Annotated in this window: 84 protein-coding genes, 2 tRNA genes and 4 pseudogenes; 41 read left to right on the top strand and 49 right to left on the bottom strand. The window is 58.4% G+C overall.

The window, feature by feature from the left end:
• Window positions 1-23 precede the first annotated feature (23 nt).
• The 15 genes from BN1125_RS16710 to ruvA form a co-directional block, all read right to left on the bottom strand.
• A tRNA-Val gene (locus BN1125_RS16710) sits at window positions 24-99 on the bottom strand.
• A gap of 31 nt (window positions 100-130) precedes the next feature.
• Window positions 131-206, bottom strand: a tRNA-Lys gene (locus BN1125_RS16705).
• Window positions 207-380: 174 nt separating this feature from the next.
• Complete coding sequence (ybgF, locus tag BN1125_RS16700) at window positions 381-1,181, bottom strand: tol-pal system protein YbgF (protein ID WP_042013646.1); 801 nt, start codon at window positions 1,179-1,181, stop codon at window positions 381-383.
• Window positions 1,182-1,339: 158 nt separating this feature from the next.
• On the bottom strand, window positions 1,340-1,864 hold the full coding sequence (gene pal, locus BN1125_RS16695; protein ID WP_042013644.1) for a peptidoglycan-associated lipoprotein Pal: 525 nt from the start codon (window positions 1,862-1,864) through the stop codon (window positions 1,340-1,342).
• Between the two features lie 49 nt (window positions 1,865-1,913).
• Window positions 1,914-3,239, bottom strand: a complete 1,326-nt coding sequence (gene tolB, locus BN1125_RS16690; RefSeq protein ID WP_042013643.1) for a Tol-Pal system beta propeller repeat protein TolB — start codon at window positions 3,237-3,239, stop codon at window positions 1,914-1,916.
• A 92-nt stretch (window positions 3,240-3,331) separates the two neighbouring features.
• Window positions 3,332-4,465 (bottom strand): cell envelope integrity protein TolA, encoded by a 1,134-nt coding sequence (gene tolA / locus BN1125_RS16685; protein WP_042013642.1) that lies wholly within the window; start codon window positions 4,463-4,465, stop codon window positions 3,332-3,334.
• Window positions 4,466-4,470: 5 nt separating this feature from the next.
• Entirely contained in the window at window positions 4,471-4,917 is a 447-nt protein-coding gene (gene tolR, locus BN1125_RS16680) for a protein TolR (protein ID WP_005335733.1), read from the bottom strand.
• Window positions 4,917-5,606 (bottom strand): protein TolQ, encoded by a 690-nt coding sequence (gene tolQ, locus BN1125_RS16675; protein ID WP_042013641.1) that lies wholly within the window; start codon window positions 5,604-5,606, stop codon window positions 4,917-4,919. Before tolQ ends, tolR begins: the two co-directional genes overlap by 1 nt.
• A complete protein-coding gene (gene ybgC / locus BN1125_RS16670) occupies window positions 5,596-6,003 on the bottom strand; it encodes a tol-pal system-associated acyl-CoA thioesterase (RefSeq protein WP_042013640.1) in 408 nt (135 codons plus the stop codon). Before ybgC ends, tolQ begins: the two co-directional genes overlap by 11 nt.
• A gap of 105 nt (window positions 6,004-6,108) precedes the next feature.
• Window positions 6,109-6,420 carry a cyd operon YbgE family protein gene (locus tag BN1125_RS18740; RefSeq protein ID WP_167562325.1) on the bottom strand — a complete coding sequence of 104 codons (312 nt, stop codon included), beginning with the start codon at window positions 6,418-6,420 and terminating at the stop codon, window positions 6,109-6,111.
• Window positions 6,407-6,523, bottom strand: a complete 117-nt coding sequence (gene cydX / locus BN1125_RS18735) for a cytochrome bd-I oxidase subunit CydX (protein WP_005304933.1) — start codon at window positions 6,521-6,523, stop codon at window positions 6,407-6,409. The genes BN1125_RS18740 and cydX overlap by 14 nt, the downstream gene beginning before the upstream one ends.
• Window positions 6,524-6,537: 14 nt before the next feature.
• Window positions 6,538-7,674, bottom strand: a complete 1,137-nt coding sequence (gene cydB / locus BN1125_RS16655; protein ID WP_042013636.1) for a cytochrome d ubiquinol oxidase subunit II — start codon at window positions 7,672-7,674, stop codon at window positions 6,538-6,540.
• Between the two features lie 11 nt (window positions 7,675-7,685).
• On the bottom strand, window positions 7,686-9,242 hold the full coding sequence (locus BN1125_RS16650; protein WP_042013635.1) for a cytochrome ubiquinol oxidase subunit I: 1,557 nt from the start codon (window positions 9,240-9,242) through the stop codon (window positions 7,686-7,688).
• 935 nt (window positions 9,243-10,177) lie between these two features.
• The gene (gene ruvB / locus BN1125_RS16645) at window positions 10,178-11,188 is read right to left on the bottom strand and encodes a Holliday junction branch migration DNA helicase RuvB (RefSeq protein ID WP_042013633.1); all 1,011 of its coding nucleotides are present in this window, start codon (window positions 11,186-11,188) and stop codon (window positions 10,178-10,180) included.
• A gap of 8 nt (window positions 11,189-11,196) precedes the next feature.
• A complete protein-coding gene (gene ruvA, locus BN1125_RS16640; RefSeq protein ID WP_042013632.1) occupies window positions 11,197-11,811 on the bottom strand; it encodes a Holliday junction branch migration protein RuvA in 615 nt (204 codons plus the stop codon).
• Window positions 11,812-12,071: 260 nt separating this feature from the next.
• On the opposite strand from ruvA, the gene BN1125_RS16635 reads away from it, so the two are divergent.
• A complete protein-coding gene (locus BN1125_RS16635) occupies window positions 12,072-14,081 on the top strand; it encodes a methyl-accepting chemotaxis protein (protein WP_042013629.1) in 2,010 nt (669 codons plus the stop codon).
• Between the two features lie 82 nt (window positions 14,082-14,163).
• On the opposite strand, the gene lysE is transcribed toward BN1125_RS16635, so the two are convergent.
• Together lysE and BN1125_RS16625 are read right to left on the bottom strand one after the other, a co-directional pair.
• On the bottom strand, window positions 14,164-14,772 hold the full coding sequence (gene lysE / locus BN1125_RS16630; RefSeq protein WP_042013653.1) for an L-lysine exporter: 609 nt from the start codon (window positions 14,770-14,772) through the stop codon (window positions 14,164-14,166).
• 197 nt (window positions 14,773-14,969) lie between these two features.
• Window positions 14,970-15,654 (bottom strand): annotated as a pseudogene (locus BN1125_RS16625) (LuxR family transcriptional regulator); the annotation flags it as partial.
• Here BN1125_RS16625 and BN1125_RS19610 point away from each other — a divergent pair.
• From BN1125_RS19610 to BN1125_RS16600, 6 genes and pseudogenes are all read left to right on the top strand, one after another.
• A pseudogene (locus BN1125_RS19610) lies at window positions 15,643-15,744 on the top strand (acyl-homoserine-lactone synthase); the annotation flags it as partial. The pseudogenes BN1125_RS16625 and BN1125_RS19610 overlap by 12 nt on opposite strands.
• Before the next feature lie 277 nt (window positions 15,745-16,021).
• Window positions 16,022-16,921, top strand: a pseudogene (locus tag BN1125_RS16620) (LysR family transcriptional regulator ArgP).
• A gap of 86 nt (window positions 16,922-17,007) precedes the next feature.
• Window positions 17,008-19,044, top strand: a complete 2,037-nt coding sequence (locus BN1125_RS16615; RefSeq protein ID WP_042013627.1) for an exoribonuclease II — start codon at window positions 17,008-17,010, stop codon at window positions 19,042-19,044.
• A gap of 244 nt (window positions 19,045-19,288) precedes the next feature.
• Window positions 19,289-20,929, top strand: coding sequence for a sensor domain-containing diguanylate cyclase (locus BN1125_RS16610; protein ID WP_042013626.1), 1,641 nt, complete (start codon window positions 19,289-19,291; stop codon window positions 20,927-20,929).
• Between the two features lie 4 nt (window positions 20,930-20,933).
• Window positions 20,934-22,037, top strand: a complete 1,104-nt coding sequence (locus tag BN1125_RS16605; protein ID WP_042013623.1) for an EAL and HDOD domain-containing protein — start codon at window positions 20,934-20,936, stop codon at window positions 22,035-22,037.
• Between the two features lie 65 nt (window positions 22,038-22,102).
• Window positions 22,103-22,693: an HAD family hydrolase gene (locus BN1125_RS16600; RefSeq protein WP_042013622.1), complete on the top strand. Its 591-nt coding sequence runs from the start codon at window positions 22,103-22,105 to the stop codon at window positions 22,691-22,693.
• 133 nt (window positions 22,694-22,826) lie between these two features.
• On the opposite strand, the gene hfq is transcribed toward BN1125_RS16600, so the two are convergent.
• Window positions 22,827-23,186, bottom strand: a complete 360-nt coding sequence (gene hfq / locus BN1125_RS16595) for an RNA chaperone Hfq (RefSeq protein WP_042013620.1) — start codon at window positions 23,184-23,186, stop codon at window positions 22,827-22,829.
• A gap of 204 nt (window positions 23,187-23,390) precedes the next feature.
• On the opposite strand from hfq, the gene BN1125_RS16590 reads away from it, so the two are divergent.
• Genes BN1125_RS16590 through BN1125_RS16580 form a run of 3 tightly spaced genes read left to right on the top strand, consistent with a single transcriptional unit; the run spans window position 23,391 to window position 26,873 of the window.
• Window positions 23,391-24,662: a PqiA/YebS family transporter subunit gene (locus BN1125_RS16590; protein WP_042013618.1), complete on the top strand. Its 1,272-nt coding sequence runs from the start codon at window positions 23,391-23,393 to the stop codon at window positions 24,660-24,662.
• On the top strand, window positions 24,655-26,304 hold the full coding sequence (gene pqiB, locus BN1125_RS16585) for an intermembrane transport protein PqiB (RefSeq protein ID WP_042013615.1): 1,650 nt from the start codon (window positions 24,655-24,657) through the stop codon (window positions 26,302-26,304). Before BN1125_RS16590 ends, pqiB begins: the two co-directional genes overlap by 8 nt.
• Window positions 26,301-26,873, top strand: a complete 573-nt coding sequence (locus tag BN1125_RS16580; RefSeq protein ID WP_042013613.1) for a PqiC family protein — start codon at window positions 26,301-26,303, stop codon at window positions 26,871-26,873. Before pqiB ends, BN1125_RS16580 begins: the two co-directional genes overlap by 4 nt.
• Window positions 26,874-26,955: 82 nt before the next feature.
• Here the strand turns inward: BN1125_RS16580 and rlmD are convergent, their stop codons facing one another.
• Window positions 26,956-28,308 (bottom strand): 23S rRNA (uracil(1939)-C(5))-methyltransferase RlmD, encoded by a 1,353-nt coding sequence (rlmD, locus tag BN1125_RS16575; RefSeq protein WP_042013612.1) that lies wholly within the window; start codon window positions 28,306-28,308, stop codon window positions 26,956-26,958.
• Window positions 28,309-28,583: 275 nt separating this feature from the next.
• Here rlmD and BN1125_RS16570 point away from each other — a divergent pair, with 275 nt between their 5' ends.
• Window positions 28,584-30,308, top strand: a complete 1,725-nt coding sequence (locus tag BN1125_RS16570) for a proline--tRNA ligase (RefSeq protein WP_042013611.1) — start codon at window positions 28,584-28,586, stop codon at window positions 30,306-30,308.
• 83 nt (window positions 30,309-30,391) lie between these two features.
• Here BN1125_RS16570 and BN1125_RS16565 read toward each other — a convergent pair whose 3' ends face one another.
• The 3 genes from BN1125_RS16565 to BN1125_RS16555 form a co-directional block, all read right to left on the bottom strand.
• On the bottom strand, window positions 30,392-31,072 hold the full coding sequence (locus BN1125_RS16565; protein ID WP_042013610.1) for an SDR family oxidoreductase: 681 nt from the start codon (window positions 31,070-31,072) through the stop codon (window positions 30,392-30,394).
• Window positions 31,073-31,201: 129 nt separating this feature from the next.
• The gene (locus BN1125_RS16560) at window positions 31,202-31,831 is read right to left on the bottom strand and encodes a TIGR04219 family outer membrane beta-barrel protein (protein ID WP_042013608.1); all 630 of its coding nucleotides are present in this window, start codon (window positions 31,829-31,831) and stop codon (window positions 31,202-31,204) included.
• A gap of 95 nt (window positions 31,832-31,926) precedes the next feature.
• Complete coding sequence (locus BN1125_RS16555; protein ID WP_042013607.1) at window positions 31,927-32,376, bottom strand: copper chaperone PCu(A)C; 450 nt, start codon at window positions 32,374-32,376, stop codon at window positions 31,927-31,929.
• A 90-nt stretch (window positions 32,377-32,466) separates the two neighbouring features.
• Here BN1125_RS16555 and BN1125_RS16550 point away from each other — a divergent pair, with 90 nt between their 5' ends.
• Complete coding sequence (locus tag BN1125_RS16550) at window positions 32,467-33,216, top strand: enoyl-CoA hydratase-related protein (protein ID WP_042013606.1); 750 nt, start codon at window positions 32,467-32,469, stop codon at window positions 33,214-33,216.
• Window positions 33,217-33,234: 18 nt separating this feature from the next.
• Here BN1125_RS16550 and BN1125_RS16545 read toward each other — a convergent pair whose 3' ends face one another.
• Window positions 33,235-33,567 (bottom strand): DUF2753 family protein, encoded by a 333-nt coding sequence (locus tag BN1125_RS16545; protein WP_042013604.1) that lies wholly within the window; start codon window positions 33,565-33,567, stop codon window positions 33,235-33,237.
• A 213-nt stretch (window positions 33,568-33,780) separates the two neighbouring features.
• Window positions 33,781-34,488 carry a ParB-like protein gene (locus tag BN1125_RS16540; protein WP_042013602.1) on the bottom strand — a complete coding sequence of 236 codons (708 nt, stop codon included), beginning with the start codon at window positions 34,486-34,488 and terminating at the stop codon, window positions 33,781-33,783.
• Window positions 34,489-34,672: 184 nt separating this feature from the next.
• Between BN1125_RS16540 and BN1125_RS16535 the strand changes: the two genes are divergently transcribed.
• Window positions 34,673-36,277 (top strand): peptide ABC transporter substrate-binding protein, encoded by a 1,605-nt coding sequence (locus BN1125_RS16535; RefSeq protein ID WP_042013601.1) that lies wholly within the window; start codon window positions 34,673-34,675, stop codon window positions 36,275-36,277.
• A gap of 148 nt (window positions 36,278-36,425) precedes the next feature.
• Here BN1125_RS16535 and dusA read toward each other — a convergent pair whose 3' ends face one another.
• Window positions 36,426-37,427 (bottom strand): tRNA dihydrouridine(20/20a) synthase DusA, encoded by a 1,002-nt coding sequence (gene dusA, locus BN1125_RS16530; RefSeq protein ID WP_042013599.1) that lies wholly within the window; start codon window positions 37,425-37,427, stop codon window positions 36,426-36,428.
• Between the two features lie 137 nt (window positions 37,428-37,564).
• Between dusA and zur the strand changes: the two genes are divergently transcribed.
• Genes zur through BN1125_RS16515 form a run of 3 tightly spaced genes read left to right on the top strand, consistent with a single transcriptional unit; the run spans window position 37,565 to window position 38,709 of the window.
• Window positions 37,565-38,023 carry a zinc uptake transcriptional repressor Zur gene (gene zur, locus BN1125_RS16525; protein ID WP_005335805.1) on the top strand — a complete coding sequence of 153 codons (459 nt, stop codon included), beginning with the start codon at window positions 37,565-37,567 and terminating at the stop codon, window positions 38,021-38,023.
• Window positions 38,013-38,474, top strand: a complete 462-nt coding sequence (locus BN1125_RS16520) for a chemotaxis protein CheX (protein ID WP_042013597.1) — start codon at window positions 38,013-38,015, stop codon at window positions 38,472-38,474. The genes zur and BN1125_RS16520 overlap by 11 nt, the downstream gene beginning before the upstream one ends.
• 4 nt (window positions 38,475-38,478) lie before the next feature.
• Window positions 38,479-38,709 carry a hypothetical protein gene (locus BN1125_RS16515; RefSeq protein ID WP_042013596.1) on the top strand — a complete coding sequence of 77 codons (231 nt, stop codon included), beginning with the start codon at window positions 38,479-38,481 and terminating at the stop codon, window positions 38,707-38,709.
• Window positions 38,710-38,796: 87 nt separating this feature from the next.
• Here BN1125_RS16515 and brnQ read toward each other — a convergent pair whose 3' ends face one another.
• Window positions 38,797-40,104, bottom strand: a complete 1,308-nt coding sequence (gene brnQ, locus BN1125_RS16510; RefSeq protein ID WP_084202334.1) for a branched-chain amino acid transport system II carrier protein — start codon at window positions 40,102-40,104, stop codon at window positions 38,797-38,799.
• Between the two features lie 190 nt (window positions 40,105-40,294).
• Window positions 40,295-41,005: a tRNA1(Val) (adenine(37)-N6)-methyltransferase gene (locus tag BN1125_RS16505; RefSeq protein ID WP_042013593.1), complete on the bottom strand. Its 711-nt coding sequence runs from the start codon at window positions 41,003-41,005 to the stop codon at window positions 40,295-40,297.
• Window positions 41,006-41,124: 119 nt separating this feature from the next.
• Between BN1125_RS16505 and srmB the strand changes: the two genes are divergently transcribed.
• The gene (gene srmB / locus BN1125_RS16500; protein ID WP_042013592.1) at window positions 41,125-42,345 is read left to right on the top strand and encodes an ATP-dependent RNA helicase SrmB; all 1,221 of its coding nucleotides are present in this window, start codon (window positions 41,125-41,127) and stop codon (window positions 42,343-42,345) included.
• Window positions 42,346-42,465: 120 nt separating this feature from the next.
• Here the strand turns inward: srmB and BN1125_RS16495 are convergent, their stop codons facing one another.
• The 3 genes from BN1125_RS16495 to rlmB all read right to left on the bottom strand — a co-directional run bounded on the left by BN1125_RS16495 (window position 42,466) and on the right by rlmB (window position 44,764).
• Complete coding sequence (locus BN1125_RS16495) at window positions 42,466-42,921, bottom strand: GNAT family N-acetyltransferase (RefSeq protein WP_042013590.1); 456 nt, start codon at window positions 42,919-42,921, stop codon at window positions 42,466-42,468.
• A 518-nt stretch (window positions 42,922-43,439) separates the two neighbouring features.
• Window positions 43,440-44,012: a Crp/Fnr family transcriptional regulator gene (locus BN1125_RS16490; protein WP_042013589.1), complete on the bottom strand. Its 573-nt coding sequence runs from the start codon at window positions 44,010-44,012 to the stop codon at window positions 43,440-43,442.
• A gap of 2 nt (window positions 44,013-44,014) precedes the next feature.
• Complete coding sequence (rlmB, locus tag BN1125_RS16485) at window positions 44,015-44,764, bottom strand: 23S rRNA (guanosine(2251)-2'-O)-methyltransferase RlmB (RefSeq protein ID WP_042013588.1); 750 nt, start codon at window positions 44,762-44,764, stop codon at window positions 44,015-44,017.
• A gap of 674 nt (window positions 44,765-45,438) precedes the next feature.
• On the opposite strand from rlmB, the gene BN1125_RS16480 reads away from it, so the two are divergent.
• The 3 genes from BN1125_RS16480 to BN1125_RS16470 all read left to right on the top strand — a co-directional run bounded on the left by BN1125_RS16480 (window position 45,439) and on the right by BN1125_RS16470 (window position 47,111).
• Window positions 45,439-45,969, top strand: a complete 531-nt coding sequence (locus BN1125_RS16480; RefSeq protein WP_042013587.1) for a hypothetical protein — start codon at window positions 45,439-45,441, stop codon at window positions 45,967-45,969.
• 120 nt (window positions 45,970-46,089) lie between these two features.
• Window positions 46,090-46,584, top strand: a complete 495-nt coding sequence (locus BN1125_RS16475; RefSeq protein WP_042013585.1) for a hypothetical protein — start codon at window positions 46,090-46,092, stop codon at window positions 46,582-46,584.
• A gap of 74 nt (window positions 46,585-46,658) precedes the next feature.
• Entirely contained in the window at window positions 46,659-47,111 is a 453-nt protein-coding gene (locus tag BN1125_RS16470) for a hypothetical protein (protein WP_156993475.1), read from the top strand.
• Between the two features lie 355 nt (window positions 47,112-47,466).
• Here BN1125_RS16470 and rnr read toward each other — a convergent pair whose 3' ends face one another.
• Window positions 47,467-49,857 (bottom strand): ribonuclease R, encoded by a 2,391-nt coding sequence (gene rnr / locus BN1125_RS16465; RefSeq protein WP_042013583.1) that lies wholly within the window; start codon window positions 49,855-49,857, stop codon window positions 47,467-47,469.
• Between the two features lie 134 nt (window positions 49,858-49,991).
• Here rnr and BN1125_RS16460 point away from each other — a divergent pair, with 134 nt between their 5' ends.
• Window positions 49,992-51,014 carry a GGDEF domain-containing protein gene (locus BN1125_RS16460; RefSeq protein ID WP_042013582.1) on the top strand — a complete coding sequence of 341 codons (1,023 nt, stop codon included), beginning with the start codon at window positions 49,992-49,994 and terminating at the stop codon, window positions 51,012-51,014.
• 145 nt (window positions 51,015-51,159) lie between these two features.
• On the opposite strand, the gene ompA is transcribed toward BN1125_RS16460, so the two are convergent.
• Together ompA and BN1125_RS19790 are read right to left on the bottom strand one after the other, a co-directional pair.
• Entirely contained in the window at window positions 51,160-52,194 is a 1,035-nt protein-coding gene (gene ompA / locus BN1125_RS16455) for a porin OmpA (protein WP_042013579.1), read from the bottom strand.
• 266 nt (window positions 52,195-52,460) lie between these two features.
• Window positions 52,461-53,484: pseudogene (locus BN1125_RS19790) on the bottom strand (SGNH/GDSL hydrolase family protein).
• Between the two features lie 253 nt (window positions 53,485-53,737).
• On the opposite strand from BN1125_RS19790, the gene BN1125_RS16445 reads away from it, so the two are divergent.
• Complete coding sequence (locus tag BN1125_RS16445) at window positions 53,738-54,124, top strand: YgiW/YdeI family stress tolerance OB fold protein (RefSeq protein ID WP_042013578.1); 387 nt, start codon at window positions 53,738-53,740, stop codon at window positions 54,122-54,124.
• 85 nt (window positions 54,125-54,209) lie between these two features.
• Here BN1125_RS16445 and mltC read toward each other — a convergent pair whose 3' ends face one another.
• From mltC to mutY, 3 genes are all read right to left on the bottom strand, one after another.
• Window positions 54,210-55,313 (bottom strand): membrane-bound lytic murein transglycosylase MltC, encoded by a 1,104-nt coding sequence (mltC, locus tag BN1125_RS16440; protein ID WP_042013651.1) that lies wholly within the window; start codon window positions 55,311-55,313, stop codon window positions 54,210-54,212.
• A gap of 117 nt (window positions 55,314-55,430) precedes the next feature.
• Window positions 55,431-55,703: an oxidative damage protection protein gene (locus tag BN1125_RS16435; RefSeq protein WP_042013576.1), complete on the bottom strand. Its 273-nt coding sequence runs from the start codon at window positions 55,701-55,703 to the stop codon at window positions 55,431-55,433.
• Between the two features lie 8 nt (window positions 55,704-55,711).
• Window positions 55,712-56,764: an A/G-specific adenine glycosylase gene (gene mutY, locus BN1125_RS16430; protein ID WP_042013575.1), complete on the bottom strand. Its 1,053-nt coding sequence runs from the start codon at window positions 56,762-56,764 to the stop codon at window positions 55,712-55,714.
• Window positions 56,765-57,001: 237 nt separating this feature from the next.
• Here mutY and BN1125_RS16425 point away from each other — a divergent pair, with 237 nt between their 5' ends.
• The gene (locus tag BN1125_RS16425) at window positions 57,002-58,240 is read left to right on the top strand and encodes a multifunctional CCA addition/repair protein (protein ID WP_042013574.1); all 1,239 of its coding nucleotides are present in this window, start codon (window positions 57,002-57,004) and stop codon (window positions 58,238-58,240) included.
• Between the two features lie 117 nt (window positions 58,241-58,357).
• Here the strand turns inward: BN1125_RS16425 and BN1125_RS16420 are convergent, their stop codons facing one another.
• On the bottom strand, window positions 58,358-59,956 hold the full coding sequence (locus BN1125_RS16420) for a BCCT family transporter (RefSeq protein ID WP_042013571.1): 1,599 nt from the start codon (window positions 59,954-59,956) through the stop codon (window positions 58,358-58,360).
• A 9-nt stretch (window positions 59,957-59,965) separates the two neighbouring features.
• On the bottom strand, window positions 59,966-60,496 hold the full coding sequence (locus BN1125_RS16415; protein WP_042013570.1) for a hypothetical protein: 531 nt from the start codon (window positions 60,494-60,496) through the stop codon (window positions 59,966-59,968).
• A 163-nt stretch (window positions 60,497-60,659) separates the two neighbouring features.
• Here BN1125_RS16415 and BN1125_RS16410 point away from each other — a divergent pair, with 163 nt between their 5' ends.
• Entirely contained in the window at window positions 60,660-61,139 is a 480-nt protein-coding gene (locus BN1125_RS16410; RefSeq protein ID WP_042013568.1) for a MarR family winged helix-turn-helix transcriptional regulator, read from the top strand.
• Between the two features lie 71 nt (window positions 61,140-61,210).
• Here the strand turns inward: BN1125_RS16410 and BN1125_RS16405 are convergent, their stop codons facing one another.
• Entirely contained in the window at window positions 61,211-61,792 is a 582-nt protein-coding gene (locus tag BN1125_RS16405) for a YjaG family protein (protein WP_042013566.1), read from the bottom strand.
• Between the two features lie 162 nt (window positions 61,793-61,954).
• On the opposite strand from BN1125_RS16405, the gene BN1125_RS16400 reads away from it, so the two are divergent.
• The gene (locus BN1125_RS16400) at window positions 61,955-62,899 is read left to right on the top strand and encodes a D-2-hydroxyacid dehydrogenase (protein WP_042013564.1); all 945 of its coding nucleotides are present in this window, start codon (window positions 61,955-61,957) and stop codon (window positions 62,897-62,899) included.
• A 72-nt stretch (window positions 62,900-62,971) separates the two neighbouring features.
• On the opposite strand, the gene mepM is transcribed toward BN1125_RS16400, so the two are convergent.
• Window positions 62,972-64,309: a murein DD-endopeptidase MepM gene (gene mepM, locus BN1125_RS16395; protein ID WP_042013563.1), complete on the bottom strand. Its 1,338-nt coding sequence runs from the start codon at window positions 64,307-64,309 to the stop codon at window positions 62,972-62,974.
• Window positions 64,310-64,569: 260 nt separating this feature from the next.
• On the opposite strand from mepM, the gene BN1125_RS16390 reads away from it, so the two are divergent.
• Both BN1125_RS16390 and BN1125_RS16385 read left to right on the top strand, forming a co-directional pair.
• Complete coding sequence (locus BN1125_RS16390) at window positions 64,570-65,868, top strand: LapD/MoxY N-terminal periplasmic domain-containing protein (protein ID WP_042013562.1); 1,299 nt, start codon at window positions 64,570-64,572, stop codon at window positions 65,866-65,868.
• On the top strand, window positions 65,865-66,806 hold the full coding sequence (locus BN1125_RS16385) for a TAXI family TRAP transporter solute-binding subunit (RefSeq protein WP_042013561.1): 942 nt from the start codon (window positions 65,865-65,867) through the stop codon (window positions 66,804-66,806). The genes BN1125_RS16390 and BN1125_RS16385 overlap by 4 nt, the downstream gene beginning before the upstream one ends.
• Here BN1125_RS16385 and BN1125_RS16380 read toward each other — a convergent pair.
• Window positions 66,801-67,475, bottom strand: coding sequence for a transglutaminase-like cysteine peptidase (locus BN1125_RS16380; protein WP_042013559.1), 675 nt, complete (start codon window positions 67,473-67,475; stop codon window positions 66,801-66,803). The genes BN1125_RS16385 and BN1125_RS16380 overlap by 6 nt on opposite strands.
• 67 nt (window positions 67,476-67,542) lie before the next feature.
• On the bottom strand, window positions 67,543-68,475 hold the full coding sequence (gene znuA / locus BN1125_RS16375) for a zinc ABC transporter substrate-binding protein ZnuA (protein ID WP_042013558.1): 933 nt from the start codon (window positions 68,473-68,475) through the stop codon (window positions 67,543-67,545).
• Window positions 68,476-68,568: 93 nt separating this feature from the next.
• Between znuA and znuC the strand changes: the two genes are divergently transcribed.
• Window positions 68,569-69,345, top strand: a complete 777-nt coding sequence (znuC, locus tag BN1125_RS16370) for a zinc ABC transporter ATP-binding protein ZnuC (protein ID WP_042013556.1) — start codon at window positions 68,569-68,571, stop codon at window positions 69,343-69,345.
• 21 nt (window positions 69,346-69,366) lie between these two features.
• A complete protein-coding gene (gene znuB, locus BN1125_RS16365) occupies window positions 69,367-70,146 on the top strand; it encodes a zinc ABC transporter permease subunit ZnuB (protein WP_042013554.1) in 780 nt (259 codons plus the stop codon).
• A gap of 133 nt (window positions 70,147-70,279) precedes the next feature.
• Here znuB and BN1125_RS16360 read toward each other — a convergent pair whose 3' ends face one another.
• Window positions 70,280-71,170: a LysR substrate-binding domain-containing protein gene (locus BN1125_RS16360; protein WP_042013552.1), complete on the bottom strand. Its 891-nt coding sequence runs from the start codon at window positions 71,168-71,170 to the stop codon at window positions 70,280-70,282.
• Window positions 71,171-71,261: 91 nt separating this feature from the next.
• Between BN1125_RS16360 and BN1125_RS16355 the strand changes: the two genes are divergently transcribed.
• The gene (locus BN1125_RS16355; protein ID WP_042013551.1) at window positions 71,262-72,119 is read left to right on the top strand and encodes a DMT family transporter; all 858 of its coding nucleotides are present in this window, start codon (window positions 71,262-71,264) and stop codon (window positions 72,117-72,119) included.
• Window positions 72,120-72,123: 4 nt separating this feature from the next.
• Here BN1125_RS16355 and BN1125_RS16350 read toward each other — a convergent pair whose 3' ends face one another.
• The gene (locus tag BN1125_RS16350) at window positions 72,124-72,714 is read right to left on the bottom strand and encodes a uracil-DNA glycosylase family protein (protein WP_042013550.1); all 591 of its coding nucleotides are present in this window, start codon (window positions 72,712-72,714) and stop codon (window positions 72,124-72,126) included.
• Window positions 72,715-72,813: 99 nt separating this feature from the next.
• Between BN1125_RS16350 and rarD the strand changes: the two genes are divergently transcribed.
• Window positions 72,814-73,704 (top strand): EamA family transporter RarD, encoded by an 891-nt coding sequence (gene rarD, locus BN1125_RS16345; protein WP_042013549.1) that lies wholly within the window; start codon window positions 72,814-72,816, stop codon window positions 73,702-73,704.
• Here the strand turns inward: rarD and BN1125_RS16340 are convergent.
• Entirely contained in the window at window positions 73,686-74,420 is a 735-nt protein-coding gene (locus tag BN1125_RS16340; RefSeq protein WP_042013547.1) for a substrate-binding periplasmic protein, read from the bottom strand. The two genes, rarD and BN1125_RS16340, sit on opposite strands and share 19 nt — an antisense overlap.
• A gap of 45 nt (window positions 74,421-74,465) precedes the next feature.
• On the opposite strand from BN1125_RS16340, the gene BN1125_RS16335 reads away from it, so the two are divergent.
• Window positions 74,466-74,810 carry a GIY-YIG nuclease family protein gene (locus BN1125_RS16335; RefSeq protein ID WP_042013546.1) on the top strand — a complete coding sequence of 115 codons (345 nt, stop codon included), beginning with the start codon at window positions 74,466-74,468 and terminating at the stop codon, window positions 74,808-74,810.
• Window positions 74,811-74,888: 78 nt separating this feature from the next.
• On the opposite strand, the gene pspG is transcribed toward BN1125_RS16335, so the two are convergent.
• The 4 genes from pspG to BN1125_RS16315 form a co-directional block, all read right to left on the bottom strand.
• Complete coding sequence (gene pspG / locus BN1125_RS16330) at window positions 74,889-75,107, bottom strand: envelope stress response protein PspG (protein WP_042013544.1); 219 nt, start codon at window positions 75,105-75,107, stop codon at window positions 74,889-74,891.
• 48 nt (window positions 75,108-75,155) lie between these two features.
• Complete coding sequence (locus tag BN1125_RS16325) at window positions 75,156-75,362, bottom strand: PspC domain-containing protein (protein WP_042013543.1); 207 nt, start codon at window positions 75,360-75,362, stop codon at window positions 75,156-75,158.
• 2 nt (window positions 75,363-75,364) lie between these two features.
• A complete protein-coding gene (gene pspA / locus BN1125_RS16320; RefSeq protein WP_042013541.1) occupies window positions 75,365-76,027 on the bottom strand; it encodes a phage shock protein PspA in 663 nt (220 codons plus the stop codon).
• 210 nt (window positions 76,028-76,237) lie between these two features.
• Window positions 76,238-76,966, bottom strand: a complete 729-nt coding sequence (locus tag BN1125_RS16315; RefSeq protein ID WP_042013538.1) for a 1-acylglycerol-3-phosphate O-acyltransferase — start codon at window positions 76,964-76,966, stop codon at window positions 76,238-76,240.
• A 185-nt stretch (window positions 76,967-77,151) separates the two neighbouring features.
• On the opposite strand from BN1125_RS16315, the gene BN1125_RS16310 reads away from it, so the two are divergent.
• The 9 genes from BN1125_RS16310 to BN1125_RS16270 all read left to right on the top strand — a co-directional run bounded on the left by BN1125_RS16310 (window position 77,152) and on the right by BN1125_RS16270 (window position 84,197).
• A complete protein-coding gene (locus BN1125_RS16310) occupies window positions 77,152-77,526 on the top strand; it encodes a hypothetical protein (RefSeq protein WP_042013650.1) in 375 nt (124 codons plus the stop codon).
• A gap of 52 nt (window positions 77,527-77,578) precedes the next feature.
• Entirely contained in the window at window positions 77,579-79,633 is a 2,055-nt protein-coding gene (locus BN1125_RS16305; RefSeq protein WP_042013537.1) for a protein-disulfide reductase DsbD family protein, read from the top strand.
• Between the two features lie 9 nt (window positions 79,634-79,642).
• The gene (locus BN1125_RS16300; protein ID WP_042013534.1) at window positions 79,643-80,386 is read left to right on the top strand and encodes a DsbA family protein; all 744 of its coding nucleotides are present in this window, start codon (window positions 79,643-79,645) and stop codon (window positions 80,384-80,386) included.
• Window positions 80,387-80,389: 3 nt separating this feature from the next.
• Window positions 80,390-80,908 (top strand): protein disulfide oxidoreductase, encoded by a 519-nt coding sequence (locus BN1125_RS16295; protein WP_042013532.1) that lies wholly within the window; start codon window positions 80,390-80,392, stop codon window positions 80,906-80,908.
• A 313-nt stretch (window positions 80,909-81,221) separates the two neighbouring features.
• Window positions 81,222-81,506 carry a cold adaptation protein ActJcold adaptation protein ActJ gene (atcJ, locus tag BN1125_RS16290; RefSeq protein ID WP_042013530.1) on the top strand — a complete coding sequence of 95 codons (285 nt, stop codon included), beginning with the start codon at window positions 81,222-81,224 and terminating at the stop codon, window positions 81,504-81,506.
• A gap of 26 nt (window positions 81,507-81,532) precedes the next feature.
• Window positions 81,533-82,063, top strand: a complete 531-nt coding sequence (gene atcA / locus BN1125_RS16285) for a cold adaptation protein AtcA (protein WP_042013529.1) — start codon at window positions 81,533-81,535, stop codon at window positions 82,061-82,063.
• A gap of 12 nt (window positions 82,064-82,075) precedes the next feature.
• Complete coding sequence (gene atcB, locus BN1125_RS16280) at window positions 82,076-82,840, top strand: cold adaptation protein AtcB (RefSeq protein WP_042013649.1); 765 nt, start codon at window positions 82,076-82,078, stop codon at window positions 82,838-82,840.
• A gap of 11 nt (window positions 82,841-82,851) precedes the next feature.
• A complete protein-coding gene (atcC, locus tag BN1125_RS16275; protein ID WP_042013528.1) occupies window positions 82,852-83,754 on the top strand; it encodes a cold adaptation protein AtcC in 903 nt (300 codons plus the stop codon).
• Between the two features lie 194 nt (window positions 83,755-83,948).
• Entirely contained in the window at window positions 83,949-84,197 is a 249-nt protein-coding gene (locus BN1125_RS16270) for a hypothetical protein (RefSeq protein ID WP_042013647.1), read from the top strand.
• Window positions 84,198-84,450: the final 253 nt, after the last annotated feature.

The raw sequence follows: 84,450 nt of genomic DNA, 5'->3' as shown, positions 1-84,450 counted from the left end.
CCATCTAAATCATTTTTACAAACTGGTGGTCGTTACTGGGCTCGAACCAGTGACCCCCTCCTTGTAAGGGAGGTGCTCTCCCAGCTGAGCTAAACGACCTGGGAATTCTGTCTCCACCGAGTGGAGAAAATGGTGGGTCGTGCTGGATTCGAACCAGCGACCAATTGATTAAAAGTCAACTGCTCTACCGACTGAGCTAACGACCCTCACCACGGCCAGCTCCGACTGCATTACTGCTTCGGCTCTGACGGCGGCCTATATTACGGATTTAAATTTCCGGTGCAACAGAAAATTCGTAATTTAAATCCGTTTGCTCACTGTGCGTACAAATGTAGGCTGTTTTTACAGTAGCGTTACGAAAACAGTGACATACAGCAATGTTACAGCTTGGCCTGGCTCTGCTCGGCAAGCTTGGCTGACGTTGTGCCAGGATAGCCCTTAATCACCTGCTCATAGAAGGATTTGGCTTCCGCCTTCTTGCCATCCAGCTGCGCCAGCATACCCAGCTTCAGCAGCGCATCTGCACGCTTGGGGGATTTGCTGTATTTGTTGGCCACGGTCGAAAACTGGGCCGAGGCGCCAGCTCTGTCACCCTTGTTGAACAGCAACTGGCCCAGCCAGTAGTGTGCATTGGGAACATAGCCCGAGCTGGGGTACTGCTTGATGAAGCCCTGGAAAGCCGGAATGGCTTTGTCGTAGTTCTTCTCTTTGAGCACCATGTTGACCGCGGCGTCGTAGGCCTGATTCTCATCCTGATTGGTTGAGTAATTGGCGGCAGCAGCCGGTGTGGCAGCAGCAGGGGCCGGGGCGGCTGGAGCAGCTTGCTGGCTGCTGGCAACCTTGTCGAGCTCCTGGTAGAGCTGACGCTGGCGCTCTTGCGACTGTTCCATCTGGTAGGTCTGCTGCTCCAGCTGACCACGCAGCTCGGAGACCTCCCCTTGCAGGGAGTCGACCTGTTGCTGCAATTCAGCTTGCAGTCGCAAGCGGGCGTTGAGGGTGCGCTCCAGCAGAGCAACCCGATCTTCCAGGCTACCGGTGGGCACAATGGCGCCGTTGTTGCCGCTAAGGACAACCCCACCACTTGAGTCACCGCCCAGATCGCTGACCGGTGCCGCAGCATGCGCATTCAGCGCAACCAATACGGCCAGCGCAACAACAGCTTGCTTGTACACAGATTTCATTCGGATCAAACCTTAGCGTTTAGTGCAAATAAAACGGCCAGCGCCATCGTCGCTCGCTTATACAGATTTCATTCGGATCAAACCTTGGCGTTTAGTGCAAATAAAACGGCCATCGAAATGGCCGCTTGCATATAAACGAACTTCGTTCGGTTCAAACCTTAGTAAACCAGAACCGCGCGGCGGTTTTTGGCAAAGGCATCCTCGGTGTGAGACATGTCCAGCGGCTTCTCTTCGCCATAGCTGACGATGGAGAGCTGCTCGGCCTGCACACCCAGGGTTTGCAGATACTTGGCAACAGCCTTGGCACGACGCTCGCCCAGGGCGATGTTGTACTCCGGAGTACCGCGCTCATCGGCGTGACCTTCGATCAGGACTTTCACGCTCGGGCGCTCGCGCAGGTAGCTGGCGTGGGCATCCAGCAGATCAGCGTACTGACCCTGGATATCGTAACCGTCGTACGGGAAGTAGATCACGTTGTCACGTTGCAGTGCTTCGAACTTCTGACGCATCTGCTCTTCCGGGGACAACATGCCGTTGGCGCCGCCGGTTTGTACACCGCCCATGCCGTCGGTCATGCCTGATTCTGCGCCAGCGGCGTCGGAATCAGAAGAAGAGCTACAAGCGGCCAGGGTGAACAGTGGCAGTGCGATGGCCAAACCCTTGAGCAGTTTATTGAGTTGCATGCTTTTTCCTTAAACCTTTATAACAAAACAAAAAACAATCGGATTTTTATCAATTCAAGAAGGGCGACCAAGCTGGTGCACGAATTTCACCGCTACTGGTCGGAAGCACAGCCTTGAAGCGACCATCAGTCGACACCAACGCAAGACTCTTACGACCCTTATAGATGGTGGCATAAATGATCATGCTGCCATTGGGAGCCACACTTGGCGACTCGTCCAGAGAACTCTGGGTAAGGACCAGCAGGGCATTGTTTTCCATGTCCTGGCGGGCAATACGATACTGTCCCTGAACACGGGTCACCATCACCATGATTTTGCCATCAGGAGTGATGGATGCACCCTGGTTGGATTCACCTTCCCAAGTCATGCGGCGAGTCATACCAGTCGCCAAATTTACGCTATAAATCTGGGGTTTGCCACCACGTTCAGAGGTGAACAACAAATTTTGCCCATCAGGCATCCAGGAGGGTTCGGTGTCAATCACACGGCTGGTCGTGACGCGGGTCAACTGCTTGCTAGCGACATCAACCACGTAGAGGTTCGGTGAACCATCCTTGGAGAGAACGATAGCCAGACGACGACCATCCGGAGACCACTCCGGCGCGCCGTTGATGCCACGGAAACTGGTGATCAGGCTGCGCTGCTGGGTGTAGATATCCTGCACGTAGATCTCGGACTTCTGGTTCTCGAAACTGACATAAGCCAGCTTGCTGCCATCCGGCGACCAGGAGGGAGACATCAGCGGCTCACGGGAGCGCAACAGGGTCTTCTCGTTATAACCGTCATAGTCGGCGATCCGCAGCTGATAGGGGAACTGGGTCCCCTGCTGGACGGAGACATAAGCCAGCCGGGTCAGGAACGCCCCCCGCTCGCCAGTCAGGCGCTCATAGACAATGTCGGAGATGCGGTGGGCAAACTGGCGCATCTGGGCACCCGGGATGGTCGCCATCCGGCTATCCAGGATGTAGCCATTGCTCTCACCACCCTGCGTCTTGGCCAACTGGCCTTTCAGCACATCGACCAGCTCGAAGTTGACCTTGTAGGTGCCATCGCCAACCGCCGAAATGGAACCGACCACGACGGCTTCAACCCCCTGGGCCGCCCAGGGAGCGAAGTTGATCTCGTTGCTGTTGCTCGGCGTCTGTGGCATCTGGCCACGAGCCAGCGGCTTGAACTTGCCGCTGCGCATCAGGTCGTTGGAGACCACTTCCGCGATATCCTGCGGCAGTTGCCCGTTGCCTTCCCATTTGAAGGGGGCCACGGCGATGGGGCGTGCGCTGTCAATACCACCGGTAATGACGATGTCCAGGGCCGCCTGGGCGCTCTGACCCAGCAACAAACAGCCAACCAAAGCAAAAAATACTTTTCTGATCATGGCTTAAATACTCGGTTCCAATAAGAATGAGAGATTAAATTCCTTTCTCGGCGCAATGCTGCCAACCACAGTAAACAACCCCGTTTTCACGCTTAGATACTCGGTTCCAATTTGAGATTGAATTCCTTCAATATCTCGAATGCCGCCGGATCCTTGGGCACAGGCAGTTGATTGGCTTTCAACACAGCCGCCTTACCGGAGCGACAAACCGCCGGGTCACCCTGGCCGTTATCTACCGATATGACAAAGCCACTGCTCGCAAGACGCACTCCGATAGTACATGTTTTACCCCGCATGGTGGGATCCAAAATCATATACCGCTCAACGGTGGCCTTGATGAGTGCCGCGTACTTGTCGACCTCACCTTGTGCCGCTGCCGAGGCAGCCTGGCTGCGGGCATCGGCTTCAGCCGCCAGCTGTTGCTGCATCATGGCTTCCATCTCTTTTTGCAGCCTGGCCTCCTCGGCCGCTTTGCGTTTGCGTTCTGCCGCGATCTTGGCCTGCTTCTCGGCTTCAGCCTTGGCTTTCTTCTCTGCGTCAGCTTTTGCCTTTTTGGCAGCCTCTTCCTTGGCCTTCTTCTCGGCCTCGGCTTTGGCTTTTTTCTCAGCCTCTGCCTTGGCTTTCTTCTCTGCCTCAGCTTTGGCCTTCTTGTCGGCTTCCGCTTTCTTGGCCTTGGCTTCTGCCGCCTTGGCCTTCTCTTCGGCCTCTTTCTTCTCTTGTTCCAGTTTCTTCTTCAGCGCCAACGCCTTGCTCTCGGCTTCCGCCGCTTTACGCTCGGCTTCAGCCTTCTTGGCCTTCTGCTCTTCCAGCTTGCGGGCTTCCTCGGCTTTTTGGGCCTTCTCTTCCGCCTGCTTCTGCTCGGCCACTTTCTTCTGCTTCTCGGCCTCGGCCTTGCGGGTCGCCTCTTCGGCCTGCTTGCGCTTGGTCTCGGCGATGCGAAGCTGCTCCTGTTTCTGAGCCAGCTCACGCTTGGCGAGATCCGTGTCTTCCTTATCCTTCTCTTTCTCTACCTTCGGCGGCTTGGGCTGAGATTGCTGCTGCTGGATCTGCTTGGCCTGTTCGTTGAGGAAATTCTCATCGAGCATGACGGCATTGACGATCTGCCCCTTCGATTCGGGCCGTTTCGGTTTGCTGAAATCGAGCCCGACAAACAGGATGATGCCGATGATCAGGTGCAGCAGAAACGACGCGATGAGATAACCGGAAATACCACGCTTCACATCCATCTCCGTCAGTTCACCGGATCTGTCATCAGGCCAACCTGAGGCACACCCGCATTCTTGAGGGCCACCATCAACAGGATCACCTCTTCGTAACGCACGGCCTTGTCACCCGCGACCACCACGGGGGCATTCTGGTTGATGGCCAGATAGCCCATGGCTTTTTCAGTGATGTATTGCTGCATCGCCTCTGGCGTGCCGCTTGGCACCGGCTCGTCATCGGCCTCACCGGCCTTGATGACGTATTCACCTTCGGTATTGACGCTGACAATGAAGGGCGGCTTGGCATCTTCCGGCAACTGCTCGGACTCGGCCTGCGGCAGATCCACCTTGACCCCTTGCGTGATCACCGGCGTGACCGCCATAAAGATGATCAGCAGCACCAGCATGACGTCGATATAGGGCACCACGTTGATCTCGGCCACCTTCTTGCGCCGGATCCGCTGATAGGTTTGCATTACTGATCACCCTGCTGCTGTGCAATTTGACGGTTCAGAATGGTGGTGAACTCATCCATGAAGTTGGCGTAGGCGTTCTCCAGCTTCTCGACCTTGTTGGTAAAGCGGTTGTAGAAGATAACCGCCGGGATCGCGGCAAACAGACCCATGGCGGTGGCGATCAGCGCTTCCGCGATACCGGGAGCCACCATCTGCAGGGTTGCTTGCTGAACCTGACCCAGGGCGATAAAGGCGTTCATGATGCCCCATACGGTACCAAACAGACCGATATAGGGGCTGATGGAGCCGATGGTCGCCAGCACCGGCAGGTTGGATTCGAGCTCATCCACCGCGCGGGAGAGGGAGACACGCATGGCACGGTAGGTGCCATCCATCACCGCATCCTGACCACGGGCACCGGCCTTGAGCAGGCGGGCATACTCCTTGAAGCCGGAGTAGAAGATATCTTCCATGCCTTCAATGTCATCACGGCGGGAGGAGGACTCCTGATAGAGGCGATTGAGATCGACGCCCGACCAGAAGCGGTCTTCAAACTGTTCCGATGCGAGATTGGCCGCCTTGATCGCCTTGGCGCGCTGAATAATCAGTGCCCAAGAGACAACGGACATCCCCATCAGGGTCATCATGACCAGTTTTACCAACAGGCTGGCTTGCCAAAACAGACCAATAAACGAAATTTCAGCGTGCACTTAACAGCACTCCCTTGATTTTTTCAGGTATAGCGACAGGTTTCATTTGCGGATGACTGACACAGGCTATCTGTACCATGGCCCGGGCGACAAGTCGCCCATCAGCTGCCAGAATCTGCTGGGAAAAGCGCAGAGATGCGCGTTTCATTTCAGTCACTTGCGTTAACACATTCAGTAATTCATTAAAACGGGCCGCCGAGCGGAAATCGATCTCAGTGCGAGTCACAACGAAGGCGAATCCTTCCTGCAGCCAGACGTCCTGTTCGACGCCCATGGCACGAAGAAACTCGGTGCGAGCACGTTCCATAAACTTGAGATAATTGGCGTTGTAGACGATGCCCCCGGCATCGGTGTCTTCGTAGTAGACACGCACCGGAAACTCAAAGACTTCCCCCATAACAATCTGTGATCCATTCGACAGTCAGATGGGGGGCTATCATAGCGCAGGGCTGAATAGGAAAGAAGCAGGGGGAAGCAGGGAAATCCTGCCTCCCCCTGTTTTTTATGGAAGGAAATATGAATGTGTCAGCCAGAGGCCATACAACAAACTGGGCCAAGCGAGCCAGGGGTTGAACAGCACTCGTCCGGGCAGGCTTTTCAGATGAAAGCCAAGCCCGTTAAGTACGCCACAACAGACGGCCCACATCAGCCAGGGCGCCAGCCAGTGACCATGCTCGCTGGTGTTGGCCGCGATCAGATTGGGGGCCTGTAAAATAGCGACGGCCAACAAGGCCGCCGCGAGTAACATCAACCCCTGCCACGGCTGCCGCTCCAGTGGAGCGGCCAGCCTGGCGAGTCGATCACTTGTTTTCATCGATCTGACGATCCATGTTCTCGGTGTGTTCCAGCCACAGCGCATTGATGATGCCAAATGCACAGGCCAGCAACAGCCCCAGGATCCAGGTGAAATACCACATTGTCAGCGCACCTCTTAATAGAGAGATTGTTGGTTATCTTCGATGTGCTTGTTGGTTACCCGGCCAAACATCTTGATGTAAGTCCAGATGGTGTAACCCAGCACAATCGGTACGAAGATTGCTGCTGCCACCGTCATCACCTGCAAGGTGTTGAAGGAGGCGGTCGCATCCCACATGGTCAGGCTCAGTGACGGCTCAAGGCTTGAGGGCATCACAAACGGGAACATGGAGAAACCGGCAGTGAGGATGACCCCGGCAATCGCCAGTGAGGAGCTGGTAAAGGCCAGCCAACCGATGTTCATGCGGGCAAACAGCGCAGTCAGCAGGCTCATGGCCAGACCCAGTACAGGGGCAGCCACCATCCACGGATAGAGGGTGTAGTTGTTCATCCAGGCACCAGCCTGCAGGACCACTTCTTTGTTCATCGGATTGGATACCGCGTCAGTGGCGGCAGCCTTGACGATGACATACCCTTCCATACCGCTTACCCACCAACCCGCGGCAGCAAACAGCACCAGGGTCACCAGTGAGCAGCTCATGGCGGCAGTGCGGGAACGTGCCAGCACTTCACCGTCGGTCTTCATCATCAACCAGGTTGCGCCCTGGGTGAGCAGCATGAACAGGCTCACCAGACCAGCCAGAATGCCGAACGGGTTAAGCAGACCAAAGAAGTTGCCGTGATAGGTCAACATCATGAACTGGTTAAACTCGAACGGAACGCCTTGCAGCAGGTTGCCAAAGGCCACACCAAAGACGATAGGCGGCACGGCACTACCGGCGAACAAGGCCCAGTCCCAGTTGCTGCGCCATTTGGCATCGGCACGCAGCGAGCGGTACTTGAAACCGACCGGACGCAGGAACAGCGCCATCAGCGTCAGGATCATGGCGATATAGAAGCCGGAGAAGGTCGCGGCATAGACCATCGGCCAGGCAGCGAACAAGGCGCCACCGGCAGTGACCAGCCAAACCTGGTTACCTTCCCAGTGCGGCCCCATGGTGTTGAGCATCACGCGGCGCTCGACATCTTTCTTGCCGACGAACGGGAGCAGTGCGCCTACCCCCATGTCGAAGCCGTCAGTGATGGCAAAACCGATCAGCAGTACGCCGACCAGAGCCCACCAGATGACACGCAGAGTTTCGTAATCAAACATGGTCGATCTCCTTATGCCTTGATCTGTTCAAAGTGATACTTGCCAGTCTTCAGGCTGCTGGGGCCAAGACGGGCATACTTGAACATCAGGTACATCTCGATAACCAGAAGTACGGTATAGAACAGGCAGATACCGATCAGAGAGAACCAGATCTCGGCTGCTGGCAGGTTGGATGCAGACAGGGAAGTCGGCAACACCTCGGCAATAGTCCACGGTTGGCGGCCATATTCAGCAACAAACCAGCCAGCTTCGATGGCGATCCACGGCAGCGGGATACCCCACAGCAGACCCTTGAGCAGCCACTTGCGCTCACCGATACGGTGACGGGCGCTGTCATAGAAGGCCAGACCGATCAGCACCAGCATCAGCATGCCGGTTGCCACCATGATGCGGAAGGCGAAGAACAGCGGCAGTACCTGCGGGATGGAGTCATCCACGGCAGCCTTGATCTGTTCATCGGTCGCATCGGTCACATTGCTGGTATAGCGCTTGAGCAGCAGACCGTAGCCCAAGTCATGCTTCACTTCGTCAAAGCGAGCCAGGGTATCTTCGGACTTGTCACCGGATTGCAGCTTGGTCAGCAGGTCGTAAGCGGTCATGCCGTTACGGACGCGCAGCTCATGCTCGCTCTTCAGATCCTTCAGACCGGTGACCTGACCGTCCAGAGAACGGGTCGCGATAATGCCCAGCGCATAGGGGATCTTGATGGCGTAGTCGGTACGCATCTCTTCCTGATTCGGGATACCGAACAGGGTAAAGGCAGCCGGAGCAGGTTCAGTTTCCCACTCAGCCTCGATAGCGGCCAGTTTCACCTTCTGCACTTCACCGGTCTCGTAACCGGATTCGTCACCGAGGATCAGCACGGACACGATGGAAGCCATACCGAACGCGGCGGCAATGGCGAAAGATCGACGGGCAAACGCCACATCACGATTCTTCAGCAGGTAGTAGGAGGAGATACCCAGCACAAACATGGCACCGCAGGTGTAACCTGCCGCCACTGTGTGGACAAACTTGACCTGAGCAACCGGGTTGAGCACCACCTCGGCAAAGCTCACCATCTCCATCCGCATGGACTCGAAGTTGAACTCGGCACCGACCGGGTTTTGCATCCAGCCATTGGCAACCAGGATCCAGAGGGCGGAGAGGTTGGTCCCCAGCGCCATCAACCAGGTGGCAGCCAAATGCTGATGCTTGCTCAGGCGATCCCAGCCAAAGAAGAACATGCCGACGAAGGTGGACTCCAGGAAGAAGGCCATCAGCCCTTCGATTGCCAACGGAGCCCCGAAGATATCGCCAACATAATGGGAGTAATAAGCCCAGTTGGTCCCAAACTGGAACTCCATGGCCAGGCCTGTGGTGACCCCCAGGGCAAAGTTGATACCAAACAACTTACCCCAGAATTTGGTCATGTCCCGGTAGATGGTGTTGTTGGTCATCACATAGACAGATTCCATGATCGCCAGGAGAAAGGCCATTCCCAGCGTCAGGGGTACAAACAAAAAGTGATAAAGGGCCGTCGCAGCGAACTGGAACCGCGATAGGTCTACCACATGCTCAGCAATCATGATGTTTCCTCACCGATTATTGGCACGGCTATTTTAAGTTTTAAGCACAAAGCTTCCGTTGGAGGTTATCGAATGAGCCTTGTCGGGACGTGTCACAACAAAACGAGTTCAACAACCATTGGCATTAACAACAAGGCAATACGAGAACACAAACAAAGCTAATGCTTAACAATTACAAAACAATCTGCTCGAATTTATTCTCGCCCATGATGACCGTGTTTTTATATCACCTTTATTTGATTGAAATCAATGTAAAAGGACCCGCCATACATGGCTTTGAAAGCCATGTTTAATCTATTTCACGATTATTTAAGCGAGCCAGATCACAAAAGATGGTAAAACGTAAAACATTGATTTAAATCAATTTAAAAATTTAACACCCGGCCACCCCGTTTAATTTGAAAAAAGTGAAAGATGCGCATTACCCCACGTTATCCAGAACGGACAAGCTGATTGGAAATCTCAATTTTACACTGCAAGCAATGCATACTCATGTGAACCAATTTCATCAACAAATGCATTAGATAAACTAATTGAAACACTGTAATTTTTCTTGTTTGTCCGGGTCGATTCGAACACCTACAATGCGCCTCGCAGTGAGGGCATTCCCTTGGATACAGGCCGGTTAATCCGGGTTCACGGTACGTATTCGACGATCAATTTGAACCTGAGCATTGGAATTGAAGATGAAAAAGTTTGTTGCTAAAACCATCCGTTACTACAAGCTTTCCTTTGTTCAGCTCTATCAACTGAACCGACTCTGAGAGCTCGCGACGGCTCACCTGTTTATTTTTCGGTCTGTTTCCAGACGCGCTCACTGTCTGTGAACATCCATCCTGAATTGTCTTTGCCCACCGCATCCGCCGTGGGCTTTTTTTTTGCCCGGATAATAAAAAACCGCCTTTGACGGCGGTTTCATGTTCAAACGACTGTTTTTACTTCTCATCTGGTCGCTGAAGACCGAAATGAGCGTAGGCTCGTGTGGTCGCAATCCGTCCTCTGGGTGTACGTTGCAGATACCCTTGCTGGATCAGATAAGGCTCCAGCACATCTTCGATAGTATCTTTCTCTTCCCCGATCGCGGCGGCCAGATTATCGAGGCCCACCGGGCCCCCCATAAACTTGTCTATCACAGCCAACAATAACTTGCGGTCCATGAAGTCAAAACCTTCGTTATCGACATCCAGCATGTCCATGGCGCGGGCAGCAATGGGGCCGTCGATCCGGCCATCGGATTTCACCTGGGCAAAGTCGCGCACCCGCCTTAACAAACGGTTAGCAATCCGCGGCGTGCCGCGAGAGCGACGGGCGACCTCAATGGCACCATCTTCCGTCATGTCTAGCCCCAGACAACGGGCACTGCGGGAGACGATATCGGTCAGGTCCTTGACGTTGTAGAACTCCAGCCGCTGCACGATGCCGAAGCGATCCCGCAGCGGGCTGGTCAGTGAACCGGCCCGGGTGGTCGCTCCGATCAGGGTAAAGGGAGGCAGATCCAGCTTGATGGAGCGAGCCGCGGGCCCCTCCCCGATCATGATGTCGAGCTGGTAATCCTCCATCGCCGGATAGAGCACCTCCTCCACCACCGGGCTTAGGCGGTGGATCTCGTCGATGAACAGCACATCGTTCGGTTCGAGGTTGGTGAGCAGCGCGGCCAGATCCCCCGCTTTCTCCAGCACCGGGCCGGAGGTGGTCTTGATATTGACCCCCATCTCGTTGGCGACGATGTTGGCGAGGGTGGTCTTGCCCAGACCCGGCGGGCCAAAGATCAGCAAGTGATCGAGTGCCTCGCCCCGCTGGCGCGCCGCTTCGATGAAGATCTCCATCTGTTCGCAGACAGTATCCTGACCGGTGTAGTCAGCCAGCTTCTTGGGGCGGATCGCCCGATCAATAATCTCATCCTCACGGGCGCTGCTTGCCGAAATGAGGCGGTCTGCTTCAATCATCAACTACCTCACACCAGGCTACGCAGGGATTCACGGATGATCGCTTCAACCGACATGCCATCCTTGGCGACCTTGCTGACAATCTGGCTCGCCTGCTGCGGCTTGTAACCAAGGGCCACCAGCGCGCTGGCGGCCTCTTCGGTCACATCCGGCGCACGCAATTCAGGAGCAGTGTCTGGCAGGGTCACCATGGCTGGCGAGAAGAGATCATGGCTGACCCACCCCTTGAGGCGATCCTTCATCTCCACCACCAGCCGCTCGGCCGTCTTCTTGCCGACGCCTGGCAGCTTGACCAGCGAGCTTATCTCTTCGCGCTCGACACAGATGACAAACTGGCTGGCAGTCATGCCGGACAAAATGGCCAGTGCTAACTTGGGGCCAACGCCATTGGTCTTGATCAGCTCGCGAAACAGCGCACGCTCCTGTTTGTGGTTAAAACCATAGAGCAGCTGGGCATCTTCCCGCACCACGAAGTGAGTATGGATGGTCGCTTCCTTGCCGATCTCCGGCAAATCATAGAAGCAGCTCATCGGCATCTGTACCTCATAGCCAACCCCGCCCACTTCCAGCAGGACCTCGGGGGGCTGCTTTTCAATGACAATGCCTCTCAAGCGACCAATCACGGCTCTCTCCTCACCAATACCACTATTCGTAAATTGGCTCATAGCATAAAGAATAACTGGATAAGTATCCAGCATAGGGCCGCGACACCCGCGTGGTCAGAGAGGCTTTTTATCCAATTTGCCACCATGCTTGATCGGGTGCAGCCAGTGCACAGGATGTTTCAGCGCCGCACCGGCCCCCTAGCGGGGGATAAACCACTACACTAAAGCCGTTCGGAACCGAAACTGGTGCCAATGTCGATACCAAGGAAGGCCATCACATGAAAATTGTTACCACCGCCAATCTGGGTCTTGCCATCTTGCTCAGCTGTACGCTGGGCATGGGGGTCGTTGGCTGGTATGGCAGCCAGAGGCTAGCCAATCTGCTCTCCTATGTACTGGGAGCTGCCTGGCAGACCGCCGACGGTGCCATGGAGGGCTCCATAGAGCTGGGCAATCAACAGCTACAGATTCAGAAGATGCAAAACGGCACCCCGCTCAATCGCGCCGAACTCGATGCAGCCAAGGCGGCGACCGATGATGCGCTGGCCCGGGTCAGCCAGGGGCAACTCATTGATGGTGCTGCCCTGGCCACCATGGAACAGCACAAGCAGGCCTATCAACAGCAACAAGAGAAGCTGCTGGCGCTCTATCACGCTTATACCGAGGTTGATGAGGCGCTGCATCACAACGCCGAGCTGATGGCACGACTCTCGACCCAGCTGGAGGTGATTGGCGATGGGGCGGTAGAGGTGCTGACCCAATCCCCCGACCAGACCATCAGCTGGAACAGCGGCCTCTCCACCCGCTGGGAAGCGGCCGACGGGGGAATGGAGTCCAATATCGGCTTTTTGCGCCAGCTCTATGCGCTGGAGAAGATGCGCAGACAGGGGGTAACGGAGGCGATCAAGGTCGAGCTGAAAGAGGCGACCGATTTCTACCACGAAGCGATCGACAGCATGCTCGGCACCGGGCTGTTCGATATCGAGGGAAACGGCGAATTTGCCGGCAAGACTCTGTCGACAGAGTATCGCGCCCTGTTAGCCCGGCATCAGCAACTGATGGGACAGTGGGTCGATGCGCTCGGCAGCTATCAGGCCCAGCAGTCCGTCTATGAGGTCAGTGCCGATGAGCTGCGACAACAGCTGGTTGCCATCGAGGAGAGCGGCGATGCCACCGTCGAGGATCAGGTGACCCAGCTCAACGGCATCATCAGCCAGACCCGCACCCTGCTGCTGGGTGGCCTGTTGCTGAGCCTGATCATGGTCACCCTATGCGGCTTCTGGCTGACCTGCAAACTGGTAACCCCGCTGCTGCAAGTAGACAAACGAATGCAGGATATCGCCGCCGGCGAGGGAGATCTCAATGCCCGCATCAACCTGCAACGGGATGACGAGATAGGTTCGCTGGCCAACAGCGTGGATCGCTTCATCGAGAAGCTGCAGAAGATGATCAGCTCCACCATGGACAACAACCAGCACATCAGTGAACACGTTCACACCTCGGTCAACCGGGTGGAGGCAATCAGCCAGAGCAGCCGCCAGACCGCCGAGCATGCGCTGGCCCTGCACCATGACAGTGAACAGATGGTGCAGGTGGCCACCACCATTTCGGACAACTGCAGCATGGCGGCCCACAATGCCAACGAGGTGCGCCAGCTAACCACCGAGAGTAGCCAATATGTCGCCTCTGCCAGTGCGGGCATGCAGCGGGTGGTGCAGGAGGTGAGCGAGTGCGCCATCGCCATCAACTCCCTCAAGGAGCAGGCGGGCCAGATTGGCCAGATCATCTCCACCATCAGCGGGATCTCGGAGCAGACCAACCTGCTGGCCCTCAATGCGGCCATTGAAGCGGCCCGCGCGGGGGAGATGGGCCGTGGCTTTGCTGTGGTCGCGGACGAGGTGCGCACCCTGGCCAATCGCACGGCGACATCAAGCGCCGAGATCAGCCAGGTGATCAGCAGCATCCAGCAGCAGACCGAGAGCGCCTACCTGATGATGCAGCGCAACCTCAAGACGGTGGAGTCCGGCATGCAGGACTCCGAGAACACCAAGCAGATCCTGTTCAAGGTGGAAGGCGCTATCGACCAGCTGGCCGACATGGTGCAGCAGGTGGCCGTAGCCACCGGGCAACTGTCACACACCCTGAGCCACTCCTCTGACAAAGTCTCCGGCATCAGTCTGCAAGCCAGAACCGGCGAACAGGAGGCGCAGGAGTGCCTGCAGCTGGCCTCCTCGCTCCATCAAGCCTGCCTGCTGCAACAGCGCCTGCTCTCCCAGTTCCGAGTCTGACCCCCTCCAATAGCGAAGATGCCACTCCCTGCGAGTGGCATCTTTTTGTTACCGGTCGCTCATTCCTGCCGCCTTAACTTCCTCAACTTCCTATGGCCAGTTGAATAGCCAGACTCAGCATGATGATGCCGACCAGCAGATCGATCCCCTGCTGCACCCGGCTGCGGGCCAACCAGGGCGCCAGCGCCGCAGCCCCCAGCGCCAGCGAGTAGAACCACACCAGCGAAGCCAGCATGGCCCCTGCCGCAAAGGCTGGACGCAGGGAGTCGCTCACCTGACTGCCAAGGGAGCCGAGCAGCATCAGGGTATCGAGATAGACGTGAGGATTGAGCAGCGTAACTCCCAGCGTCATCGCCAGCACGCTCCTGGCCCCCATCTGCTGAGTCGAGTCGGCAAGCTCCTCCCCCTTACCGCGCCAGGCACTGAGCAGGGATCGGCCACCAAACCAGCCGAGAAACAGCACACCACCCCAGGTGAGCAGCGCCATGCCGAGGGGGCTGGCGGCCAGCAGATTGGCTCCGCCAAACACGCCTATGGCGATCAGGATGAGGTCGCAGAAACTGCAGAGTGTGGCAGTCAGCAGATGGTGATTGCGATGAATGCCCCGGCTCAGCACAAAGGCATTCTGGGCGCCGATGGGGATGATCATGGCAAGACCTATGGTGAAGCCTTGCAGGGTCGTGGTCAGCATCATGGAAAGTTCCGTGCGAAGTGATGAATGAACGGCACTATAGCGAGCCCGGAACCATCTTAGAAATTCATTGATTTACTGATTGATTCATTTTTCTAATGATGAAGTTTTCTACTCAACCCCGTGTCAATTACCGGATCTAATAATTGTGCCCCTCAGGTCACAGCAGGAGAATCTGTGGTCTCTGCAGGCTCGGACTACTGAAACACTCCGGGAAAATTGGTGACGATGACCTGATCCAGATTGGGCAACAGCAAACCAGTCCCCACCCCCTTGGCCACGGCCCGATAGCTGTTCCTGGAGCCGGTTTTGCGAGTGACCTGATTGAGGTGGTAATTCACTGTGCGTTCGGGAATCCCCAGGATGCTGGCGATCTCGTTGGAGGTCTTTCCCTCGCAGGCCCAAAACAGGCTCTCGATTTCACGTTCGGTCAGGGGCTCTTCATCCGCACTGTCCACCATGCATGCTGAAACGCACCACTCGGATAACCGCATCGAAGAGGTAGCTGGACATCCAGGAGAGGATCGGCGAGGACTCCAGCAGCAGATCGCTCGAGGCGCGCTGGGAGGTGATAAAGGAGAGGATGCCGTTGCGCAAGCCGTTGCGCAAACCGAACTCGGCGGCCAGCCCCATCACGTCCATGCTCCCCTTCTGCAGGAAACGGGCGCGCCCGTCCAGCCGGTTCCAGTAGATGGGCAGGATCTGCTTGCGCGCCAACCGGATCACGGGGTCACATGCCAGCATGTTGTTTTCGGTATAAGCCAGCACCCAGAAGTCAGGGCAGTGATTGAACAGCACCACCTTGGGTCTTTGCATTGACATCGGCAGGATCAGTGCGAAGCGGTAGTAGTCGTAACCCATCCCGAGCATCAAGCGGTCGATCTGGGCGCAATTCGGGGCGTTGGCATCCGCTTTCATCTGGATGAGCGATTCGCTCAGGCCGTCACCCAACCTCTAGCTGGGCCGCTCTAAAACCAGCTACTCTTCGCGGCAACAACCATCACTGGCACTGACTCCACATCCATAAAAATCATGGGAAAAACAGACCCGGGATAAACGCATCACAATGAGCCACATCCGGCAGCCACTGCCCGTGTTGCGAGGTGCCGTATCCTCTCTGAACCGGTTCACCACTACTGTAAAAAATCACAATCGCGGTGATTATCCACTCTCATTGCAACCGGTCATTGTTGTCCGGATCCGGCTCACGTAGAGTCTGCTCCGTGCTCAAGATAGGGAGATGAGATAAATGAAAGGGCTGGACTATAAGCTACTGCGGGCACTGGATGCGGTACTGCAGGAGCAGAACTTCGAACGGGCGGCCAGATCACTGCACCTCACCCAATCCGCCATCTCGCAGCGGATCAAGCAGCTTGAACAGCAATTTGCCGAGCCGCTGCTCATTCGCAGCCAACCGCTGCTGGCTACGCCACTCGGCCAGAAGCTGCTGGCCCACTATCGGCAGGTACATCAGCTCGAGCTCGAACTGGCTGGCGAGTTAACCCCTGCCACGCCGCAAGGCCCTATCCGCATCAGCATTGCAGTCAACGCCGACAGCCTGGCTACCTGGTTCCTGCCCGCCATTGCCCCTATGCTGTAGCAGCACCCCATCGAGGTCAACCTGTTGGTGGATGACGAGAGCCGCACCCTCTACAAGGTGCGCGAGGGTCAGGCGTTTGGCGCTATCAGCCTGCAATCCCAGCCGCTGGCAGGCTGCTGCGTCGACGAGCTGGGCGAGATGCACTATCTGCTCACCGCCAGCCCCGCCTTCGTCGCGCGCCACTTCCCTCACGGTCTCACCCGGGAAGCGCTGGCCAAGGCGCCGGCGGTGGCCTTCGATCAGCGCGACGACATGCACGTCAGCTTTATGCGCCGCCATTTCGAGCTGGAGCCCGGCGGCTATCCCTGCCATACGGTGCACTCGTCGGAGGCCTTCGTCGCCATGGCCGAGCAGGGGCTGGCTTGTTGCCTCATCCCGGAGTTGCAGATCCGCCAGCATCTGGCCACGGGCAGCCTGGTCAATCTCAGCCCGGACCAGCGCCTGACAGAGCGACTCTACTGGCACCGTTTGGTACTGGAAAAAGGCATCCACAAACAGCTCTCTCTGAGACTGATTGACTACGCCCGTTGCCAGCTGCAACCAAGCTGAACAGGCCATTCACCTTGGCTTTGCAGGGCTAAAAACGTATAGTGCTGGGCGTTTCTTCATCAGGTCTCCACTCAGGTTCCCTATTTATGTTCCAAGACAATCCGCTGCTGGCCCAGCTCAAGCAACAAATCCGCGAAAACATCCCCAAGAAAGAGGGTGTGATCCGCGCCTCCGATAGGGGCTTCGGCTTTCTGGAGGTCGATGAGAAGACCAGCTATTTCGTGCCGCCGCCCTACATGAAGAAGGTGATGCATGGCGACCGGGTGACCGCCCTGATCCGCACCGAAAAAGAGAAAGAGGTGGCCGAGCCGGATGCGCTGCTGGAGCAGTCCGTCACCCGCTTCGTGGCGCGCGTAAAAATGTTCCGTGATCGCCTCAACGTGGTCGCCGATCATCCGCTGATCAAGGATGCCATCAAGGCCCGCGTCAAGAAGGGTCTGGACGAGAAAGCGTTCCAGGAAGGGGACTGGGTGGTCGCCACCCTCAAGCGCCATGCGCTGGTCGATGGCAACTTCTCTGCCGAGATCATTCAGAAGATCGCCCCCCAGGAAGATCACAATGTGCCCTGGTGGGTGGTGCTGGCGCGCCACAATCTGGCCCAGGTCGAACCGGCTGATCTGCCGGAGTGGAAGGTGATCGAGGACGAGGAGCTGCCCCGCACCGATCTGACCGACGTTCCCTTCTTCACCATCGACGGCGCCAAGACCAAGGATATGGATGACGCCTTGGCCATCCGCAAGCTGGATAACGGCTGGGAGCTGCTGGTCGCCATCGCTGACCCGACCGCCTATGTGGCCGAAGGGAGCGAGCTGGACAAAGAGGCCGCCCAGCGCGCGTTTACTGTCTACATGCCGGGCCGCAACGTGCCGATGATCCCGCGCACCCTCTCAGACGAGCTCTGCTCCCTGAAAGAGGGCGAGGAGCGCAACACCCTGTGTGCTCGTCTGCACATCGCCGAAGATGGCCTGCTGATGGAGGAGACCGAATTCTTCGCCGCCCGCATCTGCTCCCACGCCCGTCTCAGCTATGACGATGTCTCCGACTGGGCCGAGCATGGCAAAGCGCTGACCATCGACGCTGGCGTACTGGCCCAGCTGCCGCTGATGAAGGCGATGACCGAAGCGCGCATCGCATGGCGCACCGAGCATGCGCTGGTGTTCCCTGACCGCCCCGACTACGACTTCGAGCTGGGTGAGAATGGCGAAGTGCTGGCCATCCACGTCGAGCCACGCCGCATCGCCAACCGCATGGTGGAAGAGTCGATGATCGCCGCCAACATCTGCGCCGGCCGCGTGCTGGGCAAGCACGTCGGTTACGGTATCTTCAACGTCCACACCGGCTTTGACGAAGAGTCCCTCGATGGCGCCATCGACCTGCTGAAAAGCGCCGAGGCCCCGTTCGAGCGCGATGAGATCGCCAGCCTGACCGGCTTCTGCGCCCTGCGTCGCTGGATCGACAACCTCGACACCCGCTGGCTGGATGGAAAAATCCGCCGCTTCCAGAGCTATGCCCTGATGTCCTCCGAGCCGGGTGCCCACTATGGCCTGGGTCTGGATGCCTACGCCACCTGGACCTCCCCGATCCGCAAATACGGCGACATGGTCAACCATCGTCTGCTCAAGGCGGTCATCGCTGGCAAGACCCCGGGTGAGCGCCCAAGCGAAGAGCTGACCGAGCACCTGACCGAATGCCGCCGCCTGCACCGCAGGGTCGAGCGCGACATCGGTGACTGGCTCTATGTCCGCTACCTGAAAGCTGCCGCGGGCACCGATCAGGTGTTCAACGCCGAGATCATCGACGTGATGCGAGCCGGTCTCAAGCTGCGCCTGCAGGAGAACGGTGCCGTGGTGTTCATGCCTGCCCGCCATATCCTCGACAACAAGGATCGGCTGGAGTGCAACTGGGACAACGGCCGCGTCTATCTGGACAAGACCGAAGTGGTCTACGAACTGGGTCAGCTCATCGAGGTCAAGCTGAGCGAAGCGGTAGAAGAGACCCGCTCCCTCATCGCCAAACCGGCAGTCGAGCTGGTGCCGGGCCCGGCACCGGAAGCCCCGGCGGCCGAGAGCGCGCCAGCCGAGAGCAATGAAATGCCTGCGGACGCTGCCCCCAAGGCAGAGTAAGCCGCGCACAACAACACGTCCGAGAGCCCGCCATCGTGCGGGCTCTCTTTTTGGCCAGACATCCCGCCCTACACGCTGCCACGTCAATAAGCACAGTTTTCGCCGCGATTGGCAGAAAACACAGTGAATGTTTCCACGCCTAACACTGAAAGCAACCGTTATGTGCGCCACCTCTCCTTTCTGATATATTAATCAAGGAGAAATATATCTATACTCGCTTGGGTACAATCCAAGGGATATTGGTATGCAGGAATGGGACCCGGAACACTTCACCAACTTCGCTCAGTTATGCGAAGTGAGCCTCGCCACCATCCGTGAAAAGACCGATGCCGAACGCCTTTACCTCTGGCTGAAAGCCCCCGAACCACAGCTCTACAGCTTTCAGATCGATCAGGGGCTGACCACGCTGGATCTCGCCCATCTCGGCCAACTGACCCTGCCCCACCACCTGATCGACAAGGCGATGGGCAAGGGGCAACTGATGATCGAGCAGATCCAGCCATCACCTGCTCCCGGCGAACATGTGGAACCCGCCCAGCCACAGCTACGCGCCTGTTTCCCTCTCAAACGCCACATGAAACTGGAAGGGGTCATCTATCTGGAGACCCGCCGCCGCATCGACCGCCTCTCCTCCCACCAGCGTCAGGGCATCCAGCTCCTTATCCACTATCTGACTGCCGAGCTGAGCAATCACCTGCTCTCCAGCCAGGTCAATCAGGAGCGAGACCAACGGCGCCATACCCAGACCGATCTGGTACAGAGCCAGGCATTGCAGGGCTCCTTCCTCACCATGTTGCAAGCGCTGCACATGGTCAGCGTCACCCTCTCCCGCAGTCGCAGCGAGAACGATCTGCTGCGGGACGCCGTACTGCTGGCCCGCAAGGAGCTGCAGTTCGATCGGGTCGCCATCTTCCTGCTCGAGCCCGACGGCAAGACCATGCGCGGCACCTGGGGCACCAGCGAAGAGGGCGAGCTGGTGGATGAACACAACTTCATCAGCCCCATTCCGGATCACCCGACGGTGCAAGAGGCGCTCAGGCGCAAGGATTACGTGCTGGTGATGGAAGATACCCCGCTCTACTACGAGAAGCAGCAGGTGGGCCGTGGCTGGAACGCCATGGTCTCGCTGTGGGATGGCACCACCCCCATCGGCTGGATCGCCGCCGACAACCTGCTCTGGCACCGGCCGCTCAAGGCCTATCAGAGCGAAATCTTCAAACAGTATGCCGCCATCCTGTCACAACTGCTGATCCGCCAACGTACTCAGGAGCAGCTGGAAACCCTCAACCGCCAGCTGGAGGCCCGGGTGGCCGAGCGCACCATGCAACTGGCCGAGACCAACCGGGCGCTGGAGGAGGCCAATCAGCGCCTCTCCCTGCTGTCGCTGGAAGATCCCCTCACCGGCATCGCCAACCGGCGCCAGTGGGACATCACCATGCAGCGGGAGTGGGAGTGGGCACGGCGCACCCAAAACCTGCTGGCGGTGCTGATTATCGATGTCGACAAGTTCAAGGCCTACAACGACCACTTCGGCCACGCCAAGGGGGATGTTTGCCTGCAACAGGTGGCCCATGTGCTGCGGGATGCCGAGCGGCGCAGCACCAATCTGGTGGCCCGTTACGGCGGGGAGGAGTTCGTCATTCTGCTCTGCGCCCCCCAACCCGGCGAGGCCGAACAGCTGTCCGCACGGATCCACGATGGGCTTGCCCGCTTAAAACTGCCCCATCCCGCCTCGCGGGTTGCTGATTTCATTACGGTTAGCATAGGCTTTAGCTATCTGGTCCCCTCCCAGGACGAAGCATGGCAGACCCTGACCGAGCAGGCTGACCAGGCGCTCTACCACGCAAAGTCACAAGGGAGGGCCCGTACTCTGGCCTATCGGTGATCCCATGCTGTTGCGTCGCTATCCCATCTTCAATCGTCGCCTGGCTCTGGTGGCCTACGGCATAGACTATCAGCTCAGCTCACCGGCCGAATGGCCTGCACTGGCGCAACATTGCCGCCTGTTGGCACAGGGGCGCCAATATCTGGTGCCCTTCACCCACGCACAACTCGATGAACAGCTCCCCCTGCTGTTAGATCAGGATGCGATCCCGCTGATCGAGGCTTCCAGCGAACGGCTCCCCGCCTCCTTTCCTGTGCTGGAACAGTGGCGAGACAGTCGACGCCGGCTTGCCGTTCATGGGGTCAACCGAGATCCACGCTGGCTCGGCGCCAGCCGTCTACTGGTATTCTGGATGGGCGAAGAGGGGATCTGCCAGCCCACCGAACACAAGCGGATGGCGCTGGATATCGAAACCTGGGCGGATTTTCTCCCGCTGCGAGAGGCCGGGGTCGACTTCTTTGCTGGCGGCTTTCTCGCCCGCCCCGAGCTGGTCAATCAGCGGGTGACCCAGCCCGACATGGCACTGGTACAGCAGATTCTTCAGCTTATCTGCCACGAGGAGTTCTCCTTTGCCCAGGTGGCCCGTCTGCTGGAACAGGATGCCTTGCTCCCGGGCCAGCTACTCACCTATGTCAACGCCCCCGGCTTCGATCATGCCGCACCCATCACCTCGGTATCCCGTGCCCTCTCCTATCTGGGGGAGCAGGAGATCCGCAAGTTTGTGCTGATCAACGGTCTTGCCCGAATGAGCAAGCATATGCCGGAGGCCAGCTCCCGCATGGCTATCGCCCGCGGCCGTTTCTGCGAACTTCTCGCCCTCACTGCCCTCGACAAGCGCGAAGCAAGTTGGGCTTTTCTGGTCGGACTGGTGCTCGATGGCTCCCTGTTATCTGAGTCGCTCAAGGCCCACTTGCCCAATAACGTAAAGCGAGCCATCGAGCGGCATGAAGGGCCCCTGTTCCATCTGTTTCAGCTGGTCAGGACCTATGAACAGGGCAACTGGGCCCTGCTGGCGCAGCTGGCGCCGACATATCAGCTGGATCCGACCAAACTCACCCCCATCTATTTTCAGGCGCAAATGTGGGGGCAAGCGTTTCTCACCGGCTAGGTGATGGCGAGCCGGGAGGGCGCTGGCTAGAATGGACTCCCTTTTTTCAGAGGCTGACCCGCACCATGACACTTTCTGGATTCCAAGGCCTGGTCTTCGACCTCGATGGCACCCTGGTCGACTCCATGCCACTCCACCTCGCCGCCTGGGAACACACCGCCCGCGAATTTGACTTTCGCTTCGATGCCGACTGGTTCTATGAACTGGGCGGTATGCCGAGCCGCAAGATAGCCCTGCTGGTCGCACAGGCGCAGCAGCTCCCCCTCGACCCGCTCGAGGTGACCCGCTGCAAGACGGCCCACTATGTGGCCAACTTGCACAAGGCGACTGTCTTCCCCGCCATGCAGGCGCTGGTCGAGCGCTATCACGGCATCATTCCGATGGGGATAGGCACCGGCTCTCCTCGCAGTAACGCCGAGGCGGTGCTGCGCAACACCGGGCTGGATCGCTACTTCTCCGTGGTGGTCACGGCCGACGACGTGAAGCGGCACAAACCCAACCCGGACACCTTCCTGCTGGTGGCCAGCAAACTGGGCGTCGAGCCGTCAGGCTGTCTGGTGTTTGAAGATACCGGTATCGGTGTGCAGGCCGGTGAGGCAGCAGGCATGCAGACCTGCTTGGTCAAGGTGGGAAAGCCGGTCGAACTGGTCGAGTAGCAGGCAAAAAAATATCGCCCGACAAGGGGGCGATAACCGGAGCTGGCGCTCATACGGGACAGGGTTGAGAATGAGCGCCAGCTCCGTCAGCCACTGACGCAGGGCGCGTCGGCGGGGAGTGCGAGGCTGGCGATTACTCGTTGTTACCGCCGCCCTGATTGTCATCATAGCGACCCGGCGCACCGTGTGGACGCGGCGCCATGGAGACCCGCGGTTTGCGAGCGCGCTGGATGTTCACCTGCGGCCGGCCTGTGTGCATGGCGATGGTGGAGATCTTGGCCTTGTAGACCAGCTGCTGATTGCCGTGTGCATCGGTCAACAGCACGCTGTACTGATCAAACCCGCTGATGGAGCCTTCCAGCTTGATGCCACTCACCAAAAAAATGGCGACCTGACTGCGGTTCTTGCGCAACCAGTTGAGGGCAGAATCTTGCCCGTTCCCGAGGGAGAAGGCTTGCTCAATGGTGGAGTAGCTTGGGGATTCAGTTGTCATAAATTATTGTCCCGCGGAAAAAAAGTGGCGCTTGATTGTGCTAAATGGTCACTGGCTTGTCAAAGTCATTCTCACTCCCGCCAGCAATAGCGGCGGGGCGGATCGCCGAACCATGACAATTGTAACTAGCTCTGGTCGCAGACCGGGACAACTGCGATAATCGCAACTTCCGGTTCTCTTGCGAGCCAAATCTGGGGTTTTATCTTGCATTCGGTTTCACACCAACACCACGCCAGCTATGTTCATGATGCCACTGCCTGCGAAGAGTGTGACCTGCTGATCCCGGCCACGCAGCTCGAGGTGGGGCAGGCAAGCTGTTGCCCGCGCTGCGGCCATACCCTGAGCTGCCATCTGCCGCAGCAGGAGTTGCGGCCGCTCTCCTACGGGGTTGCGGCGCTCATCATGTTTGTACTCTCCAACACCTTTACCTTCATGTCTTTCTCGGCCAAGGGGGTCGGGCAGGACATGACCTTTATTCAGTGCATCTCGACCCTGGTAGACGAGGGATACCTGTTTCTCGGTGCCATCCTGAGCACCACCCTGATCGGCCTGCCACTGGTCTATATGGGCTCCATCATGCTGGTGCTGTGGCGGATAGACAAGGATCTCCACAGCAAGGCGCTGCGTTCCCTCGGCCGCCTATTGTGCCGGATAAAACCCTGGCTGATGGTGGATGTCTTTCTGGTGGGGGTGCTTATCTCGCTGGTCAAGCTAATGGGGATGGCTGACATCCATATGGGCCTGTCGTTCTGGGCTTTCGTCGGCTACACCCTGTTGCTGGTCAAGATGATCTCGTCACTGGATCGGATGTGGCTCTGGCAGCGGCTGTTCGGCCCCACCGAGCCGCGCGAGATCAACTCTGAAGCCGGGGCGCTGGAGTCCGGCCTGGTGGCTTGCCACATCTGTGGCGCCCTGAGCGAAGTGGGCAGCCACCACTGTTCCCGCTGCGGCGGTCATCTCCACGCCCGCAAACCGGGTGGCCTGAACCGCACCTGGGCGCTGTTGTTCACCTCCGCCATTCTCTATGTTCCCGCCAACCTTTATCCCATCATGGATACGGTGTTTCTTGGCGATAACAGTCCCTCCACCATCCTGGGCGGCGTGGTGCTACTCTGGGCCATGGGTTCCTACCCCATTGCGGCGGTGATCTTTGTCGCCAGCGTGGTGGTGCCGCTGGTGAAAATAGTGGCGCTGTTCTGGCTCTGCTACATGGTACAACGCGGCCATGCTGAGTCGCCCCTCAGCAAGCTCAAACTCTATCGCATGACCGAATTTGTCGGGCGCTGGTCGATGATCGATGTCTTCGTGGTAGCCATTCTGGCGGGCCTTATTCGCCTCGGCAATCTGATGACCATCTACCCCGGCCCCGCGGCCGTCGCCTTTGCAGGTGTGGTGCTGATTACCATGGTCGCCGCCATGAGTTTCGACCCCCGCCTCATCTGGGATTTACAACAAGGAGAACGCGAGCGTGAGTGAGCGTAAAAAAAGATGGCAACCGGGCTCTGATTTTCTGAGTTCGGCCGCCGCAATCTGGATGGTGCCGCTGTTGGCGCTGGTCATCGGTATCTGGATGCTGTTCCAGCACTGGTACTCCCAGGGCCCCAGCTTCACCCTGACGGTCGCCACCGCCGAAGGCATAGTGGCAGGCAAGACGGTAATCCGCTCCAGGGATGTCGAGGTCGGCCGCATCGAAACGGTCGGGCTGAGCGACGATTACAGCCATGCCATTCTCAAAGGGCGGCTGAGCAATGATGCCGCCGGCATGCTACGCGGCGACAGCAAGTTCTGGGTGGTCAAGCCCAGGGTCGGCCGGGAAGGGGTATCGGGTCTGGGGACTCTGCTCTCCGGCGCCTATATCGAGCTGGCGCCCGGCAAGAAGGGCAAGAGCCGTGGCCATTATACCATGCTCGAGAAGCCCCCCCTCGCCTCGCAGGATGCCAAGGGGCTGCGCCTGGTCCTCTCCAGCCGAGATGCCCGCGCACTGGGAGAAGGTTCACCTATCAACTACCAGGGGTTCACCATTGGCCAGGTGGAAGAGGCCAAATTTATCCCCGAGAAGATAGAGATGCAGTACCAAATCTTCATCAACGCGCCTTACGATGTGCTGGTGACCAGTAATTCTCGCTTCTGGTTAACCCCGGCATTCGAGGTTTCCATGAGCAGCGAGGGGATGAAAGTGAAAATGGATTCACTGGAGAGCCTGCTCGATGGTGGCATCACCATGGGTCTGCCCGCAGGCTGGTCGCCCGGTAATCCGGTCACACAGCGCGAGGAGTTCGCCCTGTTTCAGGATGAGGCGAGCGTGCTGGCCGGTAACCTGGATCAGTTTATCGACTACGTCTTCATGTTTGATGACAACATCGCCGGCCTGCACCCCGGGGCCGCCGTGCAATATCGCGGCATCCGCATCGGCACCGTCATCTCTGCCCCCTATCTCATTGATCAGAAAGGACGTCAGCTATTCCATAGTCGCAAGATCCCGGTATTGGCCCGCATCGAGGTGCAGCGTATCTCCCACCTCTACACCAAGAAAGAACAAAATCAGTGGCGTACCCTGCTCGAGCAGCGCTTCAAGGAGGGATTGCGTGCCAGCCTGAAGACAACCAGTATCGTGACCGGTGGCAAGATCATCGATCTTAACTTCTATCCGGATGCTCCAAAATTTTCGCAGACCAAGGTGGCCAATCATTATATCTTCCCGACCGTAGCCGGCGGGCTGGATCAGATCGAGCGCAAGGTGAACCTCATCCTCGACAAGTTTGTCGACATGGATATGGCAACCACCCTGACCAAGGTCAACGGTTCCCTCACCACCCTGGATGGCACCCTGAAGAACATCAATGCGGTCAGCGCCAATCTGGACAAGCTAACCAGCAAGGATGCAACCCAGCAACTACCCGCGTCTCTTAACCAGAGCCTGAAGCAGTTGCAGGAGACCTTGCAGGCCTATGATGCCCAGTCGCAAACCAATCAGGACCTGCGTCAATCCATACAGACGCTCAACCAGTTGATGCGCGAGCTGCAGCCGCTGGTGCACTCCCTCAACGAACAGCCCAGTTCACTGATCTTCGACCGCTCCCGTCCTCTGGACCCTGAGCCCAAGCGAGGCAAACAATGAAAAAACAGATCCTGACGCTGGGGCTGCTCGCCCTGCTGGCGGGCTGCAGCAGCACTCAGCCCAGCCTGCACTACTACTCGCTGAACGGAGACAGCCAGCCCCCCCTGGCGACTCCGGCCCAACCGCAGCACCAGCTGGTGCTGCGTCCGGTGAGGCTGGCTAGCCAACTCGACCGGATCAGTCTGGTCTATCAGCTGGAGGGGCAGGAGCTGCACTTCACCGAGCACCATCGCTGGGCAGGCTCCCTCAATGACCAGCTCAACCAGCTCACCCTCAATGGTCTCTCGACCCGTCTGCCGGGCTGGGTAGTCCGCCAGGACGGGGCCCGCAAGGGGCCGCAGCTGAGCATCTCGGTGGAGCGCTTTCAGGGACGTCACGATGGCAGTGCAGTGCTGAGCGGTCGCTGGCGCCTGCTGGCGGAAGATGGCACCGTGCTGCGCGATGCCCCCTTCCGTCAGGAGCGGGTGCTGCCGGCCGATGGCTACAACGCGCTGGTCAGGGAACTGGGTCAAGGGTGGCAACAACTGCTCGACCAAATCGCCACCGAGGTGCGCCTGAGCGCCAGCTAATCGGCCCCCACCCCTGATTGCAGAGATAAAAAAACGACGCCAGCTGGCGTCGTTTTTTTATGGGCGAGTATCAGGCGATGACTCACGCCTTGGCGGGCAAGCTCAGGCGGGCAACCGCTTCCACATGCATGGAGTGCGGGAACATATCGACCGGCTGTACCTCGTCCAACACGAAGCCCTGCTTGACCAGCCAGGCAAGGTCGCGGGCCAGGGTCTGCGGGTTGCAGGAGACATAGACCAGACGACGGGGTGCCATGGCCACCAGGGTCTGCAGTACCGCCTTGTCACAGCCTTTGCGCGGCGGGTCCATCACCACCACATCAGCGGTCACACCCTGGGCGTGCAGCTCGGGCATCAGCTGCTCGGCCTTGCCGACGTGGAACTCGGTCTGCTCGATGCCGTTGAGGGCGGCGTTGCGACGGGCATCGCTGATGGCGCTCGCCACCGACTCGATCCCGACTACCTTGGCGGCTTTGCCAGCCAGGAACAAGGAGATGGTGCCGATACCGCAATAGATGTCGAACACCGTCTCGTTGCCGGTCAGCTCGGCATACTCGAGGGCACTGGAGTAGAGCACATCGGTCTGGGTCGGGTTGTTCTGGAAGAAGGAGAGCGGCGAGATCTCGAACTCGAGCTCGTGGATCTTGTCGCGGATCACCCCGCTGCCCAGCAGCACCCGGTTGCTGGCACCCAGAATGCGGTTGGTGCGCTCATCATTGATGTTCTGCACCAGGGTAGTCACCGGCAGATCCTGCAGGGCCGCCAGCAGCTCGGCTTCGAACGGCAGCTCCTCGCCCAGGGTCACCAGCACCACCATCAGCTCGCCACTCTTGAACCCCTTGCGGGTCATCAGGTTGCGCACGCAGCCAGTGTGGGCTACCTCGTCATAGGCTTTGATGTCGTGCTCACGCATCCAGTTGCGCACCCGGGCGTTCAGCTCCACGTGCAGCGAGTCCTGCACCGCGCAGTCATCGGCGGTGATGAGATCGTGGGAGTGCTTGCGATAAAAACCGATCTCGGCGCCCGCCTCGCAGCCACGCACCGCATATTGCGCCTTGTTGCGATAGGCGAACGGGCTCGCCATGCCAAGGATATCCTTGACCGGAGTGTCACCCAGCCCGGCCTGCTCCAGTGCGCTCTGCACCAGTGCCTGCTTGAGCTTGAGCTGGGCCGGATAGGCCAGCGGACGTACCTGACAGCCACCGCACTCGGTATTGGGGCAGAAATCGGCAACCCGATCGGCGGAGGGGTGAAGCAGCTCGGCGACCTTGCCGTGCAGATAGTTCGGCTTGACCTCGGTCAGCTCCACCAGCGCCTGCTCACCGGGCAGCAGACCTTCGACAAACAGGGGGCGATCGAACAGGCGTCCTTTGCCATCTCCTTTGTCGGTCAGTTCCAGGATCTCGATCTGGTGTTGATGTCCCACTAACGGCATGAGCGGCTCCAAAAGTACTAAAAATGGGGGGTGATGGACGCGGAAAAGCCATGCCCATCGAGAAAAGGTGGCAGAGTTTAGCGGAGATCCGGCCAAATTGCAGGCATAAAAAGCCTGCTTGTTGCAATGGTCATTACCCCTTGGTCATCTGCCGGCCGTTGCCACCTTTCGGGTTGCGGCAAATTTAGCCCTTGGGCCATAACGCCCAGCCTGTTAAAATTCCGCCCTTGAAATTATCCTGGGCCCCGCGCCCGTTCTAGCTAAGGTCTACCGCGATGCGTACCAGCCAATATCTGCTTTCCACTCTCAAGGAAACCCCCTCCGACGCTGAAGTTGTCAGCCACCAGCTGATGCTGCGCGCCGGGATGATCCGTAAACTGGCCTCCGGCATGTATGCCTGGTTGCCAACCGGTCTGCGGGTCCTGAAGAAAATCGAGAGCATTGTTCGCGAAGAGATGAACAATGCGGGTGCCATCGAAGTCTCCATGCCGGTGGTGCAGCCTGCCGAGCTGTGGCAGGAGTCCGGCCGCTGGGATGACTACGGTCCCGAGCTGTGCCGTCTGACCGACCGTCACAACCGCCCCTTCGTGCTGGGCCCAACCCACGAAGAGGTGATCACTGCGCTGGTCCGTTACGAAGTGAACAGCTACAAGCAGCTGCCGCTCAACCTCTACCAGATCCAGACCAAGTTCCGCGATGAAGTGCGCCCCCGTTTCGGCGTGATGCGTGGCCGCGAATTCCTGATGAAAGATGCCTACTCCTTCCACATCGACAAGGAATCCCTGGTCGATACCTACGAGAAGATGCACGCAGCCTACTGCACCGCCTTCACCCGCATGGGTCTGAACTTCCGTCCGGTGCAGGCCGATACCGGCTCCATCGGGGGCACTGGTTCCCACGAATTCCAGGTGCTGGCCGAGAGCGGTGAAGATCTGATCGCCTTCTCCGACAGCTCCGATTACGCCGCCAACATCGAGATGGCCGAAGCGCTGGCACCGGCTGGCGAGCGCGCTGCTGCTACCGCGGCCCTGACCAAGGTTGCCACCCCGGCTGTCCACACCATCGAGGAAGTGGCTACTTTCCTGAACGTGGCACCGACCGCCATTGCCAAGACCCTGCTGGTACTGGGTGAAGAGGACGAGCACGGCAAGCAGGCCGTTATCGCGCTGGTACTGCGTGGCGACCACGAGCTGAACGAAATCAAGGCCGAGAAGCTCTCTGGTGTTGCCAACCCGCTCACCTTCGCCAACGACGAGCAGATCAAAGCTGCCGCCGGTTGCGATGCAGGTTCCATCGGCCCGGTCGGCTTTGCCGGTCGCATCATCGTCGATCGCAGCGCCGCCCACCTGGCGGACTTCGTCTGCGGCGCCAACGAAACCAGCTTCCACCTGACCGGTGCCAACTGGGATCGCGACATCGCTACCTATGAAGTGGCCGACCTGCGCAACGTGGTAGAAGGCGACCCGAGCCCATGCGGCCAGGGCAAGCTGCTGCTCAAGCGCGGTATCGAAGTGGGCCATATCTTCCAGCTGGGTACCAAGTACTCCGAAGCGATGAAGGCGAGCGTGCTGAACGAAGCTGGCAAGTCCGTCACTATGGAGATGGGTTGCTACGGTATCGGGGTTTCCCGACTGGTGGCTGCCGCCATCGAGCAGAACAACGACCAGTACGGCATTATCTGGCCGGACGCCATCGCTCCGTTCATCGTTGCCATCGTGCCGATGAACATGCACAAGTCCGAGCGCGTGGCCGAGCAGGCACAGCAGTTCTACGCCGAGCTGCAAGCGGCCGGTGTTGATGTGCTGTTCGACGACCGTAAAGAGCGCCCGGGCGTGATGTTCGCCGACATGGAGCTGCTGGGCATCCCGCACGCCATCGTCATCGGCGATCGCGGTCTGGACAACGGCGTGGTGGAGTACAAGTGCCGCCGCACCGGCGAGAAGCAGGAAGTGGCCATCGGCGAGATTATCGCCATGATCAAGGGCAAGCTGGGCCGTTAATTCGCCCCCTTGCCGACATAGAAAAGCGCGCCATTTGGCGCGCTTTTTGTTTCCGTATGCTGACGACCGCAACCGGGTCACACTCAGGGATTGCGACCAATATAGAGATCGGTCACGTGGCAACTGCTGCGTGCTTCCAGCGCATCGAGCATATAGGCCGCCGCATCTTCCGGAGTCATGAAACCACTCGGGTCTACGTGATCCGAGTTGTCCCAAAACTCGCTGCGGATCCCGCTCGGGTAGAGGTTGACCAACCGCAAGGGCGAGCCTTTCAACTCGGCGCGCAAGGATTCGAGAAAGCCGCGCATCCCCCATTTGGAGGCACAGTAGAGGCTCTCGTTGGTCTTGCCCACCTGCGCGGCGGAGGAGAGCACATTGGCCAGCACCCCGCCCTTCTCGCCGATGAGCCGCACCGTCTGCTGAGCCACCAGAATGGTGGAAATAAGGTTGCTCTCCACCACCCGGCAGATCTGCTCGGCGGTGTAGACACCGACCGGACCAAACTCGCCCACCCCGGCGCAGTGGATCACCCGGTCGGGCAGGCCGCCCCACTCCACCGCCGCGGTAAAGGCCATCTCCACCTCTTCGTGGTGAGAGAGATCGGCGGCGATACCGATCACCGCCTTGCCGAGCAGCTGTTCTTGCTCCTGCAGTTTCTGATAACGCCGCCCCATCATGGCGACCCGATTGCCCCGTTCAACCAGCCCGATGGTCAGGGCCCGGCCCAGACCGGAACCGGCACCTGTCACTATGATGTGGCCCATTATCGCTCCTCGTCGTCAGTTGACGGTCAGATTAGAAAGTGAATTCACCGCCCATAAACCAGCCATCAACAGAACGCTCTGATAGATGTTGGCGAAACATATCACTCCCAGTTGCCAGACAACGTCAGATTAGAAAGTGAATTCGCCACCCATGAACCAGCCATCAATAGACTGGTCGATGTTGGCGAAATCAATCTTGGCTTCACGCCAGCCGGCACGCAACTTGACCGGCATGGTGGAGAACTTGTAGGAACCACCCAGACGATAGTCATAGTTGTCCGCATCGTGAGTACGCAGATCGCCGAAGAAGGCGATGCCGGTACCCGGGAGCTTCACTTCGCTGCCGGTATAAGCCATCAGGGTATCGTCGTCATAACCCTTGCGACCCCAGGTTACCTGCTCGCCATCGTAGTGACGGCCGGTCATACCCAGATCGATCCTGAACAGATCGTTGTTGAACAGACGGTAGTAGAGGCTCAGATCGTAAGCGGTCAGATCATTTTTGAACGCGCCACCGGAGGTGCTGAAATCGGAGATTTCAAACTTGGCATTCGGCAGTAAGATGATGCCATGCTCCAGCTGCAGGTAGCCGTTCCAGTTGTAGTTGTCATCATAATGATTGGCACTATGGCCATATGCATGACCACCACCCTGAGCAGACCATACGTCTGCACCGGCGGCAAAACGCCAGTCATCGGCAGCCATCGCAGCCTGGCTGCACAGTGTCAGAACAGCACCGGCAATCAGCATCTTTTTCATCGCGTTACTTCCTCTCGCATACATGGAAAAGGGCGCTATTTTACTCGGTGCAGCCAAAATACCCAGCGATAATCCTGAGTAAGCGACGACAAATGTCAGTGCTTTGTATGTTTCATCTCTGCCATCGGCTCAATCGGCTTCACCGGTAGCGACAGATCCAGCTTCTGACCATCATCCAGGGTGAGGGTGAGCGGGAAAGGCGTCTGCTCGGAGAGCGTGCCCACCTCGAACAACATGATGTGCAGGCTGCCCGGCTTGAGCACCGCTTCGCCCTTGGCCGGGATCTCGATGCTCTCGACCTGACGCATCTTCATGACGCCATTTTCGTGCAGGTGAGTATGCAGCTCGGCACGCCCGGCCGCAGCAGAAGCCGCCGCCACCAGCTTGATCGGCTTGTCGGCGTCATTCTTGAGCACCATAAAGGCGGCGGTGTTGGGGGAACCCGGCGGCAACAGGCGCACATAGCCGTCGACGGCCTCGACCTTGGCCAGTGCTGGCGCAGTCATGCCAACCAGCAGCAGAGAATAAAACGCACGTTTAAACATGGTTGAAATCCTTTTATGATGTTGTTAAACGGCCCCAAGGTTACCCCAGCGGCAACCTTTTATGCACCTTTCAATAGCAAGGATTTAGAGATGGCCCCCATTCTCATTGCCGAGCAGCAGGATGGCTTGCTCACCCTGACCCTCAACCGCCCCGACAAGCGCAACGCCCTCAATACCGAGTTGTATGAGCAACTGGTGGCAGCACTGCGAAAGGCAGCGGCCGATGACGAGGTGCATGTCCTGTTAGTGCAGGGGCAACGCGACTGCTTCACCGCGGGCAATGATCTGGCCGATTTTGTCGGCAAGAGTTCGCTGGAGCCCGACGACCCCATTTTGCAGTTTCTCCATACTCTGGCGGATTTTCCCAAACCTGTGGTCGCCGCCGTTGCGGGCCCGGCGGTGGGGATCGGCACCACCATCCTGCTGCACTGTGATCTGGTCTATCTGGCGGATAACGCCCGCTTGCAGCTTCCCTTTGTCGAGCTGGGGCTGGTGCCGGAGTTTGCCTCCAGCCTGCTGCTGCCGCGCCTGGTGGGGCACCTCAAGGCGGCCGAGCTGTTACTGCTGGCCGAGGCGATCGATGCAGAGGAGGCGCTGCGGCTTGGGCTGGCCAATCGGGTGGTGGCCGCCGACCTGTTGCTCCCCTTTGCCCGTGAGCAGGGGCTGAAGCTGGCGGCCAAACCGCCCAGGGCGTTGCAAAAGAGCAAGGCACTGCTCAAGCAGGAACTTAAACAGGCGGTGCACTTTGTCATCGATCTGGAGGCGCGCGCCTTCGCTCAGGCACTGCAAGGGGAGGAGGCGCAGCAACGGATCGCCCAGAAACTCAAACGGCGGGGCTGAGCTGCAGCTCAGCCACGGTCAGATGAGGCGAAAACGGCCGAGCAGCTCGCAGCCCTGTACCTGGTCCTGAAGCTGGATCAGCCGGGCCATTTCCGGATTGGGGTGACGCTTGAGAGAGGCGAGCTTCAGGTAGCGCAGCTCGTAAGTCGGCTCATCCATCGCACGCCAGAAGTCGGCCAGCTGGTGGCAGGTGGCGACCCGCATGGTGGCCAGCTCGGTCAACACGACCCGGGTCATCTCACAAACATCCCCCAGCGCCTGCTGATACAAGCAGATCGCCGCCCCCAACGAACCGCCCTGCCAGGCTCGTTCCGCCTCCAGCATGTATCGTTGCCCACTTTGCGGTGTCATCTCGCTCTCCCGAGTCCGTCATGGTGGGAGTGTTATCATGGCTAATTGAGAATAAATATCAACCAGAGGATTAGAGCAGGATCTCCCCTGCCCTTGGCCGGGCCTTGCAATGACCGCTATGCGCAACGCTCACTCCCAGACAGAAAATGGGCGACCCCGGGGCCGCCCTCGTTTATCTCCGACAGGTAGTGGATGGCGTCATCGCACATCCGCTCACTGCGCGCTTTTGGACTGATTGAGGCTGCACTGCTTGCCGGGATAACCGGGCAAGTCACTGGCATCGCTGCCGCAGGCGAGCCGTTTGGCCTGTTGCAGCCGGGCCGCCAGATTGGTGCTGTCGACCGGCATCCACTGCATCTGCTTGCCGAGCCAGCTGGCCCAGGCAAACTCGACGAAATAGACCTGTTTGTCCTTGCGAAAGTAACCCGCATCCTGCAGCAGTCCGGCCAGAGTGCGATAGGGGTAATCGGGCAGCTTGTCGATGCGGGTCGGCAACTGCTCCGGGGTCAGCGGCAGCCCCTTCTCATCCTTGAGCCAGGCCCAGTGGTTGTTCTGCATCTGGCTCCAGAAGTTGGCCTTGTCCTGCAGGCGGCCAATCACCTTGACCCGGGCCTCGGTAACCCCCTGCTGCCACAGCGCCTTGGTGAGATGGTGTCTGTCCACCAACCAGTAACTACCATCCGGCGCAATCACTACCGGGATCTCTTTCTTTTTCATCAACTTGTCGAACTGCTTTACGCTCATGCCCGCCAATGTGGCCTGGGTCTCATCGACCTGGATCTGGCCGATGCCCCCCTGAGTCGGGTGCAAGGCATCGATGCCGATCTCGCACCAGTTGCCCACCGCCGTGTCGCTCTGGCACGGGGCCAACGCCCAGACGCCCTGGCTAAACAGACAGGCCAGCAATAACCATGCTTTCATCGTTTGACACTCCTCACCACATTGAACTGCACAGACGCCGGGAACGCTCTTCTACCCCGATTGGGAGTGAGAGTCGAATGCTGGCGGTCAGACCAGCAAACGGGATATCATGATTTCCCATCTGTCGGCGATATTTTCTCGCCGAGTTTTCTCCCCGCCTCACACTATTTGAAGGATCCGACCCATGAAAGGATGGAGCCCCTTGCTGGCCCTGTTGGGCTGCGCTGCTGTCCAGGCTGCCGATATTCCCGCCGGCACACAACTCGCCGCCGAGCAGATTGTCGTTCGCCACCTCAAGGATGAACCTGCGAGCCTGAGCCCACTCAAGCTGGTCGGCCTGCCGGAGTTGCAGGTATTGCGGGATCTGTTCGAGGGGCTGCTGACCCAGGGGCCGGATGGCAAGCCGGTCGCCGGGGTGGCCGCCAGCTGGGAGAACAAGGGCAATCAGTTCTTTACCTTCCATCTGCGCCAGGATGCACGCTGGTCCAACGGCGATCCGGTCAAGGCCGGCGACTTCGTCTACGGCTGGCGCAAGCTGGTCGACCCGAAAGAGGCGGCCACCTTCGCCTGGTTTGCCCAACTGGCCCGTTTCGACAAGGTGGACGAGATAGTGGCGGGCAAGTTGCCTGCCAGCGAGCTGGGGGTCAAGGCGCTGGATGATCACACCCTGCAGGTCACCCTCTCCCAGCCGGTTCCCTATTTCCTCAATCTACTGAGTCACCCCAGCCTGTCGCCGCTCCATCAGGCCAGCATCGAGCAGCACGGCAACCAGTGGACCCAGCCCGGCAAACTGGTGGGCAACGGCGCCTTTGTGCTGAACAACCGGGTAGTCAACGAGAAGCTGGAGCTGACTCCCAACCCTTATTACTGGGATCGGGCACATACCGTATTGACCAAGGTGATCTTCATGCCGATCAATCAGGAGAGCGCGGCCACCAACCGCTATCTGGCGGGCGATCTGCATATCACTGAATCCTTCCCCAAGGAGCAGTACAACAAGCTGAAACAGCAGATCCCGAATGAGGTCTACACCCCGGATCAGCTCGGCACCTACTACTACGCCTTCAATACCCGTCAGGCGCCCCTCGACGATGTGCGGGTGCGCAAGGCGCTCTCCTACACCATCGACCGCGCCCTGATCGCCGACAAGGTGCTCGGAACCGGCGAGAAACCGGCTTATCACTTCACTCCGGATGTGACCGCCAGCTTCACCCCGGCCGCCAACCTGCTCTCCACCAGCAGCCAGCCCGAGCTGGACAGCAAGGCCAAGGCGCTGCTGAAAGAGGCCGGATACGGCCCGGACAAGCCGCTCAAGCTGACCCTGCTCTACAACACCGCGGAAATTCACAAGAAGATGGCACTGGCGATTGCCAGCATGTGGAAGCAGAAGCTGGGCGCCGAGGTCGAGCTGACCAATCAGGAGTGGAAAACCTATCTCGACAGTCGCCAGAGCGGTCAGTTCGAGGTGATCCGCTCCTCCTGGGTGGCCGACTACAACGACCCTTCTGCCTTCCTCGGCCTGTGGGGCTCGCGTCACAGCGGCAACATGGCGGGCTTTGCCAATGCCCGTTATGACCAGCTGCTGGCAGAGGCTGCCAGCACTCAGGATGCCGCCAGCCGCAGCACGCTGTTTGGCGAGGCGGAAGCTATCCTGCTGGAGCAAGCCCCCATCGCCCCCATCTACCAATACACCAACGCCCGCCTCATCAAACCCTGGCTCAAGGGCTACCCCATCAACAACCCGGAAGATGTGGCCTACAGCCGCCAGCTTTATCTGATCAAACCCTAAGGATTGATCAGTGCCATGCCGTGCTGAAAGCTGATCACCGCAATACACCACAAAAAATGCCAGTCATCCCTGACTGGCATTTTTCATCGCCCCATGGCGTAACCGCTCACGATGACCCCCATCATGAGCCAATTAGTGCTGCGAGGGATCACTCACCCTGCGGACTTGTCAGCAACGCATTGCCGGGAAACTCCGGCACCTTGGCCATGGCATCAAGCACCACATGAATCCCAGCCCCCGGCTTGCAGGCGTTCTCGCTCAGGTGACGGCGCCAGGCGCGGGCCCCCTGCATGTTCTGGAACAGACCCAGAATATGGCGAGTCATGTGGGAGAGGTAGTTGCCTTTGGCCAGCTCCTGCTCGATGTAGGGCAGCATCATCCGTACCACCTCGTGGCGGCTCGGCACGGCGTTGTGCTGGCCAAACACCAGATTGTCCACCTGGGCCAGAATGTAGGGGTTCTGATAGGCCTCGCGCCCCATCATGACGCCATCCACATGCTGCAGATGCTCGAGAGTCTGCTCCATGGAGGTGACGCCGCCGTTGAGGGCGATGGTGAGATCCGGGTAATCCTGCTTGACCCGATAGACACGGGGGTAATCGAGGGGCGGGATCTCGCGGTTCTCCCGCGGACTCAGACCACTCAGCCACGCCTTGCGCGCATGCACGATAAAGGTATCGCAACCGGCATCGCGCACCTGTTCGATAAAGGCCTGCAGAAATTCGTAGGAGTCCTGATCGTCGATGCCGATACGGGTCTTCACCGTCACTGGAATGTCGACCACATCGCGCATCGCCTTGACGCAATCGGCCACCAGCGCGGGTTCCCCCATCAGGCAAGCACCAAAACGGCCGTTCTGTACCCGATCGGAGGGGCAGCCGACGTTGATGTTCACCTCGTCATAGCCGCGCTCCTCGGCCAGCTTGGCGCAATAGGCCAGATCGGCGGGATTGCTGCCACCCAGCTGCAGGGAGATGGGGTGCTCCTGCTCGCTGTAACCCAGATAATCCCCCTTGCCGTGAATGATGGCGCCAGTGGTCACCATTTCGGTATAAAGCAAGGTCTGGCGACTCATCAGTCGATGAAAGTAACGGCAATGCCGATCAGTCCAGTCCAGCATGGGGGCGATGGAAAAACGCTGCGCCTGCATAAAAATCATCCGGGTTGGCTAAAGAAAGGGGCGGATTTTATCACAACGTGAAGCAGCCCCAGAAAATGAATTTTGTCACCGCGCCATGCGGGGCCCTGTGATAGTATCCGGCTAATAGAAAGGGTATCTGCGCGATCATGAATCAAGACCAACTTTTACAACGAGCCGAGCGACTCTGTATACAACGAGGGATCCGCTTCACCCCGACCCGACGCCAGGTATTTCGCCTGCTGGCGGCACACGGCAACGCCATCAGTGCCTATGATTTGCTGGCCCAGTTGCAACAAACCGAAGCCAATGCCAAGCCGCCAACCGTCTATCGGGCCCTCGACTTTTTGCTGGAGCAGGGCTTTGCTCACAAGGTGGAATCACTCAACGCGTTTATCTTCTGCTGCCACTTCGATCACGCCCATCCGATGCAATTGCTGATCTGCGACGAGTGCGGGGATGTGGTCGAGCTACACGATACAGCGATCGATAGCGCGTTTTCCGAGCAGGCCCATTTGCATGGTTTTACTATTACCAATAAGACGATAGAGGCACATGGCCAATGTGCTCGTTGTACGCCCACCGTAGGAAGTCATCATGAAGGCTGATTTTGTCAATCCGTTCCTGCTATCCCTGCTCAATGTACTCTCGACCATGGCGCAACTGGAACTCAAGCCGGGCAAACCGAAACGCAAAATGGATGAGCTGGCGCGTGGCGATGTCTCAGGTCTGATTGGCATGGTCGGCCCGCAGACCCGTGGTTCTCTCTCCATCAGCTTCGAGAAGGGTCTGGCACTGGAGATCATGCGCCGTATGCTGGGGGAGGCCCCTGCCAACATCAACGAGGAAGTAACCGACATGGTGGGTGAAATCACCAACATGGTGACCGGCGGTGCCAAGCGGATGCTAGGTGAGAAGGGATACGAGTTTGACATGGCGACCCCCATCATCGTCTCCGGCCCCAATCACACCATCACCCACCGTGCCGATGGCACCAAGATAATGATGCCGTTCGAATCCGAATTCGGTCGCGCCACCATCGAAATTTGCTTCGAGTAACCCTATGTGGAAAGCATTGAAATGGATTTTCATCTGCTGGGTCCTGTTGTTGATCCTGTCGGACATTCAGATCAGCACCTCCCTCTACAAGTACGAGGATAACCGGGTACTCATCAACTTCCCGCGCTGGGAAGCCAAGCAGCCATGGGGCACTTTCGAGTGGCATGCCGGACGGATAGAAATTCACTGGTACGGCCTGGCAGGAAAGCCCAAACCGGCAGCCCCTCAACTCTGATCGGTCAGACTGTACGAACAAGTCAGCACACCAAAAACAGAAGAGGCCAGCATATGCTGGCCTCTTTGCTATTCAGTGGCGGCGGGATCAGGCAGCTTCGGCGGCCAGCTTGTCAGCCGGACGAACGACCATGCCCACGACACAGGCCAGCAGGGTCGGCATCAGCCAGGCGAGCCCCTTATCGAACAGCGGCAGGAAGGCAAACGCATCCATCTTCATGCCGGCAGCACCCAGACCATCCAGGCAACCGAACAGGAAGGCAACCACCAACACCGCACGGAACACCAGACGGGGACGGCCAAAGTAACCCTTCAGGAAGGTGACCAGTACCAACGCCACGGCAACCGGATAGATGGCAACCAGCACCGGAATGGAGAGACTGATCAACTGGCTCAGACCCACGTTGGCCACCACGGCGCAGATCACACCCAGCACCACCACCAGCTTCTTGTAACTCATACCAGTGAGATTATGGAAGAAGTCGGAACAGGCGGAGATCAGGCCCACCGCAGTGGTAAAGCAAGCCAGGGTAATGATAGCCGCCAGGATCAGTTGACCGGGCTGACCAAACAGGCTCAGCACATAGGCATTGACGATGGCCCCCCCGTTGCTGACATCGGTCGCAACGCCGGCAGCGGTGTTGCCCAGCTGGAACAGGGACACATACACCACGCTCAGGCCAACAGCAGAGATGAGGCCGGCAGCCACCAGATACTTGAACTGGCTCTTGTAATCGTTGATCCCTTTCTGGCGCAGCAGGTCGACGATCAGGGCACCAAACATCAGGGACGCCAGGGTGTCCATGGTGTTGTAGCCTTCCAGGATCCCTTTCACGAAGGGGCTGTTCTGATAGTCACCGGACGCATCAGGCATTGAGCCTTGCGGCGCTACGAATACCCCGACCGCCAGGGCCAACAGCAGCAGCACCAGTACCGGAGTCAGGTATTTGCCGATGGCATCCATCAACTTGCCCCGGTTCATGGAGACCAGCATGGCTACGCCGAAGAAGATCACGGTATAGGCTGCCAAACCGGCCTGACCCATGTCACCGATGAACGGCTTGAGGCCAATCTCGTAGGCAACCAGACCGGTACGGGGCGCAGCAAATGCCGGACCAATGATGATGTAGATGGCAACGGCCAGGGCGGTCGCCACGCCGGCAGGCAGCAGCTTGGTCATGCCGGCCCAGCCATTGCCAGCCTTGGCCACGGCAATGATAGTGATGAGTGGCAGACCGACCGCTGTCACCAGAAAGCCCAGCATCGCCAGAGAGAGATGCTCACCGGCCATGTAACCGGCCAACGGCGGGAAAATGATATTACCAGCGCCCAGGTAGAAGGCGAAGGTCATAAACCCCAATCCGAGTACATCGGACAATGTGAGTGATTTCGTCAAGTTCAACCTCGTCTGTCTTGTAAACTATTGCTTGTTATAGTTTTTTATTGGTCATTGACCGGTGTTGTTCAGGGGTAAAAAAAAGAGCCCCGCTGGTTTTTTCACCGCGACCAGTGGTTTTAGCTGGTCTGGAGCGGGCGCTCGATCTGCAACCAGCATAATGGCGTGAAAAAATAGTTCAAGGCGAAATTTACATCTTCAAATAGAAGGGGGCGGTCAGTTGGATATATCTGTTGGAATAGGCTCCATCAGCAGAATGGATCATAATTTCACCCTTCTCACACCTGTTTAATCCTCTGCCAAGTAGCAATAAAACACGATTTGCCTCTTTACCCTCCCTGGTGATAACAGCTACATAACAAATGCAATGCAGATCATAATGCGCCGAGATGCATAATATTTCATCGGCCATGGCCGTCGGCAGCACCAGCGCCACCTGCCCGACCGGGCTCAGCAAACGATTGCAGGCCGTCAGTAACGCGTGACTATCGAGGGCGCCGGTATGACGAGCCAACGCCCGTGCCGGATCGCTAAATGACTGGCCTGCCAAGAAATAGGGGGGGTTGGAGACGATGAGATCGTAAGGGGCAGCCTGATAATCCTGAATGGCACTCTCTATGATGGTCACCCGATCAGCCCAGGGAGAGGCAGCTACATTCTCCCGCGCCTGACTGGCCGCATTAATATCCAGCTCGACCGCATCAAGACGGCAGTCAGATCTGCTGCGCTGGGCCAGCATCAGGGCGATCAAGCCGCTGCCAGTGCCGATATCGAGCACCCGGTGCGCCTGTTCGACCGGCGCCCAGGCACCGAGCAGAATGCCATCGGTGCCTACCTTCATGGCGCAGCGATCGTGATTGATATGGAACTGTTTGAAGGTAAATCCGCGACTACGCCCCATCTGACCCCCGTCATCTGCAAAAATGGTGGGCGATTATAGCGGCTAAGACACACTCACCAATAGGAGCCGACGAGATAATCGCCTATAATCTGCCGTTTCCTTAATGACCGAGTATTGCCATGAGCCAGTCCTTTGATGATTTCGACCTGCACCCCGCCCTCAACCGGGCCTTGGCCGAGATGGGATTCACCCGCCCCACCACCATCCAGCAGATGGTGCTGGAGCCAGCCCTGGACGGCCGCGATATTCTGGCATCCGCTCCGACCGGTACCGGCAAGACGGCCTCCTTCCTGCTGCCAGCACTCCAGCATCTGCTGGACTTCCCGCGCCGCAAGCCGGGCCCCTGCCGCATGCTGATCCTGACCCCGACCCGCGAGCTGGCGCTGCAAGTTACCGCCCACGCCAAGGCGCTGGCGGCGCACACCAATCTCAGCATCGAGACCATCATCGGCGGCGTCAGCCATGAAGAGCAGTTGCCCGCCCTGACCAAGACCACCGACATCGTCGTGGCCACCCCGGGTCGTCTGCTCGAGTACATCGAGAAAGAGGAGTTCGAGAGCCACGACATCGAAGTGCTGGTGCTGGATGAAGCGGACCGCATGCTGGACATGGGCTTTATCAAGGATGTAAACCGCATCGTGGCCGAGGCGCGCTACCGCAAGCACACCATGCTCTTCTCCGCCACCCTGGAAGGGGCGGGCCTTGAGAAGTTTGCCAACGAGATCCTCAAGGAGCCGGTCGAGCTGCACGCCGAACCGCCGCGCAGCGAGCGTCGTCCCATCACCCAGTGGATCCATCTGGCCGATGATGCTGCTCACAAACTGGCCCTGCTGATCCATATCCTGAAAGATCCGGAAACCCAGAAGGCCATCGTCTTCGTCAAGACCCGCGAGCGACTGGCGGAGCTCTCCGGCCAGCTGCAGGCGGCGGGCGTCTCCTGTGCCTGGATCCGTGGCGAAATGGAGCAGAGCAAACGCATCGAGTCGATCCGCAAATTCCACGCAGGGGAAGTGCCCTTCCTCATCGCCACCGACGTCGCCGCCCGCGGCATCGATCTGCCGAACGTCAGCCATGTCATCAACTACGACATGCCCTACGGCACCGATGTTTACGTCCACCGGATCGGCCGTACCGGCCGCGCTGGCAACCGTGGCTGCGCCATCAGCCTGGTGGAAGCCCACGACATGGCGATGGTCGCCAAGATCGAACGCTACACCGAAGAGCGCCTCAAGCGCCGGGTGATCGACTCCCTGCGCCCCAAGCACAAGGAAGCGAGGGTACCGGTGAAGAAGAAAAAACCGGCCGACAAGAAGAAATCCGCCAAGAAGAAAAAGAAGTAAGCCTGGCACCGCATTGCACCACTGATAGCAAAACGGCCATCCCGAGGGGTGGCCGTTTTTTCATGGCTGATATACCGGCAGATGCCATCGCCTTGCCCGCTGATATGGGGCCGAGTGGGCTTACTGCGCCATTTTACGCATCCCCATATGGGGAATATCGTCTTCGAGATAGCCCCCCCCTTCGGCGACAAAGCCGTGCTGACCGTAGAAGTCTTGCAGATGGGCCTGCGCCCCCAGCCAGATGCTGTGAGCGGGCCAGCGCGCCTCGCATGCCTTCACCGCTTGCGCGATCAGCGTGTGACCGAGGCCACCCCCTCTCGCCCTGGGCGAGGTGACGACCCGGCCGATGGCGGCACCACGCTCGTCACCGATGCCGGGGGCCATGACCCGGGCATAGGCGGCCAACAGATCCCCCTGATAACCGAGCAGATGCCAAACCCCCTCGCGACGATCCAGCCCGTCCAGATCCTGGAAGGGGCAGGTCTGCTCCACCACAAACACCTCGGCCCGCAGCGCCAGCAACTCGTACAACTCGTCTGTGGTCAACTCTGACCAGGGTTTCAGGATCCAGTTCATCGGCAACTCCTTATCAATTCGGCCCGCCAGCATAAGCGTGGTTCCAGCGCCCTGCATTAACCTTTGTTAAGTTCGATCTCTGCCAACCAGACATAGGGTGCATGCACGCCATTAGTCGCGGTTAAGCGCTTTCAGCCGCTTGCGAATGCGACTAAGACTGACTGGCTGGCTGGCTGGCGTGATGCCGAGACGGACTGTATGAAAGGCCTGAAATCTGGTGGCCACACGGCCCCTCATGGCACATCGGCGACACTACTCCTTGTTAAGCGCTTTCAGCCGCTTGCGAATGCGACTCAGACTGACTGGCTGGCGTGATGCCGAGACGGACTGTATGAAAGGCCTGAAAGCTGGTGGCCACACGGCCCCTCATGGCACATCGGCGACACTACTCCTTGTTAAGCGCTTTCAGCCGCTTGCGAATGCGACTAAGACTGGCTGGCTGGCGTGATGCCGAGACGGACTGTATGAAAGGCCTGAAATCTGGTGGCCACACGGCCCCTCATGGCACATCGGCGACACTACTCCTTGTTAAGCGCTTTCAGCCGCTTGCGAATGCGACTAAGACTGATGGGGGTGATGCCGAGGTAAGCCGCGATCTGGTGATCCGGCACTCTGGCATCCAGCGCAGGAAAACAGTGCAGGAAGTGTTGGTAGCGGGCCTGCGGGCTCTCGGTCAGCAGCAACAGCTCTTTCTCCTCCTTGATCCGCAACCGCACTTCCAGCAGATGCTGATACCAGACGGGCCAGCAGGAGAGCTGACGCAAGTCGGCCAGCTGGAACAGTTGCAGACGGCAGGGCTCCAGCGCCTCCACGCTGTAGCGGGCGGGCTCGCCGCTGAGCAGGTGGTGGAAGTCGAGAAACTCGTCCCCCTCCCAGTAGAACTCCTTGATGCACTCACGACCATCAGCCAGCACCACCTTGGCCCGCAACAGCCCCTGCTCCACCCTGACCAACAGATCCGGGCTGTCGCCGGCATGCCAGAGGCAAGATCTGGGGGCAAGGGTCCGCGAGCGGGCAAAAGAGAGGAGGCGCGCGGCCTCCTCTTTATCTGCGACCTGCGCCCAATCGAAGGGGGGTCTGGCAGTCAGCATGATCAAGCACGGCGCTGACGCACGGCTTCGAACAGGCAGACGCCGGTCGCCACCGAGACGTTGAGGCTGGATACCGCCCCCGCCATCGGGATGCTCACCAGCTCATCGCAATGTTCGCGGGTCAGACGACGCATCCCCTTGCCCTCGGCGCCCATTACCAGCGCCATCGGACCGGTCAGTTTGGCCTGATAGAGGTCGTGGTCCGCCTCGCCTGCGGTGCCCACCAGCCAGACGCCACGCTCCTGCAACTCGCGCAGGGTGCGGGCCAGGTTGGTGACCTGAATGAGCGGCACCACTTCGGCGGCGCCACAGGCGACCTTGCGTACGACCGAGGTCAGGCCGGTGGCCTTGTCCCGCGGCACGATCACCGCATGGACGCCAGCCGCATCGGCGCTGCGCAGGCAGGCACCGAGGTTGTGCGGGTCCGTCACCCCATCCAGCACCAGCAGGAAGGGGGCGGTCTCTTGCACCGCCAAGCTATCGAGCAGGCTGGCCAGATCGTGCTCGGCGAGCTTGGGCGCTTCAATCACCTTGGCCATGATGCCCTGGTGATTGTTGCCTTCCGCTTTGTCATCCAGGGTCTTGCGGTTCACGCTCTGCACCTTGAGGCCGAGGGACTCCAGCTCGGCCAGCAAGGGTTGCAGCCGGTCGTCATCCCGACCCTTGAGGGCCCACACTTCGATGAAACGCTCGGGGGTGCGCTCCAGCAGCGCGGATACAGCGTGAATGCCGTAGATCAGTTCAGTGCTCATGTTCAAGATCCGTAGGTCGGCTCGCATAAATGCGCCCCGAAGAAAAATGTCCCTACCGGCAGCCTGACCACCATGATGCTGGCGTCGTCACCGGTCGCTAAATGATGGCGCATCATACCAGAGAGACCGGCATCTAGGGAGGAGGAAGCTGCTCGGCCAAGCTCCTGCCGCTATGTCGAACCCTTCAGCGGCACATGGCGGCACGTGGCGACAAGCCAATCATGGTCTGTTCACTGCTACGCGGTGCTCAAAACGGTAGATGTCCCAATTTCAACTCATAGAAGAACAGCCCTTTCTTTGTTGATGTTCGACTTCAACACGGCTCAGGATGATTAATTTATTGATCTTGCTCAGGAAACCATCATCTCCCGCTTCCCTCTCCTGCATCGCTCGCTAATATATCCGTTTGGCAACAGCCTCGTCGGAGTCACCCATGAGCCAGGCCAGCGAAACCACGCAGGTAAAAAGCAGCAGACTGGAGGCTGACATTCAGGGGCGGTAGCCTTGCCGGATGGAATGGATAAGCGAGTGAAGCAAAACGGTGGCTGTCCCAATTTCAGTAATTTTTTTCATGGCAAAAATCAGGGCTGATCGGAGTTATATGGAAGGCTCTGCTATCGGATTAGTGCCGCCTTCTATCTAATCACTGTTAGCTAACCAAACGAGGAAATACGATGACAATCAGAATAATTGTGCTTATTTTTGCATTAGTTGGACTTCATGGGTGTGCGAGCTTCAATGATTCGATGACGCCGTCCATGAAGGTTCAGAAAGACGATTTCGATGGCTCACTGATCGTTTCCCAATCCCCCGTAAGCGCGGCGTCAAGCATGAAAGAGGCTTGGCATACCCTAGGGTTTGAGTGGGTGCAGAAATTCCCAGATGTGGTTTTTATAGAAGTTGGAGTTAGCGGAATCACAAATGTTGTGGGTGTGGCCTTCAACGTGGATGGAGAGATTATTGAGAACGTCAAGCAAGCTAGTTCGCTCACAAAGTACGGGGATTGGTCTACTCGGCGCCTAGTTATACCAATCAAAGATTTTTCAAAAATCGCTGCGGGTAAAGACGTAAAAATGAAGGTGATGCAGATAGATACCTATTCTGTGTCGTCTTTCGGTTCAGCTAATTCTGGGGCGATAGTTAATTCAAAATTCCCACCTTTCATTGAAAAACTAAAAGAACTTAATGCGTGGCCAAGCAAATAGCTAACAATCGGCTCATGTGCGACCTCCGTTCCGTCGGCCTTTTTTGTGGTGAGTACCACAAAAAATTCCAACTGCACTCCGGCGCCATAGCCGGGCGTTAAATTTCAGTCGAGATCGAGGATGAAGCCAGAAGTTAAAGTGAGATCTACATATCAGGATGAGTGGCTAAACTCCATACTGGATGTTATTACTGAACTTGATTGTCGAGATCATTTTTCAAGCCATCTTGGGCAACCGCAGCATGCGCAGAAGATTATTGTTGCTAATTTCCAAAAGTACTTATTTCAGAGATTACAGGATAGTATTCCTAGCTTGAGCTGGAAGATGGAATATGCGCCGTCAAAAAATCAGAAGGATTCAATTGATATCTATGGCGAGTCTGAAGCCTTTGTAGTGGCGATAGAACTTGATAAGAATCGAGCAGACCAAGTAGCGAAGAAGTTTGTGTCTCGAGTAGCGCTATTGCCAGATAAAAAAGTATATTTTTTATCCCTCTGCTACCCAGGCACTGAAAGAATGAACCTGAACGAGTGCGTGAAATATTTTGGCTATTGCTCAAACCTCGCTAAACGGATGTCAGGCGTGTATGCAGGGTTAGTCATTGGAAAAATTTAACAAGGCCAGGCACTGCGACAGCTTTTTCGTTGCGGCTTCGCCTTCGCTACAAAGCCGCGCGTGCTGGCGGCGTTATGCAACTGGATGAAATCATGAATTGGATAAAAAAACTCTTTGGAAAGTCTAATGAGCAAGGCAATCTCCAGTTAGCTGCAGATGAAATCAATTCAAAAATGGATGAAATACGCCAAGCTGGTTCAGTAGATGGTCACCACTACACTGATAGCGTTGAAAAGGTAAAGCAGCTGAAGCGGGAAGGAAAGAACCATGATGCCATCAATATTTTGCTAAAGGCTGTAGACTCAACAGAGAAAGAATCAGAGTTTGCCGGCGAGGGCTGGGGAGTGGCACCTTGGTATTATGAGCAGCTTGCTATAATTTACCGCAAAGAAAAGGAATATCAGAAAGAGGTTGAAATTCTTGAACGTTACGCAGCTCAGCCTAAAGCACCTGGTGCAGGGCCTCAAAAGTTGGCAGAAAGGCTTGCCAAGGCCAAAGAACTGCTGGCCAAACAGAACAACGCATAAACTACGTTATGCAGGTAATCCAAGGAAATCAGAATGAACTTAGATAAACTGGCCTACCCAGAAACAATAACAATGGAAAAATGGGACACCCATCTTTCTGAGCGCCGCGTAGCGGCCAATGGTGTGGCCATCGCGCAGGGAGTGTGCTCCTAGCCATAGGCACGGAGCTTGGCCGAGCTCCGCCCAGAATCTAAGTCCCCCCCTTTTCGCTGACCATAAAAAATCCGAACCCCGGTAACAGGGTTCGGATTTTTTTCGTCGCCAGGACTATCAGGCGCTGGCGGAGATAACCCGGGGCCATCAGCCCCTTACGGCCTCAGCCCGGGTCACCGGACCCAGGCCATGGCCGAAGGGCTTATCCCTTGGCCTTATCGCGAGCCTTTTTGCTCGGTCGTCTGTTGCTCGGTTTGGCGCGGCCACCCTTGTCGGATTTGCCGTGATCCTTGCCCTCTGTTTTACGTTTCTCGTGGCGCTGGGCGCTCTTGGCCTTCTCTTTCTTGATCTCGGCCTGCTTGCGCGCCATCTCTTTGGCGTTCTTGCCGGTGGCCTTGAGCGGCTCTTCCACCATCACGAAGTCGATCTTGCGATCGTCCAGGTTCACGCCCATCACCTTGACCCGCACCTTGTCGCCCAGACGGTAGCGACGGCGGAAGTTCTCGCCGATCAGCTGCATGTGCAGGGGATCAAACTGGTAGTAGTCGTTGGTGAGGGTGCTGACGTGGACCAGACCGTCGATGTGGATCTCGGCCAGACGGACAAAGAAACCAAAACCGGTGACGCTGGCGATGACGCCATCGAACTCGTCACCCACGTGGTCCAGCATGTACTCGCACTTGAGCCAGTCGGCCACGTCGCGGGTTGCATCGTCGGCACGGCGCTCGGTCATGGAGCAGTGCTCGCCCATGGGGTCCACTTCTTCCATCTGGTAGTGATACCCACCGCTCGGAGTCCACTTGTGGCGCAGGTTGCTCTGCTGCTCCTTGGCCGTCTGATATTTGATGGCGCGGTGCAGGATGAGGTCAGGGTAGCGACGGATTGGCGAGGTGAAGTGGGCGTAGGACTTCAACGCCAGACCAAAGTGACCTATGTTGTCAGCCTGATAGATGGCCTGACGCATGGAGCGCAGCAGCATGGTGGAGAGCAGCTCCGCATCCGGGCGCCCTTCAAACTTGGCGGCCAGCTCGGCAAAGTCCTTCGGCTCGGGCTCGAGGCCCCCCTTGAGCTCCAGACCCAGTTCGGCCAGGAAGTCACGGAAACCGGTCAGGCGCTCTTCGCCCGGACGGTCGTGCACCCGGAACAGGGCGGACGCTTCGTTCTTCTCGATGTAGCGGGCAGCCGCCACGTTCGCCTGGATCATGCACTCTTCGATGATCTTGTGGGCATCGTTGCGCACCAATGGCACTATCTGGTCGATCTTGCGCTGGGCGTTGAAGATGAAGCGGGTCTCTTCGCTCTCGAACTCCACCGCACCGCGCTGGTGACGGGCATGCTTGAGTGCCTTGTAGAGGTTGTTCAGCTCTTCGATATGGCCGACCAGCGGATCATATTGCTGACGCAGCTTGGGTTCACCATCGAGGATCGCCGCGACCTTGCTGTAGGTCATCCGCGCGTGGGAGTTCATCACGGCTTCGTAGAACTTGTAGCCAGACATGCGGCCAGCGGCGGAGATGGTCATCTCACACACCATGCAGAGACGGTCAACCTGCGGGTTCAGGGAACAGAGGCCGTTGGAGAGCACCTCCGGCAGCATGGGCACCACAAACTCGGGGAAGTAAACGGAGTTGCCGCGCTGGTACGCTTCAGCATCGAGCGCCGTACCGGGCTTCACGTAAGCGGAGACGTCGGCAATGGCAACCCACAGGCGCCAGCCGCCACCGCGCTTGGCTTCACAGAAGACGGCGTCATCGAAGTCGCGGGCGTCTTCCCCGTCGATGGTCACCAGCGGCAGGGCGCGCAGGTCGATACGACCCTCTTTGGCCTTCTCAGGCACCTGCTCACCGAGACCGGCAACCTCTTTGGTCACCTCTTCCGGCCAGGTGTGCGGGATACCGTGGGTACGCAGGGCAATTTCGATCTCCATGCCCGGCGCCATGTTCTCGCCCAGCACGTCCAGAACGGTCCCTACCGCATTGATGCGGGAGGTGGCGCGCTGATTGATGCGCACCACGACAACCTGGCTCTGGCGAGCGCCCTTGTTCTCCCCTTCCGGGATGATGATGTCCTGGCCGATACGGCTGTCATCCGGCACCACGAAACCAACGCCATTCTCGACAAAGTAACGGCCGACAATGTCTGCCTCACGGGACTTGAGCAGGCGCACCAGGCGCGCTTCCTGTCGCCCCTTGCGGTCGATCTCGGTCGGCTGCACCAGCACGTAGTCGCCATGCATCAGGCGCTGCATCTCTCGGTTGTTCAGATACAGATCCGGACCACCACCTTCCGGACGCAGAAAACCGAAGCCATCCTTGTGGCCAATTACATAACCTTTGACCAGATTCAGACGATCCGGCAGGGCGTAACATTGGTTGCGAGTGAATACCAGTTGCCCATCACGCTCCATGGCGCGCAGACGACGACGCAAGGCTTCCAACGGCTCTTCATCTTTCAGCTTGAGGACCTTGGCCAACTCTTCACGGGACATGGGCTTTTCATGGCCCTTGATGAGTTCCAGGATCAACTCGCGACTGGCGATGGGGTTATCGTATTTTTCGGCCTCGCGTTCGAGGAAAGGATCTTTTTGAGACATAAGCAGGCCTTAGGGTAGGTGGTAACGCTGCCATTATATCGGAGGGGGGGGCGAATGGCATCCATCGGCTGCCTTTTGGCCACTCTCTCTGTCATACTATGTGCAGTTCGCTAAAAGTGTGAGGCATAGCGCTCATGAGTAAGGATACATTTGCCCAATCTGCTGCCTATCTCAAGCAGGCGGTTCCCCTGATGATCAAGTACCAAATCCCCACTACGCCGGACAATTATCACCTCTGGTACAACTATGTCTCGGCCAGCATGCCCGAACTCAACCAGGCGATCGAGCAAGCCATCAAACAACAGGGAACCTGCTCGCTCACTACCTGCGAGCGGCTCTATCACCAATATCTGGCTGCGCAGGGTGAACAGCAGATGGAGGCCATGAAGCTCAATCTTGCCGCCATGGCCAGTGAACTGAGTCACTCGATGCAGGATGCCATCTCCGATACCGGCATGTTTCAGAATATGCTCGACAAGAACTTCGACAAGCTGAGCAAGATCGACGACAAGGGTTTAAGCCTGGAAGACACCATGGGGATCCTGCGGGAGCTGGTACGCGAGTCGCGGAATGTGCGCATGTCCACCATGCACTTTCGCAATCAGCTCAGCAATGCCGAGAAAGAGATCCAGGTGCTGCGTGAGGCACTCAACGAGACCCGCAAGCTGGCCAACGAGGATGCTCTCACCAGCCTGCTCAATCGGCGCGCCTTCGATCTGGAGCTGGAAGGGTTGATCCGCAGCCAGCAACCCTTCTCGCTGATCCTCGCTGACATAGACCGATTCAAGAACTTCAACGACGAGTATGGCCACCTGCTCGGTGATCAGGTGCTGCGCGCCTTTAGCAAACGGCTGCGCGATGCCTGCAAGGATGCCGTCACCGCCTACCGGATTGGCGGAGAAGAGTTCGCCCTGTTGCTCCCCCATCGCTCCCTGCCACTGGCCAGACAGTTGGCGGAGAGCATGCGCCGGGCCATCGAGCGGATGTCGATCCTCGATCGCAAATCAGGACGTCGCATCGACCACATCACCGCCTCGTTTGGTGTCGGTGAGTACAACGGTCAGGAGAATGCCGACGGCTTGGTCGAGCGTGTCGACAAGCTGCTCTACAAGGCCAAGGAGCTGGGTCGCAACCGGGTGATGCCGCTCCCTTCCTGAGTTAACAAGCAGCTCCACTCGGCTATCAAATAGTACATGCCAACGTAAAAAGCCAGTCAGATCAACTGACTGGCTTTTTACTATTGCTTGCACCAACAGGGGCTGTTTATTCCAACCCCTGTGGCGATCAGATCAGTGCGAAGGATTACTCCTGCACCTCGCTGACACCTTCAACTTTTACATCAACACGACGATCCGGTGCCAGGCAGACGATCAGCTCACGCTTGGACTTGCTGACACAGCTGTCGCCGGTAACCGGTGAAGCTTTACCACGCCCTTCCACATTGATCTTGGCGGCCGGGATCCCCTTGCCTACCAGATAATCGGCCACGCTCTGGGCGCGCTGCTCGGAGAGTTTCTGGTTGTAGGCATCAGAACCGATACGGTCGGTATGACCGATCACGGTGGCGACGCCATCCTTGGGTCGAGCCTCTTCAATCTGGGCATAGAGGCTATCCAGCGCCTGACTGGCCTCTGGCTTGAGGGTCGCCTTGTTGAAGTCAAACAGCACATCGGAGCTCAGGGTGAACTGCTTTTCAACCATCACAGGCGCGGGAGCCGGTTCAGGAGCCGGGGCAGGCGCGACAGGGGCGACTTGGCCAAAACGATAAACCGCAGCCAGTGAGAGCAGGCCGTTATCCATTCTCACGCCGGTGTCATCACGGTCGCCATAAGGGGTGGTGTATTGATACTCAAGACGGGCGGCCCAGTCACGATTGAACGCATATTCCGCGCCCAAAGCACCGACCACAACGAAGCGGCTATCTTTGTCAAATTGGTTGCTATCACTCCAACCATAACCCCCGCCAATACGACCGTATAAATCCAGGCTCTCCATCACAGGGAACCCCAGCTTCAAGGTAAGCTGAGCCAACTGAGCCTCAACCTCATCATTAAAAGTGGCGCCAGTAACCGTCGTACCATCATATTTATATTTGCCCAGATAGTCATAACCGAGCTCGATACCCAGATTCTGGTTAACCTGATAACCGGCAAAGGCACCCGCTCCCAGTGCATCCTTGGTTTCATTACTCAGGTCAAAATCGTTACTTTCATCAATGCCATAGAAGTTGGACCAACCCAGTTTGGCACCACCATACCAGGTGTTGTCCTGACCGGCAGCCTGAGCATTGGCCGCCAGCAAGCCGGTAACCAGCAAGGTAATCAATGATTTTTTCATATCTGAACCTCTGCAATTTTATGTTGGTGTAGGTTGATTGATATCAACTCGTCTTCTGGGCGCAATCACCCAAAAGCGATCACTGCAGATAAAAGTTAGCCTATTTTCAAGTCCCTGATATCAATTAACAAAAAACACTGTAACGCAAACATTTCACAAAAACAGCAACAAACGCCCGTTATTTGAGCTGACAATGTTGCAAAGCGAGCGTTCGGCCCAGACTGGCGGGGGAGAAAAGGGCCAGCTTCCGCCAGCCCTGGCAAGTATCAGTGACGGACAAACTCGTAGTGCTGCTCGATAAAATCAGCGACACGCTGGCTCAATACCTTGTGTACCGTCTTGGTCGGATGAACCTGATCCCAGAACATGTGCTCATCGCAATTGAGGCGCGCCGCACACCCTTTTGCCTGCCCACTCACCACCGCCTGCGCCAGGATCGGGTTACCGGCGATGGCTACGCTCTCGGAGAAACTCAAAGCGGGAGCCACCACCTCTGTGGCGCGGCCTGTGAACGGCTTCCACGTATAGCCGCCACCGTAGCAGGCGTGCTCTGTGTCACTCAGCCCGAACAGCTGGGGATCGCGCATCATCTCGTCAAACTGCTTGTCCACTTCGAACAGCTTCACGATGCCGAGGGGAGCCAGCTCGCGGGTGAGGTTTTGCCGCCGCTGGTTGTGGTAGCTGGCGACGTGGCGCACCTTCCCCACCACCTTCATGCTGCGGGTGACGGGGTCTGCCCCAGATCCGGGATGTTGAACAGCAGGATCTGCTGCGCACCGTTGAGCACCAACCGGTTGGATGCCAGCCGGATGGTCTCGATCACCCGATCCGCATCCCGCTCGGTGTTCCAGCCATAAGCCAGATAGTCGTTGGCACCGACCCAGATCACCACCAGATCATCTGGGCGGAACTTGTCCTTTTTCAGGAACTGATCGATCTCGTAATCGAGGTTGTTGATCACCTGATATTTGCGATCCCAGGACCAGAAACCGAGCCAGCCGTTCAGGGCCACCAGATGGTTATAGGCCACCGCCGTTGCACCACCTTCCGCCTCATTGGCCACGACCAGACCGGGGAAACGCTCGTCACGCAATGGCTCCGGCCGTTGCTGAAGCGCCCGTTGAAATAGGGTGGACTGGAGGGGAGATGTCCCCGCATCTTCTTGTACATCTTGCCGGTGCCGGAGAGGCTGTCACCAAACATCACGACTCGGGAAAAAGGCTGGCGTCTCTCTGCCGCCTGAGCGGTCAATGCCATCAACCCCAATAAACAAACAAGCCATTTTTTCATATTGTTATGCTCTTCGATTAAGCAGCTGAGACCTGCTGACTTCGCCTCGAGTGGCGACAGGCATGGGAAGAGTCTGCGGCCACTGACTTCTGATGAAGGCGACAGATTACAGCTCCGTATGAAACCAAACTTGTCTCACCATCGATGAAATCGCTTGCGCTCACAAAACAGCCAACCACAGTGAGCCTCTCTTTCACACTTGTTTCACGCCCTGCGCAGCACAATGCCCTCATACCAACGACAGGAGCATGAAATGAACAAGGCAAGCGCAAGCGTAATCGGACTGTTGACCCTGATGTCTGTCTCCTCTTTTGCCATGGCGGCCTATACCGGCCCACAGGAGCAGAACAAGGTCTCCGTTGCTCAACTGAAAGATCTGGCCGATGACAGCTGGGCTACCCTGGAAGGTAAACTGGTCAAACACTTGGGCGGCGAGAACTATCTGTTCCGCGACGCCAGTGGCGAAGTAGAGGTAGAGGTGGACGAGAAGGTGTGGGGTGGCACCGAGGTGGGCCCGGACGACCTGATCCGCATCCGTGGTGAAGTGGACCACAGCTGGAACAAGACCGAGGTGGAAGTGGAAACCCTGGAGAAAGTGGGCGCAGCCCCGCAGAGCAAGGGTGGCTTTATCGCCAAATAAGGCCACTTCACCGACGAATTGGCCAGACGTAAAAATGGCGCTTGCTATCAAGCGCCCTTTTGCATGGTTAACGCAGCGTCATCGCTTAACCGGCCCGGCCAGAAAAGGTTCTTTTGAACCCCTTTTCGGCCTGATTGACCTTGTAGAGGTAACGGCGCGCCTCTGCCTTCGGATGTTGCTCGGTCAACACCTGATAAACCGCCTCGGGGGAGAGCCGGTTGATCCGGCCCGGCGCCGCCTTGCGATCGCTGGAGAAGGTGTTGAGCACCCCGCCTGCGCCACCGTTATAGGCGGAGATCACCGCATAGCGACGGGAGCGAGGGTCCTCGATATCCGCCAGATAGACGGTCTGCAACAGGTGCAGATAGGCGGTACCGACATCGATGTTGTAGGCCGGATTGAACAGCTCCTCCCGGGTCGGCTGGCCGCTCTTGCCCTTGACCCGCACATAGACATCACGACCGGCGGTAGCCGGGATCACCTGCATCAGGCCATAGGCGTTGGCATGGCTCACCGCATAGGGGTTGAAGCTGCTCTCGGTCTTGATCACCGCATAGATCAGGCTCTCCGGCACGCCATATTTGCGCGACGCTTCCCGGATGATCCCCGCATACTTGTAGCCCCGTTGATCTTCATGGTTGGCCACCATGGGAATATCGACAAAGAAGATGGTACGAATACCAAGGGTACGCTTCTTCATCGCCGTGTTGAGCAGGTAATCGGCATAACGCTCGGCGCGCCAGGAGGCGCGAATTGGCTGGCGTTGATTGTCCAGCACCTGACCATAGAGGAAGGGCTCGCCGCCGGTCAGAATTTCACGGTCGGAGTAAAGATCCACTTCGGCAGGGTCATCCGGGGTGAGCAGGGTCTCGATAATAGCGCGGCGCAGGTGCGCACGCGGGTCGATGCCCGAGACGGTCTCCACCATGATGTGGCCGCTGGAGAAATCGATGTGAGCCCGGCTCTTGTACTGATCAGTGTATTTGACATAGTCAAACTTGCCCGCAAACAGCGCCTCCCGCCCCCATATCTCGTTCACGTTATGGGAAAGCGCGCTGATCATGTGTTCAAAACCGCGGATGTCCTTGCCGTTGACCAGATCGTCATCCTCACTCCCGCTGGGCTTGGGGGAGGATGAGCAGGCAGAGAGAAGCAGCAGGGTGCACAGCAGCCAAAAAATTCGGCCCATAGGATCCTCAAACCGGGCAGCCGGGCTGCCCATCATTCATTTGCTGCGACTTCAGGAGCGGTCACGCCAGTGTGGCGCCATTCCCGCACCTGTTCACACGTACAACAGCCGGAGAGCTTACTGGGCAGGCGGGGTGTAACCTTCGATCTGCACTTCACCTGCATCAAACAGGTAGTTGACCATCTCTTTTTCCAGCAGTTGGCGATGCTCAAGATTCATCATGTTGAGCTTTTTCTCGTTGATCAGCATCACCTGCTTCTTCTGCCACTCGGCCCAGGCCTCCTTGCTGATGTTGTCAAAAATCCGCTTGCCGAGCTCACCGGGATAGAGTTGAAAATCCAGACCCGGGCCCTCTTTGTTCAGGCGTTGGCAAAATACAGTACGGCTCATGTTGACCTCTATGGTTGTAACTCTGGATAGGCGAGCAGACGGGCCGTGGCGGCCGCCAGTCCCACCTCGGCAGGATGGCGTAAGTTATACCAGAGTCGGTTATCTGCTTCCATGAGCCGCAGCGGCTGCGCCTCATCAATGTCAATCAGCAACGGCTGAATATCGAGATGGAAGTGGCTGAAGGTATGGCGAAAACCGGCCAGTACCCGATAACCGTGATGGCTCAGGCCAAAGGAAGCCAACAGACCATCCACCTCCGCCAGTGAGGCCACCTGCGGGAAGCAGTAGAGCCCGCCCCAGATCCCTTGCGGCGGCCGCTTCTCCAACAGCAACTCATCGCCGTGGCGGATCAGCAGCATGATGCCGTCACGGGCCGGAATGCTCTTCTTGGGCTTGCTGTTGGGATAGGCGGTGGGCTTGCCTTGCGACAGCCCCTGGCAATCGGCCCGCACCGGACAGCGATCACAGGCAGGCTTGCTGCGGGTGCAGATCGTCGCTCCGATATCCATCATCGCCTGATTGTATTGCGCCACGCCCAGCTTGGGAGTGAGCCGGATGGCGATCTCCCACAGCGCGTTCTCCACCTGTTTTTGGCCGGGCCAACCCGGCAGCGCCAGCCAGCGGGTGAGTACCCGCTTCACATTGCCATCAAGGATGGCGTGGGGCTGACCCAGAGAGAGCGACAACACGGCCCCGGCGGTAGAACGACCAATCCCCGGCAGCGCCATCACCTCGTCAAAATGCTCGGGAAAGAGGCCGTGGTGGTGATCGCGGATCTGCTGGGCCGCCTTGTGCAGATTGCGGGCCCGGGCGTAATAGCCAAGTCCGGTCCAGTGGTGCAGCACCTCGTCGACGGGCGCATCGGCCAGCGCAACCACATCGGGGAAACGCGCCATAAAGCGCTGGTAATAGGGGATCACGGTGGCGACCTGGGTCTGCTGCAGCATGATCTCCGAGACCCAGACCCGGTAAGGGGTCTTCTCCTGCTGCCAGGGAAGGGTTTTGCGGCCATGAAGCTGGTACCACTCCAGCACCCGGCTGGCGAAGGTTGATTGATTCACGTTGTTCTCATGTCGTTGATATAATTGGAACTCTGCGGTTCCTTCGGCTCATCTTGCCTGCTCGGGCATGACGCCATCCCGCAGCACTGCGCCAGCTGTCTGGTGCGGCAGCGTAAAGCCTCGCCACGCCCAAGTCAAAGCCGCGCTGACTGGCGCTGCGGGCTGGTGGTGGTCAGGCAGCAAAGCGGTAACAAAGACGATATACTCGGCCCCACGATTGATGACGGGAGAGACGGTTTGCAGACTTATCTGGTTGGGGGCGCAGTGCGGGATCGCCTGCTGGGATTGCCGCAGGGCGACAGGGATCATCTGGTGGTCGGTGCCACCGTGGAGCAGATGCTGGCGCTGGGCTTTACCCAGGTCGGCCGCGACTTTCCCGTGTTTCTTCACCCCAAAACCCAGCAGGAGTATGCCCTCGCCCGTACCGAACGCAAACAGGGTCAGGGCTACACCGGCTTTGTCTGCCACGCCGCACCCGATGTGACGCTGGAGCAAGATCTGCTGCGCCGGGACCTCACCATCAACGCCATCGCCGAGGACGATCAGGGTCAGCTCCATGATCCCTACGGTGGCATCAAGGATTTGGAAGAACGGCTGCTGCGCCACGTCTCCCCTGCCTTTGCCGAAGATCCGCTGCGCATCCTGCGGGTCGCCCGCTTCGCCGCCCGCTTCCACGCTCAGGGCTTTACCATCGCGCCACAAACCCTCGCCCTGATGAGCGAGATGACGGCAGCCGACGAGCTGGCCCACCTCACCCCGGAGCGGGTTTGGAAGGAGCTGGAAAAAGTGCTGCTGGGGCCGACCCCGCAGATCTTTATCGAGGTGCTGCGCCAGTGTGGCGCCCTCAAAGCGCTCTTCCCCGAGATTGATGCCCTGTTTGGCGTCCCCGCCCCCGCCAAGTGGCACCCGGAGATCGACACCGGCATCCACACCCTTATGGTGCTGGAACAGGCGTGCCGGATCTCCCCGGAATTGACCGTCCGCTTTGCCGCCCTCTGCCACGATCTTGGCAAGGGGATCACCCCCAAAGAGTTCTGGCCAAGCCATCATGGTCACGGCCAGAAGGGGTTGCCGCTTATTCGCGCTCTGTGCGAGCGGTTCCGGGTTCCCAACGAGTGCCGGGATCTGGCGCTGCTGGTGAGCGATCTGCACACCCACATCCACATCGCTTTTGAGCTCAAGCCCGCTACCCTGCTCAAGGTGTTCGATAAAGCAGATGCCTGGCGTCGCCCAGAGCGCTTTGCCCAGCTGCTGGATGCCTGCCGCGCTGACTTCCACGGCCGTACCGGTTTCGAGGAGCGGGTCTACGCCGAGCCGGACTACGTGGCCGAGGCGCTGGCTGCCGCCCAGGCGGTGCCGGTCAAAGAGATCGTGGCCGCCGGTTTCAAAGGGGAAGAGATCAAGGAGCTGTTAGCCAAAAAGCGGACCGATGCCATCAGCCGCATCAAGGATGAGTGGACCTTTATCGAGGAGTAAATCAGGCCCCATATCAGACGGCCGCCCTGATGATGAGCTCCGCAAGGAGTGCATCGCCAGGGCGGCCGTTTTGCATCCAGATTTATATGTGAGGGGCGCTAACCCCTGCTGGTGCTGTTATGCGGGACCAATGCGCTCCATCAGGCTCATATGGGATGAGCCATCGTGACGCTTGAGGTTCTGGCGATACTCGAACTGGCGCTGACTCTCCTGCTTGAGCCCCAGCATCAGTGAATAACACATCGCCAGCATGATCACTGAGAACGGCAGCGCCGCTATGATGCTGGCTGCCTGCAAGGCGGCCAGGCCGCCGGAGACCAGCAGGATAGCGGCAACCAGCCCCTGCCCCAACCCCCAGATGGCGCGGTGCAGCACCGGTGGCTCCTGATCCCCGATGGAGAGCAGGGTGGTGATGACCAGCGTGCCCGAGTCACTGGAGGTGATGAAGTAGGTGCAGATGAGCAGGGTCAGTACAGCTTTGGCAATCCAGCCGAAGGTATCCCAGTGCAGCAGCTCGACCGTCTTGTAGAGCGCCAGCGTCACATCCTGGTTGACCGCAGCCACCACGCCGGCGCCACCAAACAGCTCCAGATTCATCGCCGTACCGCCAAACACGGTGAGCCAGAACATGCCTAGCAGCGAAGGCACCAGCAGCACGCCAAGCACAAATTCGCGAATGGTGCGCCCTTTGGAGATGCGGGCGATAAACATGCCGACAAACGGCGCCCAGGCTATCCACCAGCCCCAGTAAAACGCCGTCCAGCTCAACTGCCAGGCCGAAGTGCCGTTGGCCTCGGTGTTGGTCCAGAAGCTCAGCTGGATGATGTTCTGCAGGTAGTCACCGATATTCTGCACATACGCGTTGAGGATGTAAGTAGTCGGCCCAAGCACCAGAAAGAGCGCGAGCACGAACACGCTCAGCCAGATATTGAGCTCGGAGAGGATCTTCACCCCGCGCCCGACCCCGGAGACTGCAGACAGGGTGGCGATCAGGCTGATGCCACCAATCAGCCAGAGCTGGTTCGCTTGCGATACGTCCATGCCAAACATCTGGTTGAGGCCGGTATTCATCTGGGAGACCCCCAGACCAAGGGAGGTCGCCACCCCGAACACGGTGCCAAACACGGCCAGCACATCGGCCGCATGGCCCCAGAAACCGTAAATCCGCTCGCCGAGGATGGGATAAAGCACAGAGCGGATCGCCAGCGGCAACTTGCGCCGGTAGCTGAAGAAGGCCAGCGACAGGCCGACGATCACATAGATGGCCCAGGGGTGCAGACCCCAGTGGAAGAAGGTAAGCCGCATGGCGATCTGGGCCGCCTCCGGGGTCATTCCTTCGGTAATGAATGGGTTGCCCTGCAGATGATTCATCGGCTCGGCGATGCTCCAGAACACCAGGCCGATACCCATGCCCGCGCTAAAGAGCATGGAAAACCAGGCGAAGTAGCCGAACTCCGGTACCTGGTCGTCGTCACCCAGCCGGATGGTGCCAAAACGGCTGAACATCAGGTAGACAGCGAAGAACAGGAACAGGGCGACCACCAGAATGTAGTACCACTTGAACCCGGCAATAATCTGATCCTTGGCCCCGACAAACCAGCTGGCGGCCGTCTCGGGGACAAAGACCCCTAGCAGCAGAAACAGGCTGATGACGGTCAACGCCGTCATGGCCATGGTCGGGTTGAGGCCTTTCAATAGCCCTTTGCTTGCTCGCATCCAGCCTCCTTAGTCGTTGTTGAAAAAGTCTTCGCCTACATGATCACCGGCACCGCCGATGGCGCGATAGACCAGTTTGCCGGCCGCCTGTTCGCGGTGATCCACCAGCGAAACTGAGGGCTGGCCATTCACGGCGTGACGCTTGCCAAGGAAGATCGCCATGGGGACGCCCAGATTGGAGACACCGCTGGTGATCCAGAGGCGGTTGAAGTCGTAAGAGCCACCGATGAACTCCAGCTGGGCCAGGCCGGTATCGAGGCCGGTCAGATAGAAGTTCATGGCACTTTCGTCAGGAAAGAGGTGCACCAGCACATAGGCGTAGCGCAATTCATTCACCAACTCCTTTAAGCTGAAAGTACCTGTCTCACTGCGAGAGAGGGGGGATTCACCATCATAATAGTGGTGTACCTTGAGGATGTTGGGGTCCTCTTCGCAGGCAGGCTGATAGCGCACAAAAGCCGAGGTATCAGGCAGTTCATAGCGAATTCTGACCACACGTAACTCGGCCACCAGAGACTTGATATCCAGCTCGTCGCTCATCATTTCGCTCCTCAAATGTCAGGGTGAATTCCGTGAAATGCCCGACAACCTAACACAAATTTAATTAGAGCAGAAATAATTACAGCAAAAACCATATTGACCTTGTAACGAATTAGGTGGAAAATTTTGCGCCTCTCCACTGCCCTCCAATGACGCACACACCATGGAAACATATGATGAAGTGCTGGTCGCCCTGCGCCAGATTATTCGTGCCATCGACATGCACTCCAGGCGCTTGATCAAAGAAGCCGGGCTCACCTCCCCGCAACTCTTGCTGCTCAAAGGGATCGACGAACTGGGACAGATCTCCATGCGTCAGCTGGCCGATCACACCAACATGAGCCAGGCCACCGCCACCACCATCATGGACCGATTGGAGAGCCGCCAGCTGGTACAGCGCATTCGCAGCAATACCGACAAACGCAAGGTTCACGCGACACTCACTGACGCAGGCCGCGCCCTGCTGGCCCAAGCCCCCACCCCGCTGCAAGAGCGCTTCATTCAGCGTTTTCAGGCGCTGGAAGCGTGGGAACAGACCCTGCTGCTCTCCTCCCTGCAACGCATCTCCTCCATGATGAATGCCGACGAAATCGATGCGGCCCCGGTGCTGAGCGTCAGACCGCTCACCGAAGAGCAGGCATAAGCTGCTGAACAATTTCAGACATAAAAAAAGCTCCCGAACGGGAGCTTTTGTCTATCAGGGGCCGCAGAGGATTACTCTTCCAGGCTGATCCCGATATTGGAGACGCCATCCTGAGCGGCAAAGGCCTTGATGGCAAGGATGCGGTCGCTGTCGCGCTCGTGGGCGACTCGCTTGAGCAGCTCGACCTGAAACTCCAGCTCGGCTTCCATGTACTCGTGCTCGTAGAGCTCCTCTTCGGTCAGATCCCGCTCCTCCAGCAGTTCGATAAAACCGGCCACGGTACCGACGGAGGCATGGCTGGCATCGTTGGCCTCTTCACCAACCCGGCAGATCACCGAGTTGTAGGCGCAGCCCAGCGCCACGCAGGCATCCAGCGCGGGATAGGCACCGTAGGATTCAAACTTGCGGGGATCCGGAATGTGAGACTCGAACTCTTCGAGAATGGCACCCAGATTGACCCGGGATCCCTTGACGGTGAGGTAGACCCACATCTGATCCAGCGCATGCCGGAAAGCACCAGCATTGCCAAAGCCGGAGGCCTGACAGAACAGGGCATAGTTGGGGTACATGCGCTCTGCCAGCGCCAGGGTGTAGACGGTCTGTTGCCAAGGCTGTAGCTCGGCCAGTCGCTTATAAAACTTGTCACCAAACACTGGAGTCGGATCCTTTGCAAAATGTGGGGCAGATTGTAGCCCACGAGGGGCGCGGCGAAAACGAAAAAGCACCCTGGTCGGCTATGTTGCGCGGGCAACTCGGGTAAGATGGGACGAGAGCGGCATCTTGTCGCGCCGCAAATTCTGATAAGGAACAAGAGTATGAGCCAACGTACCCTTCTTTTGCTCAGCCAGGATAATGCTCACTACGAACGTCTGCTAAAAGCGGCCAACCTCCCTCATCTGCGCATTCTGAGAGCCGACAACCCGAGCGATGCCGAACAACTGATCGGCGAGGCCCATATTATACTGGCAGAGCCAGCCCGAGCCAAACCGCTGCTGCCCAAAGCCAACAAGCTGAGCTGGTTCCAGTCCACCTACGCGGGAGTCGATGTGCTGCTCGACCCTGACAGTCGCCGCGACTACCAGCTCACCAACGTGCGTGGCATCTTCGGCCCGCTGATGAGCGAGTATGTCTTTGGTCATTTACTCAGTCTGACACGCCAGCTTCCCCGCTATCGGGAACAGCAAAGGCAACGACTCTGGCAGAGTCACCCTTACCTGGGGCTCAAGGGGACAACCATGCTGATCCTGGGTACCGGCAGCATTGGCCAGCATATCGCCCACACCGGCAAACATTTTGGTATGAAGGTGCTCGGCATCAGCCGCAGTGGCCGTGAGCGAGCCGGGTTTGACCAGGTTTATCAGCTGCCTGCGCTCAACAAGATGCTGGCGCAGGCCGATGTCATTGTCAGCGTGCTACCCGCCACCCGCGATACCCGTCATCTGTTCAATGCCGTGCGCTTCGAACACTGCAAACCGAACGCCATCCTGTTCAACGTCGGCCGTGGCAGCGCCGTTCACTCGGGTGACCTGCTCACTGCACTGCGTACCGGCAAGCTGGCGATGGCGGTGCTCGATGTGTTCGAGCAGGAGCCCTTGCCTGCCGACAGTCCGCTGTGGGGGCAACCCAATCTCATCGTCACACCTCACAACAGCGCCTACAGCTTTCCCGAGGATGTGGCCCAGATTTTCGTGCGCAACTACATCCGCTTTATCGACGGTCAGCCACTGGATGGCAAGATCGACTTCGACAAGGGTTATTGACCCTCACTACGTATGTAAAAAGGCCCCGCCAATCTGGCGGGGCCTTTTCATATCAGGCTGTGACAACAGGAATCAACCCGCGGCCAGCTCCTTGCGGTAGCTCTTCACCTTGGCGAGGAACTGACGACGATCCTTACCGCTGAGCGGTTCAGCCATCGGCAGCTTGGCGGTCATGGCATTGACCGGGCGGTTGTTGATCCGCAGCTCGTAGTGCAAGTGAGCACCGGTCGAGCGGCCCGTATTGCCGGAGAGGCCGATCTTGTCGCCCATCTTCACCCGCTGACCGGTTTTGACCAGCAGCTTGCTCAGATGCAGATAACGGGTAGAGAGGGTACGGCCATGCTTGATGACGATATAGGTACCTGCCAACGGGTGCCTGGTCGCTTTCTGAACCACACCGTCACCGGTGGCCATTACCGGGGTGCCGACCGGCAAGGCGAAATCGGTACCCTCGTGAGGACGGATAACCCCCGTCACCGGATGCTTGCGCGCCGGGTTGAAATTTGAACTTATCCGGTAGCGACTGTGGGTCGGATAACGACGGAAGCCACGTTCCAGACTGTTGCCCTCTCCATCGTAATAGTTACCATCATCGGAGAGCCAGGCCGACACCGTCTTGCCCTGACTGGTCATCTCCACGCCCAGCAGCTGGCTGTTGCCGGTGCTCTTGCCTTCCACCGTCTCCTGTCGCACCAGCACCTTGAAGCTATCACCCTTCTTTAGATCTTTAGCGAAGTTCATCCGCCACTGGAACAGGTTGGCTATCTTCTGGATATGGGCGGCAGAAATGCCGGCTCTGCGGGCACTGCTAGAGAAACTACCATTGACCACCCCGTTGTAACGCTGCTGCTGCCACTCGACCTTCTCGTTGATCATGGAAGCGGTATACGCATCATCGCTACGCGACATCACCAGCGTCTGCTTGATGTTCAGGCGGATTTTGAGTTGCTGCAGGATGTTGTCCTGATCGATCAGCAGCTCGATATTCTGGCCCGGCTTGAGGCGCGCCAGATAGTTCTTGTTGTCCGCGTCCAGCACCTTGTAGAGGGTGGTAGTGGAGAGACCGAGATTGTTAAAAATGGCGGTCAGGTTTTCGCCGTTGCGGACCCGGTAATCCTGCCACTGGGGGGTGGTGTCGACCGGGATATCGTCATCCGGCGCACTCTGATCAACCAGTTCGTGATCGGGAATTTCGTTAAAGTCGGTGTTGTTTTCGTTGGTTGCTGTACCTGCGGTATCAATGGGCAACTCAAGACGCAGCGGCCGCTCGAGGATGTCACCCGGAGCTGGCAATAATGCCACTGCTGACAGGGTCATGGCCGTCAGCATCAGCATGGCGTAAAAGTGTTTGCGGGGAACCGGTGGTTCCCAATTGGCAGCCTGTACTACCAAGGGACGGAGACGTTTCATCCGCTATCCTGTATTTAGATCTAAAGAGTGTGAGTTGCAATGTCAGTTGTGACAAAACCTTATAAAACTGTTTTTTAGACAAAACAAACTTCAAATAGTTCATCACAATCTGCATGAACCTCACATTTTATGCATAACACGCCCGGATGGGCAGAAATGATCGCCTTTTTTAACCATTTTCTCCTATTTTTAAGAACCGGAGCGGATTCGATTCGGCATTAAAAATAAAAATGTTGCGATAATTTTTCCATGGAGTGGACATGACGTTATCAAAACTGTTGCGTTGGATAATCCTTGTGCTGTTCCTGATTGGTGCAGTTATGCTGTTCGTTCTTGAGGTCTCCACGGTTCGCCAGTCGATCCTCGATCAGATGTCAGCCAATCTGGAAACTTCCATTACCGCTCTTGGGCTGGTCTTGCAAGGCACCTTGCTCAATGACGATCAGGTGCTAGCCGAAACCATTGTCAATGCCATGTTTGACGGTGGCTTCGTCAGCTCGGTCATTCTGGTTGATCCGGATGGCCAGTTGCTGTTTCAGAAGGTCTTTCACGCGACCCAGCAGAATGTACCGGGCTGGCTTCCTTCTGTTATCGACATGCCTCCCGTCAAGATTGAGCAGGAGTTGACCGATGGCTGGCGCATGCTGGGCACCCTGACGCTGGAGGGTCACCGCGGCTACGCCTATCAGCACCTGTGGAATGCCATCAGTCGTACTGGCACGGCTCTGCTTGCGGGGCTCGCCCTATTTACCTTGGTCATCTCTCTGGTCTGCAAGCGTCTGCTGCAACCACTGGAGCAGATCAATGTGATATTGATCCGGCTGCGCAAACATCAGTTCAACAACTCGCTACCCACCCCCTGGTTACAGGATCTTAAAGAGGTTGCGATCTCAATCAATCAGTTGATCTCCGAGCGCAAGCGGGATCTGCTGCAACAGCGGCTCAAGATCACTCAGCTGGGCAAACAGCTTGCCCCAACCCAACCACAGCCGCTGCAAGGGCTAAGCCCCCTGCCTGAGGGGGGGCAACTGCAGAGATTTTTCTCTACTCAGGGGGATATCACCCTCTACCAACGATTCTTGCCCGATCCCCCCCTCGGTGCAGGAAGTTCACTCTCCACCATCCAGAGAGCCCTGGCGCTATGGCAGCACTCCCATATAGAGGGGATATTGCTGCCCCTCTCCCTGCTCAATCACCCGCAATGGTCAGAGATCGCCCCTCTGCTCAGCCAGGGCCGAGGCAAAATGCTGGATTGGCGCTGGGACCTCATGTCCTTCCCCTCCCACGGCCAGTCCACCTTGGCCACACTACAGGAACAGGGATGTGAATTAGCCTTCAGTGCCATCCCCCTTAATGCGGACACCTTCAACATGCTTGACCCACTCAACCCCATTTTTATCAGCTGTCAGCTGACGGATGAGCCGCTCTACTGGCATCTGATCTCCCAAACCATGCATGCCGCCGGTTATACCCTGCTGGCGGAAGCCGGAGAGTGCCACGATATCGACAAACTGAGGACCTGGGGTATCGATGGTTATGCCAAGGAGACTCAATCATGAAAAAACTCGCCATGTTATTGGCTCTGCTCTGGCAACCTGGGTTGATGGCAGAAACAGTCACTATTGGTACCGGTGGTGAACTAGGTATCTATCATCAGATAACCAGAGAGTACTGCCGTCTGGCTCATGAGGTCGATGAACAACTTGAGTGCAAACAACAGACTACATCAGGCTCAATAGAAAACCTGCAACGCGTGAAGCGCGGCGAGGTCTCCTATGCCATGGTACAGTCAGACTGGCTCTATCAAGCCAGCAAGGGATTGGGCCCCTTTGCAGAACAACCACAACCTGAGCTGCGCGCGCTGTTTGCTAGCCATGCCGAGCCCTTCACCATAGTGATCCGCGCAGATGGCGACATCACCTCACTGGAACAGCTCAAGCTCGCCCCCATCGATATGGGGTTGAAGAGCTCGGGGACCCGCCAGACGGCGCTAGCGCTCTTCAACATATTGGGAGCGAAAGAGCAGGATCTCGACCTGAAGAACATGGCCAACCTGCCAGATGCCCTTTGCAGCAAGCAGATCGATGCATTTGCACTGGTGATGGGGCATCCCAACCGGATCGTACTGGATACCGCCAAACGCTGTGCCGCCAGCTTCCTTCCCATTGAAGGGGCGATCCGGGATCAGCTGATTAAAGGGGTCAAATACTACCAACGCAGTCAAGTGCCTGCCCGCATCTACCCTGGCAATCCTAAAGCGACCCCCACCTTTGCCATTGCCGCCACTCTGGTCACCAATGCCACCATGCCGGAAGAGTCTGTCTATCGCCTGACCAAGGCCATGCTGGCCCGGCAGACCCAGTTCAATAAGCAGACCTATGGCTACGCCAATATGTTTCACCGGGCACGCAATAAAACCGGCCCGGTGCTGAGCATTGAACAGCATCCGGGCGCGGCCAGGTATTTCGAGGAGTTGAAAGCGGCGGGAAAGCTATAGCTGGCGGCGGGGAGAGCGCAGTTGCTCGCTGGAGAAACGGGTCTTCATCGATGTCCACTGGGCCAACCGATCGGCGCTCCCCGCCAGCGTCCCTTCCCGGCGTGACTTCATGATCCAGATGCTTTTGGCATCGAAGCTGTAAACGGGGATGAGATCGGTACGCTTGCTACCGGGCAGGATCCGGCTGTTGATGTTGTCGAGCACCAGCGGGTCAGATTTAGGGGTCGGGAAGTAGAGCGTAACCATGTGAAACTGGTTGTATTTGACTGCCTTGACATAAGCCAGCCGCAGCCTCTTCTCATCTATTCCCAGCTCCATCAGGGTGTAGTACTTGGCGATGCTGTAATCCTCGCAATCCCCCCCGCGGGCACCGATGAACTCCAGCGGATTGGCCCAATAATCCTCATCCCCCCACAACCTGGGGTCCTCGCTGTAGGTCAGATTGTTGAAGTAGTTGTTCACCAGCTCGATCTTCTGCTGATCCGTAGTACCCGCCCTGGGGGTCAGCAGGCGAGAAAAAGCCTCGGCCCGCTGAATGGCGTGACCACCATACACTTCCTGCAGCTTGGCCCGCAGATCTGGACTGGCAATGTACTCGGAAAGACGCGATGCCTGCACGCTGGCGCAACATAGTGCCAGCGTGCAGGCCGGGATCAACAACCATTTCATACCAGACACTCCATGTCAGATGCTGGAGGTCAGTATAGACCGTCCGGATGAGAGGCTCAGCCGGTGATCAGCGACACTGGGAGAATGCGTCTGCCAGTTGCTGCATGAATTGGGGATAACCATCCGGGCCCAGCGGCACCTGTTCACCTACCTCATCCAGCAACAGCACCTTGGCACCGGTATTGCGCACCACCGACTCGATGACGGCGGGTGAGAATTGCGGCTCGGCATAGATGCAGCTGGCCTGCTTCTCTTCCAGCGCCTTGCGAATATCCACCAGCGTCTTGGCGCCCGGGCGGCGTTCCGGACTCACGGTGAAGTGGCCCTTTGAACTCATGCCGTAATGGCGCTCCCAGTAGCCATACGCCTCGTGGAAGACAAAGTAGCCCTTCTCATTCACTGCCTTCATCTGGCCGGCAATCACCTTGTCCTTGGCATCCACCTTGGCATCAAATGCCGCGAGGTTGGCGTCATAGCGAGCCTGATTGGCCGGATCCAGCTTGCCCAATTCACTTGCGATCGCCTTGGCAATCACTTTGGCCTGCGTCGGGCCAAGCCAGATATGGGGATCGACCCCTTCGTGATGATGTCCCTCATGTCCTTCATCATGGTCACCGTGCTCGTGGGCGGCATGATCGTGATCATCATGGTCATGGGAGTCATGACTATCCTGAGTCCCGTAGTTGAACAGCGACATCCCCTCAACCTGAGTCAGGGTCAAAGCATGAGGATGGTTGGCCAGCGGCTTGGCCATAAAACCTTCCAGCTCGGGGCCGACCCACACCACCAGACCAGCACTGTTGATGTTGCGAATATCGGACGGACGCAGGGAGAAATCGTGGGGAGAGGCGCCGGTCGGCAACAATACCTTGGGCTCGCTCACCCCGTCGGTGATCGCCGCTGCAATGAAGCCGAGCGGCTTGATGGTCGTCAGTACCTCAAGGGCACGAACGGGCAAACTCACCGCCAGCAAGGCAGTGAAAAGCGCAATTATTCTCATTGGTGAATCTCGTCAGGGGGTGAGTATGTGATAATATAACAGCCGCTTTTTGTTATATTATAACTGTCCCTGGCTGTAAACCCCGGAGTTGTCATGACCCAACTGGTGGAGCTGAAAGAGGTCTCTCTCTCGTTTGATGGAAACCCTGTGCTCGACAAGGTCTCCTTTACCCTCAATAAAGGCAAAATCACCACCCTGGTCGGCCCCAACGGGGCAGGCAAGAGTACTCTGAGCAAGCTGGTGCTAGGCCTGCTCACGCCCGATTCGGGCAAGATCACCCGTAGTGGCGACTTGCGGGTCGGCTATGTGCCCCAGCGCCTCTATCTGGATCCCACTCTGCCATTGACGGTGCGCCGCTTTCTGCAACTGGGCAAGAACAGCCGTCTATCCATTGAGGAAGCGCTGACCCGGGTGGGTGCAGAGGGATTGCAGGAAAACCGGATGCAGAAGCTCTCCGGCGGGGAGATGCAACGAGTCCTGCTGGCCCGCGCCCTGCTGGTCAAACCCGAGCTGCTGGTGCTGGACGAGCCGGTACAAGGGGTGGATATCAATGGCCAGATCGAGCTCTACGCCCTGATCGGCCAGCTCGCAGCCGAATTCAATTGCGCCGTACTGATGGTATCCCACGACCTGCATCTGGTGATGGCCAGCACCCATGAGGTGATCTGCCTCAATCGCCACGTCTGCTGCCACGGCGAGCCGCAGAGCGTTGCGCGCCACCCGGAATTTGCCCGTTTGTTCGGGCGATCGGAGCAGGAGGTGCTGGCAGTCTATACCCACCATCACCACTGCGACGGCGAACACCATCATCATGAACCGCAGGCCCCCGTCATCCGCCTGCCCTCTCGCAACAACGCTCAGCACAAATAACGCACGCAACAGGACATTCAAGTGGACAGCTTTCTGTTATACGCCCTCGCGGCCGGTCTTGGCATCGCCTTGCTGGCTGGCCCTCTCGGCAGCTTCGTGGTCTGGCGCAAGATGGCCTATTTTGGCGATACCCTCTCCCATGCCTGCCTGTTCGGCATCGCGCTGGGCATCCTGCTGCAGGTCGATCTCACCCTGGCGGTGGTGGTCTGCTGCCTCGCCATGGCGATGCTGCTGGTGATCATGAGCCGCAACCAGCAGGTTGCCACCGACACCCTGCTCGGCATCCTGGCCCACAGCGCCCTGTCCCTCGGTCTGGTCACCTTGAGTTTTATGGATAACGTGAGGGTGGATCTGATGGCCTACCTGTTTGGCGACCTGCTCTCGGTGCAACCCATGGATCTGCTCTGGATCTACGGCGGTGGCGCGCTGGTGCTGCTCACCCTGTGGCGGCTGTGGGATCCCCTGCTCTCCATGACCATTTCAGAAGAGCTGGCGCGGGTAGAAGGGATCCGAGTCGATGTAATGCGCTGCGTGCTGATGCTGCTGATCGGACTGGTGATCGCCGTGGCGATGAAGTTTGTCGGCGCGCTAATCATCACCTCCCTGCTGATCATCCCCGCCGCCACCGCCCGCCGCTTCAGCCAGACGCCGGAGCAGATGGCCGGCTTTGCCGCGCTGATCGGCTGTCTCGCCGTGCTGGGTGGATTGACCCTCTCCTGGTATCAAGATACTCCGGCAGGTCCCTCGGTGGTAGTCTGTGCTACCACTCTGTTTGTACTGAGCCAGTTCAAACGCGCTTAAAAATCAAACCTCCTGATAGCGGTGGTTTCTTCGACGCTATCAGGACACTCCCCAGACCAGCCCCTCGGTCGTCGTCTGCGCCACCAGCCTGTTTGTGCTGAGCCAGTTCAAGAAAGCCTGATAATACGAGCAGTTAGAGCGGCATGCTCTGGCGTGTCTCCATCATCAGCCACTGGCGCAAACGGCTGATGGCAGGCTCATGGGCCCGCGAGCGCTTGCAGGTAAAGTAGAAGGCATCCCCCGTCTCCAGCTGGTGTACCGGCAAGGCCACCAGCTGGGGATCATCAGGCCGCAGCATGTAGTCATTCACAAACGCCACCCCCTGATCCCAGGCCGCCGCCTCCATCGCCAGCAGCACATGGCTGAAGTGGTGTATCCGCGCTTCGTCCGGGATCACCAACCCACCCGCCTTGGCCCAGCGTTGCCAATCCTCACCCCGCGCCTTGTAGATGGACTGCACCGACAGCAGCGGCAACTGCCAGATGGCGCCTGGCCACTCCCCGCTGACTTGCTGTAACAGGCGGCGACTGCAGACCGGAAAAAGCCGCTCCCGGTAGATGAGATCATGACAGTAGCCACGCCCGTGGGGTGAGACTGTGATAAAGCAGTCCGCCACCCGATCAGATAGCTCCGGGTCTTCCGCCACCATCTCCAGACTCAGATCCAGCTCGGGGTAGAGTTGGCGCAATCCGGCCAACCGGGGGATCAGCCACTTCACCGCAAACGAGCTGTAGACCGCGAGGCGTAGCCGCATCTCGCCACCACCACGTAGCTGCTCGCTGCTTTGGGCTATCTGGCTGAGTCCGGCAGCAATCCCCTCGAAGTAGATCTCTCCCTGTGGCGTCAACGAGAGCAGCCGCCCCTGACGCAGCAGCAACCGCTCCCCCAGAAAATCCTCCAGCAGACGGATCTGGTGGCTGACCGCACTTTGGCTGACGTTCAGTTCAAGAGCGGCGCGGGAGAAGCTGAGCAGCCGGGCGACCACTTCAAAATATTGCACGGCACGAAGGGGGGGCAGCTTCATTATCTAAATATCTCATGAGTGGTTATTTTTTATCATTTTACTGGATAACGTACCCCGCGCTACCCTCCCCTCATCTGAAGTGGGAGGTGGTATGAATGCAGTCGGGATCGGCATCCTTTATCTGGTGCTGGGCAATATGGTGGCGGTCTTTTCCGATGCACTAGTCAAGGTATTGGAGCCGAGCCAGCCCATCTTCCAGTTTGTCTTTTTTCGCCAGCTCTCGGCCGCCATTCTGCTGATGCCCTGGCTGCTCTGGTCATGGCGCTGCAACCCGCCGGTCGCCATCAAGTGGCATCTGCTCCGGGCCCATATCTGGGCGGTCGGCGTTTGCCTGATGGTGGTCGCCCTCACTCGCTTGCCGCTCGCCACCGCTAATGCCCTCTTCTATGCCGCCCCCTTAATGATGGTGCCGCTGGCGGTGTGGATGGCGGGGGAAGCGATCTCCCGCCAAAAGGTGCTGACCGCGCTGATCGGCTTTATCGGGGTACTGATCGTGCTGCGCCCGACCGAAGTGAACTGGGCCGCGCTAGCGGCGCTCGGGGTGGCGCTGTCGATGGCGCTCAACAACCTGCTGATCAAGCGGATCCCGCTCAAGCAGCCCATCGCCCAGACCCTGTTTTTCACCAACGTGCTGAGCATGCCCTTCATTCTGGCGCTGGCATTGTGGGAAGGGGGCGACTGGCAGTGGCAGATGTGGTGGCCCGCCTTCGGCTCCTCAGCGCTGATCATGGTCTATGCGGGCTTGTGCGTGGTGGCCTATCGCAAGGCGGAGGCGAGCAAGATCGCCTCGGCGGAGTACACCGGTCTGCTGATGGCCGTCGCCATCGGGGTATGGCTGTTTGACGAGCAGCCGGGTCTGCCGCTGCTGCTGGGCTGTATCTGCATCGTCCTGCCGCTCATCGCCATGGCCCGCAGCAAACCCAAACCGCTGGCCGAAGCGGCGGTTTAAACGCTCAGGGTCGTTCCAGCAAAGGGGCGACCCTTTGCTGCAGATGGGGGACAATCTCCTGCTCGAACCAGGGATTCTTCCTGAGCCAGAGGGTATTGCGCGGTGAAGGGTGCGGCAACGGCAGCCAGCCGGCGGGGCCATAGTCGGCCCAGCTGCGTACCGTCTTGGTGAGTGACCCTTTGGCTGCCCCCCGCAGATAGTAGGCTTGTGAATATTGGCCGATCAGCAGGGTCAGCTCGATGTTGGGCAACAGCATCAGCACCTTGTCGTGCCAGGTGGGCGCACACTCGGGTCTGGGTGGCAGATCGCCGGATTTTCCCCTGCCGGGATAGCAGAGCCCCATCGGCATGATGGCGATGCGGGATTCGTCGTAAAAGGTGGCCTTATCGACACCGAGCCACTGGCGCAGCCTGTCACCGGAGGGGTCATCCCACGGGATACCGCTGGCATGTACCCGGGTGCCTGGCGCCTGACCGATGATCAGCAAGCGGGCACTCTCGGCCCCGCGGATCACCGGACGAGACCCCAGCGGCAGATGAGCCTCGCACAGACGGCAGGCCCTGATTTGTTCAAACAAGGTATCGATTCGCTGCATGACGTTGATAGTAACAGCATTTCTCTGTTTTCCCTCTTGTGGAAACAGGGCACGCCCCCTACTATCGCCATGAGTGTTTAATTTAATAAACGGACAATAATGAAAAACTGGCTAGGTACCGGCACCGCGACCCTCTCCTTCATCCTGTGGGGGATGCTGCCGCTCTATTATCAATTTATGCCCGAGGTCAACATGTGGGAGCTGATCTCCCACCGGGTACTCTGGTCTGTGGTGCTAGTGGGCGCCCTGTTTCTGCTGCTTGGCCACCAGGTGCCGTGGGCACGGTTGCGCAGTGAGCCGCGCCAGCTCGGCCTCATTCTGCTGGCGGGCCCAGTGATGTCCATCAGCTGGTGCATGTTCACCTGGTGCCTCACGACCGGACAGGTGCTGACCACCAGCCTCGCCTTCTTTATGACACCGCTGTTCAATATCGTATTCGCCGTGTTGTTCCTCAAAGAGCGGCTCACCCCGCAAAAGCATCTGGCGGTCGCCCTGGCGCTGGCTGGTCTCGCCTACATGCTCTTCTGCTACGGCCAGCTCCCCTGGTTCTCTCTCGTCATGGGGGCCAACTTCGCCTGCTACGGCCTTATCAAGAAGAAGATCCACTACGACACCGGCACCAGCCTCTATCTGGAAGCCATGGTGCAACTGCCCGTCGCGCTGATCATCATCGGCACGCTGGCGTGGCACGGGGAAGGGGCATTCGTGAACGGGGATCTGGCCGACAAGCTGCTGCTGATGGGCAGTGCGCCCGCCACCCTGCTGCCGGTGGGGCTGTTCTGCTACGCAGTGGCGAGAACCCGGATGAGCACCATGGGGCTGCTGCAATATATCGAACCCAGCCTCGCCTTCCTGCTCGCCATCTACTGGTTTGGTGAGGCGCCGGACCCCATCAAGGCGGTTGGTTTCGCCTTCGTCTGGGCCGGTTTGCTAGTGAGCCTGTTACCACTGCATCGGATCAAGCGCCGCCCTCAGAGCCTACCGCGATAGGACTCCAGCACCTTGTGCCAGCGGGGATCCCTGTCCATCTGCTCGGCGATGTCGTTGAGGGTGGCATGCAGCTCGGGGCGAGACTTGGGCAGCAGGATATGGCGGGTATAGCTGGATTGGGGGAAGGGCGAGATAAACAGCTTGCCCCGATAGTGCTGTGAGTCGATGAAAAAGCCCAGCGATGAACCACTCATCAGGGTCACATCGATGCGTCCGCGCACCAGCAGCTCAAGATTGGTCTTTACCTTCTTGGCATCGTGGCGCACCAGCTCGCCCCGGCTGGCTGCATCGTCGATCCCCTGATAGCGGTAGCCCTCCACCCCGCCAAACACCAACCCCTTGAGGGAGTCGGGCCCGCGATAGGTGATCGGCTTGTCGATACTCGAGACCAGCTCGTTGGTGTCGCGCATCACCGGAAAAGTCCAGAGATAGCGCTCGCGATGAGGATCTCCCACCCAGGCAGGATTGACCCAGACCACCAGACCGTCGAAGTCGGGAGCTGCCATCTCCAGCGCCAGCCGGGCGCGATTGACCAGCCAGAGCTCGATTCTGGGTTCACCCCCCAGCTTTTCATTGAGATACTTGACCAGCTCACGGCTCAGCCCTGCATCCCTACCGGTATTGAAGGGGGGATGCTGATGATAATCGTAGAGACGGATCGTCTCCCCCAGAGCCGGGACCGACAACAGTAACCACAACCAAAACCAGACTCTCATCGCACCTCCTTGAGCTGCCTCTGAGTTTGGCACAGAGAAGTACAAATGATAAAACCGTCTGACGGGATATCCCCGCACACCTCACTAGCCTCTTCTTGCTGGTTTATCTATATGGTGCGCACTGCCACCGGCCTGCTCTATACCGGGATCAGCACGGATCCACTGCGTCGTCTGCGTCAGCACCAGTGTGGCAAGGGGGCCCGCGCCCTGCGCGGCAAGGGACCATTGACGCTGGCGTGGCAGCAGGAGGTGGGTGAGAAAGGGGTAGCCCTGCGCCTCGAATATCGCCTCAAGCAACAGCCAAAATCCTTCAAGGAGCAGTTGATCCAGCATCCCGCGATTTGGCAGAGCTGGAGCCCACAGTGGTTAACCGAAGCGCCCAGCCCCTGAGTGTTGCTGGCAAAAAAGGCCACTCGATGAGTGGCCGAAAAGGGGAATCCAGGGAGCATCACACAACCCGTTGCACAACTACAGATAGGTATTATTGCGCTGACGACGGTGGCTGATCAGCCAGCAAACAGCCAGCACCAGCAGCAACCAGGGGGCCAGCTTGATGATCAGAGCAAGCATGCCGCCCAGCGCCCCAAGCAGCACAAACAGGCCGCTCACCAGCAACATGGCTACCAGAGTAAAGCCGGTCAGCGCCATGACCAGCAGCACCACCAGCAATATGAAAAATTCCAGCATAACTTGCTCCTTATCAGTACCTTGTCTGCCGACTGGGCAACCCTTCGGTCAATCCAGCCAGCGCTTCAATTCATAACGGGGCGGCATCACCAGCATCGCCAGCAGATAGGCGGCCAGAGCCAGCGGCGGCATCAGGATCAGGGCGAGCAGTGCCACCACCCGCACCGTGACTCTGGAGACCCCCAACCGCCTGGCAATACCGGCGCAGACCCCGGTCAGCTTGCGATGCAGCAGATCCTTGGGCCAGGGGCTCATGATTACACCTCCACCTTCTGGCCTTTGAGGCGAGCCAGCTCGCGCTCGATCTCGTCATTGAGCTCCAGCTCGCGGAACTGGGCTTCCAGCGAGGGATTCTGCCCCAAGGTGGCCGCCTCCAGCTGGGCTTCCAGCTGATCGACCCGGCCCTGAAAACCGTCAAAGCGCGCCATCAGCTCATGCATGCGCTGGTTGTCCACTTGGGCGCGGGCACGAATGCGGCTGTGGGCAGTCTGCTCGCGCAGGGTCAGCAGTTTCTGCTTCTCGCGCGCCTCGGTCAGCTTGGCTGCCAATCGCTCGCTGTCGGCGGTGAGCTGGGCCAGCACCTCGGCCACCCGGGCCTTGTCCTGCTCCAGTTGCTCATATTTCTTGGCTTCTGCCAGCTTCTCGGTGAGGGCGGCACGGGCCAGATCCTCACGCCCCTTCTGGATGGCGAGCTCGGCCTTGGCCGACCACTCCCGGATCTGTACCTGCAATCCCTGCTGGTGGCGATCCAACTGTTTCTGTTCGGCAATGATGCGAGCGGCCTGGGTGCGCATCTCGACCTGTACCTGCTCCATCTCTTCGATCATCAGACGCAACATCTTCTCCGGCTCTTCACTCTTGTCGAGCAGGCTGTGCAGGTTGGCATTGATCACGTCGGTGAGGCGGCTGAATACGCTCATGGTCTAGCTCCTTGTTGATGGAATGACAATCTCTTCTCAAGACAGTACAAGAGCCGTGCCAAGAAAAATTATTGTTGTTTTACAGATAGATAGTTATTTACCTAAGGAATTTAAATACTGTTTTCTGGTTAAATTCGCCAATATAGTGGTGATTTTTACTAACAAAAAAGGGAGCCCGTGGCTCCCTTGTCGATTCATCTGCGATATCTGTCAGGCGGCGTGGCTGTGGCCCAGCTGACTGTCCAGTTCGGCCAGTTTCGCCTCCATCCGGCTGCGGCAGAGCTCTGACAGCTCACGGATGCCGGCAGCGCCGTGCTCCTTGCTGCAGACCGGCGCCATCACTTCCACCAGCACTTCGCCATTGTCCCAGCGATTAAGGTCGACCTGACCGAAATAGCTGGAGCAGACGATGGGCACCACAGGCACTTCAGCCTGCACCGCTGTGTGGAAGGCCCCCGCCTTGAACTGCAGCAGGCCACGCCCCTGGGAGCGGGTGCCTTCAGGGAACATCCAGATGGAGGTACCGCGGTTCTTGATGCGATCCACCACCTGACCTATGGTGCCGATGGCACGGGAGCGGTTGGAGCGGTCGATCAGCACGTTGCCGGAGAGCCAGAAGATAAGGCCGAAGAGGGGCAGCCAGAGCAGGCTCTTCTTGCCCACGGCAACGACGCCGGGCTGCACCGCACCAGTCACGGTGAAGATATCGAAGTTGCTCTGGTGGTTGCAGACGTAAACCGCCGGGCCGACCGACTGGACCTCGTCGGCCACCGTCACCTTGACCCGCAAGCCGATCAGCGGGCAAACCGCGTGATACATGCGAGCGAAGACATAGACGTTGTTGGGATGGCGCGGACGAACCAGACAGAGCAGCAGGCCGAACAGGAACCAGAAGATGAGCAGCAGACCAAGCAGCAGCACACGGGCAATTTTGAGCATCGAACACCTCGAGTTTTAACTCGGCGCAGTATACTGATCCCCCTTTTAGCGAACAAGCGTTCGCCAAACAGAACCGACCACCCTCCCCGTCGCGCCACCCACCGTACTGCTCATCAATACGCCGCCGACTTGCCCCACCCGCCATTGGTCGCTAGGATGGCCCCATCTTGATGGACGGGGCGAACATGATTTTGCAACAACGGGTAGCGAAACATCTCCTGCTGCTGCTCTGCCTGCTGGTGCTCAATTGTGCAGCCCAGCCGCTGGCCCGGCTGGCCCTGCTCGATCACGCCCTCAGCTGTCAGGTTCTGCCCGTGCCAGGCACAGTGACGGATCAGGCTGATGACCAGACCAGCCCGCAGCCCAGCAGCTGCCAGCTCAATGGCAAGTGGCTGAGTGCCGCCACCCTGCTCTGCGTCGAACAGCTCTTCTTTGCCGTGGCCGTGCTGATCGCCCTGCTTGCCCCCCTTTGGCGCTACACACCGCCACTGCCCCCTCCCAGAGTCATCTCGCCGCCCGAGCGGCGTCTGCACCTAACCCTGTGTGTCTGGCGGGAATGAGTTCGGCTGCGTTCACACGTTAGCTATCACTCATTTTTGCGAGACCAAAAAGATGTCAAATCTCTTCAAGGCGGCCCTGCTACTGGGCGGTCTGCTGTGGCAATCCATGGGATTGGCCAGCGACACGGGCTGGCTCACCAGCCCACAGAATGATCACGCCCGGGTACGGCTGCAGGCCGACCGCAGCACGGCAGATCAGACCCGCATCCTGCTCGATGTCGAGCTGGAGTCTGGCTGGAAGACCTACTGGCATAGCCCTGGAGAAGGGGGCATAGCGCCCCAGATCCTGTGGGACGAGCCGGTCGGAGACTTTCAGTGGCGCTGGCCGGTGCCACGTCACTTCGAGGTAGCCGGGCTCAGCACCCAGGGTTATCAGGGGGAGGTGACCTTCCCTCTGAGCCTCAACTATCCCGCCGGGCAACCGCTCAAGGGAACTCTGCGCCTATCGACCTGCAGCAATGTCTGCATCCTGACCGACTTCCCCTTTACCCTCGCGGTGGATGGGCAGGCCCCAGCCGACTTCGATTTTGCCTGGGCGAAGGCGATGAGCACCCTGCCCCAGCAGTTGCCCGCCGAAACCCGGGTCGAGCTCGGTTATCAGTACAACCAGCTGCAACTGCGCGCCGAGCGGGCAGAGGGCTGGCAATCACCAGCACTCTTTATCGACGGGCTGAAAGGCGCCGCGTTTGGCAAACCTGCGCTTGAGGTCGAGGGCATCACCCTGATCGCCCGGGTGCCGGTGAGCGATGGCTGGCAGGGGGATGCGCCGGATCTGCGCGGCCAATCACTCGGCCTGCTGCTCACCAGCGGCGAACAGGCGTGGCAGGGCAAGGAGACGATCGGCGCGCCGATCGCGCTGCCCAACCAGAGCCATTCGCTGTTCTGGTTGCTGGGGGCGGCGCTGCTCGGCGGCCTTATCCTCAACCTGATGCCCTGCGTGCTGCCGGTGCTGGCGCTCAAGCTGGGAACTGTGCTGCAACATCAGGATCGTGAACAGGGAGCGGTGCGCAAACAGTTCCTCGCCGCCAGCGCCGGGATCATCGCCTCCTTCTGGGTGCTGGCGGCCATGAGCAGCCTGCTGCGCGCCCCCAGTTTTGGAATGAGTGGGGCCGTCGGTTGGGGCATCCAGTTCCAGAGCGCCGGTTTTATCGGCTTGATGGTGCTGGTCACCCTGCTGTTTTGCGCCAACCTGCTGGGACTGTTCGAGATCCGCCTGCCCAGCGCCCTCAGCACCCGCCTCGCCACCAGCGGCGGCAACGGCCTCGGCGGTCACTTCCTGCAGGGGAGCTTCGCCACCCTGCTGGCTACACCCTGTTCGGCCCCCTTCCTCGGCACCGCGGTGGCGTTTGCGCTGACGGCGCCGCTCAGTCAGCTCTGGCTGATCTTCACCGCTTTGGGGATTGGCATGAGCCTGCCCTGGCTGCTGGTGGCTGCCCTGCCACGGCTCGCCCTCTGGCTGCCAAAACCGGGCCGCTGGATGAATCACCTGCGCATTCTGCTCGGGCTGATGATGCTGGGCTCCAGCCTCTGGCTCACCAGCCTGCTCGACAACCATCTCGGCAGTTATGCCACCGGCTGGCTGATGGTTGCCATGCTGCTGGCACTGCTGACTGGCATCATCTGGCGTTACGGCATGCGCGGCTTCACACTGGCTATCGCCCTCGCCGCCCTGATTGGCAGCCCCCTGCTGCTGAGCGGAGCCTTTAGCGCGCAGGGCTCGGCCAGCGTTGACAAGGTGGTCTGGCAGCCGCTCTCTGAACGCGCCATCACCGATGCGCTGGCCCAGAACAAGCGGGTCTTTATCGATGTCACCGCCGACTGGTGTGTCACCTGCAAGGCCAACAAATACAACGTGTTGCTGCGCGATGAGGTGCAACAGGCCCTCTCGGCCCCCGATGTGGTGGCCCTGCGCGGCGACTGGAGCAAGCCAAACGAGACCATTGCAGCCTTCCTGCGCCAGCGGGACGCGGCCGCCGTGCCTTTCAACCAGATCTATGGTCCGGGCTTGCCGCAAGGGGTCACATTGTCCCCCCTGCTCGACAAAGCTGACCTGCTGACCACATTGCACAAGGCTGGCCTGCTGCAGGTTGGCACCACCCGATTTTAAGGAGTAACCATGAAACCGACTCTGAGCACCCTGACTCTGCTGGCCTCTCTCTCTGCCGCCCTGCTGGCCCCTGCCCTGCATGCCGCCCCCTTCACTCCGGAGCAAGAAGTGCGCATCAAGGAGCTGATCCGCGAGACCCTGATCGCCAACCCCAAGATCCTCGACGAAGCGGCCGAATCCTGGGAGAAGCAGAACGCGGCAGCCCAGGAGGCGCAGCTTGGCAACTTCATCAAGGGCAACCAGGAAGTGCTGTTCAACAGCGCCACCAGCCCCCGCCTCGGCGCCAAGAATCCCAAGCTGACGTTGGTGCTGTTTACCGACTACAACTGCCCCTACTGCAAGCAGTTCGATCCCCAGCTGACCAAGCTGCTCAAGGCCTACCCCGATGATCTGGGGCTGGTGATCAAGCTGCTGCCGTTCAAGGGGCAGACCTCCGCCAAGGCGGCCCAGTACAGCCTGACCCTGTGGCAGCAGGATCCCGCCCGCTTCCTCGCCCTGCACGACAAGCTGATGAGCAAGCAGGGGATGCTGACCGAGGCGGACATCAACAAGGCGCTGGCGGCCACCGGCAACACCACTCTCAAACCGGAAAACAAGGCGACCGAGGAGCTGCGCAATAGCCTGCGTATCGGTACGTTGTTAGGCGTGCAGGGCACCCCGGCGATCCTGATTGGCAACCAGCTGGTACCGGGCGCCATCCCCTATGAGGAGCTGGAGCTGCTGGTGCAGACCGAGCTGGCTAAACGGAGCTAAGCCATGGCAGAAACGACAACTCCCCGCTGGCGACGCTGGGGCAAGGAGGCGATCTGGCTGCTGCTGATGGCGCTGGTTATCTCCACCCTGCTGGATCTCTGGCGCAGCCCGACCCTGCCGGCGGGGGCCATGAGCGCCCCCTTCACCCTGCAGGATGGCAGCAACACGGATCTCGCCACCCTGAGCCGCGGCAAGCCGCTGCTGGTCTACTACTGGGCCAGCTGGTGCGGGGTGTGCCGTTTCACCACCCCGACGGTCAAGCAGCTCTGGCAAGAGGGTGAAAACGTGCTGACGGTGGCGCTGCGCTCCGGCAATTCGGAGCAGTTAGGCAAGGGGATGAGCAAGAAGGGGCTCACCTTCCCGACCCACAACGACGAGTCGGGGGATCTGGCCGCCCGGTGGCAGGTGGGGGTAACCCCGACCTTCCTCATCATCAAGGATGGCCAGCTGGTGAGCAGCACCACCGGCTGGAGCTCGGGACTCGGGCTGAAAATGCGCCTGTGGTGGGCCGCTCTGAGCTGATATCCGCCCCTCTGTTACGACAACGTCCGGCCATGCCGGGCGTTTTTTTTAACAGCAGTCACAGCTGGCACTCCATTTTGCTGACAAAATAATCACCAGCTACGACTACCCCCGCCTCTGCCAAGAAGATGCCGACAAGAAACAGGGGCCACGACACCCTGGACGCAACTTGCTCGCCATATCGCCTGCAATTCATGGCGGTACGGATCTGTTTCCGTTAAAATGACGGGTTTTTGCCGTGCCCGGGTTTCCAATCCCCACCCTCAGGCACCCGCAGTATGAATCCGATGATGCCAGTGATGCAGGATCTGCCATGAACAACTACTTTCGGGTGCTGGGCGTCAAGTCCAATGCCAACGAAAACGACATCAAAAAAGCCTATCGCCGGCTGTCGAACCAGTACCACCCCGATAAGCTGTTAGGGGCGAGCGAAGAAGAGCGAGAGCTGGCAGCCATCAAGCTGCACCAGATAAAGCAGGCCTATGAAGTGCTGTCCGATCCGAAACAGCGCGCCGCCTTTATCAAGGATTTCAACAATGTCATCGTGACCGATCCCGCTGCTGCCATGCAGGAGATGTGGGATCAGTTCTACCCCTGATGCCGGAACAAGACAAAAGAGCCACTATGCAAAAAAAATGGGATCAGGCGCGTATCAAAGCACTGATAAGCGACGCCAGTGAAAACATCGAATCCTACCGGGATCAGGACGACCCCAAGGCGCTGGAGCAGTTCACCGGCAAGATGAAGACCCTGCTGCTGGCCGACATGAGCATGCTGGAGTTTATGCCCGAATACCTGCCGCTGGCCCTCTATGGCCGGGTGCAGTTTCCGGCCAAGGCCAAGCCCGAGTGGAACAAATGGCTTACCAACGGCGTACAACCCACATGGGACGAATTCAAGGTGTCGGTGGCGTTCAACAATGGCGACCTGCCGCTGGTCAAGGCGGTGCGAGCCCAGAGCGAAGAGCAGCTGATCGAAGCCTGCGCCGTGCTGTTCCAGCTCGACAACCCGCTGCCGCGCGGTGGCCGCCGTGCCGATGACGACTATGAACTGCGTGACGACGAAGATGAAGACGGGGAAGATGCCGACGCCGACTACAACGGTGATGGTGACGACGACGGCGATCAGGATATGTACGACGAAGTACGTTTCTAATTGGGGCAACGCATGAACAACAGTCTGATAGAAATTACCGCCATCGAGATCAAAGAGCTGGCCGTTATCGAGCCGAAGCAGGCCAGCGAAAAGTTCGAGCTGATCGCCAAGACCATGTCTGACGAGCAGCTGGGCGAAGTCATTGAACAGATCGATATCGTCACCCTGACCCAGATCAACGGCCAGCATGACATGTCATTCCCCTCCATCATCGCTGAGCTGATGACCCCGGAGCGGATCCGCGACATCGTCTGCCAGCAGCCGCTCTATTGGGAAGAGGCGATCAAGAACAACGCCGACGAGCTTCAGCAGCACACCTTCGACTTCCTCAACTACCTGATCCGCACCCAGGAGAGCGAAGCGAAGCAGCGGGAGATCCTCGAGTGCGTCGCCGACGATCCGGCCGGTCTCTTCTACCTCGCCATCCCCTTTATCGAGTTCTACCGTGGCGACCGCTTTGATGATGACGAAGGGTTCCACGACACCCTGCACGCGGAAGAGGAAGATCTGGAAGAGGCGCTCTCCTACAGCAATCGCCAACAGAGCGAAGATGCCCACGACTACGCGCTGGATGACCCGCGCAGCCTGTTGATGCTGATCCGCGAGCTGACCCCCGAAGTGGAGAAATCCATCAAGGCGCTGCTGCGCAATGAGCACTCCAGCTGGGAAGGGATCATCAACAAGTTCGCCAGCGAGCTGGTGATGCAGGCCAAAGAGAAGAACAAGGTCGAGGACGAGTACGCCGAAGTCGACGACATGTTCAGCTTTCTGGATTGAGGAACCCTGCCATGCAACTAGTGATACGCGACGTCAATCAGGGCCCCTTTCTCACTCAGGTGCTGCGCTTTGGCCGTGAAAATGAGCGGCTGACCGACCAGCAGCTCGCTGCCATCAAGGGCAAGGCGGCGCTGATGAGCCTGAAGTTCGCCGACAAGTACTACAACAAGTACAAGATGCATTTACTCGAACAGGCCGCCCACGACGTGATCGGGGTGGTGAGCCTCGGCCTGCAGGAGCTATCCCAGCGTGACACGACCAAGGCGCTCGCCCTGCTGCAAGCGCCGGAAGGCCCCATCAAGCCGTTCCAGAAGGGCTGGTCGATGCTCATCACCGTCAGCCCCAAGCAGGCAGGCAACAGCCTTTACGGTGACGTGGATGCCCGCCTGCTGGACAAGATCTCGAGCCCGCCCGATGTGGAGGAGTGGCAAGGGTGGCAGGAGTACGAGAAGGCGCTGACCGAGCACAACAAGAGCCGCCTGATGGAACTCATCGACCAGCACTTCTTCGCCTGCGAGAGCGACCACCCCACCATGGAGGACAAGCTGGCAGAAGCCCTGCTCTACCGCATCCTCTGCGGCAAAGGCAGTGGCGCCGCCACGCTCAAGGTGAAGCAGGATCTCAAGCGCAAACTGGCGCGGGAGATTGAGCTCGACGAGCGCTGGTATGACACCGACTATCTCGCTGCCCAACTCGCCCTGATGCTGAGCGCGCTGCCCGCCGACATGGCCGCTGCCCTGCGCCAGGAGCTGAGCCCGGGCTTTGTGTCCAACCTGCTCCACACCCTTGGCTTCGTGCGCCAGTACCAGCTGCTGCAAAAAGAGAACGCCTCACCGGAGAAGCTCGACAACATGGAAATGCGCGCCGGGCTCAAGCATCCCCTGCTCGGCTGGCCGCTCTACCACGACTTCTAAGGCCGCTTTCGCCGCCCATCAGTCGCACCACAACGCCCGGCCTGCCGGGCGTTGTTATATCTGCCACCTGCCCCCATCACCCGGGATCACGCCACGGATGAAGTGATCGACTCCCCCTGCCACGCTACAATGCCCCTCTCTCTATCAACTGCGAAGAGATGGCCGTGAGTCGTAAACCCGATCGCATTACCGCCATGCAGCAGATTATCGATGCCGTAAAGGCAGAATTTCCGCTCTATCAGCCAGACACCTTCAAGTGCGGCCCTAACAACACCTGCATCGGTTGCCCTAAAAAGCTCATGGAGCTGGTGGATACCGAGCTCTGCTACTGGCAATTTCAGATTGAGCGCGGCATTCCCCCCTCCTTCGACGAGCTCAATCGCTTCGGCAAGATGTGCAGAAATATCCGCCGGGCGCAGCTTGTTACGTGGCAACATGAGTGAAGTCACAGGTTTTCTCAATTCAATCCTGGCTGTGTGAACTTCATCACCATTTAAAATGCAAAAATTAGGTGCGGAATAACGGGTCCACATATACAGGATCTTTAGCGGCAACCAATTGAAATAGATATGAAAAAGGCTTCGTTTGTGATCTGATTCTATCGCCAAACAAAATCGCCACGCCCGAAGCCATGACGATTATCCACGCCAACCACTATCTCAATCAACTCCTCGCTCCCGCCGAGCTTGAGCGCAT

The sequence above is a fragment of the Aeromonas fluvialis genome, assembly GCF_000819885.1.
GTDB classification, from domain to species: domain Bacteria; phylum Pseudomonadota; class Gammaproteobacteria; order Enterobacterales; family Aeromonadaceae; genus Aeromonas; species Aeromonas fluvialis.
This window is presented reverse-complemented; position numbering and strand designations above follow the sequence as displayed.

Coding starts and splice junctions, on each gene's coding strand:
- ybgF (WP_042013646.1), bottom strand. CDS start 1,181: ATGAAATCTGTGTACAAGCAAGCTGTTGTTGCGCTGGCCGTATTGGTT.
- pal (WP_042013644.1), bottom strand. CDS start 1,864: ATGCAACTCAATAAACTGCTCAAGGGTTTGGCCATCGCACTGCCACTG.
- tolB (WP_042013643.1), bottom strand. CDS start 3,239: ATGATCAGAAAAGTATTTTTTGCTTTGGTTGGCTGTTTGTTGCTGGGT.
- tolA (WP_042013642.1), bottom strand. CDS start 4,465: ATGGATGTGAAGCGTGGTATTTCCGGTTATCTCATCGCGTCGTTTCTG.
- tolR (WP_005335733.1), bottom strand. CDS start 4,917: ATGCAAACCTATCAGCGGATCCGGCGCAAGAAGGTGGCCGAGATCAAC.
- ybgC (WP_042013640.1), bottom strand. CDS start 6,003: ATGGGGGAAGTCTTTGAGTTTCCGGTGCGTGTCTACTACGAAGACACC.
- BN1125_RS18740 (WP_167562325.1), bottom strand. CDS start 6,420: ATGAAAACAAGTGATCGACTCGCCAGGCTGGCCGCTCCACTGGAGCGG.
- cydX (WP_005304933.1), bottom strand. CDS start 6,523: ATGTGGTATTTCACCTGGATCCTGGGGCTGTTGCTGGCCTGTGCATTT.
- cydB (WP_042013636.1), bottom strand. CDS start 7,674: ATGTTTGATTACGAAACTCTGCGTGTCATCTGGTGGGCTCTGGTCGGC.
- BN1125_RS16650 (WP_042013635.1), bottom strand. CDS start 9,242: ATGATTGCTGAGCATGTGGTAGACCTATCGCGGTTCCAGTTCGCTGCG.
- ruvB (WP_042013633.1), bottom strand. CDS start 11,188: ATGATTGAAGCAGACCGCCTCATTTCGGCAAGCAGCGCCCGTGAGGAT.
- BN1125_RS16635 (WP_042013629.1), top strand. CDS start 12,072: ATGAAAATTGTTACCACCGCCAATCTGGGTCTTGCCATCTTGCTCAGC.
- lysE (WP_042013653.1), bottom strand. CDS start 14,772: ATGCTGACCACGACCCTGCAAGGCTTCACCATAGGTCTTGCCATGATC.
- BN1125_RS16615 (WP_042013627.1), top strand. CDS start 17,008: ATGTTCCAAGACAATCCGCTGCTGGCCCAGCTCAAGCAACAAATCCGC.
- BN1125_RS16610 (WP_042013626.1), top strand. CDS start 19,289: ATGCAGGAATGGGACCCGGAACACTTCACCAACTTCGCTCAGTTATGC.
- BN1125_RS16605 (WP_042013623.1), top strand. CDS start 20,934: ATGCTGTTGCGTCGCTATCCCATCTTCAATCGTCGCCTGGCTCTGGTG.
- BN1125_RS16600 (WP_042013622.1), top strand. CDS start 22,103: ATGACACTTTCTGGATTCCAAGGCCTGGTCTTCGACCTCGATGGCACC.
- hfq (WP_042013620.1), bottom strand. CDS start 23,186: ATGACAACTGAATCCCCAAGCTACTCCACCATTGAGCAAGCCTTCTCC.
- BN1125_RS16580 (WP_042013613.1), top strand. CDS start 26,301: ATGAAAAAACAGATCCTGACGCTGGGGCTGCTCGCCCTGCTGGCGGGC.
- rlmD (WP_042013612.1), bottom strand. CDS start 28,308: ATGCCGTTAGTGGGACATCAACACCAGATCGAGATCCTGGAACTGACC.
- BN1125_RS16570 (WP_042013611.1), top strand. CDS start 28,584: ATGCGTACCAGCCAATATCTGCTTTCCACTCTCAAGGAAACCCCCTCC.
- BN1125_RS16565 (WP_042013610.1), bottom strand. CDS start 31,072: ATGGGCCACATCATAGTGACAGGTGCCGGTTCCGGTCTGGGCCGGGCC.
- BN1125_RS16560 (WP_042013608.1), bottom strand. CDS start 31,831: ATGAAAAAGATGCTGATTGCCGGTGCTGTTCTGACACTGTGCAGCCAG.
- BN1125_RS16555 (WP_042013607.1), bottom strand. CDS start 32,376: ATGTTTAAACGTGCGTTTTATTCTCTGCTGCTGGTTGGCATGACTGCG.
- BN1125_RS16550 (WP_042013606.1), top strand. CDS start 32,467: ATGGCCCCCATTCTCATTGCCGAGCAGCAGGATGGCTTGCTCACCCTG.
- BN1125_RS16545 (WP_042013604.1), bottom strand. CDS start 33,567: ATGACACCGCAAAGTGGGCAACGATACATGCTGGAGGCGGAACGAGCC.
- BN1125_RS16540 (WP_042013602.1), bottom strand. CDS start 34,488: ATGAAAGCATGGTTATTGCTGGCCTGTCTGTTTAGCCAGGGCGTCTGG.
- BN1125_RS16535 (WP_042013601.1), top strand. CDS start 34,673: ATGAAAGGATGGAGCCCCTTGCTGGCCCTGTTGGGCTGCGCTGCTGTC.
- dusA (WP_042013599.1), bottom strand. CDS start 37,427: ATGCAGGCGCAGCGTTTTTCCATCGCCCCCATGCTGGACTGGACTGAT.
- zur (WP_005335805.1), top strand. CDS start 37,565: ATGAATCAAGACCAACTTTTACAACGAGCCGAGCGACTCTGTATACAA.
- BN1125_RS16520 (WP_042013597.1), top strand. CDS start 38,013: ATGAAGGCTGATTTTGTCAATCCGTTCCTGCTATCCCTGCTCAATGTA.
- BN1125_RS16515 (WP_042013596.1), top strand. CDS start 38,479: ATGTGGAAAGCATTGAAATGGATTTTCATCTGCTGGGTCCTGTTGTTG.
- BN1125_RS16505 (WP_042013593.1), bottom strand. CDS start 41,005: ATGGGGCGTAGTCGCGGATTTACCTTCAAACAGTTCCATATCAATCAC.
- srmB (WP_042013592.1), top strand. CDS start 41,125: ATGAGCCAGTCCTTTGATGATTTCGACCTGCACCCCGCCCTCAACCGG.
- BN1125_RS16495 (WP_042013590.1), bottom strand. CDS start 42,921: ATGAACTGGATCCTGAAACCCTGGTCAGAGTTGACCACAGACGAGTTG.
- BN1125_RS16490 (WP_042013589.1), bottom strand. CDS start 44,012: ATGCTGACTGCCAGACCCCCCTTCGATTGGGCGCAGGTCGCAGATAAA.
- rlmB (WP_042013588.1), bottom strand. CDS start 44,764: ATGAGCACTGAACTGATCTACGGCATTCACGCTGTATCCGCGCTGCTG.
- BN1125_RS16480 (WP_042013587.1), top strand. CDS start 45,439: ATGACAATCAGAATAATTGTGCTTATTTTTGCATTAGTTGGACTTCAT.
- BN1125_RS16475 (WP_042013585.1), top strand. CDS start 46,090: ATGAAGCCAGAAGTTAAAGTGAGATCTACATATCAGGATGAGTGGCTA.
- BN1125_RS16470 (WP_156993475.1), top strand. CDS start 46,659: ATGCAACTGGATGAAATCATGAATTGGATAAAAAAACTCTTTGGAAAG.
- rnr (WP_042013583.1), bottom strand. CDS start 49,857: ATGTCTCAAAAAGATCCTTTCCTCGAACGCGAGGCCGAAAAATACGAT.
- BN1125_RS16460 (WP_042013582.1), top strand. CDS start 49,992: ATGAGTAAGGATACATTTGCCCAATCTGCTGCCTATCTCAAGCAGGCG.
- ompA (WP_042013579.1), bottom strand. CDS start 52,194: ATGAAAAAATCATTGATTACCTTGCTGGTTACCGGCTTGCTGGCGGCC.
- BN1125_RS16445 (WP_042013578.1), top strand. CDS start 53,738: ATGAACAAGGCAAGCGCAAGCGTAATCGGACTGTTGACCCTGATGTCT.
- mltC (WP_042013651.1), bottom strand. CDS start 55,313: ATGGGCCGAATTTTTTGGCTGCTGTGCACCCTGCTGCTTCTCTCTGCC.
- BN1125_RS16435 (WP_042013576.1), bottom strand. CDS start 55,703: ATGAGCCGTACTGTATTTTGCCAACGCCTGAACAAAGAGGGCCCGGGT.
- BN1125_RS16420 (WP_042013571.1), bottom strand. CDS start 59,956: ATGCGAGCAAGCAAAGGGCTATTGAAAGGCCTCAACCCGACCATGGCC.
- BN1125_RS16415 (WP_042013570.1), bottom strand. CDS start 60,496: ATGAGCGACGAGCTGGATATCAAGTCTCTGGTGGCCGAGTTACGTGTG.
- BN1125_RS16410 (WP_042013568.1), top strand. CDS start 60,660: ATGGAAACATATGATGAAGTGCTGGTCGCCCTGCGCCAGATTATTCGT.
- BN1125_RS16400 (WP_042013564.1), top strand. CDS start 61,955: ATGAGCCAACGTACCCTTCTTTTGCTCAGCCAGGATAATGCTCACTAC.
- mepM (WP_042013563.1), bottom strand. CDS start 64,309: ATGAAACGTCTCCGTCCCTTGGTAGTACAGGCTGCCAATTGGGAACCA.
- BN1125_RS16390 (WP_042013562.1), top strand. CDS start 64,570: ATGACGTTATCAAAACTGTTGCGTTGGATAATCCTTGTGCTGTTCCTG.
- BN1125_RS16385 (WP_042013561.1), top strand. CDS start 65,865: ATGAAAAAACTCGCCATGTTATTGGCTCTGCTCTGGCAACCTGGGTTG.
- BN1125_RS16380 (WP_042013559.1), bottom strand. CDS start 67,475: ATGAAATGGTTGTTGATCCCGGCCTGCACGCTGGCACTATGTTGCGCC.
- znuA (WP_042013558.1), bottom strand. CDS start 68,475: ATGAGAATAATTGCGCTTTTCACTGCCTTGCTGGCGGTGAGTTTGCCC.
- znuC (WP_042013556.1), top strand. CDS start 68,569: ATGACCCAACTGGTGGAGCTGAAAGAGGTCTCTCTCTCGTTTGATGGA.
- BN1125_RS16360 (WP_042013552.1), bottom strand. CDS start 71,170: ATGAAGCTGCCCCCCCTTCGTGCCGTGCAATATTTTGAAGTGGTCGCC.
- BN1125_RS16355 (WP_042013551.1), top strand. CDS start 71,262: ATGAATGCAGTCGGGATCGGCATCCTTTATCTGGTGCTGGGCAATATG.
- BN1125_RS16350 (WP_042013550.1), bottom strand. CDS start 72,714: ATGCAGCGAATCGATACCTTGTTTGAACAAATCAGGGCCTGCCGTCTG.
- rarD (WP_042013549.1), top strand. CDS start 72,814: ATGAAAAACTGGCTAGGTACCGGCACCGCGACCCTCTCCTTCATCCTG.
- BN1125_RS16340 (WP_042013547.1), bottom strand. CDS start 74,420: ATGAGAGTCTGGTTTTGGTTGTGGTTACTGTTGTCGGTCCCGGCTCTG.
- BN1125_RS16335 (WP_042013546.1), top strand. CDS start 74,466: ATGATAAAACCGTCTGACGGGATATCCCCGCACACCTCACTAGCCTCT.
- pspG (WP_042013544.1), bottom strand. CDS start 75,107: ATGCTGGAATTTTTCATATTGCTGGTGGTGCTGCTGGTCATGGCGCTG.
- BN1125_RS16325 (WP_042013543.1), bottom strand. CDS start 75,362: ATGAGCCCCTGGCCCAAGGATCTGCTGCATCGCAAGCTGACCGGGGTC.
- pspA (WP_042013541.1), bottom strand. CDS start 76,027: ATGAGCGTATTCAGCCGCCTCACCGACGTGATCAATGCCAACCTGCAC.
- BN1125_RS16315 (WP_042013538.1), bottom strand. CDS start 76,966: ATGCTCAAAATTGCCCGTGTGCTGCTGCTTGGTCTGCTGCTCATCTTC.
- BN1125_RS16310 (WP_042013650.1), top strand. CDS start 77,152: ATGATTTTGCAACAACGGGTAGCGAAACATCTCCTGCTGCTGCTCTGC.
- BN1125_RS16305 (WP_042013537.1), top strand. CDS start 77,579: ATGTCAAATCTCTTCAAGGCGGCCCTGCTACTGGGCGGTCTGCTGTGG.
- BN1125_RS16300 (WP_042013534.1), top strand. CDS start 79,643: ATGAAACCGACTCTGAGCACCCTGACTCTGCTGGCCTCTCTCTCTGCC.
- BN1125_RS16295 (WP_042013532.1), top strand. CDS start 80,390: ATGGCAGAAACGACAACTCCCCGCTGGCGACGCTGGGGCAAGGAGGCG.
- atcJ (WP_042013530.1), top strand. CDS start 81,222: ATGAACAACTACTTTCGGGTGCTGGGCGTCAAGTCCAATGCCAACGAA.
- atcA (WP_042013529.1), top strand. CDS start 81,533: ATGCAAAAAAAATGGGATCAGGCGCGTATCAAAGCACTGATAAGCGAC.
- atcB (WP_042013649.1), top strand. CDS start 82,076: ATGAACAACAGTCTGATAGAAATTACCGCCATCGAGATCAAAGAGCTG.
- atcC (WP_042013528.1), top strand. CDS start 82,852: ATGCAACTAGTGATACGCGACGTCAATCAGGGCCCCTTTCTCACTCAG.
- BN1125_RS16270 (WP_042013647.1), top strand. CDS start 83,949: ATGCAGCAGATTATCGATGCCGTAAAGGCAGAATTTCCGCTCTATCAG.